We start from the raw sequence: 115,343 nt of genomic DNA, 5'->3' as shown, positions 1-115,343 counted from the left end.
TCAACGTGCTCGAGGAAAGTCTCCGGGATTGTATATGATTTCGGTCGACAGCAACGGAGAACGCAGTTTTTCGTACTGGAGAAATGATTCGGCAGCGCGACAAATCATGCAATTTGTGAGTGCAGAGAATGTTGGGTACCTGTGTATGGGAGATATATTTTTCTTTTCTGGTATTTCTTTGGCTGTCATCGCACCGAGCGAGCGAGACATTTTCTGGCATCTATTGAGAAAACTGAAAGACTCTGGCGTGAAGATTGCCTTCGACCCAAACTACCGCGCTCGCATGTGGAATGACAAAACCGAAGCAAAAATACAGTTTGAACGTGCATTCCGAATGTCAGATATGGTGTTACCTGGAATAGAAGATTTAGAGCAACTTTACGGCTTCACTGAGCTAAGCAAAGTTCAGGATTTTTCAAGCGCATTCGGAATCGATGAGTTAGTGATTAAAAATGGCTCTAAAAGCGTTTGCGTTATCATCGATGGGGAGTCCACCCAAGTTGAAATTACGCCTATCGACCATGTGGTAGATACAACTGCAGCCGGCGATTCATTTAACGGTGTGTATTTAGGCGCTCGCATGAAAGGGCTCGATATTACCGACGCGGTTGAGTTAGCTGCGGCGGCTGCAGGTGAGGTGATTCAGCATCCAGGAGCAATTATTTCAAAGGCTGCATTTTCCAATAAAATCAAAGAAGTGAACGATGCAATTACCGTTGCATGCGACTGATGAGCACTGTGTAAGCAAAAGGTAGGACTATTCATGAAACGATTTTCTGAATTAATGGCGGGTCAAACGCTATTGCCGATTATTCAAGCTGATTCTGTAGAACAGGGGATATTAATTGCCAAAGCCATGGCGAATGCCGAACTAAAAGTGGTTGAGGTAGTATTGCGTTCAGAGTCGTCTTTGGAGACTTTAACGGCAATAAAAGAGGAACTTCCAGAGTTAGTTGTAGGAGCGGGTACCGTTTTAGACAAGCATATTTTGGCAGAAGCATTGTTGGCAAAACCTGATTATATCGTGACGCCTTGCTGCACACCTGATCTACTCCGCGCGCTTGTAGATTCCAACGTAGTTGCATTACCTGGGGTTGCGAACTGTGCCGACATAGCGTTGGCAAGAGATGCTGGCTTTCCAGAGCTAAAGTTGTTCCCTGCATCTTTGGCGGGGGGGATACCGTTTTTAAAAGCTGTGTCTTCAGTCTTTCAAGACACTTCTTTTTGTCCTACTGGGGGCATTAATGCCGACAACAAAAATGACTTTTTGGCATTACCTAATGTGGTTGCGGTGGGCGGAACATGGGTTGCCAAGAAAGAATGGGTTGAAGCTGAGAATTGGGAAGCGATTACACAAGCGTGTTGTGCAGCGAATCTGTAATGTGAGTGGTGCCTTAGAAATAAATTTTATGGCTGAACAATCTGATCAGCTGAACGACTAATTTTCAATTGGTTGGGGTTTGCAGCTCTTTTGTGTGATTTTGAGGGCTGCTTAACTTTTAAGTCCTATCTCCAATGAGGACTGCGGGATTATTCTTTAATCCCGCTTTTTTTTGAATTTTCCAATCAAACGTTACCTCAGCCTTCTAAAGGTTGAAATCAAGGCGAAATATTGCTGTTGACCTTGACGTTCTGCGCTCAGCGATTTCGAACGCTATCTATCTTTTGAGCGCGGGAGATACTTGAAGTATTTAACTTTGTATAGCTGAGGATCCTGGGCACCTTATTCTGTTTGAAGGTAACGACTGCGATTTCTACAGAAAGGGCGCTGCAACATCAGATTGGTTGATGACGTGAAATTTACATCCAGAGACATCTGTTTTGGCCCAAACTTGTGAGCAGGGCTAAAACAGAGTGATTCGTATACGAACGGATAAGTTCAACGAATAGAATTAATCTTCAGGTGCCTTTTCTACAATGATAACTTCAATACCATGCTCTTTGAAGCATTTGATTAATTCTGGGCAAGCTCCAGAATCTGTGACCAAAATATCTACCTCATCCAAAGAACACACCACAAAATTACTGCGTGTACCCAATTTAGAGCTATCAGCTAGGATAACTAACTTTTCGGCTTGCTTGTGCAGCTTCTGTTCTGAGCGAATCAATAATGGATCAGATTCCATTACGCCAAACTTGCCAATACCGGGCGTACCCATAAACATCATCGAGGCGAAGTAGTTTTCAGTACTGTCTTTCTCGTATGAGCTTAAAATGATGCCTTGCTCTCGGTAAATTTCGCCGCCTGGCAGTGTAACTTGATGGTCTGTTTGCTCGGTTAGGTAATTCGCTAACACGAATGAGTTGGTCAAGATGTTCATGTGAACATTTGATAAGTACTCACCCATCATAAACGTCGAAGTACCACCATTAATGATTACCGAATCACCATCGACACATAGCTCAGCTGCTTTTTTAGCAATGAGTCGTTTCGTCGTCGAGTTCTTTTCTTTGTCGACAAAAAATGGTGAACTTAAGATGTGTTTGTTCTTAGAGTCCTTATTAATGGATTCAGCTCCGCCTCGAATTTTCTTTATTTCGCCGTTCAATGACAGTTTTCTAATATCTCTACGTATTGTGGCTTCAGAAGCGTTCAATTTTTCGGTCAAATTCTTAACACTTGCAAATTGTTGCTGGTCAAGAATGTTCTTGATTAGTTGTTGTCTATGTTTTTCCAGCATCGGTAACTCTTTGTTAATTTTGATAATATCTAAATAGGATTTTTCCATAGTGTAGCGCCATTTATGTCGATAAACAAATATTACACAATCTGTCAACTCCGGTCAAAATTAGTTTTAGAGTCGTCATAATTAGTCAGCTTGCATTTTTTATCCTTGAGTGAAAACTAAACGTTTATATGTTGATCGGCGATATTGTTCGAAATCTTAATTGGATAAATTCGACACCACAAAATGGTCATTAAGACTTTATGTGGTGTGATTTATTATATTTTGAGGGGGCTGGAGAGCAATTTTATGAATATTTAATCTAGATCAATTTTTTCAAATTAATATTGAAAGCGTTTTTCGATTGTCAATATCGTGAGCTTGAAACAAGTGAGTAAACAGGAGGACAGTCTTTGGAGTGTCCTCCTTGCGAAAAAGGACCGCAGATTACGCTGCGGTAAGTCCCCTAACGTTGTTGACGTCTTCGCGCGAGTAGGCCCGCCGTCGCTGCAATCAATAATGCAATGGTTGAAGGTTCTGGCACTTCAACCTGCAAGCTGGTTTCGTCAATAACGCCGCCCCAAGGATCTTCAGCATAAATATCAGGTAGAGACAAACTGAAGTTGCTGATGTCATTCAGTGCTGTGAATTGGATTTGACCGAGCTGAAAGCTGTTGGTGAGCGCTTGATCCCAGCCATCAAATAGTCCTATCCACAAAAACACAGAGCCGAATACGTCGTCGACATCGTCTAACGCAAACCAAGATTGATTAAATGCTTCAGGCGTCAAAGCGAAACTGTTGAGTTCATATCCTAATTCAGTGACGTCAAAATCATATTTAAGCTCTAACCATGCAATATCGGTGGTCGCATGATTGATAAACAAATCAATAGTGATTAAGTCGCCGGTATTATAAGAACTTTGATCACTTTGACTGGTAATTAATCCAGCATGGGTTGGAAGCGTGCTAATTAATGTAAAGATGAGTACAAATAATTTCATGTTGATTACTCCTAGTTGCTTGCGCAACGCGCGTTTGAACACAATTGAGCGAGGCCACGAACATCACGGCTGTCTACACTGCCGTCCGAATTAAAGTCGTATCTCTTGTTCGTCATTTCATTTTTTCGCACAGCTGCGCTAAACGAACGAATGTCGTGACGGTCTACGTCTCCGTCGCCGTCTAAATCGCCGAGTAAACTAATATCGACCGTCATTGTGGAAGTGGTCATTCGATTGTAGTTGTCCATTACCACGGCTTTTAGAATATGTTCACCTGCTGGAATATTCAGCAATTCGCTTGGATATGCTTCATTGCCCCAACTGTATGGTGCTTCATAGGTTTCACGGATCAAAGTATTGTTAAGGTATAACCCGACACTGACTACTTCAGCGGCATTTTCGGCGGCATCAATTTCAACCGTGACTGAAAGTGCGGCATAGCCTTCAATGAGTTCAATGTCAGATTCTAGGAAGCGAACCGCAGGGGCGGGGCGCTCTTTAACAATCAGCGTCATACTATCTTCACCGGTTTCGCCTTCATTGTCGGTCGCCACTACGGTAAATGTATGGCTACCAATGCCTAACGGATTAGGGTTTGGAGCATGGGTATCTAACCAACCCATAGCACCAAATTCATATGGTGCATGCGAGTGGCCGAAGTTCCATACGGGTCTCACATCTTTTCGAATCAGCGTGCTGTCGTGATACAACGAAACTGAGGTGATCGTTCTACCTTCTACTGGTGACTCAGCATCTACAGTGATTCCTAGTTTTTCATACCCTTCAAAGACCATGTAAGTCAATTTAGGAAATGCGACGATTGGTTGTTTATCTGAACTTGTGACAGTGAGCTGCATCTCAGCCGTGGCTGTTTGACCCTCACTATCGGTTGCTACTGCTGTGAATGTGTACACGCCTTTTGTTAATGGATTTGGGTTTGGTGTGTGCGTATTTAACCATCCCATCGCTCCTGTTTCGTGGGGTTTACTGCCATGACCGAACAAAAAGGGAACACTTGTATCCTTTCGAACTTCTTCGTCGTCGATATATAAAGTGACCGAATCAATGGTGTGTTCATCACTAGACGTTGATGCGTCTATTGTGATTGCAAGCTTGTCATATCCTTCCTCAACGACCATCGATGCTTGCGCAAACGACACTGTGGGGGCATCGGACTTGACCAATAATTGCATCGATGCAATACCGGTCTCACCCTCACTATCGGTCGCAATGGCTTTAAAGGTATGTATGCCTGCAGGTAAAGGGTTTGGGTTTTGATAATGGCTATCAAGCCAGCCTATGGCGCCCGTTTCATGAGGTTTGGAACTGTGCCCAAAAATGAACGGTACGCTATTGTCTGTTCTGACTTCTGTGTCATTCAGGTAGAGCGTGACTGATTCGATCGTGCGTTCTGCCACAGGACTTGTTGCGTCGACAGTAAATGTCAATTGATCATAGCCTTCATCAATACTCATCGTTGTCGAAGGAAATGATACTGATGGCGAGTTTGCGTCTCCTTCAAGATTCAAGTCGATGATTTGAAGGTGAAGCGGCATAGCTGTACCTGAAGTTTTTTCCATCAAGTAGTAATACACCTTACCATCTTGAATATGGATGGTGCCGTGATCGAATTTGGTACCTTCATTCTGTTCGTACACGCGAACGAAATCGTTAGTGCCGCCTTTGGCTTTCTCGACGTACGGGTAACCATTTTTCAGTCCAATGATGTATATATTATCTCCAGCAGTATAAATCGATTCGGCGCCCGCAAAGTCTGTAGAAACAATAAAATCTTCGGCTCCTGCTGGTTTGTAGGAATGAAGATAAACTTCTTCATAATCGGGGCGATTTCGATCCGATGAGCGAACCTTACTGATCATGTGAAGGTCTTCGTTTGCAGTTACTGTCCAATCAAAGCTGCCCACAATATAAACGGAGTTGGCTTCGGCATGGCTAATGTAATCTCCTGGTTCAAATACTTTAATTTCATCTGAGTCAACCAGGGGCCATGTCATTGGCTCACCTTTATGATTTTTCCATTCACCAAATCCATCTGCATGCTCGGAGTAGGCGTAGTAGACACCATTTTGATATTTGTATTTGTCGTTGTTGTCGCTGCTACGCTGCTGAAAGCCGACACGAAGTTTACCGTTTACATATTTCATGTTGCCGTACAGCCCCCAGTTATATGGGTTGCCTTTTGACTTTTGATTGTTGTAATTGAACTTGGTGAACGTGGACCATGTGTTCGTGTTCGCATCGTAGCGGTTGAATACGTAAGCCCCGTTATTGTTGCCGCCTAAACGCATGTAAAGTAATAAGGTGCCGTCTGTGTTGGTGAAGAACTTAGGGTAGGTCAAGCTTGAAAAATTGGCTTTATCCCCTAAATTACCTGTCATAGTCAGATGCTTATAATCGTCATCACCTTGGCTGACGGCACTGGTATCTTTGACGAATTGCTGAAGGGTGAATGCATCGTCACTCACTTCTGCTGCTCCCGGTAGCGAGAACGAATAGCGAAAATAGTCGTCTTTAAACTTACCGCTATGATTATTATCAGTGTAGGCGTGCATGTCATAAACCATGTGAATGGTGCCGTTGACAGGGCTTACAGCTAGGCCAATAGTGTTATGAGATTCACCTATTAATGGATCGCCACGAAATCCTGTATGGCGGTGTGGAAATTCAATGGTTTTCACGGTGCCGGTTAAGGTGTTGTAACGGGATAACATGACGTTGCGCTCAAATTTTCCGCCTTTGTACCATGTCATAAATACATAATGTTTATAAGGTTTTACAGAATCTCCATGCGCAGAGATGTTGCGTCCAAAGAAAAAGTCGTATTTTTCACCTAGATCGGCGCTACCGACGTTGCTGTAATCTAGATCTTGGCCATCAAAATGGAGGCCTCTATCTGAGATTTTCACTTGTTGTTCTAGTGAAACAGCTGCATTTGCTGCCGTCATGCTTAACGATGACGCGATGAGCAACATCGCATTTAGGCTTGCTGAAACTTTTAATCTTTTGATATTCATTGGTATCTCTACATTCCACCCTTGTTATTTTTAGAAGTCATCCACTTCTCCCTTTTCTCTATCCATAGCCACGACTGCTGGCACTGAACCAAGGTTCATATGCGTCATGAACGGACGGAGTGACATAAATCACTTGTAGGTACTAGGACCTTTTAAAGTGAATCAAGTATGTCGATGACACTATATTTAATAACAATAAATGCTCAATAGTGGTCATTAATGATCGTGATCAATCACAATGTGTTCATGTTTTGTTAGTCAAAAGTTGTGACAGAGATGCGAATTTCTAATATTTCATTGTGTTTAATCTAAGAGTAGTGCTACGGAGGGCTTTATACATTTATGTATAATCAGTTGTTTTATTTCCGTTACTGTATTTTTATGTTTCATATCGATTGTTGTAATCACACAATAAGTATGTGACAAAAATGTTTAATAGATCTTATTTTTGACATGTTTTTATTTGTTTTGATTGTAAATGTTCTTTTTTGACGTCAGGTTTCGATTTGATTGATCTAGATGATCGACATTACAAATTTTTTAAACCTGGTAAATCTAATAATGAAAAATATAAAAAAAAATCCATTTATCGCACTTATTGGTGCGTTAACACTGAGTGCGAGTGCGGCAGCTGTGAATTGCACAGATACGCCTCAAAATCTTTATGGAGGCGACCAAGATGATTTGCGTGATGCGCTTCAACAGGCCACTAATACTGGGCGCCCGCTAACGATTACTGGCACTTATTACATCAGCAAAGATCTTAAGGTCTATTTGAAAAAAGATTTAAAGGTCAACGCCACAGGAGCAAACTTTATTGCGACCAGTGCGTTAGATGGCGATCTATTTAGCATCGATTCGAACGATACAAAATCAAAGGAATGTTCTAGCGCAGGCCAGTTGGCAAACGTTAGCTGGAACGGGGGGCATTTCAATATGGCAAATGCCAAAGTGTCGACTGTTGTACCTTACACAGCGTTGACGCCATCAAATAAGAAAGGCACCAAAGCCACTGCCGATGCGTTGTCTGTTCGGGGAGTAACCAACGGTGGAGCGAGTAAACTCAATCATTTAGAAATTAAAAACATCATTTTTAACGGCACTCACTCTTCAAGTGCTCCTTTTTACAAAGCCGGTGGTGATAGTGGCATTTTGATGACAGGTGCTTTGAGAGCAACAATTACCAATAACCAATTCTATGGTGTACGTGATGCTGCGATTTATGTGTCGGCGGGCGGAGATAACGGGAGATACGGTGATCACTTCAATCTCTCCAATAACTATATAGAACGCGCGTTTGATGGTATTACGAGCAAGCGTGGTGCCGACAATATCAAAATGCGAAATAATACGATGGTTGATGTAGTAGTTGGTCTCAGTATTAAACGTGTATTCTCAGGTTGGACTGCCACCAATGTTACAATTCTAGATAATGATATCTCTAAATCCGTACGCCCAATTAGTGTTGAGAGAGCGAACAACGTCGTGATTGAAGACAACACCATTAGCGATTTAGGGGCGGTGGTAAATGGCGAAACATCACCTAGGAATAAGTATGGTAGTCATTACGAAGGTATTTCACTGAACGGGGTTCAAGGAAACAATTCCATTCGCAATAACCGAATAGATGGTGTTTTTGGGAATGGTAGAGAAGGGACGACAACGACTTATGGTATTGTTACTAGGGCCGAAGACGGCCGCGAAACCACAGGTGAAAATATCAGAAATAACAGTTTTTCTAAGCTCGATAAGTGGGTCAAACGTTTCTAATATTTTGTGATAATCATCGAAAAAAACGCTGCGCTACATCGCAGCGTTTTTTAGCAGACGAACATCAGAAAATTTTCTTGAACAATAAGTATCCAGCAGCCACAAAGAAACACGTCTTGATCTCAATGGCGGCGCTATTGCCTTTTAATCTAATTTCGGGTTAAGCCCTAAGTCTATGACTTGTAAATGCAATGGTACAGAGTTACCCAGTGCTTTTTCCATTAAGTAGTAATAGACTTTTCCATCTTGGATATAGATGGTTCCGTGATCGAATTCAGTCCCTTGTTGTTGTTGGTAAACTCGAACAAAATCGTTGGTGCCGCCTTTTGCTTTTTCAACATAAGGAAACCCCTTATTCAAACCAATAATGTAAATATTGTCACCGGCCGTATAAATAGACTGAGCACCAGCAAAATCTGTGGTTACTACGAATTCTTCAGAACCTGCGGGTTTGTATGAGTGAAGATGCACCTCTTCATAATCGGCTCGATTTCTGTTCGTTGAACGTAATTTACTGATGATATGAATATCTTCGTTCTCGGTGACTGTCCAATCGAAGCTTCCTACAATGAATACCGAGTTGGCGTCTGTGTGGGTGATATAGTCGCCAGGCTCAAACACTTTGATTTCGTCTGAGTTCACCAGAGGCCAAGTCATCGGTTTGCCTTTGTGATTTTTCCACTCGCCGAACCCATCCGCATGATTTGAGTATGCGTAGTAGACACCATTTTGATATTTGTATTTGTCATTATTGTCACCGCTTCGTTGTTGGAATCCTACTCGAAGCTTCCCATTGACATACTTCATGTTGCCATAAAGGCCCCAGTTGTATTCATTGCCTAGAAATTTTTGGTTGTTATGATTGAAGTTGACGAATTTAGACCATGTGTTGGTTTGTGCATCATATCGGTTGAATACATAAGCTCCGTTATTGTTGCCTCCCAAGCGCATATACAGTAAAAGCGTACCGTCACTGTTGATGAAAAATTTAGGGTAGGTAAGGCTGGCGAAATTATCCTTGTCAGCTAAATTTCCCGTCATAGTGAGGTGCTTATAATCGTCATTTCCTTGGCTGATGTCGCTGGTATCTTTGACGAATTGGTCGAGGTTAAAAGCATCGTCACTTGCGTCTGCAGCGCCTGGTAAAGAGAATGAATAGCGGAAGTAATCGTCCTTAAATTTGCCGTCATGGTTGGTGTCGGTATAGGCATGCATATCATAAACCATGTGGATAGTGCCGTTGACCGGACTGACTGCTAGACCAATCGTATTGTGAGATTCACCGACGAGCGGGTCGCCACGGAAACCGGTGTGACGGTGAGGAAATTTAATCGTTTTTACATTTCCTGTGAGGGTGTTGTAGCGTGAAAGCATTACGTTGCGATCAAATTTTCCGCCTTTGTACCAAGTCATAAACACATAGTGCTTATAAGGCTTGACTGCATCTCCGTGCGCAGAGATATTGCGGCCAAAGAAATAGTCGTATTTATGACCTGTGTTTGGCTTTTTAAAATTACTAAAATCTAAATTTTTCCCATCAAAATGCAACGCCATATCTGTAATAAGTGTTTGACTTTCTAACTTCACGTTAGTTTGAGTTTGATCGGTTACCGCACATCCTGATAGTGCTGCAGCGACAACTAAGTATTTCGCCGCACTGATGATTATCCTAGAAAATACGATCATGTGTTTTAAGTGTCCTTTCAATGTTGTAAATGATGTTTAATGGATCGAGCCTTTATTACGTTAATAGAGTGGTCAATCACCTAATTGCGAGACAATGAATAAAAACCTGCAAGCCGGAGTTCTTATCGAGATATTTACTTCAGGGAGAAAGCTCTTAATGCCGTCGCCCGTCTACAGAAAAGCAATAAAGACATGATCACAATCGTAAGCATGCTTATGCTACCGGCTCCACTTAATGAACTTCCGCCTGACTGAGATTTAGCTGATACCCTCAAATTTGCCACACCAACAATAACTTTATCGTCTATGGCTCGCGCTTTGCGCGCGTACGTTTTAGCACTGAGGCTGCTCAACGAGCTGATTGATGTTTGATCAAAGCTAAACGGAGCTACAGAATCTTCATCAACCAAGGCATCTTCTAAATACAAGGCGACATTTACGATTGGCCTTGGCACAGGTGATTCTGCATTGACCGTAATTTGGACTGTTTCATACCCTTCTATTCGTACCCCTTCAGCGTTTGCCGCTGAAGGCATGATGAACTGTGTCATTATTAATGATGCGCTTGAATTGCGTGCCGATTTTAGTGTCAAGCTTTGGTTTTTCATCACTATTTTTTTTGGTTCTATTGGTGAGAACGGTGGTTCTTCGACCGACTATTATTGATGGAACACTCGTTATTGAGTGAACCCGTTCGGCTTAAGACCAGCATTCAATTGGTGTTATCGTGATCGAGTTGTTCGTATAAATGACTGTAACTTCATTCAAATATTATTGATTAAATCAAAATAACTCAATACCGGTCGCAACTAATCGTGATCCCTGTATTTATTTGTGCCATTTGACGTGTTTGATTTGCGGTGTGGTATCGCACTTGAGCTTCTTTAGGTTTGATATGGCCCATATTTTGGGAAATGTTGTGTACACTCGTCACAATCTTGCGTTTAATCATAAGTAATCACAAGTGGGCAATTGTAATCTTTGGAAGGTTTGTTAAACTCAGCGCCGTAACCATCTCGATGAGGCACTGAGTGAAGTTAAACTCTCGATTTTTGCGTAAGCAACGATTTTTATGAGCTATTCCTAATACAGGTTATAAGTTCGCGAAATCATCTAGGGTGGCTGCGTCAGACATTGCGGATTACCTTTGAAGCCTTTTGTCTCTTTTTAATGTTGTAAGGATTATTTTATGGACTTCATGTTCTCAGCTGATATTAGAAGCTACAAAAACATGCGTAATGACGAATTACGTGAAGCGTTTGTCACTCAACCTTTGTTTGAGCCGGGTGAAATAAAACTTACCTATACAGATGTTGACCGAGGCGTTATCGCTGGAATTATGCCGACTGAACAAGGTATTGATTTACCGACTCACAAAGAACTCGCTGCAGACTATTTTTGTCAGCGCCGCGAGGTGGGTGTGATTAACATTGGTGCGAAGGGTCAAGTTACGGTTGATGGTCAAACTTTTGCGATGGAGAATAAAGACAGTATTTACATCGCCAAAGAGAGCAAAAATGTATTGTTTGAATCTGATGATGCTGATAATCCTGCGAAGTTTTATTTGGTGTCTTACCCTGCTCACAGAGTAACCAATACGGTTCATGTTCCTAAGTCTAAAGCCAAGAAGATGGAATTGGGCGCACAAGAAACTTCGAATGAACGCACTATTTTCCAATCGATTCGTCCAGGTATTGTCGATAGTTGTCAGCTCGTAATGGGGATCACAGAGTTGAAGTCGGGCAGTGTTTGGAATACTAAACCGCCGCACACTCATTTCCGTCGTACTGAGATCTATATGTACTTCGATTTGCCATCAGACGAGCGTGTATTTCATTTGATGGGAGAGCCCAAAGAAGTGCGTTCACTTGCGTTGCAACCTGAAGTTGCAATTGCTTCTCCAAGTTGGTCTATTCACAGTGGTGTGGGCACCCAAAACTATACATTTGTATGGGCGATGGGAGGTGAAAACCAAGAGTTTGATGATATGGATCACCTAACAGTTAGTGATCTGAAATAATTCGGTAGCCTGCTACGATTCATTCACTACTCTGAGCAGTGCCGCTCGAGTAGTGAATATCTTTTGGTCCATTCCCTTTAGCCTCATTCGCATCCGTCTCACGCATAATCTATCTATTAAAAGGCTCCTTCGCAACAAAATCGAGTGCAGCCCTCTTAAGGTTATATTGCTTTGGTTCTCAATTTTGACCATTCGGTGACCGAAGTTGATAATTTGTGGTTGATAATGGTTGAAAAGATTGGGTGCTCCTTTATAGTAATAGACTAACAGTAGCCAATGCGTAAACGAGTTTTTCTAAACCATGCTGAGCACGTACGAGTTGAATTTTGTCTCAGTTATTCGGTCCAACTCGTCATTCGCATCAATCGCTTGCTCAGTAATACTGAATCAGTGAGCAAGACTAATTGTTTGAATGAAGCACTCAGGATTGTTTAAATTGTGAAGAGGAAATCATGGAGAAATTCGCATTTGTTATGCAGCTAATGCCTGATTGTGAGGCTGAATATGAAAAGCGACATGATGAGATCTGGCCAGAACTTTCCGAAGCTCTTAAATGTGCCGGAGTGTTTGATTACTCGATTTTTCATGATTCAACAACTAACGCACTGTTTGCTGTTTTGAAACGCACAGATGACCACACGATGGGTCAACTACCGATTGAGCCCATTGTAAAAAAATGGTGGTCATATATGGCAGATATTATGGAGACGAACGAAGACAACTCTCCGGTCGTTCGAGATTTAAACAAAGTTTTTCACCTTGATTAAATCAATTGTTGGCTTGTTAATGTTTGTATAAAGAAGTTTATATAGCTGAATGTAACAAGGGATTATAAAAAGTAATGAAATCAGTTGTCGCGGTTGATTTAGGTGCTTCAAGTGGACGAGTCATGCTCGGTTGTTTGAATGAACAAAAAGTAACTCTTGAAGAATATCATCGTTTTAAGAATGATCAGGTTTTGCGTAACGGTTACTCATGTTGGGACCTTGAATTAATACTTGGCGAAATAAAAATAGGTATTGATAAAGTTATAAAATCTGGAGTGAAGGTCTGCTCTCTGGGAATTGATACATGGGGTGTCGACTTCGTGTTTCTTGATGCGAACGGTAATGAACTTGGCGATTATGTTAGTTATCGAGATAACCGAACTGAAGGCATGCTCGAGAAAATAATGTCTGATAGTGGATTGTCGAAAGAAGAAATATATTTTGAAAGCGGAATTCAATTTCTTTCATTTAACACTATTTTTCAGTTGAAGGCTATATCAGAGCAAAAACCACAATGGTTTGGTGATATTGATAAGCTACTCTTTATCCCAGATTATTTGAATTATAAATTGAGTGGGGTCAAGCATTGTGAGTATACCAATGCTTCAACCAGTCAATTATTAAAGTGCCAAGATAAAACTTGGAGTCCAAAATTATTAGAAGCCTGCGGTGCTAAGCCCGCTTGGTTTTTAACACCAGAACTACCGAGCCAATTGATTGGTAATTACGACCATAAAGGAACCGTGATTCCTGTGTGTTCCGTGGCTAGCCATGATACGGCCTCTGCCGTGGCTGCAACACCATTACAAAGTAAGAACACAGCATTTTTGAGCTCTGGCACATGGTCACTTGTGGGGATCGAAAGTGACGTCGCTTTTGCAGACGAGGCAGCTTATGAAGCTAACCTAACGAATGAAGGTGGTGTAGAAGGCCGATATCGAGTGCTTAAAAACATTATGGGTTTGTGGCTTATTCAACGATTTAAAGCTGAAAATCCTTCTTTAGAATTCAGTGACATCATTCAATTGGCGTCAATGGCTGAACCTTTTAAATTTATTGTTGACCCTAATGATGGAAGTTTTTTAAATCCAAAAAGTATGACGCAAGCGATTCGAAACTGGTTGATAGAAAGAAATATGCCAGCGCCGGAAACTGCTGCAGAGATCATTCGGTGTATCTATGACAGTTTAGTATTAGCCTATGATGACGCACTACATAAAATATCAACCGCATCTAAGGTTCAAATCGATGAATTAAGAATTGTAGGTGGGGGAGTACAAGATAAGTTTTTAAATCAGTTATGTGCAGATGTATGTCAAATTTCGGTAAGTGCTGAGCCTCAAGAGGCATCTGCATTTGGAAATGTTGTCAATCAGTTTATTGCACTAGGTGATATCAAAAATATTGATGAAGCTAGAAGAATCATTAATTTTTCATCGAACGTTAATTATTTCAAGACAAGCGAAGTCGAAGGGCTCGCAGATATCAAGTCTAAATATCAAAAGATTATTTAAGTGGAACAGAACATGACTATTGAAAAAGAAAAAGTAATTGCAGCGTATCAACAAGCAAAAGAAGTATTTCAACAGCACGGTGTTGATACCGAAAAAGCTTTGGAAACGTTAGCTCAGACTCCGATCTCTATTCATTGCTGGCAGGGTGATGATGTAAAAGGCTTTGAAAATCCTGACCGTGCTTTAAGTGGGGGTATTCAAGCTACGGGCAACTATCCCGGTGCGGCTAAAACCCCTGACCAGCTGCGTGCTGATATGGAAAAAGCTTTTACCCTCATTCCGGGTAAAAAACGCGTAAATTTACATGCTATTTATCTAGATTCCGATGAAGATGTTGCTCGTGACAAAATCGAACCGAAGCATTTCGAGCGTTGGGTTACATGGGCCAAAGCCAATGATTTAGGCTTGGACTTCAATCCGTCACTGTTTTCGCACCCGAATGCTGACGAAGGCTTTACACTGTCTCATCCAAATGATGATATCCGCCAATTCTGGATTGACCACGTGAAGGCCAGCCGTAAAGTTTCAGAATACTTCGGTAAAGAGCTTGGTACACCATCTTACATGAATATTTGGATTCCAGATGGTATGAAAGATCAACCAGTTGATCGTCTCTCGCCACGCAAGCGTCTCGCGGCGTCTCTTGATGAAGCGTTGACTGAAAAAATCGATACCAAATATCACATCGATGCAGTTGAAAGTAAGTTGTTCGGTATAGGTGCCGAGGCTTACACGGTAGGTAGTAACGAGTTCTATCTTGGTTACGCAGCGTCTCGTGGAATCGCCTTATGTTTAGATGCAGGTCATTTCCACCCAACAGAAATGATCTCTGACAAGATCAGTGCGTGTTCTATTTATATTCAAGACATGCAGTTGCACGTGACACGCCCAATTCGCTGGGATTCCGATCATATCGTTTCATTTGACGATGAAACACAAGCAATCATGCGTGAAATTGTGCGCAATAACTTGTTGTCACGTATGTCAATCGGCTTAGATTTCTTCGACGCGTCTATCAACCGAATCGCAGCTTGGGTTATTGGTACGCGCAACGCCCAAAAAGCACTTCTCAAGGCTCTGTTGGAGCCGGTTGAAAAATTGAAAGAAGCAGAAGAGTCGTTCGATTACACAAGTCGCTTGGCGCTGATTGAAGAGTCTCACTCTCTACCGTGGAACGCTATTTGGGATTACCACTGCTTGCAGAACGACACGCCTGTTGGCTTTGACTGGATGAAAGATATTAAAGAATACGAGGCAAACGTTTTAGCAACCCGCTAGGAATTAGCCTTTTTAAGAATAATCCAATTTGTGAGGGTAAATAATGAAGGGCAAGTTAAGTCAACAAGTTCTCGACGAACTTGATAAGGTCGGTGAATTGTCTCAGTACCTCTGGCAGCGCGAGTGGGCAGAGCGAAATGGTGGCAATATATCAATTGACCTCACAGACATCTTCGGAGAACTCGATTGTGAATGTGAGTACAAGCCACTGCCGCTACAGCTACCCAAAAGTTGTGCCGGACGTATTTATTTTGTGAAAGGTACTGGCCAGCGGATCCGCGAACTGAGAGATCCGGCGTATGCCGGGTGTATTCTTAGAGTCAATGACCAAGCTAATGCGTTCCAAGTGGTTTGGGGCGGAAAAGCCAGTAATGACTTTGCACCAACTTCAGAGTTTATCAGTCACATAAAAATCTTAGAGTCGAAACGAATGGCTGGGTCAGACCATAAGGCAGTGATCCATACACACCCGTTAGAACTCATTGCTATGTCACATCATAAAGATGTGGTCGCAAGTAGTGACTTGTATACCTATACGTGCTGGAAAATGCTACCGGAAGTTCGAGCATTTGTGCCACGTGGAATCGGTGTGATCCCTTACGCTTTGCCTTCATCTGAAGAGCTGGCCGATGGCACAACTGCAGCACTGTTAAAGCATGATGTGGCCATCTGGGAAAAGCATGGTGCAACGGCATCTGGTGCGGACGTTCTCCAAGCATTCGACTTCATTGATGTGGCAAACAAAGGTGCTAAGTTGTACCTGATGTGCAAGGCCTCAGGGTTCGAACCCGAAGGTGTAAGTCAAAAGAACATGGATATTCTTAAAGACGTATTCAATCTGTAGGAGGAAACGACATGACTGTATTCAAGCTTGCATTTCCTCGAGTCAATTATTCAGGAGTCGGCGCCATCGAGGCGCTGACAGAGCGTTTAATTGAAAGCCATGGTAGTGAAAAGGGGCTTCTGATTTCCGATCCTGCCTTGGTGAGTCTTGGCTTTGCCGAGAAAATTTTGAATAGTGGTTTGAACATCGATTTATTTGATGATGTTCGTCCAAATCCCGATACCAATACTGTCAATCAAGCCTACAGTAAATACGTTGAAGTGGGGGCCCAATTCATCATTGGTTTTGGTGGTGGTAGTTCAATTGATACAGCAAAAGCTGTGAAGATTCTTTCTGCTAATGAAGGTCCTATTGCGGCATTCAATGGTATCGAAAAAGTCAAACACGCTGGCGCCCCATTGTACGCCATTAATTCTACGGCCGGTACTGCCGCAGAAGTCACCAGTAATGCAGTGATCACTGATACCAAAACACACGTCAAGCACGTCATTATCTCGGATAAGATTATTCCAGATATTTCGGTAAACGATCCGAGTATTATGTTGGACATCCCAAGTAGCGTAACCGCTGCTACGGGCATTGATGCATTGACACACGCAGTTGAATCCTATGTGTCGGTTGGCGCTCATGCGTTAACCGATTATGTGTCGCTCGAGGCTATCTCAGCCATATCGCAGAACTTGCCATTGGTAGTCGACAACGGCAAGAACATTGAAGCACGTGAAAAAGTCGCTTTGGGGCAGTTTATCGCAGGACTGTCATTTAATAGCGCTGGGTTAGGCATGGTCCACGCAATGGCTCACCCCGCAGGTGCTCATAAAGATCTTCCCCATGGGGTATGTAACGCAATTCTTTTGCCGATTGTTTGTGAATACAACAGGTCGCATCGTGTTGAAAAGTTCGCAAAAGTTGCAAAGGCCTTAGGCGTAGATACATCTGACATGAGCGAAGAGCAAGCAAGTGAAGCTGCAATTTCTGCATTGCATGAGCTCAACCGACGCGTAGGTATTCCTTCAGGGTTTGGTCAACTTGGAGTGTCTGAAGAAGATACCTTGAGTTGGGTACCCGATGCCTTGGCTGACCCTTGCGCAGGAGGGAACCCATACCCAATGCCCAAAGAGGATATCATCGACATTTATCGACAAGCTTTATAAGTAACGCAGTATCCTCTCTCTTCAACGATTGTGTAGGATAGGTAAGCTCAAGCAATCATGAATGGGTTTAATTTGCTTTTTTGCTTTGAGTCAATGTTGCATGACGGCAAGGTATGTCGCTTCGATACGCGAGGGCTTAATGGTCTAGGCGTATTGACGCGGCTTTTTCTGGCAGTCCGGGTATTTGTTTTGAAAGGTGTTTGAGCAATTAAAATGAAAATTACTCGGTCTAAACACCAATTTGTATGGGGTTGGTACATACAAAATTGATGATTACCCCCGTTTTTGCAGAGAGTTTAAACCATGGTACTCACAGCTACACTCTCACAAGCCCAACGCATATTTGTCGTAATTGCGAAAGTATTAGTCTCCGTATTTATCCTGAATAATGCGCACGCCTCTGCCAAAACAGCTTCTCAACTTTCCTACAAAGATGGCTTTATTCATACCTCTGAGCACAGTGATTGTGTTGATTGTCATTCGTCTGAAGTAATGCGTTGGCATCAATCCGATCATTACCAGTCCATGGCATTGCCTAGTTCTGAAACTGTAATTGGAAACTTTAACAGTAAGGCTCAGCATCATGACCACGAAGCGTATTTTTGGACCGATGATGGGGGTTATATAATTAGCTTTATTGAAAACGGTAAGCGCAGCACCTACTCGGTTGATTACGTGTTCGGTTATTGGCCATTGCAACAGTACTTAACGTTGACGGGAGGGGGGCACTATCAAGTCATTCCGTTTGCGTGGGACGACCGAGCTGAAAACGATGGCGGGCAGCGATGGTTTCATATGTATCCCAATGAGTCGATTGAACCTGATAATCGTTTGCACTGGTTGATGCCACTTCAAAACTGGAATGGCATGTGTGCGGACTGCCACTCAGACCGCTTAGTTCGCAACTATGATATTGACAGTAACCGCTTTGATAGCCGTTGGGAGAACATCAATGTGGGATGTTTATCGTGTCATGGAGACATGACGGCGCAAAACCAAGAGCGGATTTCTCACGTTTTGCAACAACAAAACGCTGGTTACTGGCGGTTTTCAGAGGGCGATACAACAGCTCATTGGGAAGGCGAAAAACGTGATAACAGCGCAATAGAAAATTGCTATTTTTGCCATTCATTAAGGGCACCTTTAACCGATGGTTTTGAAGCAAACCAGGGGTTTCTTAACACCTTTCAGCCCATGTTATTGCAGTCTCCTCAGTACTACCCAAACGGACATATCCGAGATGAAGTTTATGTGTGGGGATCTTTTCAACAAAGCAAAATGTTCGAAGCCGGAGTGAACTGCTTAGATTGCCATGACTCTCATAGCTATGAAATTAAGCTTCCTGGCGATGGGGTGTGTTTGCAATGCCATTCGTATGATGCATACGGAACCGAAAAGCATCACCACCATGATGCTCAGAGTGATGGATCAAAATGTGTTGATTGTCATATGCCAAATAGTACATTCATGGTGGTAGACGATCGCAGAGATCATAGTTTCAGTGTACCGCGCCCAAACAATTCACTTCATTTTGGTACACCAAATGCATGTACCAAATGTCACCAAGATAAAACCGACGAATGGGCTGCTGAATGGTCGTCCAAATGGTATGGCAAGCAAATTCAAAGCCCGTCCGAAATAAATTTCATGCGCCTACAAAGTGGCGAAGATATCGGTCTTAAAGCAGCATTACTGATGATCACTGACGAGCAGTTACCGCCAATTAAAAGAGCGTCTGCGCTGCGCTTGACTCCTCATGTTGTGGCTGAGCGATTGAATAGCACTCAATTACAACCTTTGGTGGCGAGTAACGAACCATTGATCCGAATTGCAGCCGCTGAGGCTAGCAAAACCATTGAGCCTTTGTTGCGCTCTGTGTTGGTACAAGACTTACTATCTGATGAGCTAAAAGCTGTTCGAGTGGTGGCTGCCGACGCGTTGATTGATGTACCAGTGAGCGAAGCCTATTTGGTTTCATTCAACCAAGCTTTTAAGGAGTTAGTCTATGCGAATCAATTGTCTGCTTGGCGTGGAGAAGGTTGGCTTAATCAAGGACTTTTACATACCCGTAAGGGAGAATTGATAGAAGCTGAACAGAGCTATCTCAGCGCCATTGAAGTTGATCCCTATTTTCCTGTGTCTTACATCAATCTAACAGATATCTATCGAGCAACGTTACAACCTAGCAAAGCCCAGAAGCTATATGAGCGCGCGATAACATATCTGCCTCAAGACTCAACAATACGGTACTCATTTGGCTTGCACCTTATTCGTCAAGGTCAACCAGAGAAGGCGGCGGAGCAGTTCGAGCTGTCTGTAAAATACCAGCTAGATAGCGAACAATATATTTTTACCTGGGTACTGACATTGAATGCTCTGGGTCAACTGAACAGAGGTTTACAAGTGTTGCAGCTACATCAACAACGTATACCACTTTCGCCTCGGTTGGTACAACTTGGAATGAGAATGGCCCAACAAGCCGGAAATCTAGAAGCACATCAATGGTTGTTGAAATAGCCTAAGGCTCTAGCAACGCATTGGTTAAATTTTGATAAAAAGGGATTAAATTGAAAACATTTTTCTCAAGTACAATCGCAGCAGCAGTGCTCGGTGTTAGCTTGCTGGCGACCGGTTGTCATTCGGTGACGGTTGGAACGGAAGCCGCTTCAAGGGAGCCTGTGAATTTAAAAGTTGGTGAGGGGTTCGTAGAGCCAATGGGCTATTACGAATCTAAGCCGAGATTTTCTTGGCAACTGCCACAACAGTCAACATCGAACTTCCAATCTGCTTATCAGATTCAAGTGGCTTCCAGCGAAAAATATATTGAGGAAGCTGATCTTTGGGACAGCCATAAAATTGAAGACTCGAGCACATCTTGGGTGGCGTATCAGGGTGTACCGCTGAATTCAAGACAGCAGTTATTCTGGCGTGTTCGATCTTGGAATGAGCATCATCAAGTATCTGCTTGGAGTGATATTCATTCTGTCGAGTTGGGATTGTTGCAAAATACTGATTGGCTAGCTCAGTGGATAGGGCACCCCGATACTGCGCTTGGCGAAAAACCATCGCGACAATTGATTGCCACACCACAGTACTTTAGAAAAACCTTTGAGCTTGAATCTAACGTTAGACAAGCACGACTTTATGTGACCGCGAAGGGGCTGTTTAAGCCGTTCATCAATGGTCAAAGTGTTGCCGCCAAAGATGTTATGACGCCCGGTTGGACTCCCTATTCGAAGCGGATTGAGACGCTCACGTACGACGTTACTGCAATGCTAAAAGACGGGGACAATGCATTAGCCACGAGTTTGGCTGGCGGATGGTATTCTGGCCGTGTATTCGAGTTCTTTGAAACTGATCATGTGTTACCTCCACGGCTTTTGGTTCAGCTGGAAATTGAATACGACAATGGTAATACCAAAGTAATTGCATCTGATAAATCGTGGAAAGTGAGTCAAAACGGGCCGATTACATTTGCCAGCACGTATGACGGCGAGTCATACGATCAGTCGCTGGAAATGGTAAACTGGAAACAGGTTGATTTTAACGATAATCAGTGGGCAGATTCGACGGTAGAACCACTCGACGCCAACGTAAAATTACGACCTAAACGACATGCTCCTATTCGTGTGATCGATACGTTACAAGCAGTCGAAGTATTCTCGTCAGACCAAGGTGTAGCAGTGTTTGACATGGGACAGAACATGGTGGGCGTGCCCCAGCTAAGAGTGCCGGTTATCGAAGGCCAAAAAGTGACCATTCGTTATGCAGAAGCACTGCAACAGGGGAAGTTTTACACAGAAAATTACCGCAGTGCAAAAGTGACCGATTCGTATAATCCTAATCAGACGGGAGATATTGATTACACCCCTACATTTACTTATCGTGGCTTTAGATATGTGGAGGTATCGGGCTTTGATGCGACCCAAGTGCCCAAGCGCGACTGGGTGTCTGGGTTAGTGCAACATTCAGATTTTGAATTGTTGGCTGATTTTGATAGTTCTCACTCCAAGCTCAACAAACTTTCGGAAAACATCGTTTGGGGCTTACGCGGCAATTTCTATGATATTCCGCTGGATTGCCCGCAACGAGATGAACGCTTAGGTTGGACCGGCGACGCCCAAGTGTTTGTCACGCCTTCTATGTACATGGCAGACGTGTATGGTTTTTGGTCTGCTTGGCTTGAAAGTGTGCGCGAGGAACAAGGCCCCGATGGTAAAATTCCACTTTATATACCGTTTGTAAAATGGATTGATTTCGCATCTTCAGGGTGGGGCGATGCGGTGACCATCATTCCTTGGGAACTATACCAAATGACGGGCGATGAAACGGTCTTAAGCGACAACTACCAAATGATGCGTCAGTGGTTGAACTACCATCAACTTCAGATGAAAGAAGATCGCTCGTCTATGATGACCTTTGGCGACTAGCTTCAGCCGTTCCCTATGACTAAAGGTAAAGCGGCAAATCGCGGCGACACTGATTTCAACCTCATCTCCACTGCGTTTTATGCGCACTCGCTTCAGCTTACAATCAAAACGGCTGAAGTCTTAGGGTATCAGCAAGACATTTTGGCAATGGAGCAGAAACTTCTCGAATTAAAAAAATTGGTTCGTCATACCTTTTATGATGAGGCGCTAAAGCCAAAAGTAGGGCTTGAAACACAAACTAGCTATTTGCTGCCATTGGCGTTTGACCTATTTAATTCCGACGATCAGGAAATTGCCTTTCAACACTTGCTTGGTCAGCTCGAAGAGGCTGAAAATCATTTGCGCACGGGTTTTTTGGGGACCCCGCTACTGATTCAAGTTTTGCATGAACGAGGGCGTGATGATTTGGTCTACGAGCTGCTATTCAAAGAAACGTATCCATCATGGTTCTACTCAGTCAATAATGGAGCCACCACCACATGGGAACGTTGGAACTCATACTCATTGAAAGACGGCTTTAACCCTCAAGGTATGAACTCTTTGAACCATTATGCGTACGGCACAGTATCGCGCTATTTCTATGAAGGGATCTTGGGTATTAAGCCAAAATCTGCAGGCTTCAAAGAAATTACCGTGTCTCCCAAATTCGGCTCTCAACTGACAGAAGTGAAAGGTGGTTACAGGACTCCGCATGGTGAAATTGTTGTAAGCTGGCAGAGAAATCAGCAGCTCGTGAAATTAGAAGTGGTTGTGCCTAAAAATACCACGGTTGAAATTCAACTCCCGCAACTGAGCAATAAATCACTCACTTTAAATGGCAATGTGGTGACAGCTGCGAGTGAACTTAAGCAATTGGAGGCCGGAACGTACCAAATTGAAGGGGTGTTGCACGCGGCATTCGATTAAGCAAAATGAACAAAAGATTGCGGTTGTGTTGAATGAACAACCGCTTGTTCTCTAAATCTGCGCACTCACTGACCGCCATCTTAATGTCTCGACTATTGAACAGCGTGTGAGCCCAAGACATTGCAGGCACCGATGACAGGGCGAAGGCGAGGGGTCACAACTATATTCCCGTTAAAGCATCTGTCTATCATCACTGTGTGATCTTGCGATGTCATTGGGTTATGTGGCGTCCAGAACCTCCATTATTGAGCTGAGCAAAGTACAAAAATCAAGAAGCCAACCTAACTTTCAATACCTGGTATGGAACTTATAACCTATGACTCAACGAACGCGGCTTTACGAGATTTATAAATGACCGATAAACGTCAATTTTTATGGCATTGAGGCAAAAAAAAGCCCCGCTGATTATTAGTTCAGAGGGGCTCTAAAAAGCTTCTGTTTAGCGCAAGAATGCTTCGTGTAAACCGCCATCCACGCTGATGATTTGGCCAGTGGTTTTGCTTAACTGGCCAGACACCAACAAGTACGCCGCTTCTGCTTGGTCCGCCGGAGTAATGGGTTGCTTGGTAAGTGTACGTTGCGCATAGAACATAGCTAACTTATCGCGCAGCGCATCATCTGTATCAGACTCTTTGTGAGCCACATCGTATTTGGCAAGCGATGCAAGCACACGGTCACGCGGGAACATAGTGCTTCCCTTGACCACGGTCGCTGGCGCAAGGCCGTTGACGTTGACCAAAGGCGATAACTCAACTGCCAACTCACGAACTAAGTGGTTCGCTGCTGACTTACTCGTGTCGTAGGCCAAAGAACCTTTCTTAGCTACCGCAGCGTTCACGCTTGTTGTGAGTACTAAAGCACCCGGCAAGCCCTGCTGTTGCCATACATCATTAGCTTCTGTCCCGACAATGTAGCCGCCTTTGACGTTCACAGCAAAGCTGACATCAAACATACGATCATTGCTCATACCGCTTTGGCCTGGTGCCAAGAAGATACCCGCAGTAACAATGACTTTATCAACACCGCCGTAAGCAAGAATGACTTGCTCAAACATAGCTTTGACGCTGTCGCGATCGGTAATGTCAACTTGTTGCGCAATGGCAGGGCCACAGCCTGAAATACCTGAACCTGCAACACCAATACCTTGACCATAAATGTCTGTCAGTTGATTTGCTGTTTTCTCAGCAGCTTCAATGCGCAGATCGGCACAAACAACGTGCGCACCTTCTTGAGCAACGCGGAAAGCCGTTTCTTTACCAATGCCATCACCTGCGCCAATGACCACCACAATGTCGCGCGCCAAAGATTTCTCTTTAGGCATGCGCTGTAATTTAGCCTCTTCGAGTAACCAGTACTCAATATCGAATGCTTCTTGCTGAGGTAATGCGGCGTATTGGTCAATGGCTTCAGCGCCGCGCATCACTTCTACTGCACAATTGTAAAATTCTGCTGTAACACGAGACTCACTCTTATTTTTTCCCCAAGCAATCATACCAACACCTGGAATCAAACAGATTGATGGCGATGAAGCGCGTTGCGCAGGAGAGTTATCGTGTTTGCAGCTTTCATAGTATTTGCTGTATTCAGCTTGGTACGTCTTAATACCTTCAGCAAGCATGGCTTTGAGTTCGTCGATAGAGCCCGTGGTTGGGTCCCATTCAACGTATAGCGGCTTGATTTTGGTGCGTAGGAAGTGGTCTGGGCAAGATGTTCCAAGATCAGCCAAGCGCATTGCATCATTCGAGTTGACAAATCTAAGGATAGAATCGTCATGCTGGATCGTACCGATTAATTTTTTTTCTTGTGATACTAATCCTCGTAGGTATGGAACCACTGCTGTTAAGACGTTTTCGCGAGCGGCATCATCAAGAGTTTGGTATTTCTGACCGCCAAATGTGTCTTCGCCTTTGTCGTGTTCTTCAATATAACGCGCAGCTTTTTCAATGATGTCCAAGCTGAGGTCGTAACATTCACGATTATCATTGGCCCAATTGATCACACCGTGACCCGCCAAGATTGCACCTTTCGCATCTGGATGCTCTTCACAGATTGCTTGAAGCTTTAAACCCAAATCGAAACCTGGACGTTGCCATTCGGTCCAAATAAGCGCGTCACCCCAGATTTTTTCAGTGAGCGCTTTTGAGTTTTTGCTCGCAGCGACCGCAATGACCGAGTTTGGGTGCATATGGTCCACATGTTTGAATGGGATAAAAGCATGTAGAGGCGTGTCGATAGACGTTGCTCTCGGATTAAGATTAAAGGTAGCGTGGCGATACATTGCAACCATGTCATCTTCAATTTGAGTTTTTACGCCAACTTCATTAGCACTACTATAAATTCCTTGAAGCGCGTTCAGTTTGCTCATGTATAAAGAAGAAAAGTTTTCTGCTTTAGATGTTCTTAAATCACCGCCAGAGCCTTTCACCCATAATACTTCGACTTCTTCGCCCGTGAGAGGATCGATTTCTATCGATTTCGCAGAAGTGTTGCCACCACCAGTGTTTGTAATGCGTTGGTCATCTCCCAAAATATTTGAGCGATATACCAGACCATCAACGGGACTCAACCCATCAGCCGATTCTTCGTTCCAGCTATAGTTCACGTGTTTAAATTGTTCTTGTTGTTTTGGCATCGGAGGGCCAACTCCTAAATTAATTGGATCAATGATTTGTGTCAATTGCAATCACAATATCGCAGGAATAACATTTACGGTCAAGCAAGTTGGGTCATATCCGGTCATAAGTGTGCGGAGTTACCATGATCTAGCGCAAAACTTTGAACTTCGTTGCAAATGATTTTTGTGAATGGACTGTGACAATGATGACTTAAGGTGGGTGAGTGTGAACAGTGCGACAAATTGTGAGTGGAATGATGACCCCCGACACATCAATGACGGAGGCCATCCTATGATGGTTATAGTTAACGAGGAAGTGTTACAAGAGAATCTGAGTTTAAATCCGCAATCGACTTCGCGCCAGTCAGCGTCATCGCAACTTTCATTTCTTTCTCGTACAGGTCAAGTAAGTTTGCAACGCCTTGTTGACCTTGAGCTGCAAGTGCGTAGATGAATGAGCGCCCTAACATCGTGCAGTCAGCCCCCAATGCAATCATACGAACCACATCGAGACCACTTCGGATTCCTGAATCGACCAGTATCTTTAAGTCACCTTTGACTGCATCCGCAATTGTGGGTAAGACTTTGGCAGATGATAGAGCCCCATCGAGTTGACGACCTCCATGGTTTGAGACCACGATGCCATCGGCCCCGAATTTGACCGCATCCTTGGCATCATCAACATCTAAAATACCTTTAATAATCATAGGGCCATCCCAAAAATCTCTAATCCACTCTAAATCTTGCCAGGAAATCGACGGGTCAAAATTGTTGCCGAGCCAACCAATGTAATCCCCCAATTTAGTTGGATGACCACGGTATGCAGAAATATTGCCTAAGTCGTGGGGCTTGCCGAGAAGGCCAACATCTAAAGCCCATTGTGGGTGGCACATTGCCTGCAAAACACGACGAATCTCTGAATTGGGCCCACTCATTCCAGAATGCATATCACGATATCGAGCGCCAGGTACTGGCATGTCCACGGTAAATACGAGCGTTGTAACCCCCGCCGCTTTTGCGCGTTCCAAAACATTTTTCATGAAACCGCGATCCTTGAGCACGTATAGTTGAAACCACATTGGGCGCTCAATAGCTGGGGCAACTTCTTCGATAGGGCAGACTGACACTGTGGACATGGTAAAAGGCAAACCATGACTTTCTGCCGCTTTTGCGGCTTGGACTTCACCTCGGCGGGCATACATGCCTGTTAGGCCAACCGGTGCTAATGCGATGGGCATGGAAAGTTTTTCATTGAACAGCTCAATGCCTAACGAAAGGTCCGACATATTCTTGAGTACTTTCTGCTTTAATGCGATGCGTTCCAGGTCTTTGGTATTATTTTTTAGTGTCGTTTCGGCATACGACCCACCATCAATATAATGGAATAAAAATGGAGGGAGTTTGGATTTGGCAGCAGCTCGGTAGTCCGTAGACGCAGAAATAATCATGAAGGTCGACCTTTTATTATGATGTTTTTTGCATGTTAACTCTTTCCTTTTTGTCTATATATAGAAATAATGAAATTCATTTTTTCCAAAAGTGGCATAATTGGCATATGATGGCGGACGATTTGATCTTGTTTTCTCAGGTGGTTGAGCTTGGCAGTTTTAGTAAAGTTGCGGAACAAAACGGCTTAACAAATTCTGTGGTAAGTAAGCGTATATCTAGGCTTGAAAAACACCTTAATACACAGTTGCTGCATCGTACAACTCGAAAGCTTTCATTGACCGAAGCAGGTCGAAAGCTTGCTGTTGGCGCTAATACAATAAAGCAGGCTACGATCGACGCCGTAGCGGATGTGACCAACGACAATGATAAATTAACCGGCCACATTAAAATGTCGGTACCTACAATATCAGGTGACTTGTTGTTGGCCACTGCAGTGACTGAGTTTTGCAGTCATCACCCCCACCTGTCGGTCGATATGTCATTGGATAACCGTTTTGTTGATCCAGTGGAAGAGGGCGTTGATTTAGTGATTCGTACCGGTCATTTAGAGGACTCGAGTCTTATTGCTCGCCATATTATTGATTCTCAATGGGTTGTTTGCGCGTCTCCACGGTATTTAGAACAACATGGATCGCCAAAAACACCCGTTGACTTAGCCAATCACAATTGCTTTTCCTACGTAAGGCAAGTCGCGGGAGGCAACAACTGGCAGTTTCGTTCAGTATTCGAAACCTACACAGTACAAATCTCTGGATCATTTTCAACTGACAATGCTGCTGCGTTGCGTAAAGCTGCATTGAGCGGCTTCGGTATTGTTTATGTACCCAAGTGTTTGGTCCATCTTGACGTGGTTAATGGTTGCCTAATTACTCTGTTTGGAACTCAGGTTGCTAAGAATTTGGGGGTGTATGCTATTCATCCGTTTGTTAAAAAAACGCCCCGAAAGGTCAGCTTACTGATTGATCACATCAAATCAGCATACTTACAAAAAGCGCAGTTCTTTTCTGATAACTGATATGACCCTCACCCCTCCAATATATAATTTGTTATTCAACTTTTATGTTGGAGTACGACTTGCTTTAAGTCGCCTTTGTGACTCAATTTGCCTCAAACATGTTGCGGATGTTCACAATTCATACAAAGCTTTTAGTAACCTGAGTAATCTAATTTGATTGGTTGTGCTTTCATCATTATTTACAGGGTCGTCAGCACTTTGACCGCCATTTACATACTGTTTTAGCTGCCTCTCGCGTTACGAATTGTCATTCTCGATTGATAGAGTCCGGTGGAATATATGCGCTTCCACCGGCTTTGGTGTTTTTTAGCGCCACGTTAAACGTGGAATACACTAATGCGTTCTTTCAGTTCATTTCCACTGTGTAATAGATCTAGCGTTGCCGCTCCGGTTGATGCGCCTTGTTTTTGAAGCTCATCAGATTCATCTTTTATGCCATGAATACGTTCATTGATTTCATCAGCAACATTGGTTTGCTCTTCCGCCGCCACTGCAATCTGGCTAGCCATGTCGGTGATTTGATTTAGCTCAGATTTGATGGTGATGAATGCTGCTGAGCTGGCTTGCACGACATCAACCGCCTCCTGACAATTGGTTTGTAGTGTGAGCATTTTCTGTGATGCTTGAGCTGCGCCGGTGATCAATGATTCTATTTGCGCCTGGATTTGGTCGGTTGAATCATGAGTCCGTTTAGACAGCTCTCGAACCTCATCGGCGACTACTGCAAACCCTCGGCCCGATTCGCCAGCGCGGGCGGCTTCAATTGCGGCGTTTAATGCGAGTAAATTGGTTTGTTCAGAAATACCTCGGATGACCTGAAGGATATTACTGATTTGGTTGGCTTCGGTATTCAATTTACCGACGACTTGGCTGGTATCACCGAGCTCGCCAAACAGATGATCCATTTTATTCTTCGATTGCTGAGCGCTTTGCTCGCTTGTGACAGATAGATCGTAGGCCCGGCCGACCGCGTCAGAAGTTGTTGTCGACATGGTTGCCACTTCATGGATGGTAGAAGTCATTTGGTTTACTGCCACAGAAATGTTGTTGGTCGATGCGCGTTGGCTTTCGATTGATGCCAACGATTCGTCTACGGATTGCGAAACATTTAATGTAATTGAGTCCATTGAATGTACTTTTTCTCGGGCCGATCGCAACGTTTCCTCAAATGTTTCGATCAAGGTGTTTAATGCTTCTCCGACTTTGCTTAGCTCGTTGTTGCCGGTCACTTGACTTCGTAGGGTCATGTCCTTGGTCTCTGCCAAATGTGTCAAGTCACCAATGAGTTGTTTCAGTGGTCGATTTATACTATTGATGATAATTGTCGAGACTATACCCAAAACCAGCAGCAATCCACACAGCACGAAAATGGTGTTCCAAACTTCACTGTTGGCTTGTGCTGATAGTCGATTTTTTGTTCTTTCAATTTGCGACAGTGTTTGGTCGATTGAAGTCTGATAGCCTCGACTCATATTGGAGCCTATAGAAAGCCATTTACGTTCATCGATCGCTAATTTTTCACCCAATAATGTTTTGTTCTCTTTTCTTATTTCTTGATATTTAGATTTTGAAAACTTGAATGATTCGGTTGTCGTAAGTTCAGTCCTGACATACTTTTGAAGCTCATTAGGGGCATAAACGAAGAAATTATTGAGGTAAGATTCCTCGAGTTTTCGGTACTGCATGATGTCACTGAAAGTGGTGGTTACTAAACCACGAGTAATCGCAGAGTGTATAGCAAGTATCTGGAGCATTACTGTGTCTTGCGCTTGAACAAGGCTTCTGTATGAGTTCGCAAGCAGTGATAATTGAGGGTTTTCGCTTGCCAATAAAACCACATCATTCGAGCTGCTATTTAACGTCTTGATGATTGAATTAAAGGTAAGAAAGGTCCAAAAGTATTTGCCAGTCATACCAGCTGCGGGTGGCGCTTTCTTCAGTCGGCGATCCACATTCTCTCTCATGTAATTAAACTTTTCTAAGGCTACTGTAATTTCATCAATGCCCTTCAATAGGCTTGGAAAATGATGAAACTGGTCGCGGTCAGAAATGAATTCCTGATAGTCGCTCAGTGCAACGTCAACGGCAACACGGCTGCTCGTGACATTGGGTTTAAACTCTTTACCAATGGGATCGTTTGGATTGCCCGGCCCCATGTAGAGTTTTGAATAGAGACGCTCTTGTTGCAAGCTCGAAATGAGCGGGGAAACGACGCTAATGTATTGTTGCAGAAACTCCAAATCATTGACGTTTTCCAGCTCGTCGCTAGCGACTTTGTAGCGCTCGGTCGCAAAGAATACAGTGGCAATCAAAGGTATGAAAACCAAAAAAACGATACGCTTTTTTACACTGATTTGATAGATGAAATTCATAGTAACCTCATGAAATTATTGAACACGTGATGCGTGTTTCTCTTGGAATATGGCAAGCAAGCTTGGTGAAGCTTAGTCTTGAATAACGCGACTATTGTTGTGTGTATGTGCGCTTGGATTGGGCCTCGTTGTACTGACGTATGGTGGTGCTGTTGAGACATGAAATATTGTAGAGATGCTTTCTTGATAACCAATGCGGTGAGCGACCACGCGCAATTGACTATTGGGCAGCACATCAAAAGGAGTTTGGTAAAGTTGCCACTGTTTGGGCTCCGTTTCATTTCCTATAATTTTGTAAGCAATCGATGCGCCCGCTGTGGCACTCGACAGGCTCAATAGGCCAGACTCCCAATGAGCTTCTGGGGCCTGAGTTAGCGGTTGTTCGTTGTGGTTTTGCCATAATTGGGCGATCAATTGGCGTTCAGGCAGCATGGGCTTATCGCCGATCGTTCCAAGCCAGCGATCCATTTCTTCTCGCAGAGCAGTGAGTTGTTCGTGATAATCTGGATGGCTGATTAAATTGTTTAGTTCATGTGGGTCTTTGAAGGTATCGAATAGCTCTTCGGCAGGTTTCTGAGCTCTAAACCACTGGGCTTGTGCTGCGGTTAACTGTCCTATAGCATTTAGCCGCAGCAGTTCTTGCATTGTTGGAATCTTTTCTCTGTATGCCAATGGCAAGTAGTAGCCTTGTTCGGGGCGGTAGTTTCGAATGTATTTATAGCGTTTGTCCTTGACCGCTCGAATGGTATCCGTTGCTTCATCAAAGCGGTCGGCTGCGGCATGGATATAGCGCCTAGGTGTGTCATTGTTTGCTAAAAAGTTGCGGCCATGCATATGCTCGGGAATTGGGATTCCAGCCAATGACAAAGTGGTTGGGGCAAAATCGACAAAGCTTATTAGTTGATCATCTGTTCGGCCTGCTGATAACGCATTCGGAAAACGAATAATCAGGGGAACTTTTATACCACTGTCATAGATTAAGCGCTTCTGACGGGGCAGAGGACCGCCGTGATCGGCATAGAACACAATGATAGTATCGTTATATAAACCATCCTCTTTCAGCTGCGCAATGATAGCGCCAATTTGAAGGTCGGTTTCCACTAGATTGTTATACATCTTCCACATATCGCGGCGAACCAAAGGCGTGTTCGGAAGATATGGTGGAATATTAAACACAGTGTCTTTTGCAAGGTGAATTGGAGTGCTTTTCTCGTCGGTTTTAATCGCGTGATGCTTGGGAAGTTTGGCAATGCGCTCGGCGTTATCTGCGAAATAGTGGCGCGATTCTACTTTCCTAAATCCGTAGGGTTCAAACAAACCCGATTCATGCGTCGTGGTAAAATTAAACACCGCAAAAAATGGTTGTCCGGGCTGCCGGTCACGCCAGTGGGCGTAGGGGCCGCTTTCATGCCATGCTGCCTTGGGGGGGGTGAACTGATAGTCAGTTTTCAAGTTGTTGGTTGTGTAGTAACCCTGCTCCCTCATGTATTGACTCAACATCTTGGCATGATCAGGCGGTACCGCCTCATACCTGGGTAAGCCAGTTTGTTCGGTATTGGAGGTTGTGCGCATATGGTTGGCTCCAAATGCAGATGGATACAAACCTGTAGCCAATGCCGCGCGGCTAGGTGCACAGACTCCAGAGGTTGAATACACATTCGTATATTTTATGCCCTCGGATGCCAAAGCCGAAATTGTTGGTGTAGCAACCGTATGGTCACCATATACAGGCAAAGTAGGGCTCATATCCTCAATAACAAGCCATAGTATATTGGGTATTTCAGTCAGTTCAGAACCTAGCTGCGTAGGATGTTCAGGCTCATTCGCTTGGCAGATAATATTGAGTGACAAACTGAGCAGCAAAGTTGCTAAGGGGAGGCGTGTTTTGGCTATATCTTTCATGTCATGCTCTCCAATGGATCGTTGTTATTTTCTGATGTGCCTTGCCAGCCTTGGCTTGGTTGCAAAGGGTTGACCCCAAGCCTTAAACCGTTGCGTTCGGCGCTGACTTTCCTGAATGAGTAAACATCAAGATGAGCCACTCGAGCGCCCATTGTTGAATGAACGCTCGGTCAGATGGCTATGCTTACTCTTTCAGTTGCGCTGCCTTAGGGCCATCGTAGGTGTATGTAAACCAATCGATATCAATGTGGCCTTCGTCCTGCTTTTCATTCCAAGAGAAAAAACCTAAACGATCGCCCGTCCATTTCCCAAAGGCGATGGTAAATGTCGGGCCAAAGGCCTTAAATACCTTGCCATCAACGCTGTACTCATAAGTCGCCTGATTGCGGGCATTGGACGTACGTACATAAAGAACGTCACTTGAGAGTTCTGGACCGATAATTCTGTCGCCCATTGGATCCATATAGAATAGGTTTTTACGGCCGGTTGAATCCATTTGTACGCCGAGTAAGTTAAATACGCCCCCATATCGGACAAATCCTGCAAGTTGATTTGGAGCCATACCCGACACATCAAATTTTGCCACTGCCGTGCCCGTAGTAATGCCCATAACCCGTTGGCTCAAGGTGTTGCTGGCACGCCAAAAATCAGAGTCTGATCCATCGTTATTAGTCCATTCGTTAATTTTGGGACCATGACCTTTGGAGTTTGGTAAAATTTTACTGGCTTTTAGGCGCAACCAGCCCGGTCTTTCTGTTAAAGACCAGTGACTGTCTCTGGGGTTGTGGTTCCATTCCCATTGATGCCCCAAGCTTGTAGAAGCAAAATCATCATCAGAGAACGGCGCTGCAACTGGGTATCCATCAATTGGTTTCTTGTAGCGATTTACGGGTTCGCCGATACCATCATTGTCTTCGTCAACACCAATAATTGGCCAACCGTCAACCCATGTCACGGGTTCTAAACACTGAGGCCGCCCTTGAAAAGGAATGTCATCGTTCTGAATCAGTTGATGCATGTACCACCACGATTTATCTGGGGCTTGCATCAAGCCACCTTGGCTTGCGCTGCGGTTATTGAACGCAGAGCCTTTTTCTAAAACGGTTCGAACATCGTAAGGGCCATAGATGCTTTCCTTGGAACGAAGAACAAGTTGTTTACGGTCATTTTTTGGGTTTTTAACCCCCGGAAGCGTTGATTTATCGCCCATTGTCCACTGAGCCATAAAGATGTACCACATGTCGTTGATGCGATAGATTTTAGCGGCTTCCGCACCCATACCTGTATATACTAATTTGCCTTCATCTAGAATTTTGGTGCCATCCCAGCTCATCTCGTAAATTCGGTTTTCGTTGCCCTCAATCGTATTGCTGGCTGCTTTTTGTTTTTTGCCCGTGTTGATAATCACGTAAGCTTTACCTGTGTCATGGTCCCAAAATACAGCGGGGTCATCCAATACTTCAGACTTCGGCAGCATCATGATGGGCTCACTCCACGGGCCTCGAATATCTTTGGCTGTGGTCACCATAAGCCCATGTTGGTAGTCAATTTGATAGACATACCAAGTGCCCTCATGGTAGGCAATATCACCGGCCCAAGTGCCAAACGAATATCCGTTCATTCGGTCCCAATTGTATTCTGGTGCCCACGATAATTTTGGAAAGGCATGACCGATATTGGTCCAGTTCACCATGTCTTTAGATTCTAAAATTGGCATGCCTGGTGACATATGCTGCTTGGATGTAATCATGTAGTAGGTGTCGCCAACTTGCTCGATATCCGAATCTGGGTAATCAGCATTTAAGATTGGGTTGACATACGTTCCGTCACCCTGATCACCAAAACTGCCTACCTGCGCCTTGCTCATCGTTGGCCCAGACAAAGGCGCGTTTGATGAATGGTAGGCACAGCTGGCAACGCTCATAGCGATTGTAATACTGGCGATTTTTATCAATGCTTTCATGGTCAATTTTCCTAAAAGAAACACTTGTTTTGTGCGAGTGAACCTCATCCTTCGATATCATTCGCTTTGTGATTTTCTGGTTATGAGTTATTTCAGGCTATTCCGAATCCACTCGATTTTTGAAACTTTCTCTGGCTGCTACTTCGTCACTACGCTGGGCTTCATAGTGTTCAATATAAGCCTGGGTTCGGGATGCTAAATCATCCAAAATAGGCCGATATTCTGGGTCTAACGCTAGATTTACCGCTTCGGCTGGATCGCGTTCCAAGTCATATAACTGCTGATGATTGTGCTTGTAGAAATGCACATATTTCCAATTGTCAGTTCTAACGCCAACAATGGGAGGAATGGAAACTCGTTTAGGCTGGTACATATGCTCAAAGAAAAACTCATTTCTCCATTGTGTTGGCTCGCCTTTCAAAAGGGGCGTTAAGCTTTTTCCTTGGTAGTTGTCTGGAATAGCGACGCCAGCCAGATCGAGAACTGTGGGGGCAATATCAATGTTCAGGGCCATCTTTGATACTGTGCCATCAGCACTACCGCGGGGATCGTAGATGATCAGTGGTACCCTTAGATCTTCTTCCCACCCAAACCATTTGCCGGCCAGCTGACGTTCGTTCAGGCTGTAGCCGTTGTCACCGGTATAAATGATAATGGTGTTATCGGCTTGACCCGTTTGTTCCAAAGTTTTGATGATCATCCCAACAGCTTTATCGACACTACTAATTGCTCGATAATGACGTTTAGTCATTTTCTGGTACGTTTCCTCATCACCAAAGCGATACTCCCAACGATCACGGGCGATTGATGCTTGAAGAAAGTCAGGCAGAGTCGAAAATGTGTCGTCATCGGATAATTTGGCCGAAGGAATCGTGACGTCTTGATACCAACTTTCAAACTCTGGGGGGTAATGGTATTGATCTTGTTGGTCAAAATCATGTGCATGTGGGTTCCAGAAATTAACCGACATTGTCCAAGGGGTTGCATCATCTTGGGATTGTTCTATAAAGGTTTTAGCAAGCTCAGCAATGTAGTAAGTTTGAGGTAGTGGCTGCCCATGATATTGCTCTGTTTTGGCCTGTAATAGCGGTTTAAAGTAATCGAATCGATCGCTGTCTTCACCCGATATTTTTATTTCGTATTTACCTACAAAAGCACTGCGATAGCCCGCTTGCTTCAACAGCGCTGGATACATCGCTGCAGACTCTTGCACGCCGGTGGCCGGTTGTCCAAACGTGAAGTCGTGTGTGCGTTCTGTTAGTCCTGTCAAAATACTAATGCGACTGGATGCGCAAATAGGGGTGGTGACAAAAGTGTTTTTGAACACTGTGCCTGAATTAGCAAGCGTGTCTAAGTTTGGCGTTTTAATGATGGGATGGTCGTTCCCGAGAAGGTCCCAGCGGTGATCGTCAGCCAAGATAAATAGGATATTTGGTCGCAGAGTTTCTTTCTCAGAAGTCTGCATGTCACCCACTTGAGAGAAGGAACAGCTCGTTAATGCGAATAGAGCTGAGGTTGTTGCAAGCAACGCAAAATATTTTTTCATTTGTTCAATTGCCATCATTTTTAATAATTCGTTGTATTTTGTTCGCTGACCCGATCATTCGAGAAAGTGCTATTGTGTTCCGACAACTAGTGCCCGCCACCGTCCCTGACTTTGAGGCCCGTGCTGAGATAACGCCATGCAAGCGACTTCAATAATGTCTCCTTGTTTGAGCGTGACTTCATTCGTTTGAAAATAGATTTCTGATCCTTCGGCTTCGCTTTTGGGGTTCGTAAAAACTGCGATGACTTGGCCATTAATTCTTACTTGGTAGCGCGACTGGGCTTGCCCTTCGCTCAGCGTCACCAAGGTGAGCTCGTGGGTGCCTGCGTCTTTCTTACCTATCGTTTCTCTTACCGATACATACTGATCCAGACTTGATGTTACCGAGCGATTGATTGCCACAGTTTCGTTTAGTTGATCGATGCTGAGCGCGGTGGGAGTGACTGAATATGTGAAGTCTCGGCTAGCGAACAGGGCTCGGTGGTATTGTTCAACACCTTTTAATAGCTTCTTTTTGTCCAGTTCGGGTTTAAAAGAGAGTGTCTCGGCGTTTTCTTGACCCTGAGGGATAAAATTTGAATGGGTGGTGAGTACCAATTTATCCAGTTCAAAACCGTCTTCTCGCATAGAGACCATGACGTTGTGCACGCCCGCCGCTGGTACATCCAATGCAATGGAGTTAGGAACGCCACAATGGTTGCCTTCAACACGCTGTGCAGATGACCAAGTCCACTGATCTTTTCCATCACATAATTGGAGCCGTTGACCTGATTCAGGCCAAATGTTGTTGAGACCTATATGAAGCCCGTTGTCTTCACTGCCTGTGCTAAAGGCCCTCGCCCACACATAGTAGCGGCCAGGTGTAGAAAAATGAACAGGGTAGCTAAGCACTGCCACTGTGCCGGGGTGAGCGGAAAAATTTTCTCCATGAACCAGAACATCATGATGATTGACGCGAGTATCTGGTAATAACTCTATATACGCTCCGTTACTAGCGTTTTGGTAGTGCATTCGGTCTGCATCGTTATAGTCATGCGCAGCTGAGTTTTTGTTGAAAGTCAGCCAGCGACGCTTTTGGTCTAAATGCTGACTTGCAAAGTGCTCACCTTCAATGATTACTAAGCCGTCCCGCTCTTCGTAGTTCCACTTCTCGTTGGCTTTTACATTGCTATGGGCGTCTCCGCTTACGAGCGCTACAAGCGGTAATAACCATAATTTGAACATATGAAACCACATACCTATTTACGATGAATGAATTTGATTGGTTAAGATTATGTTATAAATCGAATGCACCAACAATCAACATTGGTCACATTTAGTCAAAAATGTTATTTAAAATTACATTTTTCGTGAATAGAATGATTGTATTGTGATGATTTATGACACTTTCAAGTGGTTAGTCCAATCGAAGAAATCATTCTTTATAAAGGTGAGTGGCCTGGAGACATGGATATCGACAGGCCCTGATTGCAAAAATATCGCGTTATCAAGTGTGTTTGCAATGGGGCTTGCCCATAGCGACTTGAGCGTAGGAAGCAAGATATATTCGTCAAATATAGCGCCTATCGAAGAGTTGTATGCTCCGTAAGCGGATACGCTTTACTTTAATCACAAAGATGCTGTGTTGATGCACAAAATATACAGTCACGCATAGGGCTTAAAAAAGCTGATATTTGAAACTGTAATGAATAATTAACTTCTAGAAAATACGATGAAAAAACTAATAAGCACGTTAATAATTACCACCTTATCCCTTACATTTAGCTCTGTTGGACAACAAGATTCTGATGAGTTGGCAGCGAGTGGAGCAGTCATTGTTTATGACGCAACGAAAGATTTCCGTGTGCTTGATACGGGTCGTGTCCCTTATTATATCGATGAAGGAAATGATTCACTTGGCGTTGATGCGAGGATCATTGCATATCGAAATATGTATGCCCGAGCCGTTAGAGAGTTCGACGGCGAAACAGGACTTTATGATGTAGCGCTTACAGTGATTACCGAGGAAGACGGTGAGTCAATGTATCGTCTGATGAAGAACGGCAAAGTCATCGGTACTTACAGAGCGTCTTACGTGGGTCCAGGTTCGAGCCGAGACCTCAAACCTGAAACATATACATTTCCGCGAATTGCTCTTCGCAAAGGCGAGCTGATTGGTATTGAATCCATGGCACTTACCAACGGGGAAATACCTGAGGGCAACGGTACCGCGTGGGCGCGGGGACGATGGCAGCAGCTGTCGTTTGCGCTGAGTCAAAACCAAGGCCCGTTGCGTCCGAGCTTCAATCCCAAAAAAGACTTGTTGTTAGCTCAGTTTGATACCGAAGATATCTACACCATTGCTGCTCTCGGTTCGATGCTTGCGCATGCTGACTTTGAAAAGGTTCAATATTTCGCAGTGGCGGGTGCTGTCGGACGGCAAACTGGCGAGTATATTAATGCCAGCTCTCTTTTGACGTTAGCTTTTGGAGCGGAAAATACGCGGTGGGCTGATGCCCATAATAATCGGGCTGAGGCGGTTAAAGCGGTGACCGAAAAAGTCCAGTCTGTGTTGGCAAAACATGGTCATGTATGGGTTCAGGAAGCTGGGCCATCTGATTTTACCCATGACTGGATCTCAGCTTTGATTTCTAATGGTGTAGATGAAAAACACATCAAAAACAATGTTATTGTGGTGCAGAATAGTGCGCGGAATGAAGCTTACTCGACGCCGAGTAAACTTGAATATGTTAAAACAAAAACCGACTACCGGGTGATTGAAGACGGCCATAACCCGAAACGAAAATTTATACGGCATAATCGTCGGGGCCCTGTAACACCGCTATATGTTGAACCGAGTAAAAAATGGCTTGAAACAGCAACGAGCAACGATAATTCCAAACAGCATGTTCGTAAATTATGGGTGGAGGCTCAAAAGATCGTAACAAGTGAAATTGTTGCGAAAGAACAGGATAAATCAAGTGAGTCAGTGATAGCGACAGGCGGTATTGATATCTCTGATGCTGTTGCGAGTTGGTGGATTTTTGAATTAAATCATCGAGCCAATTCAGTACATGCGTTTTGGGATAGCTATGTGACTGACGCGAAGCTAGATTTTGTGAACCCACCTGCAGGACGATTAGCAGTGGTTGCAGACGGCAACTCGCCCGATCCGGACGATATTGGCGCAACTCCAATTATGTTCGCGTTGTTACAGCAAGCCTCTTTGAACGACCGTTTGGTACATGTATCACATTCATGTGATTTGGAACCATTCAGCAACAAAGGAAAACAACAAATTGATGTATCCAGTGAAGCCCGACGCCAACAGGTTTTGCATGACTTAAGTAGCGAAAGTATTGAGTATTTTGGTCCGTTTGAGAATCTCCGTGATTACTATAATTGTCGCACTCATCAGCGAGCGGCCACTCGCGATCTAGTCGACGCTATTAATGCCTCCACAGCCAAAGATCCCTTATGGATCATAGAAGCAGGTGAGCCCGATCTCATCGGATATGCCTTACGAGCTGCAAATCCATCAGCTATGCAATATGTTCATGTTGTGTCTCATCATCCTGCAAATGACAACAGCGGAGACTATTTCTCATGGCAGCAAATATTAGATTTTGGCGTTACTGAGCATCAAATAGGTGATCAAAATGTAGGTTTGCAAACCCCGGTAACCGAGTGGGACTGGGCAAAGGATCATCAAAATCCGGGAATTGCATTTATTTGGGATATGTTGGCCTATGCAGAACGCGACGGCATTGTTGATTTTCAAACCAACAAATTTGATTGCTCGGACGCCGGAATGATGTATTGGTGGATCACGGGGGCCAATGAAGGTGGAAATAACAATGCTACCCCGCGAGATGTCAAACGCCTACTTCCTAAGTAGTACCATTGTGTTAAACGCTGGATTCAGAGTTATTCAGTAGGATTTGTTTCAATGTGCCTTGTTCGCTCAGCAAGGCACTTATTGATGTGTTGTTTAGTGTTGGGGCGGTAGCGGTACTTGCGGGAAATTGTTCTTTGCATTCGTCCCTCAACCAAGAGAAATACCATGCTTCTTCAATTACTCAAGGGCCTTCCAATCTGTGTTTTATTAGCGATGGCTAGCGTTGGTTTAAATGCGACAGAGCTTTCGAATGCTGAATTTGAGTCGCCGCCTAAGTCGTATTTGCCCAAAACATGGATGCATGCCATGAACGGTAATATGAGCAAGCCCGGTTTTAGCAAAGATTTTGAAGCGATGTCAGATGTAGGGATCGGTGGCGCTATCTTTTTTCATGTTCATCGAAGCAATTGGCCGTACTCGTCTCGAGGCCCTGTGAGATTTGGTTCTGACGAATATTTCGACACACTGGTGCATGCCGTGGGCGAAGCCGATAAACATGATATAGAGCTAGGTATTCATAATTCGGATGGATGGTCTTCTAGCGGTGGACCATGGATCACACCTGAACTATCTATGAAGCGAGTGACGTGGTCTGAGAAAACATTCCGTGGTGGGCAAAAAGTCGTCCCGCCACAGCCCGGATATGCGGAAGGCCTTTATCGTGATATTGCTGTAATTGCGGTTCCTACTAACTCGTTCAATCAATCTAATGCCTTTGAGAACGCCACTTTCTCTTCTTCTGATAAAAGCCTCGACGTAAGCCTTTTAACCGATAAAGACTGGGACACTGAATTTCAGTTTAAGAAAAACGCTAACAACGAATACTGGATTCAAGTTGAATTAGACACGCCAACACCGCTGCGAAGTTTGCAACTCGAAACCCCAGATCGTCATGGCGATGCAGCACTAAAAGTGTCCGATGATGGCGTCACTTTTTCTACTGTGGTTGAAAAACTAAGACGGCCCCGTACAGGCGCAAGAATGTGGGCCTTTAGTCCTAACCTTGACACCATCACTGCCAAGTATTTCCGCTTTGTGTTTACCAAGCCCATCACGCTGAAGCGTTTTGACTTGTGGACTGTTCCTAGAATTGACCATTGGCTTTCAATGAACTCTATGGAGCGTGGCCAATTAAGTTTAGCCCCTCAAATTGATCCGCAAGCCATAATTAAAGCGGATGAAGTGCTCGTACTAAATCGAGGGGAATTGCCGCAACAGGGGGTGACACTAGCCAAAGGTGACTGGCGCGTACTGCGCTTTGGTTATACCAGTACAGGAGCGTTCAACGTGCCTGCTTCGGCTGAAGGAGAGGGGCTTGAATGCGACAAATTTGACCCCAAAGCATTACGGTTTCACTTTAAACAATATGTTGGAAAAGTGGTCGATAAAATGAAAGAGCACGGGTATGACTCGCTAAAGACAACAGAAATCGATAGCTACGAAATGGGAGGGCAGAACTGGACTAAGGGTATGGACACCTCCTTCAAAACTAAATTCGGCTATGATTTCGTCCCTTGGTTACCACTGCTAACCGGGCGAGTTATCGAATCTGTGGAACATACAGGGGCCATCTTGCAAGAATATCGCCAGCATCTCTCAGATTTAATGGTGACGAACTACTTTGGTGAATTTACCAAAATTGCTAATGAATATGGTCTGGAATCATATATCGAACCGTATGGTTGGGGCCCATTTGATGAACTCAAGGCTGGGGGGATGGCCGACCGCGTTATGGGTGAATTTTGGGTGCGCGACACGGTTTATAACGGTCGTGTTTCTGCTGCAATTTCATCGGCCCATATTTATGGTAAAAAAATCATATCTGCTGAATCGTTTACTTCTATCCGCACCGTGAATTGGAAAGGTCACCCGTTTTTTTATAAACATTATGGCGACAAAATGTGGGCAAGAGGGGTGAATGAAACTATGTTTCACCGTTTTGCCCACCAACCCAATACCCACGTTAAACCGGGTATGACCATGGATTCGATAGGCTCACATATCGATCGAACTCAAACGTGGTGGAATAATGGTGGAACCGCGTGGTTTAATTATTTAGCGCGCGGCTCCTATTTACTTCAACAAGGAGTTCCTGATTCTGATTTCTTAATTCATTTGGGTGATGTTGCGCCGCTGCGTGTTGGTAATGCCAATAACACTGGTGTGCCAGACGGCTTCGGGTACGACTATACCAATACCGACGTGTTGCTGACGCGTATATCAGTAAAAGACGGTTGGTTAGTGCTGCCCGAGGGAACGCGCTATCGAGCGCTACATTTGACTGAAACACAATACATGCAGTTGGCAACGCTGAAGCGTATCGAAGATTTGGTCGCTCAGGGCGCGACCGTAATTGGCCGCAAGCCAAAGCAAGTGATTGGGTATAGTGAATGGCAACATCAAGGAGAGTTTGAACGTATTGCGGATAGACTGTGGGGCGAACATACAAATACCATTCAGCGGTACAAAAAAGGCACCGTGAGCAGTTTCAATTTAGTCGATTCCATTGCTGAGCTCAATTATGAGCCCGACCTAAAAATTGATGGCGAGCCGGTTAAGTTCTTCAGCCACCGTCGTATTGGTCACAATGACCTTTACTATTTTTACAACGGCCAACCTTCATATCAACAGGTAGAAGTCGATATTCGAAATGGCGATGGCGTACCTGAATTGTGGAATATTGATGATGGAACGGTCGAGTTGTTAGCTCATTTCAAGCGAGATGGTAAACGCCTGAAAGCTATTCTGGAGTTGGAACCTTACGGCGGCCGATTCGTTCTTATTCGTCGGGATCAGAATCAACCTGAATACACTGGACAAAATAGCCATTTGATCAACCACATTTATCGTTCAACACTTGCACCAAGTACTCCATTAGAAGGTCCTTGGCTTGTGTCGTTTGATCCCAAATGGGGCGGCCCAGAGTCACGAGTTTTTAATTCGCTAATAGACTGGATTGATAGCCCAGAGGAGGGCGTTCGACATTATTCTGGGACGGCGAATTACCGGAAAACGTTTACCATTTCTGACGATGCTCTGAGCACTAAAAAGTCACTGTACTTAGATTTGGGTCAGGTTAATCATGTGGCCGAGGTGTTTGTCAACGGCAAGGCTGTGCAAACGCTTTGGAAGCCCCCTTATGCGACAGATATTGGAGACGCGATTAAACCGGGTGAGAATGTCCTCGACATCAAAATCACCAATACTTGGGTGAACCGCTTAATTGGTGATGAAGCATTGCCAGATACCAGTGGTTACAGTATGACTGGAGACACGGTACCGTGGATCAATAATAACGAGCCGCCACCGCCAACTAAACGTGTCACCTTTACAGGCTATAATTTCTACGTGAAGCAACCGAAAGAGCTTCAATCATCTGGACTTCTGGGCCCTGTTCGCCTGATTACAAGCTTGGTCGCACAGAGATAAATGGGTCTTTATGCCCCAGTTTCATGATGAAACTGGGGGGTGTTGATGGTCATTCAATGTTGAATCAGTGAGTGACTGTTTTGGCTGACCCATGGCTCTAAATAGATTCCGTCACATCCAAAGCCTTTACCTCGGTGTTGTCCAAAAAGCGGAGCGCCACGTTCTAACCAGAAGAGCTTTTGAGCAGCGCATCAAAGTTACCTGACTCTATAGCGTGTTCCAGTGCATTTTCAAACAGCTCGGCTAATTCGGTATTCCGCTTGTCTGCATAGAAGTATGAGTTTAGCGGAATCTTGAAACAGCAAGTCTAGGTATACAACTCTTATTGATTCCTTGATTCGACCAAGACGAGACCATGTTCTAGGCATTGGATACAGCAACGGGCTAATTGTCAAAACGTTGTCCGTTGGTCGAGCATATGGATAAAATGACCGCGCAAGCTGGTGACAAGATTAAAGAATGATCTTCTAATATTTGTCGTATCACCGTGTCTGTTCGAAGGCCCGCTTGAGTGACTTGAGATGCGTCAGATCAAATTAAGTTGCGCGGACTGCAGCATATTAATTTCTTGAATTATATTCGAGTTTTTTGTGAACGATATTGACGGGTTCATCGGCGTATTTTGCGACGAGTTTGAGCACGGTTATTTTGTGCTGGCCTGATGCTCCTTTTGGGCTCGGCACATTTAATTAATACGTAAGTGTAGTTTGAAAAGTGAAGGCACAAAAACGAGTAACCGCAAAGCGCAATATAGCAAGGCAGGTTCGATTTATATTCATGGATAATTAACTTCAATCTGCAGTAATAAAACACCGACTTATTGATCTCGTCTTTGTGGATATGTTAACGACGATCTGATGTTGATTTAATTTGGCTGGTTGTGGTGTGTTTTAATTGTATTTGATTGATGCTTGTCACATTCGTGGCGTCTTAATGAACCCTTTTTGCCGGCGTTGATCAATACTGAGATTCTGCTGAACGGACGATTTGGCAATATGAGCGTGGACTGTGTGTTTCTCTGAAATTCTCTGCTCTTCGTTAAACAATGTCGACGTTTGTCAATCATTAAGGAAGTGGGTCACGCTAATTCGAACGTCATGGATAGGTGAGCCCAAAAGCAAATAACAGGTAGTTTTTATGATACGCCCCCTATCTATCATGTCGCTAGTGTTGGCGCTATTTGCGTGCAGTGTTGGCGATGAGCAACAAATATCTACAGCACCGTCGACTCTCGCAAAGCCTTCAGGATTGCTGGTGGAAGAAAATCAACGGCCATTAAACGTACATCATCAAACACCGCGTTTATCTTGGTTAAGCAATGTTAAGAAACAAGCGGCTTTTCAAATTCAGGTCGCCAGCTCTGAGGCACTACTCACAGCTGGCAATTCTGACTATTGGGATAGTGGAAAAGTTGCAAGCGGACAGTCTGTCAATATCGCATATGGCGGTAAACCACTCGCAAGCAAAGCAGCTGCAGCTTGGCGCGTTCGAGTATGGCCTGAAGGCGATTTAGAGCCGAGCGCTTGGAGTGCTACAGGGATTTGGGAAATGGGACTGATTCACAAATCAGATTGGCAAGCCCAATGGCTACAAGTCAAACAACGAACAGTCGCAAAATTGGATGACAAAGGCATGAATTGGGTGCTTTATGCAGCGAATGTACATCCTGAAAGCAACGACACTTTAAATGCTTCAAAAAAGCAAAAGCAACTTGGGGTCGTAGAGCAACTCAAAGCCCAACCAACCGCATCTTTGTTTCGTTACGATTTTACGGTGGATTCGTCGAAAAAATTAGTCAAAGCACGGTTGCACAGCACTTCTGCCGGTTACTATGAAGTGTTCCTCAACGGCAAAAAGGTAGATGACCGAATGATGGACCCTGGTCAAACCGATTTCGACCAGCGAATTTTGTATAACACTGATGATGTGGAGTCATTGCTCGCAGTCGATCAAAATACCATTGCCGTGCACTTGGGCAGTGGGTGGTACGATGAAAATATTGCGTTTAGTCGTTGGAACAACCCTGATCAAAAAGTCGGTCCAAAGGCCAAGAAAACGCTGTCTTATGGCCAACCTAAATTTATTGCGCAGCTAGAAATAACGTATGACGATGGCACTACCCAGATGATCACGACGAACAAAGATTGGCTGAGCCACTCATCACCCATATTAAAAGAAGGTATCTTTTCGGGAGAACTGTACGATGCCAATGCTTTTGTAGAGGGGTGGAACCGTCATGCCAGTTCAGCGCAATTAATGCAATGGCAACCTGTACAAGTATTACAGCAGTGGCCCACAAAGCAATTAGAGCCGCAACTGCTGCCGGCTATTCGAGCAGTTAAGGCCATGGTCCCAATTAAGATTTATCAACCCAAAGACAAGGTTTGGGTGTTTGATTTCGGCCAGAACTTTACTGCTGTTCCAACGTTAAATTTAGCAAAGTTAGACCTTAAAGCTGGCCAAACCATCAGCTTACGATATGCGGAATGGGCCGACATTGAGGGTAACATTAGCCAAAAAACAGGAGGCGGTGCGCCGCTGTTAAAGCAAGTCGATACCTACATTGCTTCGGGCGATGATCCGGCTACTTGGGCTCCGATTTTTACCTGGCATGGATTCAGGTATGTGGAGGTTACAGGGCTCCATGAACAACCTCAAATAGATGCGCTGACGGCTGACTTAGTCCGCAGTGATGTAGCTGTCGCAGGCCAGTTTAAAAGTTCAAACGCGTTATTAAATCAAATTCACGACATGGCCCTGTGGAGTTATGAAAGTAACCTGATGGCTGTGCCATTGGATTGCCCAATTCGAGAACGTGCGGGTTGGACCGGAGATGCTCACGCGGCTCTTATTACCGGCAACTACAATTTCAACATGGCAAACCTGTGGCAGAAATACTTAGTTGATTTCCAAACTGCCACGTATGTAGCGCCTGCTGTGGTACCGGGTAAACGTACTCATGGTGGAAATTTTGATTGGGCAGTAGCCGAAGTCATGATTGCTTGGGAGCATTACAAGCATCATGGTGATGTGCAAATACTCGAAGATCAATATGAAAGCATGCAGGAATATATGCAAGCCGGTGAAGCGAAGCTTGAGAATGACCTGCTCCGCATTGGCTATGGCGACTGGTGCGATCCTGTGCTCAAACCGGGAATGGGTCGTAAGCGGTGTAACCCTCAACATACCAGCCCAACTATTACTAGCTCTGCCTTGTTTGCTCATGGCGCCGATTTAATGAGTAAGATAGCCAGCTTGTTGGGGCGCGGAAGTGATTCTGAGCATTATGGTCAACTATTTCGCCGTTTAAGTGACGCGTTTAACGCAGAGTTTTATAGCGCCAAAACCGGCCACTATGGTAGCCAAACTGCCGATGCGATGGCACTTAGATTTGGAATGACTCCACCTGATTTACGACAATCTGTAGCGGACGCATTGAACCGAGATGTGGTTGAGACGTGGAAGGGGCATGGATCTATCGGTGCGTTGGGTCAGACTTATGTGTACCGAGCATTGAGTGACTATGGTTACGGTGATACCGCCTACAATATATTTGTAGCAGAAGGGTACCCAGGATATGCATGGCAAATGTCTGAACTTGGCGCAACGACTCTATGGGAACGCAAAGGTGTGTATGACCCCACCAGTGATCCTATGCGTAAAGAAGCGCCGGGGCGTTCGCTCAATCATCCGTTCCACAGTGGTTATGATGGTTGGTTCTATGAAGGATTAGGTGGCATTCGGCCGTTAGCTGACAACCCAGGTTTCCAGCACTTTGAATTGGCTCCGGTTTTCCCAAGCAACCTAGATTCAGTTCAAGTGAGTTATCAAACAGGTTACGGAAATATTGTGAGTGATTGGCAACGAGGAGTAAATACAGTTGAATGGCATTTTGAAGTGCCTAATAACACCACTGCGAGGGTTCAGATACCGAATCAACCTGCCAAGGTTTATGGGCCGGGGCATTATGATGTGAGTATTGCAGTGAATGATTTGTAGCTTTGGTTATGTGGCGACATGTCTGTGATTGTTCCTGCGAACGAATGAATTTAGGATAGCTTAAGACTATCCTAAATTATTAGGTGTTTAGGCAATATTTGAAATCTGAATTAGATTTGTTGTTTGGGGGCGTCTCAAATAGCGAACATTATTTCCCAACACTGAGCAATCATGCATTTTGGGTATTGCCGAGATGTAACAGCTTTAGCTCTGAGTTTTGACTTGCGGCTTGTGTGCTTTGCGATACTTTCATTTTAGTTGGTGTGCAGCTGAAGATGCTTAAGGTGAGGGCAAATGCATTGAACGTGGCGCTGATGCCCGTATGTTTTCTAGCAAGACTTAAAATTGACATTTTTATATTTACTGAATTTTTGGGTGTAAATTGAGAATCGAGTGAGTCGCAATAAACCGCTAGTATGTTGGCTAGAGCCTGAAGGGTAATGGCAGGCCCTAACCGTTTTAGGCTTTACATTACTTCCACGTCCATTGCGTTGATTGCTGGTCGAGATAAGTGAGCCATGCCTTTTCTGAGTCAAATTCGCCTGCTCCTTGCCAGCCAAAACCTGCCCGAAATTCCAAATGCCCTTGCGCGTCTGTGTGCGTGAATAACCAAATGTGACTCGCGTCCACCTCTGGCTTCGGTAGATGCTCAATTCGCTCAACTAAAACAGGATCCATGGCGACCGCCGAGCCCAAGCCTTGCTCATCAATCATTTCCCACGCTGAAATTAGGCCGGTTTCTTGAACAGAGGACACTGTGGCTTTTTCATCATGTGTGGCAAGCCCAATGGCAATAGGCAAGCGGGCGGGTTGACCATCCAATTTATATGTTGAGCTGACATGGTACATTTGCTCCCCCAGCTTCAAGGTGATGGTTTTGTCTTCATCCACTTGCCCTAAAGGCGTTTGCACGGTGTACGTTAGGGTAAAACTTACCATATCACCTTTGTTTTCATGAATGGTGTAGTCTAGCCAGTTGCTTGCAGCATAAGGTTTTCCGTCAATCCAAACGGCCGAACCGCCGACACCTCGACTTGGACCTGTATGGTAAGGGTCATAACCCTCGCCACGATCCTCATGATATGAAATCCCCTTTAAATATCCGGCATACCATTTGTCAATAATTGAGTAGTTGACCTTCTTCAGCCAAGCATCTACGCCACTTGAGATCCCGGTAGGTTTTGCGGCTGGGCCATAAACACGAAATGCAACTTTGTCGTTTTCCCATGTAAAGTCATCTTTTCGCTCTGGGACGTGACGCCCGTACGCCATGACCACCTTTGTTTCTGACGGTGTGTTAGCGTGTTGAGAAGCTTGTTCGTTGGCTGAATCGGATGCGGAACATGCAATTAGAGCCAGTGATAAACAACTTGCAGACAGACATGTCTTTGCTGCAATTGAAATGCTGAGGTTAGAAATTGTGAACGACATGGTATTTTATGAACTCCAATGACTGATATTGACTAAATGTTGATTTATTGTGACCTATATAGCAATTAATTTATTGGTTAAATGAGACGTTTATGGTGTAATTTGTTCAAACTTAGCCCTCCGAATTATAAGTAAACCATGGTTACTAGACGCAATTTTTTATTAGGCGGTGCAGGATTGGCGACTGCAGGTGCATTGTCTCAATTGGATTGGTTTAAAGCTTTAAAGCAAGAATATCCGAATGTATTAATGTTAATCGTGGATGATCTAAATGATTGGGTCGGTGCCATGAACGGCCACCCAAACGCAAAAACACCGAATATCGATAGGCTCGCCAAACAGGGGACGTTATTTACTAACGCTCACGCCTCTGCTCCGATTTGCGGCCCTTCTCGTGCGAGCATGATGACAGGGTTGGCTCCCTCAACCACCGGAATTTACGGACACATTAAAGACGATGATATCCGCGCAGCCAACGACAAAGCAGCCCATTCAATTTTTCTAACTGAGTATTTTAGGAAACATGGCTACTACACCGCTGCTGTGGGTAAAGTCTTTCACTATCGTGTGCCTAGCGGAAGTGTCGACGACTATGGTGGACGCGTGAAAGGTTTTGGGCCGTACCCTGAACAAAATTATGTATGGGATGATCCAAGAACTAATACTGACTGGGGGCCCTTTCCTGAACGTGATGATCAGATGCCCGATTATGACTCGGCTCACTGGATCGCCAACAAGCTTAACGAACAACACGATAAACCATTTTTTATGGCATGCGGATTTTTGCGCCCTCATGCACCGTGGCACGTACCAAAAAAGTGGTTTGATATGCACCCCGCAAAAGACTTGTTTGTACCGCCTTTTCTTCGTGATGATTTACAAGATGTGCCTGAAATTGCTAAATCGGTGACGGATCACCCCATGATGCCCACCACTGAGTGGGCGATTGAGAACGGTCAATACCGCAACATTGTTCAGGGGTATCTGGCCAGTGTTTCATTTGTTGATTCATGTATCGGTATCGTGCTTGATGCATTAGAAAATAGTGAATACGCAGAAAATACAGCCGTCGTGCTTTGGGGGGATCATGGGTATCACATTGGTGAAAAGGACAAATTTGCCAAAATGACATTGTGGGAGCGTGCAACACGTACGCCGCTAATTATTAAGCCTCCCCAATCCAAAGGGCAGCAAATCAGTCACAAACCTGTGAGCTTGTTAGATCTCTATCCAACGTTGGTCAATATTTGCGGATTGCCTAAAAACGAAAGCAATGAGGGGCGGGATCTATCGCCCTTACTTGCTGATCCAAACCACCCTTGGCAACACGCCGTAGTGACGACGTATGGCGAAAACAATCATGCGGTGAAAACCGAACGTTATCGCTATATTCGGTATGAGGATGGCAGTGAGGAACTGTATGACCACAATATTGATCGCGATGAGTGGCGCAATGTTGCGCGCGAGCCCGGTTATCAAAATATTAAGACCGCTTTGGCCAAGCATTTACCTACTGAGAATGCCGCGTGGTCTCCCAAGTCATTTTATGACGGCAACGAATACTTTTTAAACAAAACAATCGAAGCGGGCGCATCGGGTCGAATGTAATACGGATATAAATCGGTTCGCCAACAAGCGAAGACCACTAATTACCATAGGAAAAATACGAAATGTTGAGGAAGAGTTCGAGGTATGCGAATTACTTTGGTCATTTTGCAGTTGATCGAACAGTGACCTGGTTGGTTGCTGGGTTAGCCTTGTGTGCATGTGCAGTACAAGCTGAAGATGAGTCGTCAGTACAGCAAAACCCGCCAAATATCGTGCTCATTTTGTCTGATGATCATGCTTGGAACGATTACGGATTTATGGGGCATGATGTGGTCAGTACGCCGTCGCTTGACCAACTTGCCAGTGAAGGTGTGACTTTCAAACGAGGCTACGTGCCAACGTCGCTGTGTAGGCCTTCGTTAGCGACCATTGCAACCGGTCTATATGCGCATCAACATGGCATTACGGGCAATGATCCTTCTCGCAAACTTCCTGGCGGCAAAAAGGGGGCTGAGTACCAAAAGCAACGCGCTGAAATCATCGCTAAAATTGATGAAGTAAAAACCTTACCTCAGCTACTCAAAAAGCAGGGCTACCAGACCTTACAAACGGGTAAATGGTGGGAAGGAAGTTTTTCTCGCGGCGGCTTTGATGAAGGCATGACACAAGGTTTTCCATCTCCCACAGGCCGCCACGGCGACAAAGGGTTAGAAATTGGCCGCAAAGGTATTAATGAAATCACCGATTTTATCGATCGTACTGTAGCTGAGAATAAACCATTCTTTGTTTGGTATGCGCCTTTCATGCCACATACCCCTCACAATCCACCTGAGCGTTTGCTGAATAAATACCGTGACGCGTCGCGTCCAGAATCGATAGCAAAATACTATGCCATGATCGAATGGTTTGATGAAACCAACGGCCAGATATTTGATTATCTGGAGAAAAACGGATTAAAGGATAATACGTTGATTGTATATGTGTCGGACAACGGCTGGGTCACCAATCCAAGCCTAGCAGAACGCTTTTTACCTAGATCCAAACAAAGTCCAAATGAAAGTGGTGTTCGTACACCGATTATGTACTCTTTGCCAAGCAAGTTCGAGCCTCAAATGCGCACGGAACTTACCAGTAGTATTGATATCGTACCGACTATTTTAGCTGCGGCAGGTGCTCCGGTTCCAACGGATCTGCCTGGTGAAAACCTCTATCAAAATTTAGAAGAGAAAAGCCCTATTGAGCGTAACGTTATCTTTGGTGAAGGCTTTGCCCATGACATGGACGACTTGAATGACCCTGAGTCAACTTTATTGTATCGATGGGTAATTGAGAATGATTGGAAACTCATTGTCAGCTACGACGGCAAGAATGTGAGTTACCAAAAGTATCACAAGGATTTTTTGGTAGCGCCGCGTTTGTTTAACTTGGACAACGATGAACACGAACAACACAATCTCGCGGCCGATCATCCAGACATCGTTAAACGTCTGTCTGATAAGCTTATGGATTGGTACCCCGTTAAATCTCGCAAAATTTTACAGAACTAACAGGCCGGTTAATTCTTTTTTAGAGCAGCTGTAAATATATGTTACATCAGCTCTTTAGACGTTTTTTCGCATTACCTCACCTTTGTATAAGCATACTATCAGCACTTTTTAGTGCACACCATTGGCGGGCTTTATTCGGCTGTGCATATGTAAAAGGTCACATGGCATTATGTTGGAGACTCGCGTGATCAGAGCCTCAATGCCCATTCATAGACTATGCTGGAACTAATGCCGAGTAATTGAAACGACGCTTCTGGGAAATGAAGCGATATGTACCCCCCAAACCACCCAAGCAATGAACGATATTTGCACCAGAGAAATCTACAGGTATTACGTTCTAGGCAAGGCGCAATGCTAATTGCGAGGTTTTAGTCACCGTGGGTGCGAAGGAGTGCCTGTGAGATTCATTTCAAAGGAGTGATGGTAATGACTCAAAACAAGCCTCGAACTAGCGCTGTTAATGGGCGTTTATGCGGGGGGCATGCTCATGACTGGGCCAGTATCCAAGAAGGTCAATGCAGCCCCGTATATCATGCCGTGCTAGAGCGCGTTGGGCTCAGCACAGGGGATTCATATTTGGACATTGGCTGTGGTTCTGGAATGGCTGCTCAATTTGCTGACCAAAGAAAAGCGAAAGTGTTCGGAGTCGATGCGTCCTCTGCACGGCTCGATATTGTTAAGCATCGAGTCCCCGGAGGGAATTTTCAGATTTAGCACTGCTTTGCGCGGATTAGGATCGTCTGGCGTTGCTGTAAAGGCGACTGAACACTCAAGCATTAACGATGTAAATAAAGCGAATAAGAAAGCGCTCACACCATTTGCTCAATCGGATGGGAGTTACAAAATTGCCGCCAATTTTCGATGCATCCTTGCGCAGGCTTAACACTAAATACCTCTAATACGGCTCGGTGGTGATATCGATATGTTCGGTCCGTCGAATATGGAACGCACCGCTTGAATACAGCGCGACTCGCTCTGATTCAATTCAAACAGTATCATGTGGCTATTCTCACTTGAAATAGTAACCGCTTATGTCACTTCCTCCTTGCCCAAATTGCCAGTCTGAATTCGTATATCAAGATCAATCTCAAATGGTTTGCCCCGAATGCGCGCATGAATGGAATCCAGACGAACTGGCTGAAGATGAAAAGGTGGTTGTCAAAGATGCTAACGGCACGGTGTTGAACGAAGGTGACAAAGTGACGTTGGCGAAAGACTTGAAGGTAAAGGGCAGTTCGCTGGTTCTAAAAATTGGAACGAAGGCACTGGTAAGACGAATTCTTGAAGGCAAGGATCATCAGCTTGATTGCAGGGTTGATGGCGCTGGCGAGATGATGGTGACAGCGCAGTTTGTCAAAAAACAATAGTTGATAGCGTACTAAAAATTCCAATAGGTAGGCATTACACCGTTACTTGTTAGATCGTCATTCCACACTAGTTATCGATTCAAACGGCTAGGGCGATGGAATTTGTAGTCACTTGGCCCTCCGTTGTTTAGTACTTTCCGAGTGTTCAGCCGCCATTCTGGTAGGACAAGTCTGTAGGTACATCTAGTTTGGATCTTGTGCTCATTAATATCTAAAACTTCTCAGGGTAGGGACATCGGGATGGAATCATTTATTGATATACTGACGCTATTCTTTCGGGCTTACCAAAGCGAATATCTCTGCGCTTAATTCAATAATGAATCTATCATACCAACAACAAAATGCGATTTGTCGCGCGATGAAATGCAAGCGTGTTATGAGCGTTGCGCCCATGCAGTCGCTTTGGGCTGGGCAAGGGCAATTAATGCGTTTAAAGCTTGAGGGTTTGGATGGCACGACCACGCAGTCAGTCGTGGTAAAACATATTGTATACGCGTCATCTGACTCTCACCCTAGGGGCTGGAATAGCCAAGGTTCAGCGCAACGTAAACGCCACTCATACGCTGTTGAATTGCATTGGTATCGAGATTATGTTGCGTCTTTGAACGCTTCAGTCAAAATGCCAGAATTACGGTATTTTGAAGAATCAGCGCAGAGCATTGTGTTGGTACTGGAAGATTTGGCCGTTGACTTTCCGGTTCGATTTACACTGGGTAAGGATGACCGCCCAAGCCCAGTTCAAATTGAGTCCTGCATTGGTTGGCTCGCTAAGCTTCACGCACGAACGCTTGAGTGCCGAGCCGAAGGTTTATGGCCTATCGGTGGATATTGGCACTTGGACACGCGCCCTGATGAGTGGTTGGCGATGCCCGAATCAACATTAAAAAATTCGGCAAAACAGTTGGATCAAACGTTACGAAACTGCGGTTATCAATGTCTGATGCATGGCGATGCCAAGCTCGCTAATTTTTGTTTTGATGACAAAGGACAAAGCGTTGCTGCGGTGGACTTTCAATATGTTGGACGAGGCGTTGGTGTTCAAGATCTGATGTTGTTATTGAGTAGCGTTTTGCCAGACGCACAACTGTTGGCTCAGGGCTCAAAGTGGGTCGATGTGTATTTTGAGCAACTTACAGCAGCGCTCCTGCAATGGCAGCCAAACATTAAACCGGACGAAGTGATTAAACAATGGCGAGCGTTGTACCCTATTACGTGGGCTGATTTTCATCGATTTTTAGCCGGGTGGAGCCCTGACCATTGGAAGATTGGAAAATATTGTATTCAACAGACTGAGCAGGCGTTGCGAATGTGTCATTCAGATCAACATGTCAGTTGAGGTGAGCGTGCTAAATACCACCCAAATCCAACAGCTATTGAGCGTGGCGACAACAGCGGCATTGAGAGCGGGTGAGTACATTCAAAACGTCGATAGAAGCTTAGTCGATGTGAAAACAAAACAGGCGGGTAGCTCCGATGCGTCGCAAATAGTCACGCAAGTGGACGTCGACTGCGAAGCTCTCATTTATCAAATACTCAAACCAACATTGAAACATTTTCAGATTGCCTTTCTGGGCGAAGAGAGTGCTGCAAGCCAAGCTGTGGGAGACCACCCAAGGTTGGTTTTGCCATATTTTTGGTGTGTAGACCCACTCGACGGCACTTTGCCGTTCACACAAAACATGGCTGGCTATGCCGTGTCTATCGCTTTAGTGGGACAAGACGGCCAACCAATATTCGGAGTGATTTACGACCCCGTCACCCACACTATTTATCAAGGTGTGAACCACTCAGCCACAAGTTTTGGCGCCTCAGTTGTGACTCGGCAGCAACGGATTTGGACACCCAACTTACAGTCCGATAGCAGTGTTAAACAGCAAGTGTTGACCCTCTTTGTTGACCGCAGTTTTAGGTCTCAGCAAGGCTTTTCGCAAGCAGTGAAACTGTTGAAGCAACGCGCCTGCCAAATGGGGTATAGCGATATTAAAATTCATCATAAAGCCGGTGCGGTGATGAATGCGGTGGGAGTACTTGAACATGCCCCGGCGTGTTATTTCAAGTTGCCTAAACAAGCGCTAGGGGGCGGAAGTTTGTGGGACTTTGCCGCGACTTCCGCGCTTGGCACTGCAGCTGGCGCCTGGGTTTCAGACATGTTTGGAAACCCGTTACCGCTGAACCAGCCAGATTCTGTTTTTATGAATCGGTGCGGCGTGTTATTTGCCAGTGACACAGATATCGCCGAACAGGTGTTAGCGCTGTTCGGCGAGCTTGACACCTCATTCAAGTTTCAGTGTACTTAAAACGCCTATGCAGTAACATCAGACGCCACAAGCGTTTTAGCGAGATGCTGGAGTTGTTGCTCCAGTGTGCCAGATGTAGGAGCGTTCGACGCCGCATCAAATTGATCGTAAAAACTCGCGACGGATAGGCTTCCTTTGACGTCCATCCCAAAATAGGGTGCGGATTTTAGGGCTGAATTGAAGACATTACTGGCACCGCCTGGTCCAGGTGAAGTGGCGAGAACCAAAACAGGTTTGTTTTGGTATACCTTCATATCGATGCGTGACATCCAGTCGTATATATTTTTATAAGCGGCGGTATAAGACGCGTTGTGCTCGGCAAATGAAATGACAACCGCGTCAGTATTGCCAATGCGTTCAAACAATTCATGTGCTTGTTTGGGTATTCCGGAATGCTTTTCTTTATCGCTACTGTAAATCGGCATTTCGTAATCGTTAAGATCAACGGTTTCGACCACCGAATGTTCCACTAGACGGGCTGTGTATATCGCAAGCTGCTGGTTAATTGAATGACGGCTGCTGCTGGCTCCGAGCGCTAAAATGTTCATATCACTAAGCTCCTGTAGTTCATATTTTTAAAATTGAGGTCAATCGACCAATTGTTTCAAATTTCAACCATGTGTTCGATTGTGCGATCGGTTAAAGTCGATATCAGGGCCTGACGGTACAATCCCTGTGGGGTTAATCTGACGGTGACTCGCATAATAATGGCGTTTAATTTGATCAAAATTCACTGTCTTTGCGACACCGTTAAGCTGATACAATTCTCGGGTGTAGTTCGACAAGTTGGGGAAGTCTTCTAGACGTTGCCGATTACATTTAAAATGGCCGTGATATACCGTGTCGAATCGAATCAAAGTTGTCCATAATCGAATGTCGGCTTCTGTTAGCGTATTTCCCGCTAAATAGCGTTGGGTGGTCAAACGTCGTTCAGTCTCATCAAGAGCAGCAAATAACTCTGTGTAAGCCGTTTCATAAGCGTGTTGACTTGTGGCAAAGCCTGCACGATAAACGCCATTGTTGACCGCTTCATAAATCGTATCGTTAATCTGATGGATGATAGGACGCAAATGGCTTGGGTAGAAATCTTGCTCATTTCCAGTGATGTGGTTAAAGGCACTATTAAACATACGAATAATTTCGGCCGATTCGTTACTCACGATACGCTTTGTTTTCTTATCCCAAAGTACCGGAACAGTGACCCTGCCGGTGTATTTGGTTTGGTTGAGGGTATAAATCTGATGGAGGTGTTGAAAACCGTAGAGGTCGTCACCGTCAGAGCCTGCGTCGCGATCAAACGTCCAACCCAATTCGCCCATATCTGGACTTACTACCGAGACAGTAATGTGCTGTTCAAGGCCTTTAAGTTGTCTAAAAACAAGCGTTCGATGCGCCCAAGGGCAGGCTAAAGATACATATAAATGATAGCGGCCAGACTCGGCCAGAAAAGCTTCTTGAGTTGGAGCCGCCGGAGATGGTTCACCGTTTGCGGTGATCCAGTGACGCAGTCGCGATTGTTCTCGTTTAAATGCGCCACCATTTGCAGTTGTGTCATACCACTGATCGTGCCAAATACCGTCAACTAACAATCCCATGTCTTACTCACTTCATATTCTTAAACAATGAAATGAGCTTACTTGGGATAACTGAATCATTTGGAGCTAAAATTAGCTTTTATTGAACAGATTTTTTAATTAATAAAGGAAAGGCTTGATGGAATGGCTAGAACAAAACCTAGCAGTCTGCCGTTTCGATACCAATTTCAGGCGGACGGCCATCTGCATGATTGAGGTAATACACCCCACATTCGTCTTCCCACGCAAAGGTTCTTAAAAATATTTTGCCGACCATGCCCGGTGACACAGTCGAAGCCTGTTTGCTAGGGATTTGAAGTTGGTTGCCGCGACCGCACCAATCGTGTACGCAGACTTCACCGGCGTCGTTATACCAAACGTCGTCTTGCGTGATCATATAGCGAATGCCGTAAATCCAATCCGCGATAGGGTAGCCACCGTACAACCTAATCTCAACATTATCGACTTGTAGACGCTGCTCGCCTTGAGTCTTTCCTTCAGCTGCGGCTTTTGCAAAAATTAGATCAGCACTACCTTTGACGGCACCTTCCATGGCTCTCAAACTGGCGATGCGAGCATCTGTCGATAAGTTAACGAAACGCGGAACGGCACTGACCGACAAAATTCCTAAAATGACGATGACTGCAACCAATTCCACCAGCGTGAAGCCTTGCTGCTTGGTTTTTGCAGCAACGATGCTAAGTCTATTTGCGCCCCAAGGTTTCACAAGCGTCTGCAAAATTAACGGCCCACTCCAATCAACTAAGGAATTTAACGATATATAAACATGACATGATCATTAACATCGCACTGATGTTTGCCATTTTAATGAACTCAGAGCGGTAAGACAACTGCGTATCTGCCGTGCATCGTTTTTGGCGAAGATAAAATCAGTTTTTGTATTAAGACACATATTTGAGGTTAGTGTCTCAAGAAGCAAGCGGAGGAGTTTGTAGAAGTGATTGTCGTCAATGACGGTGACAAAGCGACGATGCAACAAGTTGAAAGCTTCAAAAGGGTCTTGAAGTATGTTGAGGGAGCAGGCCCAATATTAATATTGGGCCCATATCGAATAATTTAGGAATCGCAGTCGGGTCAATAACAAAGTTAGTTGTGGTGAATTCTTGCCAAGCACCGGTTGCTGCGCCATCAATGACTAAAATTGAAACAATGCCCCAATCAATGAAAACACCCAGTCATGTGGTTGGATCAAATTTCTTTTCAGGAACAACAGTATTGGTTCTACAGCCTTCTTTTTCTGACTTGATGACGTAGTTTTCTTTTTTCTTAAATGTATAAACGGTGCTTTGTTTGCCCATATATTGTTCGTTTACATACAATTTTGCATCGTCATCATTACTACGAATATTGACGGTCTGCGTGGTGCCACTGAACATTGATGCGCACCCAGATAAGAGTGAAGTAGTGACCAAACACGCGAAAAATAGATTTTTCATTTTACATTCCCTGATTGATGAATACGCTCGCGCGCAATCCTAAAGATATTTGAATCGATTGAGCTAAAAGCCAGAGAGGGGATTGCGACTATGACGCGCTTGCCTGCGGAAATTAGCGAGCGCACCGTAACGCTGCTCATGGGAAATATGTATGTGTTATTCGGGCGAAATGCTACTCCTTTTTTTTGCCAGTAAATGGGGCAGTAATTTTGTGCGTTAAAAGGAAGATTTGTCATGTTCGCCACTCATCAATGGTCTTCTGAACCGACGATATTATATGAAACTTATATGACATAGCGCCGTTAGCGCTTTGATTTAGCTATAGTCTTCAGATTGAAATGTGAATTGTGATGACGATGGCTTTAGAACATGTTCTCCAGAGTTCGGTGTTGCACGTGAGGGCGATGGATGTCTGAACGTTTGTACGACCTGAAACAGAATTTGCCCGAACTATTCGAACTTGAAAGCTTAATTGAGCGCGCGGGTTCTAAAATGCGTTGTTCGGTGATTGCCAATGCGCCGTTTGATGGCAGTACGCTACCGGTACATTTACTTGAAATGGGCTCAACCGACCCACTAGCGCCGGCTATTGGGTTTGTGGGTGGTGTGCACGGTGTGGAGCGGATTGGCAGTCAGGTGATCTTGGCGTATTTGCAATCGTTACTCAGTCGAATGCGTTGGGATGATTCGTTACAAGATCAGCTCGACAAAGTGAAGCTGTTTATGATCCCTATCGTCAATCCCGGAGGGATGTTTAACAATACGCGCTGTAACCCTAATGGTATCGATTTGATGCGTAATGCTCCTATTGAGGCCAAAGGTAAAGTCCCTAAATTGTTGGGCGGCCACCGCTATTCTAGGCATTTGCCTTGGTATCGGGGTCTCAAAGAAGATTGCATGGAGCCAGAGCTTCAGGGGCTTCATGATTATATGAGACAACACGTGCTTGGGCGGCCTTTTACCATGACGCTCGACTGCCACAGCGGGTTTGGTTTTCATGACCGTTTGTGGTTTCCCTATGCAGGCTCGTTCACACCTATCGCCGATTTAAACACCATGTATCGGGTCAATCGTTTATTCGTGAAAACATTCCCCAATCACACTTTATATAAAGTAGAGCCGCAAGCGCATAGCTATACGACCCATGGTGACGTGTGGGACTTGTTGTATGACCATAGCCTTGAGGCATACCCCAATACTACATTCCTGCCGCTCACATTAGAAATGGGCTCTTGGCTTTGGGTCAAGAAAAACCCGAGGCAACTGCTGAAGTTTGGCAGCTTATTTAACCCCATGTTGCCGCACCGTCAGCGACGTATTTTAAGGCGTCACTATCCTTTGATGGACTTTATGATGATGGCAACTCGGTCGCACTCTCGTTGGCAAAAATTGAAGCCTACTCAGGTGAGTAAAGATACGCGTGCGGCGCTTAAGCTTTGGTATGACGAAGAAGGGCATTCAAAATGACTCAACGGATAGTTTTGTTACGAGGCTTGCTCAGAGATCACCGCCACTGGGGAAGCTTGCCTGACATGATTCGAGTTGAACTTCCCGATGCAATTGTTGAAACGCCCGATTTAGCGGGCAATGGACTCAGAAGTCATGAAACGTCCCCTTTCTCAGTTGAACAAATGGTGAATGACATTCGGCTACAACTTCAGCCCCTGCAACCGAGAACGCGATATACCATCGTCGCATTGTCTATGGGCGGCATGATTGGTGCGCAATGGGCACAGATGTACCCGAATGAAATAGGTTCATTGATCTTGATGAACAGCAGCTTTAAGCGCTTTAGTAAAATGACTGAACGGCTGAATCCGCAATGGTACTTCAGAGCACTGATGACGTTTCTATTACCCTATAGTCGGTTTAAAAAAGAACAGTTGGTGTTGGAAATGACATCAACACGTGCGCGGTTTAATCAAAAAATTGCGTTGCGCTGGACTGAATACGCATGTGAGGGGTCGCCGTCGGTATTTAATGCGTTGCGTCAGCTTTGGGCTGCGGCGCACTATTCGGGCAGTGAAGAAGCTCCTTGCGACCATGTGTTGATTTTGAATGGCGGGGCAGATGATTTGGTTAGTCCCAAATGTTCATTGGCTATAGCGGAACATTGGAATTGTGAATTAGTGATTCAGCCAACCGCGGGGCATGATTTATCAATCGACGCCCCTGACTGGGTACTGCAGCATATTGTAGATCGAGTTAAGCCCGATTAATCAGTACAGCCGAGAGCGCGATACCAGCAACGGCAAAAAAGAACAACCATGACAGGTGCTTGCCGCGCGAGAGAAAGAACGAGATAAACCCGCTGATGGCGAAGGTTGCGGACGTAATCACCAAAATTTGGTTTTCTACATTCTGAGCTTGGTTCGACAAGACATAAAGCACTGATGCAAATCCCCACCAAGCCACAGTGGTTAAGTGCCAAGTAAAGCGAATTGTGCGTTTTGTAAACCAATCGCTGCCAAGCAACTCCGGAAGGTTTTCGCGTCTAAATAGACGAATTAAAATGTATTTTTCGCCCAATATTGAATGAACAAATCCTACAAAAACTAGGATAAAAGCTCCGGTTAATAACATGTCAGCCTCCTTTCTAGACTGTCGTTAGTATGTCACAACATTGAATGCAAATTAAACACATTTCCAATACCTCAACTGAATCTCTCTGTGTATGAAATTATTCATTTGGCGTGTGGGTCTATATCCGTAACACGAAAGAGGAACATCGATTGAAAGTCGAAGATTGATGCTGATCCAAACTTGACGATATACCCGTAGTACAGAGCAGGAAATGCTATTGAACAGACCAAGCCAGTTGTTTTTTAGAGGCGTCGGTGATGTGTCACATTTGATATTTATGATTTGCCAATCTCGCGGTGGTTTAGCGTGAGCCAAAAGAGTGGAGTTTCAGGTGGTGAAGCTCTGATTAACAAGACTTGATGCAGATTTAATTTATGAACTCGATCATGCCTCTATTGCTAGGGGAACAGCCGATAGCGCAGGCACCGAAAGTGACTTTAACGAACGGAAGTCACTGTATTCCGCAGCACTATTTAACCTATAACCACAGCTTGGCATCTGTTGAAGCCATCGTGTTGCATATGGAATTCGATCCTAGGTTTCCAGTTTTTGTGGCGCAAGATGATGGAGGCTTATATGTACAAGTCGGCATTATTGGCCCCGACAACTATGACCGCGGCACACACATCAAATCTGATAAAATCGTTTACGGGCGTAAGTGGCGGGTAGAGCCGCAACTACCCAGTTCTGAAATCATCCAAACGGTTTTTTTAGCCCTCAAAACAGCCAGAGAACATGAGCTTCGTGAATTGTTTCAGCTTAGGTATGGCGAACATGTGACGACTCCATTTAGTTGCCATCGAGATTTGCCATTGATGGCACATCACCAAGAACTCGTTCAGCAAAGCTCGGTTGGCCTTTTGAATGCTAGCGCTGAAGCTTCAATCGCTGACTTATTAGGGCATGTGAATTATGGCGGTTATCGCTTTGAGATAGATTCAGTGATGCAGCTTGATGACACAGAGTGGTATATCAAGATACGGGTGTCAGGCACTGGCCATGCCGAACTCAGCGAGTTAAAAAACCGAACTGTCAGCTTACTAGTGAGCTCACTAGACTCCAACCACTTGTTACACGCAGTAATGAATAAGCTGATCGATATGAGTAATCATCTTGTCGCTCAAACACTGACTTTTAAGGGCATGGCCTTGTTCAGTGCAAAAAATGATGTGGGGGCTATTGCTGAAATGTCCATTGAAGGACGGCTGCGTTCCCTCAATGTGGCGGGCGATATGTTTCAACACAGTTTAGCCGAAACAAACTATGCGACTGATCAGACGCGTGTGCCGAAGATGGTGAGCGGCGCTTTATCTGAACGGATAGGAAAAACGTTAAAGGCGTTCGATCGGCTTGAGGGAATATTGCCAGAGCTAGGCTGACGAACGGTTCGAATGTATGACGGGGCGAGAGCCCCTTTAAGTTAGGGAACGTTACTGTTTTGTAATAGCGATAAACTCCAATCTGTTGCACTCAAATACGATTCTGGTAGTACGTCTTGCTCGATGCCGAGTGCTCTACTTGACGCCGCTATGTCACTCCATTCGGCCCTTTCATATTGCTGCGCAATACTTAGGTACTGGCCGAGTGTACCATCGCCGTGTACAACGGCTTTTTTGATCACGCCAGACAAAGGTAGTTTTTCCATAACCTCATCAAGCGGCTCGTCCAAGATCGCTCCGATAAGAGATAACAAGCCGGTTAAGAATGCCTGAGGCGCATCTTTTTGATCGATTTTTAGTGCCACAAGTTCAGAGAACCGAGCCCGTGTAATCGCCAATTTAATCAGTTCTTCAGGTTTATTTTCACCGAGTTTTGCTGCGGCGATTAGCGCTAAAAACTTTCGTATTTCTGCTTCGCCCAAATAAACCAACGCTTGTTTAATCGAGGTGATTTCCTTTTGGAAATTAAAGAATGACGAATTCACGAATCGCAATAGCTTATACGTGAGAGATACATCGCGCTGAATAATCTCATGGAGTTCATCGAAATCACAGTCGGGTTGCGCGAGTTTAGACAATAGCTCTAGTAAGTTGAGTTGAGACGGATTGATGCTTCGCTTCTGAATGACTTCGGGACGCGAGAAAAAGTAGCCCTGAAAGTACTTAAAGCCCATGTCATACATTTTTTGATACTCTTCATGGGTTTCAACTTTTTCAGCTAACAACTCAATGTCGTATTCGAGCTTAAGCTTTTTAATCTCGAATATTTCTTTAGCGCTACTGATACGAATATCCACCTTAATGATATCAACATAGGGCAACACTTGTCGCCATTCTGGCTTATAGGCGAAATCATCAAGCGCGATACGATAGCCTTTGGATTTGAGTTGTCGGCATGTTTCCACGAGTTCAGAACTCGGCTCGATTTCTTCTAACAACTCAATAACAACTTGGTCCTTGGGCAGTAATTCTGGAACCTTGATGAGCAATGACAACTCTGGAAAATTGATAAACGCTGGGTAGGGGCCTGTGAGTGACTCTAGTCCCAAATGTAAATGACTTCCGGTGACTAATTTTGATGTTGCTTCGTGTGAATTAATATTGGGAAAGGCATTTTTTAAACTGTCTCTGAATAGAAGTTCATACCCCAATAAGTTTTTATCGCGATCGATAATCGGTTGGCGCGCAACATAAATGAACATATAAAAAATCTCAACTCCACTGCGATGATCTACACCGATATTTTGATGCTAACAAAGCATAATCCAGAGGACGTTGATCTGAGGCTCAGTTTGTAACTTGCTGAGCCTCAGATTGTGTGACTAATGTCGCTTAATGGCTATTGATTTTGAAATGTCGAGTTATAAAACCACGTCAGGATATGCACTTAGTGGCTATGATGCCCACCTTCTATATGAGCGCCATCTGTGTTGTAGTAACCAGAATGGCCACCTTTGATGAATCCAAGGTTGACCATTTGCATCAGAAACGGATCACTTTCGTTATCGCCTACATCGGCATAGTCGGTCATTGCATAGGCTGCGTGATCTTCAAAAAACTGTTTGATCGGTAACTCATCGGTATGAAGTGACTTTAGATTCATTTCAAACGAACGTTGTGAAGCGGCTTGAACCGTTGATATTTCTCGGTAGCGCTTGACTAATTTCAACTTGGGCAACCACTGGAGCTCGTACACGACGCCTGCTTTTTCTTGACGATATGTCTCTGTGCGTTTGCAGCCTTGCCCTGTGCTCTTAACCAACTCCATATCGGAACGCTGAGCATTCGTGATGAATTGATATTTGGTTTCCCACAGGTCTTTGTTTTTATTTGATTTGATTTCTTCTGGATAATACTCAATGCCGCGCTTGTAGTGTTCAAAATAACGCGTTGGGCGTGTTCGGCCGTCTTTTAAAAGATTCCATATTTCAGTTATTTCTTGCTTCGGGTAGCTCTGTGCAACTTCATCTCCTTGACGTCTCAACTCTAGCGTTTGATGATGAACAGGCTTGTGCTGGGCTTGTGATGACAGCGCATAAGTTGCATGCACTAATGCTGAGTCAGTTGCACAATGGTTAGTGTCAGCGGTAGGCTCTGATAGAGCAGAAGGGGACGTCACTATCAGGGCTGCAATCGTCGCCTTAAAAAATGGTTTAAACATGATAAATCTCCTAATCAAACAAGGGTTGCCACTTCAGTGGCAACCCTTTTAACAGCATGAATGACTCATGCAAGCTGTGATATTTCACAACTCATTAATCGGCGACTGCTGCATCTGCTGCAGTTGAAAGTCCGCCTGCGTAGTCCATGATATGGAATATTACGCTTTGCTCATTGGTGCCTGACACCAATGATGCGCCGGGCCCATTAGCGTAAATGCCCACGTCTTCACCCGCATGAGTTTCAGAGCTGGTTGGAACGAGTGCCTCTTGGTGGTAACCCGGGCTTTGTGTGTCAACAAACAACAAGTCTTTACGGCCTGTATTGTTGTCGAAGTTGTACGTCGCGTCGGCATTGGTTTCGTCACCAAAATCGCGCATGCCTTTACCATTGGTATAACCCAAGGTCGTGTATGGCATTCCGTCTTTGGCAAGTGCATATTGGTCTTGGCCTACAGAGACAACTTTACCCAAAATTGGGTTGCCGCGTTTTGGATAACCCGCAATGGTAAATACGTGACCGTGGTCAGCCGTTACGATGATCAATGTTTCTTCACCATTGGTCATGTCTACAGCGGCTTTGATCGCCTTTGAAAATTCAATGGTGTCAGTCAACGCACCATAAGCGCTACCCGCATGGTGTGCATGATCGATTCGACCCGATTCAACCGTGAGGAAGAAACCCTTATCATTGTTGTCCAGTACTTGGATTGCCTTGCTTGTCATTTCACTTAAGGAAGGTTCACCAGCAACATCATTCATACGATCACGCTCGTATTGCATGTGCGACTCGTTAAATAACCCAAAGACGTTTGAAACTGTCTCGGTGTCAATCGCATCAAACCCGGTTTGATCCATGACGTATGCGCCGGTGGCATATTGAGCTTGCCATTCGGTCACCAAGTTGCGGCCGTCGGTGCGATCACCTTCAGTGCTACTGACTGCGTCTGTTGAGTTAGCTGCAGGGTCGTTCGGCAAGAAATGACGACGGCCGCCACCAAAGACAACTTCAATGCCGTCGATGTCAACGCCTGAGAAACGTGCTTCTAAATTTGATTCGAAGTTCACGAGCTGTGAAGCAATGTCTTCACATGCAGAGCCCGCTGGCATATCTGAGATGTCTTCCCAGTTACGGTCGGCTGATTTTGCATAGGTTGCCGCAGGCGTTGCATGGGTAATACGAGCCGTGGATACAACACCGGTTGATTTACCCGCTATTTCAGCCAATTCAAGCGCAGTTACAAGTTCATTGCCGGCAACGGTTGAGCAGTCACCACGCACGATATCTTCATCTACGCCAATCACACCAACGTCAGTTTTTACACCTGAAACCATGGCGGTCATGGTGCCGGCTGAGTCTGGCGTTTGTGCATCAACGTTATAGGTTTTTGCAAGGCCAGCGAATGGGAATTCGCCAAAGCTCAAAACATTTTCTTCACCCATCATGCCCTTAAGTTGGCCTTCAAGAATACGAGCAGCGGTCACGGTTGAAACGCCCATACCGTCACCCACAAATAAGATCACGTTTTTAGCAGACCCTGGTGTTACGGCATAGTCAGCCGCCGCGGTTGCTTTGGTTGCGCCTTGTTTAAACCAAGCATTGCTTGTTGCATTCCCAACAAGGTCGGCAACAGGCGCTTCGGCAGGTGGCGTGTAAGGCTGGCAGACATAGCTTGTAGAGGTGACTTCTGATTCAGATAGCTCGCCGTTCCCATCAGAGTCTTGGCCAGCTTGGTGCATGGCTCCGCCGCCCATACAATTGGCGTTGCCGACTTCTAGTTGAGTCGTAACGAGTAGGGCGTTAACGCCACTAGAACCATTTGTACCATTGAGGCCATTTGCGCCATCATCGCCATCATCACAACCAGTCAGTGCTAAAGCTGCTGCGATAGAAGCACTAAGAATTAATTTGTTCATGTTCGACTCCTTATTATTCTGCAGTCAGTGCTAAAGCGGCATCCACAACGTGGAAAATAACATTTTGTTCAACAGTGCCTTTGAGCATGTGTGCACTTGGGCCTTGCGCATGAATTGAAATGTCTTCACCTGCGTGGGTTTCTGAGCTGGTTGGAATTAATGCTTCTTGGTGGAAACCAGAAGATTCAGTATCAACCGTGGTTAAATCTTTACGGCCGTTGTTGCCTGAATCACTATAAGTTGCGTCGGCGTTTGTTTCGTCGCCAAAATCACGCATGCCCAAACCATTGGTATACCCAACCGTGGTATACGGCATTCCATCATTTGCCAGTGCAGGTGTATCTTGGCCAACTGAAACCACTTTACCCAAGATTGGGTTGCCGCGTTTCGGGTAACCGGCAATGGTGAATACGTGGCTGTGATCGGCTGTCACAATGATTAACGTGTCTTCTGCGACGGTATTTTCAATTGCAGCTTTTACGGCATTTGAAAATTCAATGGTGTCAGTCAGCGCGTTGTATGCACTGCCAGCGTGATGGCCATGATCGATACGACCTGATTCAACGACTAAGAAAAAACCGTCATCATTGTTGTCTAATACATCAATCGCTTTGGCTGTCATTTCCGTTAACGATGGCTCTCCGGCAACATCGTTAGCGCGATCAGCTTCGTACTGCATGTGCGATTCGTTAAATAAACCAAAGACATTAGTGGCTGTTGCGGCGTCAATTGCGTCGAAACCAGCTTGGTCCATGACGTATTGACCTTGTGGATACATCTCTTTCCATTCGGCTGTGAGGTCTCTGCCGTCGGTACGATCACCTTCAACAGAGCTGACAGCATCGCTAGAATTGAACGTTGCGTCTTTCGGTAAGAAATGACGGCGACCGCCACCAAAAGCAACTTCCAAGCCGTTGACATCAGAGCCTGAAAAACGAGATTCTAAAATTGATTCGAAATTAACCAGTTGGTCGGCAATATCTAGACAACCCCCTTCAACCGCATCAGTTGGCATATCTGAAACGTCTTCCCAGTTACGGTCTGCAGATTTTGCGTAGGTTGCAGCGGGAGTCGCGTGGGTAATTCGTGCAGTAGAAATAACACCGGTCGACAAGCCTTTAAGCTCGGCTAATTCCAGCGCTGTAATCACTTCATTGCCCTCAACGGTTGAACAGTCACCGCGCACAATATCTTCATCTACACCAATCACACCTACGTCAGTTTTAATACCAGAAACCATAGCCGTCATGGTGCCCGCTGAATCTGGCGTTTGGGCATCGACGTTATAAGTTTTAGCCAACGCGGTATAAGGCATGGTTTCAAAGCTGAGATAGCCTTCTTCACCCATTTTTCCAGCGAGCTGTCCTTCTAGAATACGCGCAGCAGTCAGTGTAGAAATACCCATGCCGTCGCCCACAAATAAAATGACATTTTTGGCTTTAGTGTTCGTTTGAGTGCGAGCCAACTTAGCTGTCAGTTGGTTTTGTGCATCCGTGTACCAAGTATTCGTCAGCTGTGAGTCAGGAACCACTGATGCGGTTGCTGAGGCACACAAGCCAGCAACAAGCAGGCTGCTTATCGCAGTGCGTTGTTTCAACATGTTTTCACCTTTAACTGATTAAGAAAATAAGTAATTGCGGAGTTGGCGTTTAGGCGTGTTTGAAGTCAGCCGAATGTTCCATCCATCACAAATCCAACCACATGCTAATTATCAAATGTTTATAAGATGTTTATTTTTATGGAATGTTTGGTTACAAAGAGGTGTACCAGTTGGTCACGATTTGGTCATATAACAACCACTACGCGAGGCCGCTCTATGAGTGGAGGTAGCGGCAGCGATTTGATTGAATTCATGGGCTAGACGCCATTGAAACATCGGTGGATTGCGCCGCGGGGCAATCGAGGAAAAAGTGGCTAATGTTTATTTTTAGCTTCTATCCATTGCGCCATATATTGTGTGCTTTTTAACGTATGGTGCATCAGCATTGCGCCAATGAAGTGTTGTTGTCTATGCGAGTCGAGGTTGGCGCAAATGTCGGCCACTCGGTGACATAATTCACTGACTAAATGGCTCGCTTCGTAAGGCCTAAGGTGCTGGGGAACAGTGTCAATCGCCCGGCTCCAAATAGTGTTGTCGTTGTATAGGGCAATCGCCTGCTGAACAAATTGCTCGTCAGAGTGACATACGGCACCGGGCCAAGAACTTGGCGTGCTCATGCCTTCTGCGCCGATAGGACTGGTTACGCTGGGAGTATGCGTGAGCATGGCATCGAGTAGTTTGCCTTTGAGGCCAGCACCAAAGCGTAAAGGAGCGAGCAGCACACGATGATTTGTAATAGTGCTTAAGGCGTCTTCAACCCAACCTTTCACTAAGAACCCTTGCGCTTCATTGTGCAATTGAGTTGCTTTTTTCGGCGGATATGCGCCATAAATATGAAGTTCGGCATTTGGGCACTCTCTTCTAATACTGGGCCAAAGTCGTTTCAACTCTAAGACGGCATCCCAATTAGGCGCATGTCTAAAGTTACCAATGCTGACAAAGTGTTGTCGCTCGTCAAAGCGCTTAGGACGAGCGACAATGGCTTGGTTGGTGACCATAAAAGGTAAATACAACAATTGGGTTGAAGGAATACGATAGTGGTGCTGCAACAATTGAACTTCAAATTCAGAAATGACCAGGGTTAAATCGCACCGAAAAATAGATGCCATTTCTCGAATAGCTTCGTCGGTGTGCAAATTGCTTTGCTCAATCGCGATTCCTTGTTTGATGGCCTGATGACGTGCCTGACGAAGGCTGTGAACATCTTCCATATCTAAAATGCGAACCGCACTGGGGCAGTGTTTTGCAACACGCCAGCCAAATTGCTCTTCCATCATGAATCGGTCGAACATCACCGCGTCGGGTTTCAATTCACTGACGAACTCATCAAAACTAGCACAATTCAACTCAATGCTTTGCTGCTGAATATTCAGAGTTTGCAAATCACACGCGTGAACACTGATCTCTGCCGGAGAGCTGAAAGTAACGCGCCAGCCTTTGCTCTGAAAGGCTTGAATAATTTGCAGCATCCGACTGCCAGCGGCAGATGAATTCGGTTCTGGCCAAACGTAACCTATCACTAACAAATGTTGTTGGGTGTTCTGGTTGATATCTGAATGCTGCAAAGTAAAGACTCAATAGATGATGGAAAACCTTGCGATTTTATCATTGTTTTTAAATGTTGCGGACAAACTCTGGTGGCGAGTTTTTAATTGTTACAGTTTGATGATGGTAGTGCAGGTGTTCAGTGTTGGTTCAGCAAAACGCTCTAGGATACGCCGTACATTTTAGGCTAAGGGCGCGCCAATGGGCTTACCTTGGCTTTACCACACCACTTGGATACAACATGACACACGCAAGCGACGATTATAAACGGCATCAATGGCTCAAATGGGTGGGGGTTGCGTTGTCCACCTATTTCATTTTAGTGGCAGTGAATACCATAGGTAATGGTTTTAAAGAAATATCTGGCGGCTCTGACGGAGCCCAGCAGATTTTTGAATTTGCCAGTCATCCGGTTGCCGCCTTGTTGCTTGGCGTGATCGCTACATCTCTGGTTCAATCATCGAGTACGGTGACGTCTGTTATCGTCGGTCTTGTGGCCGGTGGCTTACCTCTGAGTATGGCTGTGCCGATGATCATGGGGGCAAATATTGGTACGACGGTCACCAATACAATTGTAAGCCTTGGGCATTTAAAACAAGGCCAAGAATTTCGTCGTGCATTTGCGGCATCGACTATTCATGACTTTTTTAATTGGCTGGCGGTGCTGCTATTGCTGCCGTTAGAGTTAGCGTTTGGTTTTCTGGAAAAGAGTGCATCAGCCATTGTGTCGCTGTTCATTGGTAGTGAAAACTTGTCCATGAGCGGTTTGAATTTCATGAAGCCTTTGCTGAGCCCGGCCGATCGTATGATTGAATTTTCAGTTAGTGGCTTGTCGGGTACCAGTGCAGCATTGGCCATGATTATCATGGGCATGGGTATGATTTTATGTGCGGTTACTTTCTTGTCACGTTTACTGCGCGCAGTGATGGTCGGCAGAGCAAAACTATTACTGCAAAAAGCATTGGGTCGGGGGCCTTTGTCGGGTGTTGCGTCTGGAGCCGCAGTGACGGTGCTAGTGCAGTCATCGTCTACAACCACGTCGCTGATTGTTCCACTTGTGGGAAGTGGAACCCTGTCCTTGCGTGAAGTATATCCATTTACGCTGGGCGCAAATATCGGCACTACCATTACCGCAATATTGGCAGCAACCGCAATTACTGGGCCTGTTGCTCATGCGGCGATGACCATTGCAGTGATTCATCTGCTATTTAATATCTCATCAACCCTGTTGATTTACGGCATTCCAATGTTACGAAATATTCCATTGTGGTGTGCTGAAAAACTCAGTGAGCTCGCTGCAAGTCCTCGTCAATGGGTGGCCGCTGGTTACTTGGCATCGGCATTTTTTGCCATCCCAGGTGGGATTTTAGCTGTGTCCAACTAGAAAGAGCCATTGAATAGTTTGAACGTCTTGCGTACACGCCAAGGTAAGGCGTTTAAATTTTTGTGAATGCATATTGTGAGCACACTTAGGGATCTAAATATTTGATTCCTGTGTTGTGGAAGGCTAGGGTAATTGTAATGATTATTTAACAAAGTGGTTTGTTTTAGGTTCTGTACTGGTAAGACAAACTCGCTGCTCACTATAAGTTTTTCTATCTTGCTAAATTCGTGTTCTGCGCTGCTTTTACGAATCTCTGTTGTGATTGCGTGTTATTTCTACGCCTGTGTTCCTGCGCATGCCGTGGTTAAAGCGTCTGAAGGTGCGATGTATGCAGTGTCCGGTGCAGAGCATCAGGTATCAATGCAAGCCATTCAGTCTAGCCTTCAACATCACCAAAGGCTCGAAGCCTTTTGGTACGACAACGTATATCAACATTTTAGTTTTGGCTTTACTGACGCTCCTCACTGGTTTGTGTGGGTGATCGCGGCCGATGAAATCAAAGCTTGGAGTGATCAAGGTGAGCTGAATCAGCGGCGTTTGTTAGAGGTTGCAGAGCCTTCGATTAATGGCTTGTCGGTTCGAATTTTTAATCGAGTGGGCGATGAGATCGGTGCATTCGATATTGAGGAAGGCGCAGGTTTTGATGCTCGGCCTGTGGCTCACCGAAACTTTGTGATACCCGTTGATGTGCCGCTGGGTGAAGAATTGTATGTGGTCGCTCGGGTGACAAACACCGACGGCATGCGCATGAAAATGCGACTTTGGGCGATGGCGGAGTTTCAGTCTCAAGAACAAAACACGTTACTGCTTCACGGTATTTATTTTGGCGTCATGCTTGCGATGTTTTTGTACAATGTCTCGCTGGCGTTGGGCCTCAAGGAAAGTGCGTTTTGGTTCTACGTCCTGTGGGTGCCTTGTATCTCTATTGTTGTGATTTCAGATGCCGGATTGGCATTTCAATATTTTTGGCCTTGGTCGGCCGCATGGAATGATCGTGCCATCGCAGTGTTTGCCAGTTTTGGCCCAGCATTCGGTACCATCTTTGGCTACTTGGTATTAAAAATTCGAGAAAACTTATCGCCGATCTGGCGATATATCTACTATGCCAATGTCGGGTTATGCCTTCTAATAGGAACGTATGCTTTGTTTGGCCCACCAAGTTCAGCTTTACAGGCTTCATTGCATCTCAATACCGTCACCATATGGGTGCTCACCATATCCACGCTCATACGTGCTCGGCAAGGCTACAGTTTGGCGCTGCCATATTTACTGGCTTGGGCCATGATCATGGCTGGTGGAGGGATCCGTATTGCCGACACTTTTGCCTATATTCCACGTTCTTGGTATTCCGAAAACTTAATGCAAATCGGATCGGCTCTAGAAGTTCTTTTGATGTCGGTACTCGTGGCGACACATATGTACGATGAACGACGCAAACGTGAAAGTGCTCAGCGCGAGCTGCTCGAATCTCAACTTGAGATGAATGAGCAGTTAGAACAGTCAGTTTATGAACGCACGGAAGCGCTTGAACTAGCGAATGAAAAGCTCGAACAAATCAGCCGTATTGACGGTCTCACAGGGCTGAGTAACCGCCGTTATTTTGATGAAGTGCTTAAGCGAGAGTTGAACCATGCCTTGCGCCAGCAGCTACCGTTGTCAGTGGTCATGGTAGATGTGGACTACTTTAAGCAAATTAACGACAACTTTGGCCATGCGTTCGGTGATCAGTGCCTAAAAGCTATTGGTTATCTGCTCACAACAAAGATTAAACGAGAGACCGATTTAACGGCCCGCTATGGCGGAGAGGAGTTCGCCATTATTTTACCCAACACCCCAGCGGAACAAGCAATGGCGATTGCTGAACAAATTCGAGTTTCAGTGATCGACTTAGTGCTTGAATCCAATGAACAACTGATCAATATGACCTGTAGCCTTGGCGTGTGTTGCAGGGTACCAAGCGACGTTAATGACGATTTAGAAATATTGAAAGCCGCAGATGATGCTTTGTATCAGTCCAAACACGATGGGCGAAACCGAGTGTCAATTGCGGCTGACTTATCTAAGATCGCATCAATCTAGATCATAGTCCGCGCGGTATATTACGAAAGGTGCTGGAAGAAAGAGGTCTTAAAAGGGTAGAATCCGCGCCAGATAATTTTCAAATTCACTGTCAGAAAGAGCGATTTCATGGGAAGAGCGTACCAAAACCGCAAAGAATCAATGGCGAAAACGGCCAATGCGAAAACTAAGGTTTATTCAAAATATGGTAAGGAAATCTATGTGTGTGCCAAGAATGGCGGCCATGATCCTGACAACAACTTGAATTTACGTCGCTTAATTGAAAAAGCAAAGAAAGATCAAGTTCCTACGCATGTCATCGACCGAGCTATCGACAAAGCCCAAGGAGCTGGTGGCGAAGACTATTCAGTGGCGCGTTACGAAGGCTTTGGTCCAGGCGGTTGTATGGTCATTGTTGACTGCCTGACAGACAACGGCAACAGAACTTACGCTGAAGTTCGCCAGTGTTTCTTAAAGAACGATTCTAAAATCGGATCTCCGGGCGCGGTCGCTCATATGTTTGATCATTTTGCGGTCTTGGTGTTTAGCGGCGATGATGAAGATGCAGTATTAGAAACGCTGATGATGGCTGACGTCGATGTCGCTGATATCGAATCAGAAGCCGGGAAGATTACCGTTTTTGCGCCAGCAGCTGAGTTCTACAAAGCCAAAACTGCGTTGCTAGAAGCGGATGAGTCTATTGACTTCGATGTCGACGAAATTAGCTTTGTGCCGCAAACAGCCACGCCTCTGGCGGGTGAAGATGTTGAAACCTTTGAAAAGTTTTTGGGCATGCTTGAAGACTGTGATGATGTACAAGATGTTTATCACAATGCAGAGCTTCCAGCCTAACCGGTAGCTCACACAAAAATAAGCCGCTTTGAGCGGCTTTTTTTGTGGCTGTTGGCCAATTCAAAGTGGCATATTATGAGCGAATCAATCGATCTGAAGAGACTCTTGTTAGTTTGAAATTAAGAGATTATCAACAAGCATCAGTCGATGCTGTACTGCAACATTTTAGGCAGTCCAATGAAGCGGCGGTTCTTGTATTGCCCACCGGTGCAGGCAAAAGCATTGTGATTGCTGAGCTGGCGCGATTAGCTCGCCACCCAATATTGGTGCTTGCGCATGTTAAAGAGCTGGTAGAGCAGAATCACCAGAAGTTTAAGGACTATGGCTTTGAGTCCGGGGTATTTGCTGCAGGGCTGGGGCGCAAAGAGTCTGATTGGCCGGTAACCTTTGCCAGTGTTCAATCGATTAGTCGAAACTTGGATCAATTCAAAGGATTCTACTCGTTAGTCATTGTCGATGAATGTCATCGGATTGGAGACGACTCTGATAGCCAATACCAGCAGGTTATCGTTCATGTGAAGCAAACCAATCCCGCTTTGAAAGTGCTTGGTTTAACAGCAACACCTTATCGTTTAGATAAAGGGTGGATTTACCAACACCATTATTATGGTTTTGTACGCTCAGAACATCCAACACCGTTTAAGAAATGCATTTATGAATTGCCCATGCGGCAGTTAGTGAAGAATGGCTACTTGACGCCACCTGTGGTCATTGATGCACCTGCCGCTCGGTATCAATTTGACGAATTACCCGACGCGTATACCGAGGCTCAACTGGATCAATTTTTGAGTCAGTGCCCGCGCGTTACACAAGCCATTTGCCAACAATTACTCCAGCTTGCTGAGCGGCGTGAAGGGGCCATGATATTTGCTTCAACGGTGCTTCATGCAAAGGAAATTGCTGGCTATTTACCATCGTTAAATACAGCTGTTATTACCGGCCAGACCCCGAGCGCAGAACGCGATGAATTGATTCAAGCGTTCAAAGCTAAGAAGCTTAAATTTTTGGTCAATGTTTCGGTCTTAACCACCGGATTTGATGCTCCGCACGTTGACTTAATTGCCATTCTTAGAAGAACCGCTTCGGTGAGTTTATACCAACAAATCGTGGGCCGAGGGCTTCGATTAGCGCCTCAGAAAGAGGATTGTTTGGTGGTAGACTATGCTGGTAATAATTACGACATTTACCAACCTGAAATTGGCACTAAGCGTCCTCACCCCGAAAGTTCGCCCGTTCAAGTGCCATGTCCGCAGTGCAACTTTGCCAATTTATTTTGGGGTATCACCGATGCAGATGGTGACATTGTTGAACATTATGGCCGTCGATGTCAGGGGCTTGTAAGGTCGGATACGAATGAGCCGATTCAATGTAATTATCGCTTCCGTTTTAAACAGTGTGCTCGCTGTAACGCCGAGAACGATATTGCCGCGCGCCAATGCCACCAATGCGGTCATATGCTCATTGATCCCGACCAACAACTGAAAGATGCTTTGCAGCTAAGAGATCGAAAGGTATTGCGATGCAGCGGTTTATCGGTGATGTTGAATGGCAACAAGGTCAAGCTAAGTTACCATGATGAAGATGGCGCAACGATTTCTGAAACATTTGATTTTCAGTACGAAAAACGGAAAGTAGCGTTTAACCAAATTTTTAAACGGAAAAGTGATGGTTCCAATTTTGAGTTTAAAACCTGCGAACAAGTTGAAGCGGATATCAGCCGTGTGACGCCTCCAGACTTTGTTATTGCCAAACAAGAAAAGCGCTATTGGAAGATCGAACATCGTATTTTTGATTATCAAGGGCCTTACCGCAAAGCCAATCACGAAAATTAATGTGTTTGCAGTAAAACCACAAGATTATTGCATGGCGTTAAACCACTTGGTTTGCGTATTTTCTTCGGCTGAGGCTGGTCATAAATATGGCCGAAAATGCAAATAATGCAATGGTGCTTGGTTCATGGATCGGTGTTAAAAAATTACCGCTATAGCCGACAAAACTCGTTGATGCTGAATGATTGTCGGTCTCAAAGTTTTTGCCATAAAAGCGAATCGATTTGATTTTATCGTTGGGCGTAGTGGCGAACAAATTCACATAAGCGTAAGGCTCATTTTTATTGCCTGTTTTAGAGGTCGGGCTGCCGTAATGCGCATCGGTTAATACATTTGCGTCGAGTATCTCGCTGGTGACAAATTCTTTGTAATCGTGGTTCGTAGTGATGCTTAATCGATTGCCAGAATCACCTGCACTCCACCAAAATCCAAAATATGCCACTGCCTCGTTGAAGATGAGCTCGATCTCGCTGCTATTGCTACGTGGGATAAACAAATAGTTTCCGATACCGTCCGCGCCCCCGTATTTGCCTGCTTTTTTAATGGAGGGTGAGCCAGCTGTTTTGCGGTAAGTTCCGAAGTTATTGTTGTAGGACGCAGGAAAAGCCACCGGGCTCATTGCGTCGAACGTTTCGGTTTGGGCGATATTTGAGATCGTGGAATGTTGAACGCCAGCGTCTTCAATGGATACCACCAATGCTGCGTTTGCTGAGCAAACGGACAGAAAGAAGCAAACCGTGGCTAGAGCTAATCGAGACGAATTTAAAATGCTCATAGTGATGTCCTCTGAATCAAGCGAATTTTAAGTGTCGATGAAGAGATAGAGCGTATTTCATGCCAGATCTAAAAAGTTATATTAAAGCAATGGGTTATGATTTTGGTTGTGCATGTTTTGCGTTTTAAGAAAGGGGCAGCTTGAATGGTGTTGCAAAATGCAAAACTAAGCTCAGCTGAGTCATGCGTCCTGTTGCACGAAAGGCTGTTCAACGCTGTGTGCTTTTGGGTCATAGCGTGCGGTGCTAAATCGATTTTTATCGCAACAACGGCTTCCAATCTTTGTGAATAGTCGTCGTTGAGTTACCATTAGAGGTCTATTACATGATTTGAAATGATGCCTTATTTAGGCATTGCACCTATACCACCCCATTTTGGATGACCTATTGACCACTGTTAGCGGAATTCGCCTCAATAAATTTATTAGTGACTCAGGTTACTGCTCGCGCCGCGAGGCCGACAAACTCATCGAGCAAAACAAGGTCATGGTTAATGGCCAGCCGTCGGTGTTGGGCGTGAAAATCATGCCCGGCGACACAGTCAAGATTGGCAGTACAGTGATTAATGCAAGCGCCGCTAATAAATCGGATCGTGTCTACTTGGCGTATCATAAACCGCGTGGCATTACCTGTACGACAGAACCGACTGTTCGTGGCAATATTATTGATGCAGTTCGTCATCCGTCGCGTGTTTTTCCGATTGGGCGCCTCGATAAAGATTCCGAAGGTTTGATTTTCTTAACCAGTGATGGCGACATCGTGAATAAGATTTTAAGGGCGGGCAACGAGCACGATAAGGAATATATCGTGACGGTAAACAAGCCGGTCACTCAGGAATTTGTCACCAAAATGGCCGCCGGTGTACCCATTCTAGATACGGTCACTAAACCCTGTCGTGTGAGCATTCAAAGCACTTATGTGTTTAAAATTATTCTCACTCAGGGGCTTAATCGCCAAATTCGTCGAATGTGTGAGTACATGGGGTACGATGTGAAGCGTCTGAAGCGTACGCGCATCATGTCCGTCAAATTATCTAACTTGAAACTGGGCGAATGGCGAGATTTATCTGAATCAGAAATGAATGAGATTAATCAAGCTGTGAAGAACTCAAAGAAAACGGCTGAATACACCACGCCGCCTAAAACCACTGCGCCCAAGAGCGAAGTGAACTCTGATTCACCGTGGGCGAATGCTAAGCCAAAGAAAAAGCCGCGCTCTTATGATCGTGAACGGAGTACGTCTTCGAGCAGCAAACCGAAAAAACGTACGAATCGAAGCGACTTTAATGGCATTGGCACTAAAAATCGTCCTAACAAGTCACGCGGGTTTAATGGTTAATGTAACCGATGAATGCTAACAGCAGGCTACGTAAATGATCGATTCATAGCCTGCTTGTTGATGCTAGCCATAGGTGGCGCGCACGTAATCCACGCATTGTTTTAAGATACGCATGTTACGACTGTTATCAGCATGCACTTGCCCAAGCTTTTCGATACGTTGTTCAAACTCCGTTAGAGTTTGCCAGCCTTGCCCCGACTCTGTGACGCGCTGTTTACAAAATGCCATCCATTTTTGTTGTTCATCATAATCCAGCGTGTGCGGGTAATTACGAGCTTTGTAGCGAAACAAGAGGGTGTTCAATCGGGCATCATTAAATGCGTTATGAATACCGGAGAGTTGCGTGGGTTCAAGTGTGTGGATGTGTTCCATCACCTTTTTATCGGCGTCACCAATAAAGCCGTCATAAAGTGCCGTGTCTGCATCTTGCGGTGGCATCTCACGCTGTGATTCAATGTGGTGCCACAGTTCTATTTTTTCAATAATTGCAGCGCTATGTTGTTGCAACAATTTAAGTTGGACTAAGCATTCGTCGCGGTCAATACCGATGCGTTCCGCGTCCTCTGGGCGCAGTGTTTTGGCGGGGGCAACAACGGGGCACTTGTTACTCTGAATCCATTTGATTGGCAGTGGCTTTAATCCTTGTTGTTCGAGTAATTCGCGCTTGGCATATAAGCGCTCAGCAAACTGCTCGGCCGACAATTCAAGTAGCGGTTCGAGATCCATGGTGAGATTAATGGTGAGAAACTTTGTTTTTTGTTTGGGATCTCTAAACACCGGTACCACCCAAGCGCCGCACCCTTGTACCGGGCTAATACGGCCACTGATGTGCATCACAGGTTGAGGCCCTTTGGCGTCCGTCATTGCGTCGACTAACATAGACTCAACGCGCTGTTTACTGCGATTTTGATACAGAAAATCAAATAACTTAGGTTGCTTCTCTTTAATGAGCTTGGCCATGGCGATGGTCGCGTACACGTCTGACACCGCATCATGCGCATTTTCGTGAGCCAAGTCGTTAGCGACGGTTAGCAATTCTAGTTTAAAACTTACATTGCCTTGTTCGTTTTTGGGCCACTCGATTCCTTCTGGGCGCAGCGCATGACAGGTGCGCACCAAGTCGATGATGTCCCAACGGCTGTTGCCGTTTTGCCACTCTCTGCCATAAGGTTCAATCAGGTTGCGATACAGGCTGTGGCGCGTTACTTCATCATCAAATCGAATGCTATTGTAACCGATGGTACAGGTGCCGGGTTCACTCATTGCAGCATTAACCTTGCGCATAAACTCTGCCTCTGGAAGGCCGCGTTGCTGTGCTATCTGGGGTGTAATGCCCGTCACTAGACAGGCTTCGGCTGCGGGTAGGTAGTCGGGTGAAATTTGTGAGAAAAGCTCAATCGGACGTCCGATTACATTAAAGTCTTGGTCGGTGCGTATGGCAGCAAATTGCACTGGACGATCGCGTCTAGGGTCCACTCCGAACGTTTCGTAATCGTGAAATAAAAATGTCTGATTCATAAGCTACAAGGTTGAAGATGAATGAAAGTCGCAGTGTATCACGACGGTGAATAAACCCCAGATTAACCTTGGTGTTTGAAATCACGAGTGGGTGCTGCTGCACTGTTTCTTTATGACAGACTGAACCAGTGGTAGCATGCAGCCCGTTTATTGACATTATGTTTGCAAGGTAAGAGTAGGGTATGGCGTTGGATCTCAAGCGTTTAAATGAATGTATGTTGGTGGATCAGGCCAAGATTGGCGGTCGGATCAAAGGCCTCAAGCGCATTAAAAACCAAGACCACCGACAAAAGGTGGAGTCTCAGATCCAACTTTCTATCGAGAAGTCGATAGAAACGCGCGCCACACGCCTTGCGAATATGCCTCGCATCTCTTATCCAGAAGCACTTCCTGTGAGTCAAAAACGCGATGATATTGCGCAAGCGATTGTGGATCACCAAGTGGTGATTATTGCGGGTGAAACAGGCTCAGGTAAAACAACACAATTACCTAAAATTTGTCTCGAACTGGGGCGTGGCGTGAATGGATTTATTGGTCACACTCAGCCTCGGCGTTTAGCAGCAAGGAGTGTAGCGACTCGAATCGCTGAAGAACTTGATAGTAAAATTGGCGCGCATGTTGGCTTTAAGGTGAGGTTCTCAGACCATACTCACGAACATAGCTACGTTAAACTCATGACCGATGGGATCTTGCTGAATGAAATTCAACAAGATCGTTTACTCCGTCAGTACGATACCATCATCATTGATGAGGCCCACGAGCGTTCGCTCAACATTGATTTCATTTTGGGCTATCTCAAGGAGCTTTTGCCTCAGCGTCCTGACCTCAAAGTCATTATTACATCGGCCACCATCGACCCAGAGCGGTTCTCAAATCACTTTGAGGGAGCCCCTATTATTGAAGTGTCGGGTCGTACTTTTCCAGTTGAAATGCGCTATCGGCCGTTGGCCGAAGAAGACGCAAGTATGGATCTACATGATGCGATTGTGGCCGCTGTTGATGAGCTGAGCCTGGAAGGTCAAGGTGACATACTTATCTTTATGAACGGTGAGCGTGAAATTCGTGATCTTGCCGACACCTTGAGCAAGCAAAACTACAAAGCGACCGAAGTTTTGCCGCTATTTGCTCGGCTCTCTGCCAGCGAACAGCAACGCGTATTTCAACCCGCGCGAGGACGACGAATAACCATTAGTACCAATGTCGCCGAGACCAGTTTGACAGTACCGGGAATTCGATATGTCATCGATCCTGGAACGGCCCGTATCAGCCGTTATTCGGTTCGTTCAAAAGTGCAGCGGTTGCCTATCGAAGCTATCTCTCAAGCCAGCGCAAGTCAACGAGCTGGGCGCTGTGGGCGTGTCGCTGAAGGTATTTGTATTCGGCTTTATAGCGAAGATGATTTCAACAGTCGACCTGCGTTTACCGAGCCTGAAATTTTACGAACAAACTTAGCATCGGTTATTTTGCAAATGGCCATGCTGCGATTTGGCGACATTGAAGCATTTCCATTCGTAGAAAAGCCCGATACCAAAACCATTCGTGATGGTATTCGTTTGCTCGAGGAGATTGGTGCAGCTGAGTTTTCTGGCAGAGGTGCAGTTCGCTTAACACCGCAAGGCAAAAAGTTAGCTCGATTTCCAGTTGATCCACGCTTGGCGCGAATGTTACTTCACGGCGCACAACATGGAGCTGGGCATGAATTAGCCGTGATTTGTGCTGCATTAGGCACGCAAGACCCGCGAGAGCGGCCGTTGGAAAAACGCCAAAATGCTGATCAGTGCCATGCCCAATGGAACGACAAGACATCAGACTTCGTGACTCTTATAAATCTTTGGAACGGGATCGACGTACAGCAAAAAGAACGCTCGAATAGTCAATTTAGAAAGTGGTGTAAATCACAATTTATTAACTATTTGCGAGTTCGAGAGTGGCAGGATGTGTATCAGCAACTCAAGTCGCATTTAAACGATCTTGATTTACCGTTAAATTCTGAAGAAGCCAGTTATGCGTGTGTACACCAAGCTATTTTAACCGGCATGCTTAGCCATATTGGTGAACTCAATAAAGACCGCGACTATCAAGGTGCACGCAATCGTGTATTTACCCTATTTCCAGGTTCTAGTTTAGGTAGAAAGCGCCCAAAGTGGATTGTGGCTGCCGAGCTAGTTGAGACCTCAAAACTCTATGCGCGTTATGTTGCAGATATCGACGTGGCATGGCTGGAGCCGTTAGCGGGCCATTTGGTGAAGCGCACATACAGTGAACCAGTGTTTGAAGAGAAGCGTCAAGATGTGGTGGCCAGTGAGAAACTAACGCTCTACGGCTTGACCATAGTGTCGAATCGAAAAGTGAGTTTCGGTCGTATCGACCCGGTTGCCTCACGGGACCTGTTTATCCGCGAAGCGCTGGTTGCAGGAAAACTGCGTGATAACGCTAAATTCTATCAACACAACCGACGTATTGTTTCGGCTATTCACGAAGAAGAGGCCAAAATTCGCCGCCGAGATTTACTCATCCATGAAGATGATCATACACAACTCTACGACAACGTATTGCCCGCACCGGTTTTCAATCGAAACTCGCTACAGGGCTGGCTCAAAAAGTCTCCGAAGGATAACAACCAAGCCTTAATGCTCTCACGAGAGCAACTTTTGACTCGTGAGGATGACGACCTGGGAGATGCCCAGTACCCAAGGCAGTGGGAGTTTGGCAACGTCAGCTTGCGCATGGAATATCAATTTGAACCGGGACAAGAAAATGATGGTGTTGCTATTCGGGTCCCTCTGAGTTTATTGAATCAGGTGGAAGAGCGCGCATTTGACTGGCACATTCCAGCGTTACGAGAAGAATTGATCACTGCCATGATTAAAGGTCTGCCCAAAGCGCTGCGAAAGCAATTTGTACCGGCTCCAGATTATGCACGTCGAGTGATGGATGAAATCAGTGAAGAGCGTGGCGACTTTATCAGTGAGGTCACGCGCGCGTTACGCAAGTTTAGTGGTCAGCCTCTTGATGAAAGCATGTGGGAACAGAAGGAGTTGCCAGAACACTTACGCATGAAGTTTGTTGTGGTGGATGACAAAGGTCAAACGGTGGCCCGTGGTTCAAATTTGGCACTGATGCGCGAGCAGTTAAAGGATCGTGTGCAGGCGAGTTTACAGAAAGCGAGCGCCGACGAAGTAAAGCCAACGTCAACTGAGCACTGGACGTTTGGAGCCTTACCCGATACCCGCAAAGTCAAACGCGATGGCTATGAAGTTGTGCTCAGCCCGTGTTTAGTGGATGACAAAACCTTTGTCAGCTTGCAACAAATGGATGATATTGAACAAGCAAGGCACCACCACAATTTGGGCGTGCGCCGCTTGGTACTATTGTCAATTCCATCACCCAAAGGTCACTTGACTAAAAACCTCCCCAATAAAGCCAAACTGGCGATGTACTATACGCCATTGGGGCAAGTAGGAGACTTGGTGAATGACATCATTGATGCAACGGCAGATGAATTAATAGGTGATTGCTGGCATGTTCGCGACGAGTTCACGTTCAATGCATTGCGGGAAAAAGTAAGGGCCGAGCTGAATGATGCCGCGGTCGGTATTGCCAGCAGTATTGAACAGATCCTCACTGTTGCCCATCAATTACGTCGTGGACTTAAGGGCAAAATCCCATTTGACCAAATCAATTCATACAATGACATTCAATCATGTCTTCAGCGTTTGGTTTATAAGGGGTTTGTGAGCCAAAGTGGCGGGCACAAACTCATTGATATTGAACGCTATATGAAGGCGCTGTTGCGAAGACTTGAAAAGTTGCCTGAAAATCCAGCGAAAGATCGCCAATGTATTTTAACCATGCAACGCTTATATGATCGCTTCGAAGCCGTTTCAAAACAGCGCCACGTACAGAAGAAGGCGACCGGTGATATTGAAGCGATTCGTTGGCAGCTCGAAGAGTTACAAGTATCGCTGCATGCGCAACAATTGGGGACCAATGGCCCCGTTTCGGAAAAGCGCATTAGTGTCATGATCAGCGAACTCGAAAAAATTCGTTAGTACGGCCGCGCATATCTGTTGATCTTGCGCCATGCTGTGCACATGCTTAGCAAAAGGAAGAGTCATGAGTATTGTTGCAGTTAAAACTTACGTGAGCGGCAGGGTGCAAGCCGTGGGGTTTCGTTTTCATACCATGGAAAAAGCAGGTCAATTGAATGTGTGCGGCTTTGCGCAAAATTTGCCTGACGGCCGTGTTTACGTCTACGCAGAGGGTCATAAAAACCAGCTACAAAACTTAGTCGACTGGCTCGAAGAAGGGCCAGAAACAAGCGAAATTTCATCTTTGTCAGTTGAGTGGTTGGCTGCACCTGAAGGACAATATCAGGATTTCCAAATTCGATGACCTATGCGCTACTACCTGATCGTAATGAAAGCAACGCTGGTTTGAGGATTGCTCGCGCTGAACTACCATCATTGGCTCCAAATCAAGTGCTTATTGACGTGGGGGCTGCGGGCGTGAATCGAGCTGATTTGTTGCAACGAGCGGGTCATTATCCTCCACCTAAGGGGGCGAGCACTATTTTGGGGCTTGAGGTCGCTGGTACCGTCATCGAGAGTCAACACCGGCATTGGACCGCCGGCGATAGAGTCATGGCATTACTTGATGGCGGCGGCTATTCACAACAGGCAATAGCCGAAGGTGAGCTATGTATGCCGATGCCACAGGGGTTTGATTTTCACCAAGCAGCTGCAACGCCAGAAGCCTTCTTAACCGCATATCAATGCTTAGTACTTGAAGGCCGTTTAGTGCCAGGGCAGTCCGTGCTAATTCATGGCGGAGCAGGCGGTGTGGGACATTGCGCAATTCAGGTCGCCAATGCGCTTGGTGCAAATGTATATACAACTGTAAGCACCGATGATAAAGCTGAGTTCGTTGAATCTTTGGGCGCGACACCTATTTTATACCACGACACTGATGTTGCTCGGTCGATTGAAAAACATACAGGAAAGCGAGGGGTTGATTTGCTGCTTGATGCACTAGGAGGCGGTGCTTTGGCGTCAAATATTCAATGTTTAGCAGTGGATAGCACCTTGGTAAATATAGCCATGATGTCGGGGCGAACCGCGTCACTCGATTTTTCTCAAATGTTGAAAAAACGGATCACCCTCAAAAGCTCTACTCTGAGAAGTCGTTCTCTGATGTATAAATCACAGCTAGTCTCTGCCTTCAAAAATGATGTGTTACCGCTGATGGGCCAAAGCAGTATTTATCCGAGGATTGATGGTACTTACCATTGGCTTGATATTGATGTTGCGCATGATCGTATGAGAAAAAACTTAATTAAGGGAAAGGTTGCTCTTGCAGGACATTGGTTTGTGTAAGTAATCTAACGCTGTAAAAAATTGAAAATATGATGAAGGACAAAGCATGACTGAAGACAAGGTTAAGGGCGATTTGAAGTTTAACACCACACTGGTGTATGGCCTGCAGGCGGCCGGATTTATTGTCGGCTTAACGTTTATCGCGGCTGTAATTTTGAACTACATCAAACGTGATGAGGTAGAGGGAACACTTTACGAATCTCACTTTCGTTGGCAGATTAGAACGTTTTGGTTTAGTGTTTTGTGGAGCATTATTGGCGCATTGCTGAGTGTAGTTATCGTCGGCTTTATTGTGCTATTTGCCAACGCTGTTTGGGTCATTTATCGCATCATTAAAGGATGGCTTGCGCTAAATGACGAAAAACCAATGTACTCTTAATGACCTTATTTTAATGCCAAGCCACAAGGTGGCTTGGTACTCCCAAACTATCTCTATATAATCGCTTCTGTTTTTCAATCGCGACTCACGAGTTACGTTCAAAGCTGCGATAATTTCATCAGTACTTTCAAAAGGCACATCATATCTCATGGCAATTAACTGGTATCCAGGGCACATGCATAAGGCGCAAAAGGAAATTAAAGACATAATTTCCGACATCGATTTAATCATCGAAGTGCTTGATGCAAGAATTCCAAATAGCAGTGAAAACCCAATGATTGCTCAGCTTCGTGGTGAAAAACCGTGCATTAAGATTCTGAACAAAAGTGATTTGGCCGATGCTGATACAACGGCTCTTTGGATTGAACACTTTAAGAGCCATAAAAATACCGACGCTCTTGCTGTGACCGCAAAAACTCAGGAATCGCTGCAAAAGATCATACCTCGATGTAAAGATATCGTGGTGCGTGATGTTGAAGAAGGCAAGCCAATGCGAGTGCTCATTGCAGGCATTCCGAATGTGGGCAAGTCCACGATTATTAACGCCTTGGCCAAGCGGATTGTTGCCAAAACAGGCAATGAACCTGCGGTGACTAAATCACAACAACGCATTAATATTGGCTCTGGAATAACCCTATTTGATACTCCCGGCATGCTCTGGCCCAAAATCCATAGTGAAGATTCTGGATACCGGCTAGCGGTCACTGGAGCCATTAAAGAAACTGCGTTTGAATTGGATGATGTTGCTAGTTACCTCGCTGACTATTTGGTCGTGTCTTATCCCGAGCAACTTAAAACCCGATATGAACTTGAAGAGCTTGCTCCGTCTGGCTACGAGATTCTCGAAGACATAGGGAGAAAAAGAGGTTGTTTACGGTCTGGTGGTAGGGTGGAGATCAATAAAGCCGCGAAGATTTTACTGACCGAATTGCGAGAGACAGTGCTGGGTCGTATCTCAATGGAAACGCCACAAATGTGTATGGCCGAACAGCTTGCCATCGACAAGAAACTTGCTGCAAAAGCAGAGAAAGACGCTGCGCGTAAAAAGAAATCTAAAGGGCGAAAGCGTTAACCTTCGCCCCCGCCTTTAAGTGTTGCTCTTTAGTGTGAACACGACCGGTTGGTCGAATTCTTTTTGAGGCTTTCCTGAGCGGGTCCGAATGCGCCAAGCATTGATCGTAACTTTGACGTGCCCTGATTCCTTGATATAACCAAGCGTCATAAAGTGCTCGCGAGTTTTGGTGTAACCCGCTTTGCCAATAATATCCCACCAATATGAAATTTTCTCAGTACTCACGGTCCATTTCTTATCGGTATCCACATCCATTTTGGGCACATTGGGTACATCAATCGCCGGAAATTTGGTTTGGAATTCCACTACGCTGGCGGCAACTTTGCCATCGATTCCTGTCAAGTTGGACAGTGGAGATGAAATCACCTCATAAAATGTTGAACCCTTATTACCCAAGGCAACTTTCGAGAGGCGGCCGTAATGCACGTCACCAGTAAGCAACATAATATCGTTGCCGGATTCAGCTAACGCTTGAAGTAACCGTTTGTAGTGGCGCTTGTAATTGGCCAAGTTGAAGTCTTGACTGCCACCAGGTTGCACAATTAAAGGCTGCGGCAACACTAAAACGCCGGGGCAAGTTAAGGTGCTGGCCCATTGCTCTAATGCTTCAAAGTCTTCTTCTTGCATCATCCGAGAGGCTTTTTTATCGGCTGAACGATTGCTCCTTAAATCAGCCACACAAAAAGAAAGATCGTGGCCAAGATTAAAGGTTCGAATGGGCGACACCTGCTGAACGCGTTCGATACCATCTTTGGCTGTTGCTTTCCAAGTCGCACGTACTTTTTTATTGGCTGTGATCATCCACAAATAAGGGCTAATCCCTTTCGCGAAGGGAAAGTTATTCCAGTATTCGTGATCGTCAGGTAAGAACCAATTTGCGCCTAATCGATACATCTTGCGGTTGAGTTTCCAACTGCTTCGGTAATCATTTGCGATGCGTTCACGTACTTCTTTGAGAACCGGTGATAATGAGTCGAGCCCAATGTCGAGATAAACTTGATCGCCGGTAAAAAACTTCACGTCAGGGCGAGATTCGGGGCTACCATGATGATACAAATGCGCATATGCGTTTGCTGCTTTTCCATGATCGTCATCGTTGTAATAGCAGCTGCCAATTGCGACCACAAAAGGTTTTTGAGGCGATGACGGCAATTCAGAAGGTAACGTGGTGAACTGACCAAAGGCGAGTTTGTGAGCCGAACTATGCTCGTTTTCAGAGGGCAGTAATGTGCGGCTAAACAAAACCTCATATGCTTTGCCTGCGGATAAACCAGAAATATGTACGAGTTTAAAAAATCGTTGGGGAAGGGTGGTAAAAGGGCGTTCCCATTGATCTTTAGTGATCACTATTTGAGGAACTGCTTTCGGTTCCTGTCCTGTGATTTCAGGTACGTTGGTGGTCTCGAATACATCAACGAAGCATTGCTCGGGTTGACCTAGGTTTTCGTCGAGTGTTCCCACCCATACATTGACGTAATCAGTGCCAACGTCGTGAATGACCAGTGTCCATGGGTTTTTCATGTATATGCTCCTTGCAAGGTATCTGTAATCGTATACACACTATCGAGTCCAATCGATGGCGTGGTTCTTAAGTCTAGTGTGAAGCGTTTAGCTGAACAAATATTGGGCTAATCAATGTGCATAAATGAACAGTGGCGCACAAAAAAGCCCAGCATTGCCGGGCTTTTTCTAAGTGCTAGATGGTCAATCTTTAGTCTAGCTCGTCCACCGCTACTTTGTAGTTTGGGTCTTCAAGTACGTTCACTTCGCAAAGCGTACCAGAATTTTTCAACAATGCGCGGCACTCTTTAGAGAGGTGACGCAGGTGTAAGGTTTTACCTGCGCTGTTGTAGCGAACGGCGATATTGTCGATCGCTTCTAAAGCCGAATGATCGCAAACACGTGAGTTTTGAAACTCGATCACAACATCTTGAGGATCGTTCTTCACATCGAACAAATCTTTAAAGTCAGCCACAGAACTAAAGAACAATGGGCCACTCAAGTCATAAATTTTCCAACCATTGCTATCAATGGTCGTGCTTGCGCGGATATGTTTTGCATGTTCCCAAGCAAATACGAGGGCTGCAACAATTACACCCACAACCACAGCAACCGCTAGGTCGGTTAACACGGTGACACCGGACACGAGCACAATTACGAATGCATCGTGGCGGGGAATTTTGCCCATGATGCGTAGGCTAGACCATTCAAAAGTGCCGATCACAACCATGAACATCACACCGGTTAGCGCAGCAATTGGTATTTGCTCGATTAAGCCTGACGCAAAAAGAATAAAGCTCAACAGGAACAGCGCCGCTGCAATACCCGACAAGCGACCACGGCCACCTGAGTTCACATTAATCATCGACTGGCCAATCATGGCGCAACCGCCCATCCCGCCAAAGAAGCCCGTCACTACGTTTGCAGCGCCTTGGGCAACACATTCTTTATTGCCTCGACCGCGGGTTTCCGTCATCTCGTCGATTACGGTCATTGTGAGAAGAGATTCAATCAAACCAATTGCAGCGAAGATCACCGAGAATGGCAGAATAAACATCAAGGTTTCTAAATTAAACGGAACCAGTGGCACCGAGAAATCTGGCAAGCCGCCAGCAATGGAGGCCAAGTCGCCCACGCGTTTGGTATCTACATCGGCAAAAATTACCAGCAAGCTACACACGACAATGGCAGCGAGCGCCGATGGAATTGCCTTGGTGATTTTGGGCAACCCCCAAGTGATGGCCATGGTGAGTAAGATGAGACCACCCATCCAAAACATTTCCATGCCCAGTAACCAATCGCCACTGACCCATCCCCATTTACCTTCAGGGGTGAACGTTTGTAGTTGCGGTAGTTGCGCTAAGAAAATCACAATGGCTAAACCATTGACGAAGCCAAGCATCACAGGGTGTGGCACAATTCGGATGAATTTACCGAGTTTCAGTGCGCCTGCGGTAATTTGAATGGCCCCCATCAACACGACCGATGCAAACAAATATTGCACCCCAGAACCTTCGCCAAACTGTTGTTCGGCTTGAGCGACCAAGGCAACCATCACAACGGCTAGAGCGCCAGTCGCGCCAGAGATCATACCTGGGCGACCTCCGAATGTGGCAGTGATTAAACCGACCATAAATGCCGCGTAAAGGCCAACTAGCGGATGGACGCCAGCAATAAAAGCAAAGGCTACCGCTTCGGGTACCAAGGCGAGTGCAACCGTCAAACCAGACAAAATGTCTGACTTAGCGTTTGCATGGTGTTTCATAACTAATTGAAAGAACATGGCTTCAAACTTTGATGGGTGTCACATAAATTAGCCGTGTATGCTAACAGATCGTGACGTGTTTGGAAATTACTCAAGCAATGAGTATTGCGCAGCTATAGAGAATACTCGTCCACAAACAGAATTGAGACGTTTGGCCTAGAAGCGGGTTGAATGATGCGCCGTTAGCGGCGTTAAATGCACGGCTTAATCGAAGTGCAAAGGGCAGCGTCAGCGCCGATGCAATCGGCCAAGTCCACAGTGCGGGTGATTGTAGCCACGCGACCAACGCTACGAGCAAAGGCATTGTCAGTAAAGCCAAGAAAATTCGATTGGCCATTGATCGCCCAACTCGCACTGACAACGTATTTTTGTTGGCGAGTGCATCAGTTTGTATGTCACGGGTGTTGTTGACCAACATAATAGCACTGATCGGCAGGCCGCATATGGTGGCCATGTACCAGACATGTGGCAGGACTAATCCGGTGAAAAGATAAGTGCCACCAACGACTGCAACAAGACCGAAAAACACAAATACAGTGATTTCTCCGAGGGCATTGCTTGCCAGCGGGAAGGGGCCCCCGCTATACGCCAGTGCCGCTATTACGCAAAGCACACCCACCACCGCGAGATAGACACCGCCCGCAATCACTAAAGGCAAGCCGAAACAAATAGCTAACGTAGCCGTGATGCAGATGGCCCTGAACATTTGCTGCTCAGCGATCAGACCGGACTGCGTGGCGCGCGTCGGGCCGACTCGTTTATCTGTGTCTACTCCCGATTTGGCATCCGAATAATCATTTGCGAAATTGACCAAGATTTGCAGCGTTAGCGAGCACAACATGGCCAAAATGACGAGAGGCAGAGATACAGGGTATGGGCTTTGTACAGATAAGGCGATAGCAACCAGCAGAGGGGCAACCGCTGCTGGTAGAGTCTTTGGCCGCATGGTCTGCAGCCAAAGTTTCCATCTAAGAGGGCTTGGGTCACTCACCACTAAAAGATACGCATGCCTGGTTGTGCTCCGCTGTCTGGGCTCAGGATCCAGATATCTTTACCGCCAGGACCGGCGGCGCAGACCATGCCCTCAGACATACCAAAACGCATTTTACGCGGAGCGAGGTTCGCGACCATAACCGTCAAACGTCCTTCAAGCTCTTCTGCGGTATACGCTGATTTAATGCCTGCAAATACTTGACGAGATTCACTACCAATATCAAGCGTCAATTGCAGTAATTTCTTAGCACCGTCCACTTCTTCGGCTTTAACAATCCTCGCAACACGCAAGTCAACCTTCGCAAAGTCGTCAAACTGAATTTCGTCCGCTATCGGCTCAATTTCAGCACTGAGAGCAGCTTCATCTGCTTTCGCTTCGGTTGGCTTTGCAGCCGCTTGGCTTTCTTTAGAGGCTTCCACCATTGCGGCTACCTTGTCAGTTTCAACACGCTGCATCAAGGCTTTAAATGGCGAAATTTTGTGACCTGTCAGCACGTGTTTGTGGCTATTCCAGGTTAATTCATCATTCAAGAATTGTTCGGATGCTGCTGCGGTTGTAGGGAGCACTGGTTTAAGATAAACAATTAAAATACGGAACAAGTTGATGCCTAACGAGCACACGTCATGGGCGAGCGCCTGTTGACCTTCCTCTTTAATCAGCTTCCACGGCGCCATGTCTGCAATATATGCGTTGGCTTTATCAGCAAGAGCCATGATTTCGCGAATGGCTTTGCCGTATTCGCGTTGTTCATACAGTGCAGCAATTGAGTCGCCTGCATCCATAAATTCTTGAGCTAATTCTGCATTGACCACCGTATCACTCAAAGTACCGTCAAAACGTTTGGTCACAAAGCCAGCACAACGAGAGGCAATATTAATGACTTTACCGACCAAATCAGAATTCACGCGCAATACAAAATCTTCGAGGTTCAAATCGAGGTCGTCAATCTTGCTCGACAATTTTGCAGCGTAGTAATAACGCAAGTATTCTGGGTTGAGATGCTCTAAATAGGTACGCGCCTTGATGAAGGTACCGCGAGATTTAGACATCTTAGCGCCATTGACCGTCACATAGCCGTGCGCAAACACCGCCGTTGGCTTACGGTAGCCCGCTCCTTCCAACATAGCAGGCCAGAACAAGCTGTGGAAATAGATGATGTCTTTACCGATGAAATGATATACCTCGGCGTTTGAGCTCGGCTTCCAGTAATCGTCAAAATTCAACGAGTCTGACTGATCACACAATGCTTTAAAGCTGGCAAGATAACCGATTGGTGCATCTAACCATACGTAAAAATATTTGCCCGGCGCATCAGGAATTTCAAAACCAAAGTACGGTGCGTCACGACTGATGTCCCATTGCTGTAGGCCTTGTTCGAACCATTCTGCCAGCTTGTTCGCCATTTCGTTTTGCAAATGACCCGATTTGGTCCATGTTTGCAGCATGTCGGCAAAAGCGGGCAGGTCGAAAAAGTAGTGCTCAGAGTCGCGCAGTTCCGGTGTTGCGCCAGATACTGCGGACACTGGGTTCTTTAGGTCTGTTGGACTATATGTCGCACCGCAGTTGTCGCAGTTATCGCCATTTTGATCGGCTGAACCACATTTTGGACACTCGCCTTTCACGAAGCGATCCGGCAGGAACATTTCTTTTTCGGGATCAAACAATTGGCTGATCGTACGAGTCTTAATATGCCCTGCATCGCGCAATGCGATATAGATGCTGCTTGCGAGTTCTTTGTTTTCTTCACTATGCGTTGAATGATAGTGGTCAAAATCAATTAAAAACTCACCAAAATCTTGCTGATGCTCAACAGACGTGTCTGCAATCAGCTGTTCTGGTGTAATACCCATTTCTTGGGCTTTGAGCATAATTGGCGTGCCATGCGCATCGTCGGCACAGACCAAGGTACAATTATGGCCTCGGAGCTTTTGGAATCGAACCCAAATATCAGTTTGAATATGCTCAAGCATATGTCCAAGGTGGATAGAGCCATTTGCGTATGGCAGTGCTGAAGTGACCAAAATGTCACGAGCGGAATTTGTCATCGTCTCTGTCAGCCAGTTGCATCATTGTCGAAAAGAAGCAGAATGGTACCGCAAAATGCCAACCCAAAACCACAGTACATTGTAATGCTTTGCAGTTGCTGTTGTGCTTGAGCGTAAAAATTGCTCAGGATTTCATCAAAGGATACATGATGAGCACACTTGAATTAGTATTATCTAACCTCATTGAACCCGTATCAGGGTTGACTTTGTCAGCGCTCAACGCGGTTAAAAGTATAGAGCAGCAGCACGATAAAATTTCTGTTGAATTAGAGTTTCCGTTTGCTAATGGGCAATTCGAGAGTCGACTCAGTAACGACCAGCGTCAACAATTGGAGCAGGCCGTTGGTTCCAAAAGTATCGATTGGCAAGTCACGCACGCCATCGAAGCGACCGCAGGCGAACGATTACCTAACCTATCGAATGTTAAAAATATTATAGCGATATCCAGCGGTAAAGGAGGCGTAGGGAAGTCCACCACAGCGGTTAACCTTGCGCTTGCATTAAAAGCTGAAGGTGCAAGTGTCGCCTTGCTCGACGCCGATATTTACGGACCGTCTCTGCCGTTAATGTTGGGCTGCGAAAATGAAAAGCCGGGTTTGCCTGACGGCAAACAAATGATGATTCCTGTGAGCGCGCATGGGCTTATCGTCAATTCAGTGGGGTTTTTAGTACCTGATGATACAGCCACTGTATGGCGCGGACCGATGGCCGCTGGCGTGCTACAACAATTGCTTCGAGACACCATATGGGGAGACGTTGATTACCTTGTGGTCGATATGCCTCCCGGCACAGGAGATATTCAACTCACCCTTGCTCAAGTCGTTCCGGTATCAGCCGCTGTGATTGTGACAACACCGCAAACTATTGCACTGGCAGATGCAGTCAAAGGCATTGCCATGTACAACAAAGTAAATGTGCCCGTGGCCGGCGTGATAGAAAACATGAGCTACCACCTGTGCTCAAACTGCGGCCACCATGACTACCTGTTTGGCCAGGACGGTGGGCAGCGGATTGCGGCCCATTATGAGGTGCCGTTACTTGGAGCTTTGCCGCTCGACAAGGTCATCGGTGATGATGTTGAAGCGGGTGAGCCCACGGTTATCGCAACGCCTGAATCTGCATTGAGTCGGGGCTACCATAACGCCGCTGTAGCTACAGCAGCGCAATTATGGCAACTCTCTGCAAATCAAAGCCCTGTGGTGTCTATTGATGCATCGGATGATTAATTTACATGAATCACGATTGGTTCGATTCGCTAGTGACGAAATTGATTTCTGGGCATACACTACGGCGCTGATGACATAGGATATAAAAATGAGACTAAACGACGTTCAAATAGAACAAGCATTGGATACGGGCAATATCGTGATTGATCCTCGCCCACAGCCAGAAATGATTAGTGGCGTGAGTCTTGATGTGCGTTTAGGAAACACATTTCGAGTGTTTCAAGATCATACCGCACCCTTTATTGATATGAGTGGCCCGCGAGATGAAATGGACGCAGCACTGAATGCTGTGATGAGCGATGAAATATATATCAACGATGGTGATGCATTTTTTCTTCATCCCGGTGAGCTAGCTTTAGCCGTCACATATGAATCAGTAACACTTCCGGCTGATATTGTTGGCTGGTTGGATGGCCGGTCTTCTTTGGCACGGTTGGGCTTAATGGTTCATGTGACCGCACATCGTATTGATCCTGGCTGGTCTGGTCGTATTGTTTTGGAATTTATGAACAGTGGTAAATTGCCATTGGCTTTGCGTCCTAAAATGAAGATTGGCGCGTTGAATTTTGAGCGCCTTGAATTTGAATGTGCCCGCCCATATAACAAGAGAGCTGACGCAAAATATCGTCACCAACAGACTGCGATTGGAAGTCGAATCAGTGAAGACGGTAAGCGCTAAACCGCTCGCTATTGTATTGAGGGGACTGCCAGGCTCTGGCAAAACTCGATTGGCCAAGCAATGGCATCAACAGTATGCATCTCGATTTCGAGCCGAAGATATCATTTGTAGTATTGATGATTATTTTCAGCGAGGCACGCGATATACCTTTGAAGCTGACAAATTGCCGGTATATCAGGCGCTATGTTTGGTGCGGTTTATTAACGGGTTGAAGGCCCGACGCCCCATTATGATCTGCGACAACACAAATATGCAGTGTTGGGAATATTTACCCTATCAGGCTGCTGCGGAAGCACTTGGTTATGATGTTCGGCGGGTATTAGTGGGCGACCCTTCGGACCAAGGGCAAATTCAGCAGTGTACAAGTTCTAATCGGCATGGTTTGTCGAAGTCTATAATAGTCGGGTACTCAGATGTGTTTGAGCGCGACGAAGACAAGCCTTACAGCCCTTGGGCGTAGTGAAAAGGAAGGCAATTGCACAACACAGCGTAAATATGAAGAAATCTAATCTTTTCTGGCTAGTTCGTTGGCTGTATGGCGCTGTATGTGTTAAAAAGCACCCTGAAAAAATGAATACAAATAACTTGTCGAGTTTTGAATCAAAATCGACGAGTTGTTCAATTGAACGCATGCGTATGCGAGAAGATACAGGCAAGTTGAAAAACAAGCTTGGCAATTCGTCGTAGAATTCCTGTATACTTGCGCGCAAATTTTGGCTCTTGAATAATTGAGTAAAATAATGGCTGACTTATCACATTACAGAAACATCGGTATTTTTGCCCACGTTGACGCGGGTAAAACAACCACCACAGAACGTATTTTGAAGCTGACGGGTAAAATTCACAAAACAGGTGAAGTACACGACGGCGCCGCAACGACTGACTTTATGGATCAAGAAGCTGAGCGTGGTATTACCATTCAATCAGCTGCAACAACTTGTTTCTGGAAAGATCACCGTATGAACATCATCGATACTCCAGGTCACGTTGACTTCACAGTTGAAGTCTATCGTTCTCTGAAAGTCCTCGATGGTGGTGTTGGTGTTTTCTGTGGTTCTGGTGGTGTTGAGCCTCAGTCAGAAACAAACTGGCGTTACGCGAACGAATCAGAAGTTGCGCGTTTAATCTTCGTGAACAAACTCGACCGTTTGGGCGCAGACTTCTACCGCGTTGTGGGTCAAGTTGAGAAAGTACTTGGCGCAACTCCGCTTGTGATGACATTGCCAATCGGTACAGAAGATGACTTCGTTGGTGTTGTCGACGTATTAAGCCAAAAAGCATATGTTTGGGACGACTCGGGTCTTCCAGAAAACTATGAAGTGACAGACATTCCAGCCGATATGGTTGACGATGCTGCTGCTTACCGTGAGCAATTGATCGAAACTGCTTTAGAGCAAGACGATGACTTGCTGATGGCATACATGGAAGGTGAAGAGCCTTCACTAGAAGACATTAAGCGTTGTATCCGTACGGGTACTCGTACAATGGCGTTCTTCCCAACTTACTGTGGTTCAGCGTTCAAAAACAAAGGTATTCAATTGGTATTGGATGCGGTTGTTGATTATTTGCCAAACCCAGTTGAGGTTGATGCTCAGCCATTGACTGACGAAGAAACAGGTGAAGCAACGGGTGAAGTTGCAACTGTTTCTACTGATGAGCCTTTACGCGCATTGGCGTTCAAAATCATGGACGACCGTTTCGGTGCACTCACGTTTATCCGTATTTACTCAGGTGTATTGAACAAGGGTGACACTATCCTTAATTCATTCACCGGTAAAACAGAACGTGTAGGCCGCATGGTAGAAATGCACGCCGATGATCGCACTGAATTAAGCACTGCGAAAGCCGGTGACATCATTGCAATCGTAGGTATGAAGAATGTTCAAACAGGTCACACGCTTTGTGATCCAAAACATCCTTGTACGTTGGAACCAATGATCTTCCCAGAACCAGTCATCTCGATTGCCGTTGCTCCTAAAGATAAAGGTTCAACTGAGAAAATGGGTATTGCGATCGGTAAGATGGTTGCAGAGGATCCTTCTTTCCAAGTTGAGACTGATGAAGATTCTGGCGAAACCATCCTTAAAGGTATGGGTGAGCTTCACTTAGATATTAAAGTAGATATCTTAAAGCGTACTTACGGCGTTGAACTGACTGTAGGTCAACCACAAGTTGCGTACCGTGAAACAATCACGCAAGCGATTGAAGATAGCTACACGCACAAGAAGCAGTCTGGTGGTTCTGGTCAATTCGGTAAAATTGATTACCGTATCAAGCCAGGCGAGCAAAACTCAGGCTTCGTATTTAACTCAATTGTTGTGGGTGGTAACGTTCCTAAGGAATTCTTCCCTGCGATTGAGAAAGGTTTCAAAGGCATGATGGAAGAAGGCCCATTAGCTGGCTTCCCATTGTTGGACGTTGAAATTGAATTGTACGACGGTGGTTTCCACGCAGTTGACTCCTCAGCGGTTGCGTTCGAAATTGCAGCGAAAGGTGCATATCGCCAATCAATGCCTAAAGCCGGCCCGCAACTTCTTGAGCCTGTGATGAAAGTTGATGTGTTCACTCCAGAAGATCACGTTGGTGATGTAATTGGTGATTTGAACCGTCGTCGCGGCATGATCAAAGACCAAGAAGCCGGTGTGACTGGTGTTCGTATTAAAGCTGATGTACCGCTTTCAGAAATGTTTGGTTACATTGGTCACTTGCGTACAATGACTTCTGGTCGTGGTCAGTTCTCTATGGAGTTCAGCCACTACTCAGCATGTCCTGCAAACGTAGCTGAAGCGATTATCGCTGCTGAAAAAGAAAAGAAAGCTGCTAAGTAAAATTACTTAAATAGCGCTTGATGAAAGCCCCTGTAACTTTGGTTGCAGGGGCTTTTTTGTGTCATGATGGGGCTCTTTTATTGAAGCTGAGGAATGGCAGATGCCAGACACTATTGCAGTACAGTTAGAACTATCAGAATATAGCGGTCGTTTCTATATTTCTGATTCAGCAGAAATGAAATTTGATGTGGTTGAACCCGCTACATTTGTGGTCACTCATACGGGGGTATCACTGGTTCATCGCGGAGAGGGGTATGCTCAAACTTTGTTTGAAGCATTAATTGCTTACGCCAAAGAGCACGAGATTAAAATTGAGTCGCGCTGTTCGTTCATCGACAAAATGTTTGAGCGTCATCCAGAGCTTAGTCGCCTTTGGTCAAAGTAAGGTTTTCGGTTGTATGCCGCGTTGTTCAGATGGGTTAAATTAGTATGGTTTCTCAAGCGTTGCATTGTCGTAACCCGCATCGGGGTCGTTATGATTTTAATGCATTAGTAAAAAATAATAGCCAACTTAAACCCTATGTTATTCGCGGCAAACACGGTGAACTCACCATCGACTTTGCTAATGCTGATGCAGTCCTTGCGCTGAATAAAGCCTTGTTAAATGACGCGTATCAGGTTGTACACTGGCAGATCCCTTCTGGTTATTTGTGTCCGCCCATTCCGGGTAGGGCCGATTATATCCATCACATTGCTGATTTGCTGACAACGCATGTACCCAATACAGTCATGGGTCACCGCTCAGTACCAACCGGTTCTGACATTCGAATGCTTGATATCGGTACGGGGGCAAACTGCATTTATCCCATCATCGCATCTCAAAGCTATGGTTGGAAAGTCGTAGGGACTGAAGTTGACGCCCATGCTTTTGATAATGCGAAGAAAATCGTATCGGAAAATTCCAATTTATCGCCCTTAATTAATATTGTGCGGCAGAAAGACCCTAACTTGATATTTGAAGGAATCATCAGAAAACACGACAAGTATCATGTGTCAGTGTGTAATCCACCGTTTCATCGAACAGCGGAGGAAGCCATTGATGCAGCAAACCAGAAATGGCTTGGTGTCGGGCAACCACAAGGCGCTCAACACAAGGCGAAACGTACACCATTAAATTTCGGCGGGCAAGCAACAGAATTGTGGTGCCAAGGTGGCGAGTTGTCATTTTTAAAACGAATGGCGACCGAAAGTCGCCGTTATGCGAATGATGTGTGTTGGTTTACGTCCTTGGTTTCAAAAAATGATACGGTGCGGCCGTTGAAAAAGCGTTTGAAAGAACTCGATGCCGAAACAGTCGAAGTGATCCAGATGAGCCACGGCAACAAAATCACACGTGTGATTGTGTGGAGTTTTGTTCCACCCGAACAACGGAAAAACTGGGCGATTTAACAACATAAATTTGATATGGGTAAACCAAAAGACATAAAAAAACCGCGCTTTTGCGCGGTTTTTTAGATCGCCTGATACAGGCTAAGGGAGATAACTTTGGCCCATTAAGAATGTATCAACCTCACGCGCTGCACGGCGCCCTTCGTCAATCGCCCAGACAATCAAACTTTGCCCTCGGCGAGCATCACCACAAGCAAACACGCCTTTGACGTTCGTTTGGAATTTGTCGTATTCAGCCTTCGCGTTACTGCGCGCATCCTTCTCAATCTCAAGTTGATCAAGAATGGCTTCTTCTGGGCCAGTAAAGCCCATCGCTAACAATACTAAGTCGGCTTCTAGTCGCGTTTCTGTGCCTTCAATTTCTTTCGGGAACATGCGTCCTTGTTCATCTTTCGCCCACTCGATGTGAACGGTGTGAACCGCTTTGATATTGCCCTCATCATCGCCTTCAAACTTCTTAGTCATCACCAAGTAGTGTCTTGGATCATCACCCTGTTTGGCAATGGCTTCGCTTTGGCCATAGTCAACCAGTAGTGTTTTAGGCCATTCCGGCCAAGGGTTTGAAGGTAATCGAGCGTCGGCAGGGCGCGGCATGATTTCAAGCTGCATCACGTGTTCACAACCGTGGCGCAACGATGTGCCCACACAGTCAGTACCCGTATCACCGCCACCGATAATGACCACGTTTTTACCTTTCGCACTGATGAATTTGCCGTCTTGGTGACCGCTGTCTAGCAGGCTTTTGGTATTTGCCTTGAGGAAGTCCATTGCAAAATGAACGCCTTTCAGTTCGCGGCCTTCAACCGGTAAGTCGCGCGGTTTAGTTGCACCTGTGGCAATAACAACCGCATCAAAATCCGCATGGAGCGTTTGTGCAGAGATGTCTTTACCAATCTCGGTATTAGTGACGAAGGTAATGCCTTCCTCTTTCATAATATCGATACGACGTTGGACAACGTGCTTTTCTAACTTCATGTTAGGGATGCCGTACATCAACAAGCCGCCAATGCGGTCGGCACGCTCGTACACTGTGACCAGATGGCCAGCCTTGTTTAACTGTGCAGCTGCGGCTAAACCACCGGGGCCTGAACCTACGACTGCTACGGTTTTACCGGTACGGCGTGAAGGCGGCTCGGCAACGACCCAGCCTTCTTCAAAAGCACGCTCAATAATGGCGTACTCATGATGCTTAATTGTGACCGGCGGCGCATTGATTCCCAACACGCACGAACCTTCACAAGGAGCAGGGCACACGCGGCCGGTAAACTCAGGAAAGTTGTTGGTTTTGTGCAAACGTTGTACCGCTTCTTTCCAGCGACCGTGGTACACCAAGTCATTCCACTCTGGAATAAGGTTGTTCACTGGGCAGCCCGCTACTTGCGGTGCAAAGCGGCTTTCGCCACTCTGACAAAACGGCACACCACAGTCCATGCAGCGAGACGCTTGCTCTTTAATGCCATCTTCAGGCATGTGCTCATGCACTTCTAACCAATCGATCAAACGCTCAGATGGATCGCGATCCGCTGGTAGTTGTCGGTCTAATTTTAAAAAACCTGTTGGATTTCCCATAGTATCGCTCCTCCTTATTTGGCGCTTGCAAGTGATGCTAGGTGCATGTCGAATGCGGCTGCTGCAACATCTTGCTCAGTGTCGTATTGGCCCGTATCGCGAGCTTGTTTCATATAAGCTTGCATTTGCTTGTAATCCACTGGCATCACTTTCACAAATCGAGTGAGAGAAGTCTCCCAGTCTGCTAGTAATTCAGCGGCTACATCTGACCCCGTGTGTTGCTGATGTTTTTCTATCAACGACTTGAGTTCATTGGATTCTTCAGCATCGTCAATGGTTTCGAGCTGAACCATTTCCATATTGCACTTGCTAGCAAAGTCGCCATTCACATCGAGTACATAGGCTACGCCGCCGCTCATGCCCGCTGCAAAGTTGCGACCGGTATTGCCCAAAATGATGGCTTTACCGCCGGTCATGTATTCACAACCGTGGTCGCCTACACCTTCAACAATAGCCGTGACACCTGAGTTACGTACGCAGAAACGCTCTCCCGCAATACCACGAATAAATGCTTCACCCGAAGTACCCCCAAAGAATGCAACGTTACCGATAAGGATGTTTTCACGTGGGTTGAAGGTTGACACCTTGGGTGGGTAAACAACCAGCTCTGCACCTGACAAACCTTTACCGAAGTAATCGTTGGCGTCGCCTTCGAGTTCAAAGCGAATGCCTTTCGCTGCGAATGCGCCGAAGCTTTGGCCCGCGGAACCGTCAAATTTCACACCAATGGTGTTCGCAGGTAAGCCTTCTGCACCGTATTTCTTACTCACTTCGTTCGACAACATGGTGCCAACTGAACGGTCGGTATTGATAATAGGGCTTGTGAGACTAACATTTTCGCCATTGCTTAACGCAGGTTGTGCATCCGCAATTAACGTGCGGTCGACGATGTCGTTGATCAAATGTTTTTGCTCAACACTGCGATACAAAGTTTCGCCTTCAACGGCTTCTTCTTTATGCAGGATTGGTTTTAAATCAACATGTTTGAACTTCCAGTGTTCGCGGTCATCTCGTATGTCTAAACACTGCGATTGACCTACCATTTCGTTAATCGTGCGGAAACCTAATTCAGCCATGAGTTCACGCAAGCCTTGCGTCATCATGGTGAAGAAGTTAACCACGTGTTCAACTTGCCCATTGTAACGGCCGCGCAGCACTCGGTCTTGAGTGGCGATGCCTACAGGGCAAGTGTTGAGGTGACACTTACGCATCATGGTACAACCTTCAACAATCAATGCCGCAGTTGCAATGCCCCATTCTTCAGCGCCAAGTAATGTTGCTATTGCTAAATCGCGAGGGGTTTTCATTTGGCCGTCAGACTGCACGGTGATTCGGCTACGCAATCGGTTGCGAACGAGGGTCTGATGCGTTTCTGCTAGGCCCAATTCCCATGGCAATCCAGCATGCTTTATCGAACTTAATGGTGAGGCACCTGTACCGCCATCGTAACCGGCAATCAGCACTACATCCGCGTAGCCTTTGGTCACACCGGCAGCAATTGTACCAACACCCGCTTCTGATACTAATTTTACGTTGATACGTGCATCGCGGTTGGCATTTTTCAAATCGTAGATCAGCTGTGCTAAATCTTCAATTGAGTAAATGTCATGGTGCGGTGGTGGCGAAATGAGCCCCACGCCCGGAGTGGAGCCACGAGTTCGGCCAATCCATGCATCTACCTTATGCCCTGGAAGTTGTCCGCCTTCGCCAGGTTTTGCGCCTTGAGCCATCTTAATTTGAAGCTCATCAGCATTAGCCAAGTAGTGGCTGGTGACACCAAAACGGCCTGATGCAACCTGCTTGATTCGGCTGATCATGCGATCGCCATTTTCAAGTGGAGTAAAGCGAATTGGATCTTCTCCGCCTTCCCCTGAATTACTCTTACCGCCAATGCGGTTCATTGCCATGGCAAGTGTTGTGTGCGCTTCCCACGAAATAGAGCCAAATGACATTGCACCAGTTGCGAAACGTTTGAAGATTTCTTCGGCCGGTTCTACTTCGTCGATGGAAATAGAAGGGCGGTCAGAATTAAACTTCAATAAGCCACGCAGGGTAAATGCTTCGGTGCTTTGGTTGTCGACTTCTTGGGTGTACTCTTTGAACTGCTCATAGTCGTTCTTGGCAGAAGAATGCTGCAATAAGCGGATGGTAGTGGGGTTAAACAAATGACGTTCGCCATCGTTACGCCAAGCGTACTCACCTCCTGATGCCAGAATGTCGTCCACGTGAATACGGCTTTCGTCTGGGAAACCTTCACGGTGATTTTTTAATGATTCGGTGGCAATTTGGTCTAAACCAATACCTTCAATCCGTGTGACAGTGCCGGTGAAATACTGTTGTACAACTTCAGAGTTAATGCCCAAGGCTTCAAAAATTTGAGCTCCTTGGTAACTTTGCAGTGTTGAAATGCCCATCTTCGAGAAGATTTTCAACAAGCCACTATTGACTGCTTTGATGTAGCGAGTCAGAACCTGAGTGTTGCTCCACTCTGAGTTAATGACGTTGTCATTACGCAGTTCGTTGAGTGTTTCTATCGCCATATAAGGGTTGGCAGCAGAAGCCCCGTAACCAATAAGTGTGGCAAAATGATGCGTCTCGCGGATATCGCCAGACTCAACAATAATGTCGGCCTTGGCGCGTAAACCGTGACGAATCAGATAATGATGTACTGCTGCAGTGGCAAGCAATGAAGGAATTGCGGCGTGGTCAGTGTCGACATTGCGATCGCTCAAAATGAGGATTGAGTAGCCGTCATTAACCGCATCTTTTGCGTAACGACATAAGCGATCAATTGCACCTTCCAATTCACCTTTTTTACCGGTCGCGCGGAACAGTGTGTTTAAGGTTTTAGACTGAAAGTGGTCATGATCGATGTGTTTCAACTTCATCAGCTGTTCGTTGCTGAGGACGGGCTGCTTAATCTCGACTTTGTGACAATGTGCTGCAGTTTCAGTGAGCAAGTTTTGATTTGCGCCCACGTAAGTGCGTAATGACATCACCATTTCTTCACGAATTGGGTCAATGGGTGGATTCGTGACCTGGGCAAACAACTGCTTAAAGTAGTTTGATAAATGCTGTGGTTTGTCCGATAGCACAGCCAATGGGTTGTCAGCGCCCATTGCACCTAGAGGTTCTTTCGCTGTACCAACCATTTGGGCCAACACGAGGTTAAGATCTTCATGTGTAAAGCCAAACGCTTTTTGATGCATACGCAACGATTTAGGTGCGGGTTGCTGCTGAACTTCGCTCGGTGTAGGTAAGTCATCTAAAACAATTTTGTTTTTGCTTAACCATTCACCATAAGGCTTAGTTGCACAGACTTCAGCTTTCACTTCGTCATCGCTGATAATGCGACCTTGGTTTAAGTCGGCAATGAAAATTTTACCGGGCTGCAAACGGCCTTTTTCAACCACTGAAGCGGGGTCGATGCACAAAGTTCCAGTTTCTGAACCCATGACGACCATGTCATCTTTTGTCACGAGGTAGCGAGAAGGGCGTAAGCCGTTGCGGTCCAGTGTTGCGCCAATCACTTGGCCATCCGTGAATGAAATAGACGCTGGGCCATCCCATGGTTCCATGATGCACGCGTAATATTCATAAAAAGCGCGCTTCACCTTGTCCATGTCTTCTTGTGATTGCCAAGCTTCTGGTACCAGCATCATCATCACTTGTGACAATGGACGGCCGCTTAGCACTAACAATTCTACAACCATATCGAGGTTTGCAGAGTCTGAGTTATCGCGGTTACACACTGGGTACAACATGGTCAGTTCTTCTTTCGAGAAGTTCACTGACTCAAACAAGGCTTCGCGCGCCGCCATCCAATTGACGTTACCTTTTACCGTATTGATCTCGCCATTGTGCGACAAAAAGCGGAATGGTTGGGCTCTACGCCATGCAGGGAATGTGTTAGTTGAGAAGCGGCTGTGGAACATGGCTAACGCAGAGTCCACGCGCTCATCTTGTAGTTCTAAGTAGTATTCACGCACTTGAGCAGTGGTGAATTGCCCTTTATACACGATCGTGCGGTTGGACATAGACGCAATGTAGAACTCGTCTTTTTGGTTGCTAATTGTTGAGTTTATTAAATGCGCCGTGTACTTACGCAGCACTAACAATTTACGTTGAAATTCAGTTTGATCGAGCGATTTTGGCTTAGCGATAAACACTTGCTCGATGGTGGGTTCGCTTTCGCGCGATGCGAGGCCGAGCCCAGAATTATCGCCCGGAACATGACGGTAGCCTAATAGCTTCAAGCCAAGACGTTTAATGTTGTCGTTCAGAACATTGCGACACTGAGTGGCGACTTTCTCGTCTTGTGGCAGAAAGATCATGCCAACGCCGTAATGTCCGACTGTGGGCAAGGTGAAGCCTAACGCTTGCACTTCTTCTGCGAGGTAACTGTGAGGGATTTGAATGAGAATGCCTGCGCCATCACCGCTTTTAACATCGTAGCCTGTACCACCACGGTGTTCCATGCAGGTTAGCATGGTTAGTGCATTTTCAATGATATCGTGGGACTTTTGGCCCTTAAGGTTAGCGACAAAACCGATGCCACATGCATCATGTTCAAAGTCTGAGCGGTATAAGCCCTGAGATGAAGTATTGTGGGTCATATTGTTTCCCGTCTTTGGGTCAATGGAATCTAAGTTCCAGTAAATATTTTCTTAAACGCACGCTTAATGAGCACTGTCAGGCCCTACCGGAGGGTGAGTCTGCTAACGCTATAGGCGAACGCGTCTGCTGAATTTAGAAATTATTATTATAATTTGGGTGTCGTAGAACCGACTGCATTATCCAGATTTTCAACGTTTTTAACCCGAAGTAGATCATAAAACGAATGAATAATTATGCATATTAAGTGATTTTTTTTGAAGGGCAATAGCCATGTTGCATGAGAGTTGTGAAATCAGCATCAATAAAATCGACAAAACCTTAGCAATAGCAGGGAGTTAGACCTCGCTTTGTTCGCATTCAAGCAAGCCTTTGTAAATTGCAGATGTTAAAGTGGTCAGCTCAGTATTGGTCATTCTGTAGCCAGGCATTACGTATGCGAGCTTACCGAATGGACGTATCCAAGCCCCATGAGCAATCACCGCAGCTTGAAGTGACAGCACATCGATGGGTGAATGTGTTTCAACTACGCCAATAGCGCCGAGCACACGCACATCTCTGACCGAATTGAGTGTGGCACATTGAGCAAGTTGCGTTGATAGTTGCTTGTTAATGCGTTCAACTTCGAATTTCCAATCATATGCCATTAGTAGTTCGATACTGGCGTTGGCCACTGCACATGCGAGCGGATTGCCCATAAAAGTGGGGCCATGCATAAATACGCCCGCCGCCGATTGGCAGACGGTCTCGGCCACATCATTCGTGCACAAGGTTGCAGCTAGTGACAGGGTTCCGCCGGTGAGAGCTTTACCCAAACACATAATATCGGGTGTGATGGCTGCATGTTCCACCGCAAACATTTTACCTGTACGGCCAAATCCTGTAGCAATCTCATCGGCAATTAAAAGTACTCCGTATTCATCACACAAGCGACGAATCTCTGACAAATAATGCGGGGCGTAAAACCGCATGCCGCCAGCGCCTTGAACTACCGGCTCAATGATAAAAGCAGCTAAAGATTGATGATGAAGTGCAAAAGCTTCTTCGGCTTCAGCAACCCATTGATGATCAATTGGGCTATCAAAACCGGCAGGCGGCGCAGGTAAAAATAAAGCTTGGGCCAATACTTCTGAGAACAGACTGTGCATGCCATTGACCGGATCGCACACCGACATGGCGGCAAATGTGTCACCATGGTATCCGTTTCGAACCGTCATGAATTTTGTTTTGCAGGGTTGTCGTGCGCCTTGCCAATATTGCAGCGCCATTTTCATAGCGACCTCAACTGATACAGATCCCGAATCTGATAGAAAAACGCGTTGCAGCGAGTGTGGGGTTATATCCACTAATTTTTTACACAGAGAAACTGCGGGCTGATGCGTCACACCACCAAACATGAAATGGCTCATTTGACCTATCTGAGATTGGATAGCCGTATTAATCTCAGGTACTTGATAGCCGTGTATAGCGCTCCACCAAGAGGCCATGCCGTCTACCACAGTGCAACCGGTGTCAAAAGTCACGCTATGCCCACTGGCATGCGACACCGCATAATTGGCACTGGTCGGATTGGCACGGGTGTAAGGATGCCAAATATGGCGTTGGTCGAAGTCAGTATCGATAGATTTGGTCATAATGTAATCAGTAGTCAACGTATGGTAAAAAAATGCCGTTGACTGAACGGCGGCAATCGCTAGACTAGCCATCATAAATGCGGAATGCAACCCAAGGATAAACACCATGACTGAATCGGTTCGGCATGATTGGACGCTTGCCCAAGTCAATGCGTTATTTGCACTACCTTTCAATGACTTATTATTTCAAGCGCAAACGGTACACCGTGCTCACTTTAATCCAAATGAAGTTCAAATTAGCACTTTGCTTTCCATTAAAACGGGAGCTTGCCCTGAAGACTGTAGCTACTGTCCACAAAGCGCTCGCTATAGCACAGACTTAGAAGCCGAAAAGTTAATGGAAGTTGAAGCGGTGCTTGAAAAAGCCCGAGCTGCCAAGGCAATTGGCAGTACACGTTTCTGTATGGGAGCGGCATGGCGCAATCCAAAAGATCGCGACATGCCTTATATTTTGAAAATGGTCGAAGGCGTGCGTGAAATGGGCATGGAAACGTGCATGACACTGGGCATGCTGAGCAAAGATCAAGCTCAAGTTCTTGCATCTGCCGGGCTTGACTATTACAACCATAACCTTGATACATCGCCAGAGTTTTACGGTGAAATTATCACCACGCGCACCTATCAAGATCGCATGGACACCCTAAGTAACGTACGTGACGCTGGCATGAATGTGTGTTCTGGCGGAATTGTGGGGTTGGGTGAGTCAGACAACGATCGCAGTGGCTTGCTGATGTCTTTGGCCAATCTTGATGAGCACCCAGACAGTGTGCCAATTAACATGTTGGTTAAAGTTGAAGGGACCCCATTGGCGGAGCAAGAAGATCTCGACCCGTTTGATTTTGTTCGCACTATTGCTGTCGCACGAATCATGATGCCCAAGGCACATGTCCGCTTGAGCGCTGGACGCGAACAAATGAATGAGCAGATGCAGTCGATGTGTTTTTTCGCCGGGGCGAACAGTATTTTCTACGGTGAGAAATTATTGACCACTGGCAACCCTGATGCAGAAAAAGACCAAGCATTATTTCAACGTTTAGGCATTCAGCCAGAAGCAGCCAAGGGTTACAGTGATGAAGTTGAGGAATATGTGATTGAAGAAGCGCTGAAGAACAAACAGCAAGAAGGGAAGTTCTACGACGCCGCAGTGAACTAATGAGTGCTTTCCACCGCCGCATAAGGTGGGCCAATGACACGAAGCGCCAGTCCAATAATTGGCGCGACATTCACGCCAATGATCGAGGGCAGGGGCGCTGGTTGGTCCGTGGTCAGCAACGTTGGTTAAATTTTGCCAGTAATGACTATCTTGGTTTAGCCGCGCACCCTTCGGTGATTTCAGCGTTTAGCGGCGCCGTTGAAAAGTATGGCGCAGGCAGTGGTGGCTCAACCTTGATCACTGGCCATCATACATTACACGCCAATCTGCAGTCGCAACTCGCTGAAATGACACACTGCGAAGACGTATTGTTGTTTGGATCGGGCTTTAGCGCGAACCAAGGTGTGCTGACAAGCTTAATGCAACAGGACGACTTGATCGTCCAAGATAAGCTCAATCATGCGTCTTTGATTGATGGCGGACTAAGCAGCGCTGCACACAATGTTCGTTTTCAGCACAATCAAATCGACAGTGCGAGACGTCAGTTGGCCAGAGCCGCGAACACTAAATTATTAGTAACAGAATCGGTGTTCAGCATGGACGGCGATCAAGCACCGCTAGCCGAATTAGCCCACCTATGCGCTGAACAAAAGGCGCTATTTATGGTAGATGATGCCCATGGGCTTGGTGTTATAGGCGAGCAGGGGGCGGGCGCTTCATCCATAATTGCCCCTCATAAAATCGACGTGTACATGGCAACCTTTGGCAAAGCAGTCGGTGTGGGGGGGGCTATGGTCGGATGCGATCGAGACGTTGCTGATTATCTGCGGCAATTTTGTCGCCATTACATATACACAACGGCAATGCCGCCAGCGCAAGCTGCAGCTATTTCAGCTGCATTGACATGCATGGCCACAGAACCAGAGCATTGGCAAAACTTGCACCACAACATTCAGTTGTTTAAGTCGTTGGCAGTTGACAGCGGAATTGATTTGTTGCCATCGGATAGCGCGATACAACCCGTGCTTATTGGCGCAAGTGAAAAGGTCATTCGCATTTCAGAGCAATTAAGACAAAGTGGCATCGCTTGCGGGGCAATCCGTTCGCCCACAGTAAAACAAGGGCAGGAGAGACTTAGGTTTACCTTATCAGCCTGCCATGAAGAAACAGACATTCGACAATGCGTGAGTGCGATTGCAAGCACGCTGGAGCAGTACGCATGACATTAATCGCGGAAAAATCGCCGGTCGCACGACGCTTTTCCAAAGCAAGTCAAAGTTATAAAAACGCCGCCAATGTGCAATATCAAGTTGGGCGCAATTTACTTGCATACAATCCGGTGCAGCATGCCGAACTGACCATAGACTTAGGTTGTGGTCCAGGTACCTTTATTCCGCAACTGCTCAACATGAGCGATCAGCTTATGGCGGTTGATTTAAGTGCCGATATGCTTGAGCAATGTGCGCTTCAGAGCCCATCTGTGATTACGTTACAAGCCGATGCACAACAATTGCCGGTTCCAGATAACAGTGTGGATTTGATATATAGCTCTTTGGCCCTTCAATGGATGCCTGATATGACGGCCGTATTTGAAGAAGCGCATCGTGTGCTTAAACCTAATGGGTCGATGGTGTTTAGTTGTGTGAGCGAAGGGTCTTTGTGGCAGTTGAAAAAAGCGTGGCGAAAAGTCGATGACTTTGATCACGTGAATCGATTTGCCAGCAAAACTCAAATTGAGGTGGCCGTGACCACTGCACGTTTACACAAAACCACCGGCATTATTCGGCCACATACATTTTGGTATTCTGATATTCGTAACCTGTTCGCCTCAATACGTGATGTTGGCGCGAATACGGTTTTGGGCAGCAATCGAAAAGGGTTAATGGGGCGTCGGATGTGGCAAACATTTAATCGTGCCTACGAATCATATCGCACAGAGGAAGGTTTGCCGCTGACGTATCAAATTTACTACGGGGTAGTCACAAAATGACTGTAATGTTCGTGACTGGTACTGACACCGATGCCGGTAAAACCTTTATTTCGTCTGCGATATTGTGGGGCCTAACGCAATCCAAAGTGAATACCCTCGGTTATAAGCCAATTGCTGCTGGTGCAGCAATTGAGAATGGCTCTTTGGTTAATTCAGACGCAGCTTTGCTCGCGAAATACAGTGCCGCGAATGTTGATGCAGGTGATATTAACCCAATATGTTTAGCGCCGCCGATTGCCCCTCATATCGCTGCGCAACAGGCCGGTATCACAATCTGTGAAGAGGATTTGCTGACACATTTGAATCAAACAATTGAAAAACATGCGCCCGAATTTACGTTAGTTGAAGGCGCAGGTGGGTGGAAAGTACCACTCGACTTAGCGGGGAATACGCTGGCAGATCTACCAAAGAAACAGCGTTGGCCTGTGATTATGGTCGTCGGTATGAAGTTGGGGTGCTTAAATCACGCATTATTAACCGCCGATGCGATGATTTCAGATGGTGTGGCTTTGGCCGGATGGGTGGCTAACTGTGTTGATCCAGATATGAAAGAGCAGTCGACAAATATCGAAAGCCTTAAAGCTTTGCTGCCTTCACCCTGTCTGGGTGTGGTTCCGTTTATGGCACAAGCTGAGCCAGAGCGAGCTTGGTCATATATCCAATCGGGTTTCGCGCGTTACGTTAAACATTAAGCCCAAAAATAGCGTGACTGTTTGATGGGTGATGAACGGAAGTTGCGCTAGTTAGATGCCTTTTATTCTTTAACATTATGAAAATAAAGTATTTATTCTTGTTGTAACGATTTCTGAACAGGCCTTTTTTGTGTTGCTGTAAATTTAACTGTTTATTGATACAGTAATTAGCATGTTCTAATGTAAGGTGGTATACAAAAGGGGAGTCGTTGAATTTTACGCAAAATGTGGATAATGTGAGTTAATCGAAGGGATTCAGGCCGTTACACCTCCATTTCGCAGGACGCGAAAGTCATGATAGGTCTACACTGTCCGAAAACCCACTAAATATCCATTAAGGTATACATGTCTACCTTATGTACATTATGTATACATGTGGATCTACTAAGCGTTATGCATCAAAAATTAGCATCACCAAGGATTGTTGAAAATGGTTCCACCTAGAGTGTTTATTTCTTATTCGCATGACTCAGCCGAGCACAAAAGCTGGGTACTGGATTTTGCATCGACCTTACGTCATCGCGGGATAGATGCCGTACTCGACCAGTGGGACTTGCGGCCTGGTGACGATCTGCCACACTTCATGGAAACAGAGTTAGCAAAATGTGATTTCGTCATAATTGTTTGTTCAGAAGCTTATGTTGCAAAAGCCAATGCTGGTGAAGGAGGCGTAGGTTACGAAAAAATGATTGTAACTGCGTCACTGCTTACAAAAATCGACAGTAATAAAATAATTCCAGTTGTTAGGCAATCCTCTTCTACGGTGCTTCCTACTTTTTTGCAAACAAAGCTCTATATTAACTTTTCCAACGACACTGAAGTTGAATATTCACTCGATGAATTAATCAGAGCACTTCTAAATGCTCCGTTGTATGAAAAACCTGAAATCGGGGTAAGCCCGTTTAAACCGCTACAGGGGGCTAAACCTGATAGAACTGCAGATGGTCTTAAAGCGGCAATGACAGCTATTGCTGCAGCGTTTGAAAACAGTCCTTACGATAAATTGGCAATTGGGGTTATTAATAATCTCACGGATATGCACCGTCTAAAGTTGGAGCGTTATCTAAGTCAGGCCGAGAAAGAAGGGCTAGTGGAAAGCAACTTAATTGGTCAATACTCGGTAACAAACGATGGTTTCGATTATCTAGTCAATCATGGAGTCATAGATGCATAACAAACACAGCAACAGCGACGCTCGTACCTCGCGCGCGTTCTGTGGGCGTTAAGTGAATATAGAAACATCGAGGTAAACTCATGGGCACTTTGGTCCAGCGCATCATAGAATTAGCGAATGACATACGAGAGTTTCCTCTTGGCAAGTGTTCACCTTCTGATGATCCAGATATGCAAAGTGCCTATACTTTTGCTTTTCGGGACATTGCCAAGAGATTCATTGGCTCTGTAAAGCGTATTGATAATGATCTGATACAAAATGAAGTAAAGAATTTAGATCCAGATATCGAATATATTCACGATGCTTATAATCTGAAATCTGATCTATTAAACATCATCGATATAATCGAAGATTTACAAAATGAGCCTGATGCTCAAATTGGATCAAAGGTAAAGGTAACACCAGGAACTGCAAACAAGCTTCTCGGTTTAATATCTGATCACTTGTATGATGAGTCAGCATATGTTCTTCCTATGGTTTGCACGGGTTATGGACTTCAGGAAGGTGAAGTTAGTGAAGCATTCTCCAGTAAAAGAAATTACATTTATGCAAGGACTTGTCACCTAAAACCAGACGAGATTTATGAGCTTGCGCTAAAAATGCAGGGGAAATATGGTCAAGGAGAGCTTGAAAGAATCATCTCTGACATCCAGAACAATAGCGATAGATTAAATGTTATTTCTGAATTCGAAAACATAAAAAAACTGATTGTCGACGAGATTAGAAAAGCAGAGTTTTGTATATGGGTTGCTGTCGCCTGGTTCACAGATAAAGATTTAGCAAACCTTCTTTACTTTAAGAAGAAAGAGGGTTTGAATATTCAGTTAATCATCAATGATGACCATATAAATTTCCAGCTGGGTGAGAAGCTAGGAACAATCTTCGAAACATATAAAATTCCTGAGAATTCTAGAAAATTAATGCATAATAAATTTTGCATTATTGATCTTAAGAAAGTGATTCATGGCTCCTATAATTGGACGAATAAGGCTCAGTATAATAATGAGACTGTTTCGATTATAGAAAACAAAGCGATTGCTGAAAATTTTGCAAAGCAGTTCATTGCTTTAAAAACAAACCTCAGATAAGTGCAAATATTCACTTAACAAGTAAATCCAGGTGACGCCTACGGCGCACCTGATTTAGGCGTTATGTGTCTAATGGAGAGTTTGGCGTGTGGTTGAAGGCTAAAGTTTTGTTACTGACTTTGTTTCCGTGCTTTGTACATGCTTTCGGTTCTAGAACCTACTGCACAGGTGAGTGCATTGGCCTTCTTGACAGAATTTCTGGAGGGAGTCGTGGTGTGCTGCTTCTCGAAATCATCTTGTTTGTCTTTGTGGGGCTTTATCTAATTGTTAAAGTGCATGACAAGTGGTTTTGATGTGTTAAAGAGGGTGGGAGATGATTTTCTATGATCATAACAAGTCGAGCATGTGCACTCGCTGCGGGCTCCAATATAGTTGTAGAGAGAAAGTTTGCCCTCATTGCAAAGATGTATCAGATCTTGATGCGGTATACCTCAGGAAAAATTTTAAAGCTGGTCTCTCTGGCTTAAGTTCGGCTATGGTCAACCTGTTTGTAGCGGGTTTTGTTGCAGTGGCTTTGTTGATGCTGGCTATTAGTTGGTAGTGAAACACATAACAAGCCAGTCAACCAAGGCCCAGCAAGCTGGGCGGGACACACAAGGCCAACCCATCTTTTTGCACTGGCGGAGCCAGTTTAGCGCAAAAAGTTGTGTTACCCTTGGTGCCCGTTACTGGTGCGTTAGTTCAACCGGGTTTGGCTTTGTTGTTGAGCTTTGAGTGTCATCACTTTCGCATTCAGCAGTTTAAGGTTTTATGAGCTAGAGCATTGCTTGTTGCAGCGGTGGTTGTTTACAGTATCGGTATCGACTTCGGTTCATTACCATCATGTCTGCGGTAAACACGTTTCTGGTGGTTGTTTTGAGCATGGGTCATTTGGCAGGGAAAGCTGAATAGGTTGGCAACATGGAACGTTCATTTGTTGTTTTGAATCCTTCCTAAAAATCCGTCTTTCCCACTTTTTAGTCGTCGTTTGGTGCCCAGTCACGCAGCCTAAAGCTGTTTGAGTTTTTGTGGTCAAACTAACAAGCCAATCAAGCAGGACAAAAAACTGTTTGCTCGGTTTCGCTTCGCTACACAAGGTAGCAAACAATTTTTAGCCTCTTATTTGGGGCGTTAGTTGCCAAGAAAGGTTTATGCGTACAATTCAAGTTTTATCAATAGTCCTAAGTATTGCTGGTTTAGCGCTAGGATATTCAGCACTTACAAATGCTGAGGGAGAGTCTGGCTCTGCTGCTAGCTCAATGGGATTACTCTTAATGTTTGTTGTTTTTCCATGCCTAGGCGCGGCCGCCTTACTAAGCATTAGTTCAACTGTTACATTATTGTCCTCTAAAGTTCGTGATAAATCCCATTTCAAAGGTAGATTTTGGTTTGGAGTTTTAGGTATAAATAGCTTGTTATCTTTAGGTTATATGCTTGTAGCAATATATCTTGCGTTCATTTGGTTTACTACAGTATAAATGGCAACTAACAAGCAAATTAACTAGGACAAAAAACAGCTGGCTTTTGCTCCTTCGTCGCTAATTTTAGCCAGCTATTTTATTGCCTGTTATTTGGGCGTTATATTTTTATGATGAATCGAGCATTATTTATATTTTTATTTACTTTTTCAGGTGCGCTCAATGCAAGTGTTCAACTAGATTTTAAATGGTTGCCACTTAAAAAAATCACTTATGAAATTTCTATACCTCATCCTTTTGGTGAAACTATATTAGAGTTTTATCCAACAACTGATTCAGATAGAAGGATTCGAGAATTACGGATTTCTACGGCTAAACATGGTTGGTTCACTCCTAATATAGAACCTTTAAAAAAAGAGACATCAGTTCAAGTAAAAGATATTGAGTTCATTATCAAAGATGCTGCGGTGAATAAAGATGGAAGTGTTAAATATTTTGAGTTTAATATTTATTACGGCGCTCCTAATAAGGTTAATTGCAATGGTAGAACAGAGTATGTTCCAAATAGTAAATTATTAAAGGTTTTCGCTGACGGCGAAGTGTCAATAACGGAAGATAGAAGCTATTTTGAGTTGTGTGAGGCGTTAAACAAAATATAACAAGTCAATTCAGCAGGACAAAAAACAGTTGGTTTTGCTCCTGCGTCGCCAATTTTAACCAACTATTTTTTGCCTCTGATTGAGGCGTTAGTTTTACCTGTAAATTTGAGCTTGGTGATCCAAAATGATTGAACAATCAATTTATGTACCTTTACTTACATTTTTAGTTGGTTTGGTTGTAGGCCATCGTTTCGCGTTATCTCGTGACAAACGAAAAGAATTCAATGAGGCCTCTGTGCCATTGTTTGAAAAATTGTATAATGGAGTTCAATCAAGTAGCACTTCATTTTTCCCAGATAATTTGCAATTAGAGTTATTTAGTAGTCATGTTCCATTTCATAAAAGGTACTTTTATAAACAAGCAGTAATTAGCTTAACTGATTCATTAAAAGCTGATAAAGAGGCCGTGAAATGGAATTCCGATGAAGCAGAAATGCAACTAGATAAAGGCTATGAGTCACAATCTTTCAAATCAGCAGAGAAAGTAATGAAGTATTTAAAGCGTAAGTAAAACTAACAAGTCATTTCAGCAGGACAAAAAACAGTTGGTTTTTGCTCGTGCCTCGCTTATTTTAACCAACTATTTTATTGCCTCTGAATGAGGCGTTGGTATGACTCCCCACGTCAAGTAGAGCACACAAATATCGGCCTAAAGATTTAAGCCTTTTTAATCTTTCAACTCAAAATGAGATGAGTTAACGCAGAAGATGAAGCAAGTAAATTCGT

81 protein-coding genes and 1 pseudogene (1 of these 82 running past the window's edge) are annotated in these 115,343 nt (G+C 45.3%); 50 read left to right on the top strand and 32 right to left on the bottom strand.

The annotated features are described in order from the left end of the window. On the top strand, positions 1-730 hold the 3' portion of the coding sequence (locus NAF29_RS13625; RefSeq protein WP_251262187.1) for a sugar kinase. 227 nt of this gene lie to the left of the window's left edge; only the last 730 of its 957 coding nucleotides appear in the window; its start codon lies beyond the left edge, outside the window; it ends in the stop codon at positions 728-730. Between the two features lie 33 nt (positions 731-763). After that, the gene (eda, locus tag NAF29_RS13620; RefSeq protein ID WP_251262186.1) at positions 764-1,381 is read left to right on the top strand and encodes a bifunctional 4-hydroxy-2-oxoglutarate aldolase/2-dehydro-3-deoxy-phosphogluconate aldolase; all 618 of its coding nucleotides are present in this window, start codon (positions 764-766) and stop codon (positions 1,379-1,381) included. A 511-nt stretch (positions 1,382-1,892) separates the two neighbouring features. Here the strand turns inward: eda and NAF29_RS13615 are convergent. The 3 genes from NAF29_RS13615 to NAF29_RS13605 all read right to left on the bottom strand — a co-directional run bounded on the left by NAF29_RS13615 (position 1,893) and on the right by NAF29_RS13605 (position 6,704). Next, on the bottom strand, positions 1,893-2,729 hold the full coding sequence (locus NAF29_RS13615) for a DeoR/GlpR family DNA-binding transcription regulator (protein ID WP_251262185.1): 837 nt from the start codon (positions 2,727-2,729) through the stop codon (positions 1,893-1,895). Between the two features lie 403 nt (positions 2,730-3,132). Next, complete coding sequence (locus NAF29_RS13610) at positions 3,133-3,669, bottom strand: PEP-CTERM sorting domain-containing protein (protein WP_251262184.1); 537 nt, start codon at positions 3,667-3,669, stop codon at positions 3,133-3,135. 11 nt (positions 3,670-3,680) lie between these two features. Further along, the gene (locus NAF29_RS13605; RefSeq protein ID WP_251262183.1) at positions 3,681-6,704 is read right to left on the bottom strand and encodes a BNR-4 repeat-containing protein; all 3,024 of its coding nucleotides are present in this window, start codon (positions 6,702-6,704) and stop codon (positions 3,681-3,683) included. Positions 6,705-7,265: 561 nt separating this feature from the next. Here NAF29_RS13605 and NAF29_RS13600 point away from each other — a divergent pair. Continuing rightward, the gene (locus tag NAF29_RS13600; protein WP_251262182.1) at positions 7,266-8,474 is read left to right on the top strand and encodes a right-handed parallel beta-helix repeat-containing protein; all 1,209 of its coding nucleotides are present in this window, start codon (positions 7,266-7,268) and stop codon (positions 8,472-8,474) included. Positions 8,475-8,618: 144 nt separating this feature from the next. Here the strand turns inward: NAF29_RS13600 and NAF29_RS13595 are convergent, their stop codons facing one another. Next, a complete protein-coding gene (locus NAF29_RS13595) occupies positions 8,619-10,160 on the bottom strand; it encodes a BNR-4 repeat-containing protein (protein WP_251262181.1) in 1,542 nt (513 codons plus the stop codon). Between the two features lie 134 nt (positions 10,161-10,294). After that, a complete protein-coding gene (locus NAF29_RS13590; RefSeq protein WP_251262180.1) occupies positions 10,295-10,711 on the bottom strand; it encodes a hypothetical protein in 417 nt (138 codons plus the stop codon). A 638-nt stretch (positions 10,712-11,349) separates the two neighbouring features. Between NAF29_RS13590 and kduI the strand changes: the two genes are divergently transcribed. From kduI to NAF29_RS13545, 9 genes and pseudogenes are all read left to right on the top strand, one after another. Then, on the top strand, positions 11,350-12,180 hold the full coding sequence (gene kduI, locus NAF29_RS13585; protein ID WP_251262179.1) for a 5-dehydro-4-deoxy-D-glucuronate isomerase: 831 nt from the start codon (positions 11,350-11,352) through the stop codon (positions 12,178-12,180). A gap of 452 nt (positions 12,181-12,632) precedes the next feature. Continuing rightward, a complete protein-coding gene (rhaM, locus tag NAF29_RS13580; RefSeq protein WP_251262178.1) occupies positions 12,633-12,947 on the top strand; it encodes an L-rhamnose mutarotase in 315 nt (104 codons plus the stop codon). A gap of 74 nt (positions 12,948-13,021) precedes the next feature. Next, positions 13,022-14,461, top strand: coding sequence for a rhamnulokinase (gene rhaB / locus NAF29_RS13575; protein WP_251262177.1), 1,440 nt, complete (start codon positions 13,022-13,024; stop codon positions 14,459-14,461). Between the two features lie 12 nt (positions 14,462-14,473). Continuing rightward, positions 14,474-15,739, top strand: coding sequence for an L-rhamnose isomerase (locus tag NAF29_RS13570; protein ID WP_251262176.1), 1,266 nt, complete (start codon positions 14,474-14,476; stop codon positions 15,737-15,739). 43 nt (positions 15,740-15,782) lie between these two features. Beyond that, positions 15,783-16,583, top strand: a complete 801-nt coding sequence (gene rhaD, locus NAF29_RS13565; RefSeq protein WP_251262175.1) for a rhamnulose-1-phosphate aldolase — start codon at positions 15,783-15,785, stop codon at positions 16,581-16,583. Positions 16,584-16,594: 11 nt separating this feature from the next. After that, the gene (locus tag NAF29_RS13560) at positions 16,595-17,737 is read left to right on the top strand and encodes an iron-containing alcohol dehydrogenase (RefSeq protein ID WP_251262174.1); all 1,143 of its coding nucleotides are present in this window, start codon (positions 16,595-16,597) and stop codon (positions 17,735-17,737) included. A gap of 303 nt (positions 17,738-18,040) precedes the next feature. Continuing rightward, positions 18,041-20,254, top strand: a complete 2,214-nt coding sequence (locus NAF29_RS13555) for a hypothetical protein (protein ID WP_251262173.1) — start codon at positions 18,041-18,043, stop codon at positions 20,252-20,254. Positions 20,255-20,340: 86 nt separating this feature from the next. Next, positions 20,341-22,743 (top strand): annotated as a pseudogene (locus tag NAF29_RS13550) (family 78 glycoside hydrolase catalytic domain); the annotation flags it as partial. 15 nt (positions 22,744-22,758) lie between these two features. After that, entirely contained in the window at positions 22,759-23,073 is a 315-nt protein-coding gene (locus NAF29_RS13545; protein WP_285817787.1) for an alpha-L-rhamnosidase C-terminal domain-containing protein, read from the top strand. 439 nt (positions 23,074-23,512) lie between these two features. Here the strand turns inward: NAF29_RS13545 and NAF29_RS13540 are convergent, their stop codons facing one another. Both NAF29_RS13540 and lldD read right to left on the bottom strand, forming a co-directional pair. After that, entirely contained in the window at positions 23,513-25,705 is a 2,193-nt protein-coding gene (locus NAF29_RS13540) for a bifunctional rhamnulose-1-phosphate aldolase/short-chain dehydrogenase (RefSeq protein WP_251262172.1), read from the bottom strand. Between the two features lie 287 nt (positions 25,706-25,992). Next, positions 25,993-27,135, bottom strand: coding sequence for an FMN-dependent L-lactate dehydrogenase LldD (gene lldD, locus NAF29_RS13535; RefSeq protein ID WP_251262171.1), 1,143 nt, complete (start codon positions 27,133-27,135; stop codon positions 25,993-25,995). Between the two features lie 107 nt (positions 27,136-27,242). Here lldD and NAF29_RS13530 point away from each other — a divergent pair, with 107 nt between their 5' ends. Continuing rightward, positions 27,243-28,151, top strand: coding sequence for a LysR family transcriptional regulator (locus tag NAF29_RS13530; protein WP_251262170.1), 909 nt, complete (start codon positions 27,243-27,245; stop codon positions 28,149-28,151). A gap of 317 nt (positions 28,152-28,468) precedes the next feature. Here NAF29_RS13530 and NAF29_RS13525 read toward each other — a convergent pair whose 3' ends face one another. The 5 genes from NAF29_RS13525 to NAF29_RS13505 all read right to left on the bottom strand — a co-directional run bounded on the left by NAF29_RS13525 (position 28,469) and on the right by NAF29_RS13505 (position 37,158). Continuing rightward, a complete protein-coding gene (locus NAF29_RS13525; RefSeq protein ID WP_251262169.1) occupies positions 28,469-30,523 on the bottom strand; it encodes a methyl-accepting chemotaxis protein in 2,055 nt (684 codons plus the stop codon). 72 nt (positions 30,524-30,595) lie between these two features. After that, positions 30,596-32,425: a sulfatase family protein gene (locus NAF29_RS13520; RefSeq protein ID WP_251262168.1), complete on the bottom strand. Its 1,830-nt coding sequence runs from the start codon at positions 32,423-32,425 to the stop codon at positions 30,596-30,598. Between the two features lie 184 nt (positions 32,426-32,609). Continuing rightward, positions 32,610-34,388 (bottom strand): glycoside hydrolase family 43 protein, encoded by a 1,779-nt coding sequence (locus NAF29_RS13515; RefSeq protein ID WP_251262167.1) that lies wholly within the window; start codon positions 34,386-34,388, stop codon positions 32,610-32,612. Between the two features lie 97 nt (positions 34,389-34,485). Continuing rightward, complete coding sequence (locus tag NAF29_RS13510; protein ID WP_251262166.1) at positions 34,486-35,934, bottom strand: sulfatase family protein; 1,449 nt, start codon at positions 35,932-35,934, stop codon at positions 34,486-34,488. Positions 35,935-36,003: 69 nt separating this feature from the next. After that, entirely contained in the window at positions 36,004-37,158 is a 1,155-nt protein-coding gene (locus NAF29_RS13505; protein ID WP_251262165.1) for a hypothetical protein, read from the bottom strand. A gap of 487 nt (positions 37,159-37,645) precedes the next feature. On the opposite strand from NAF29_RS13505, the gene NAF29_RS13500 reads away from it, so the two are divergent. The 3 genes from NAF29_RS13500 to NAF29_RS13490 all read left to right on the top strand — a co-directional run bounded on the left by NAF29_RS13500 (position 37,646) and on the right by NAF29_RS13490 (position 47,239). Continuing rightward, entirely contained in the window at positions 37,646-39,811 is a 2,166-nt protein-coding gene (locus NAF29_RS13500) for a hypothetical protein (RefSeq protein ID WP_251262164.1), read from the top strand. A 165-nt stretch (positions 39,812-39,976) separates the two neighbouring features. Then, the gene (locus NAF29_RS13495) at positions 39,977-43,240 is read left to right on the top strand and encodes a glycosyl hydrolase (protein WP_251262163.1); all 3,264 of its coding nucleotides are present in this window, start codon (positions 39,977-39,979) and stop codon (positions 43,238-43,240) included. A 1,137-nt stretch (positions 43,241-44,377) separates the two neighbouring features. Next, positions 44,378-47,239 carry an alpha-L-rhamnosidase gene (locus tag NAF29_RS13490; protein ID WP_251262162.1) on the top strand — a complete coding sequence of 954 codons (2,862 nt, stop codon included), beginning with the start codon at positions 44,378-44,380 and terminating at the stop codon, positions 47,237-47,239. A 471-nt stretch (positions 47,240-47,710) separates the two neighbouring features. Here the strand turns inward: NAF29_RS13490 and NAF29_RS13485 are convergent, their stop codons facing one another. Continuing rightward, positions 47,711-48,670: a DUF4861 family protein gene (locus tag NAF29_RS13485; RefSeq protein ID WP_251262161.1), complete on the bottom strand. Its 960-nt coding sequence runs from the start codon at positions 48,668-48,670 to the stop codon at positions 47,711-47,713. Between the two features lie 138 nt (positions 48,671-48,808). Between NAF29_RS13485 and NAF29_RS13480 the strand changes: the two genes are divergently transcribed. From NAF29_RS13480 to NAF29_RS13455, 6 genes are all read left to right on the top strand, one after another. Continuing rightward, entirely contained in the window at positions 48,809-50,278 is a 1,470-nt protein-coding gene (locus tag NAF29_RS13480; protein WP_251262160.1) for a sulfatase, read from the top strand. Positions 50,279-50,340: 62 nt separating this feature from the next. Further along, positions 50,341-51,765, top strand: a complete 1,425-nt coding sequence (locus NAF29_RS13475) for a sulfatase family protein (RefSeq protein ID WP_251262159.1) — start codon at positions 50,341-50,343, stop codon at positions 51,763-51,765. 426 nt (positions 51,766-52,191) lie between these two features. Then, a complete protein-coding gene (locus tag NAF29_RS13470; RefSeq protein WP_251262158.1) occupies positions 52,192-52,479 on the top strand; it encodes a class I SAM-dependent methyltransferase in 288 nt (95 codons plus the stop codon). Between the two features lie 317 nt (positions 52,480-52,796). Then, on the top strand, positions 52,797-53,132 hold the full coding sequence (locus tag NAF29_RS13465) for a zinc ribbon domain-containing protein YjdM (protein WP_251262157.1): 336 nt from the start codon (positions 52,797-52,799) through the stop codon (positions 53,130-53,132). Between the two features lie 391 nt (positions 53,133-53,523). Beyond that, complete coding sequence (locus NAF29_RS13460) at positions 53,524-54,468, top strand: ecdysteroid 22-kinase family protein (RefSeq protein ID WP_251262156.1); 945 nt, start codon at positions 53,524-53,526, stop codon at positions 54,466-54,468. A gap of 7 nt (positions 54,469-54,475) precedes the next feature. Then, positions 54,476-55,429, top strand: a complete 954-nt coding sequence (locus NAF29_RS13455; RefSeq protein WP_251262155.1) for a 3'(2'),5'-bisphosphate nucleotidase CysQ family protein — start codon at positions 54,476-54,478, stop codon at positions 55,427-55,429. A gap of 5 nt (positions 55,430-55,434) precedes the next feature. Here the strand turns inward: NAF29_RS13455 and NAF29_RS13450 are convergent, their stop codons facing one another. The 4 genes from NAF29_RS13450 to NAF29_RS13435 all read right to left on the bottom strand — a co-directional run bounded on the left by NAF29_RS13450 (position 55,435) and on the right by NAF29_RS13435 (position 58,460). Then, a complete protein-coding gene (locus NAF29_RS13450; RefSeq protein ID WP_251262154.1) occupies positions 55,435-55,977 on the bottom strand; it encodes an NADPH-dependent FMN reductase in 543 nt (180 codons plus the stop codon). A 63-nt stretch (positions 55,978-56,040) separates the two neighbouring features. Next, positions 56,041-57,024, bottom strand: a complete 984-nt coding sequence (locus tag NAF29_RS13445) for a glutathione S-transferase family protein (protein WP_251262153.1) — start codon at positions 57,022-57,024, stop codon at positions 56,041-56,043. Positions 57,025-57,163: 139 nt separating this feature from the next. After that, positions 57,164-57,742: a type II secretion system protein gene (locus NAF29_RS18295; RefSeq protein WP_285817771.1), complete on the bottom strand. Its 579-nt coding sequence runs from the start codon at positions 57,740-57,742 to the stop codon at positions 57,164-57,166. 457 nt (positions 57,743-58,199) lie between these two features. Continuing rightward, complete coding sequence (locus tag NAF29_RS13435) at positions 58,200-58,460, bottom strand: hypothetical protein (RefSeq protein WP_251262152.1); 261 nt, start codon at positions 58,458-58,460, stop codon at positions 58,200-58,202. A 408-nt stretch (positions 58,461-58,868) separates the two neighbouring features. On the opposite strand from NAF29_RS13435, the gene NAF29_RS13430 reads away from it, so the two are divergent. Both NAF29_RS13430 and NAF29_RS13425 read left to right on the top strand, forming a co-directional pair. Next, complete coding sequence (locus tag NAF29_RS13430) at positions 58,869-59,927, top strand: M14 family zinc carboxypeptidase (protein WP_251262151.1); 1,059 nt, start codon at positions 58,869-58,871, stop codon at positions 59,925-59,927. Beyond that, positions 59,924-60,679: an alpha/beta fold hydrolase gene (locus NAF29_RS13425; protein ID WP_251262150.1), complete on the top strand. Its 756-nt coding sequence runs from the start codon at positions 59,924-59,926 to the stop codon at positions 60,677-60,679. Before NAF29_RS13430 ends, NAF29_RS13425 begins: the two co-directional genes overlap by 4 nt. On the opposite strand, the gene NAF29_RS13420 is transcribed toward NAF29_RS13425, so the two are convergent. Next, positions 60,666-61,043, bottom strand: coding sequence for a hypothetical protein (locus NAF29_RS13420; protein WP_251262149.1), 378 nt, complete (start codon positions 61,041-61,043; stop codon positions 60,666-60,668). The two genes, NAF29_RS13425 and NAF29_RS13420, sit on opposite strands and share 14 nt — an antisense overlap. A gap of 374 nt (positions 61,044-61,417) precedes the next feature. Between NAF29_RS13420 and NAF29_RS13415 the strand changes: the two genes are divergently transcribed. After that, positions 61,418-62,422 carry a hypothetical protein gene (locus NAF29_RS13415; protein WP_251262148.1) on the top strand — a complete coding sequence of 335 codons (1,005 nt, stop codon included), beginning with the start codon at positions 61,418-61,420 and terminating at the stop codon, positions 62,420-62,422. 41 nt (positions 62,423-62,463) lie between these two features. On the opposite strand, the gene NAF29_RS13410 is transcribed toward NAF29_RS13415, so the two are convergent. The 5 genes from NAF29_RS13410 to NAF29_RS13390 form a co-directional block, all read right to left on the bottom strand. Continuing rightward, positions 62,464-63,684 (bottom strand): EAL and HDOD domain-containing protein, encoded by a 1,221-nt coding sequence (locus tag NAF29_RS13410; protein WP_251262147.1) that lies wholly within the window; start codon positions 63,682-63,684, stop codon positions 62,464-62,466. Between the two features lie 185 nt (positions 63,685-63,869). Further along, positions 63,870-64,643 (bottom strand): Rossmann-fold NAD(P)-binding domain-containing protein, encoded by a 774-nt coding sequence (locus NAF29_RS13405; protein ID WP_251262146.1) that lies wholly within the window; start codon positions 64,641-64,643, stop codon positions 63,870-63,872. A 94-nt stretch (positions 64,644-64,737) separates the two neighbouring features. Next, positions 64,738-66,558, bottom strand: coding sequence for an alkaline phosphatase family protein (locus NAF29_RS13400; RefSeq protein ID WP_251262145.1), 1,821 nt, complete (start codon positions 66,556-66,558; stop codon positions 64,738-64,740). Between the two features lie 13 nt (positions 66,559-66,571). After that, positions 66,572-68,158 (bottom strand): alkaline phosphatase, encoded by a 1,587-nt coding sequence (locus tag NAF29_RS13395; protein ID WP_251262144.1) that lies wholly within the window; start codon positions 68,156-68,158, stop codon positions 66,572-66,574. Between the two features lie 314 nt (positions 68,159-68,472). Beyond that, positions 68,473-69,723 carry a glycosyltransferase gene (locus NAF29_RS13390; RefSeq protein WP_251262143.1) on the bottom strand — a complete coding sequence of 417 codons (1,251 nt, stop codon included), beginning with the start codon at positions 69,721-69,723 and terminating at the stop codon, positions 68,473-68,475. A gap of 221 nt (positions 69,724-69,944) precedes the next feature. Here NAF29_RS13390 and NAF29_RS13385 point away from each other — a divergent pair, with 221 nt between their 5' ends. The 4 genes from NAF29_RS13385 (at position 69,945) to radD (ending at position 75,829) form a co-directional block, all read left to right on the top strand. Continuing rightward, positions 69,945-71,087: a Na/Pi symporter gene (locus tag NAF29_RS13385; RefSeq protein WP_251262142.1), complete on the top strand. Its 1,143-nt coding sequence runs from the start codon at positions 69,945-69,947 to the stop codon at positions 71,085-71,087. A 258-nt stretch (positions 71,088-71,345) separates the two neighbouring features. Then, positions 71,346-73,166, top strand: coding sequence for a sensor domain-containing diguanylate cyclase (locus NAF29_RS13380; protein WP_251262141.1), 1,821 nt, complete (start codon positions 71,346-71,348; stop codon positions 73,164-73,166). A 108-nt stretch (positions 73,167-73,274) separates the two neighbouring features. After that, complete coding sequence (locus NAF29_RS13375; RefSeq protein ID WP_251262140.1) at positions 73,275-73,997, top strand: YebC/PmpR family DNA-binding transcriptional regulator; 723 nt, start codon at positions 73,275-73,277, stop codon at positions 73,995-73,997. Positions 73,998-74,110: 113 nt separating this feature from the next. After that, positions 74,111-75,829: a DNA repair helicase RadD gene (radD, locus tag NAF29_RS13370; protein WP_251262139.1), complete on the top strand. Its 1,719-nt coding sequence runs from the start codon at positions 74,111-74,113 to the stop codon at positions 75,827-75,829. 37 nt (positions 75,830-75,866) lie between these two features. On the opposite strand, the gene NAF29_RS13365 is transcribed toward radD, so the two are convergent. Continuing rightward, on the bottom strand, positions 75,867-76,601 hold the full coding sequence (locus NAF29_RS13365; RefSeq protein ID WP_251262138.1) for an Npun_F0296 family exosortase-dependent surface protein: 735 nt from the start codon (positions 76,599-76,601) through the stop codon (positions 75,867-75,869). Positions 76,602-76,986: 385 nt separating this feature from the next. Here NAF29_RS13365 and rluF point away from each other — a divergent pair, with 385 nt between their 5' ends. Then, positions 76,987-77,937: a 23S rRNA pseudouridine(2604) synthase RluF gene (gene rluF / locus NAF29_RS13360; protein WP_251262137.1), complete on the top strand. Its 951-nt coding sequence runs from the start codon at positions 76,987-76,989 to the stop codon at positions 77,935-77,937. 63 nt (positions 77,938-78,000) lie between these two features. On the opposite strand, the gene sbcB is transcribed toward rluF, so the two are convergent. Then, on the bottom strand, positions 78,001-79,455 hold the full coding sequence (sbcB, locus tag NAF29_RS13355; protein WP_285817770.1) for an exodeoxyribonuclease I: 1,455 nt from the start codon (positions 79,453-79,455) through the stop codon (positions 78,001-78,003). A gap of 182 nt (positions 79,456-79,637) precedes the next feature. Here sbcB and hrpA point away from each other — a divergent pair, with 182 nt between their 5' ends. The 5 genes from hrpA to ylqF all read left to right on the top strand — a co-directional run bounded on the left by hrpA (position 79,638) and on the right by ylqF (position 86,281). After that, the gene (hrpA, locus tag NAF29_RS13350; RefSeq protein WP_251262135.1) at positions 79,638-83,507 is read left to right on the top strand and encodes an ATP-dependent RNA helicase HrpA; all 3,870 of its coding nucleotides are present in this window, start codon (positions 79,638-79,640) and stop codon (positions 83,505-83,507) included. Between the two features lie 64 nt (positions 83,508-83,571). Continuing rightward, the gene (locus NAF29_RS13345; RefSeq protein ID WP_251262134.1) at positions 83,572-83,850 is read left to right on the top strand and encodes an acylphosphatase; all 279 of its coding nucleotides are present in this window, start codon (positions 83,572-83,574) and stop codon (positions 83,848-83,850) included. After that, the gene (locus tag NAF29_RS13340; RefSeq protein ID WP_251262133.1) at positions 83,847-84,830 is read left to right on the top strand and encodes an NAD(P)H-quinone oxidoreductase; all 984 of its coding nucleotides are present in this window, start codon (positions 83,847-83,849) and stop codon (positions 84,828-84,830) included. The genes NAF29_RS13345 and NAF29_RS13340 overlap by 4 nt, the downstream gene beginning before the upstream one ends. A 46-nt stretch (positions 84,831-84,876) precedes the next feature. Beyond that, positions 84,877-85,209, top strand: coding sequence for a DUF4870 family protein (locus tag NAF29_RS13335; RefSeq protein ID WP_251262132.1), 333 nt, complete (start codon positions 84,877-84,879; stop codon positions 85,207-85,209). A 148-nt stretch (positions 85,210-85,357) separates the two neighbouring features. Further along, positions 85,358-86,281, top strand: coding sequence for a ribosome biogenesis GTPase YlqF (ylqF, locus tag NAF29_RS13330; RefSeq protein WP_251262131.1), 924 nt, complete (start codon positions 85,358-85,360; stop codon positions 86,279-86,281). Between the two features lie 15 nt (positions 86,282-86,296). On the opposite strand, the gene NAF29_RS13325 is transcribed toward ylqF, so the two are convergent. From NAF29_RS13325 to metG, 4 genes are all read right to left on the bottom strand, one after another. Beyond that, complete coding sequence (locus NAF29_RS13325; protein ID WP_251262130.1) at positions 86,297-87,802, bottom strand: alkaline phosphatase D family protein; 1,506 nt, start codon at positions 87,800-87,802, stop codon at positions 86,297-86,299. Between the two features lie 190 nt (positions 87,803-87,992). Further along, a complete protein-coding gene (locus NAF29_RS13320; protein ID WP_251262129.1) occupies positions 87,993-89,564 on the bottom strand; it encodes a SulP family inorganic anion transporter in 1,572 nt (523 codons plus the stop codon). A 73-nt stretch (positions 89,565-89,637) separates the two neighbouring features. Next, positions 89,638-90,492 carry a 1,4-dihydroxy-2-naphthoate octaprenyltransferase gene (gene menA / locus NAF29_RS13315; protein WP_251262128.1) on the bottom strand — a complete coding sequence of 285 codons (855 nt, stop codon included), beginning with the start codon at positions 90,490-90,492 and terminating at the stop codon, positions 89,638-89,640. A gap of 47 nt (positions 90,493-90,539) precedes the next feature. After that, positions 90,540-92,585, bottom strand: coding sequence for a methionine--tRNA ligase (gene metG, locus NAF29_RS13310; RefSeq protein ID WP_251262127.1), 2,046 nt, complete (start codon positions 92,583-92,585; stop codon positions 90,540-90,542). A gap of 149 nt (positions 92,586-92,734) precedes the next feature. Between metG and apbC the strand changes: the two genes are divergently transcribed. The 6 genes from apbC (at position 92,735) to rlmF (ending at position 98,707) form a co-directional block, all read left to right on the top strand. Continuing rightward, complete coding sequence (gene apbC, locus NAF29_RS13305; RefSeq protein WP_251262126.1) at positions 92,735-93,811, top strand: iron-sulfur cluster carrier protein ApbC; 1,077 nt, start codon at positions 92,735-92,737, stop codon at positions 93,809-93,811. A gap of 88 nt (positions 93,812-93,899) precedes the next feature. After that, positions 93,900-94,490: a dCTP deaminase gene (gene dcd / locus NAF29_RS13300; RefSeq protein ID WP_251262125.1), complete on the top strand. Its 591-nt coding sequence runs from the start codon at positions 93,900-93,902 to the stop codon at positions 94,488-94,490. Beyond that, a complete protein-coding gene (locus NAF29_RS13295; protein ID WP_251262124.1) occupies positions 94,471-94,950 on the top strand; it encodes an AAA family ATPase in 480 nt (159 codons plus the stop codon). Before dcd ends, NAF29_RS13295 begins: the two co-directional genes overlap by 20 nt. A 280-nt stretch (positions 94,951-95,230) precedes the next feature. Continuing rightward, positions 95,231-97,318: an elongation factor G gene (gene fusA / locus NAF29_RS13290; protein WP_251262123.1), complete on the top strand. Its 2,088-nt coding sequence runs from the start codon at positions 95,231-95,233 to the stop codon at positions 97,316-97,318. A 100-nt stretch (positions 97,319-97,418) separates the two neighbouring features. Next, the gene (locus tag NAF29_RS13285) at positions 97,419-97,703 is read left to right on the top strand and encodes a GNAT family N-acetyltransferase (protein ID WP_251262122.1); all 285 of its coding nucleotides are present in this window, start codon (positions 97,419-97,421) and stop codon (positions 97,701-97,703) included. A 44-nt stretch (positions 97,704-97,747) separates the two neighbouring features. Further along, positions 97,748-98,707: a 23S rRNA (adenine(1618)-N(6))-methyltransferase RlmF gene (gene rlmF / locus NAF29_RS13280; RefSeq protein WP_251262121.1), complete on the top strand. Its 960-nt coding sequence runs from the start codon at positions 97,748-97,750 to the stop codon at positions 98,705-98,707. An 81-nt stretch (positions 98,708-98,788) separates the two neighbouring features. Here rlmF and NAF29_RS13275 read toward each other — a convergent pair whose 3' ends face one another. The 3 genes from NAF29_RS13275 to bioA all read right to left on the bottom strand — a co-directional run bounded on the left by NAF29_RS13275 (position 98,789) and on the right by bioA (position 106,524). Beyond that, on the bottom strand, positions 98,789-100,276 hold the full coding sequence (locus NAF29_RS13275) for a glutamate synthase subunit beta (RefSeq protein ID WP_251262120.1): 1,488 nt from the start codon (positions 100,274-100,276) through the stop codon (positions 98,789-98,791). 14 nt (positions 100,277-100,290) lie between these two features. Further along, entirely contained in the window at positions 100,291-104,892 is a 4,602-nt protein-coding gene (gene gltB / locus NAF29_RS13270; protein ID WP_251262119.1) for a glutamate synthase large subunit, read from the bottom strand. Between the two features lie 336 nt (positions 104,893-105,228). After that, positions 105,229-106,524, bottom strand: coding sequence for an adenosylmethionine--8-amino-7-oxononanoate transaminase (gene bioA, locus NAF29_RS13265; protein WP_251262118.1), 1,296 nt, complete (start codon positions 106,522-106,524; stop codon positions 105,229-105,231). Positions 106,525-106,630: 106 nt separating this feature from the next. Between bioA and bioB the strand changes: the two genes are divergently transcribed. The 9 genes from bioB to NAF29_RS13220 all read left to right on the top strand — a co-directional run bounded on the left by bioB (position 106,631) and on the right by NAF29_RS13220 (position 115,128). Continuing rightward, entirely contained in the window at positions 106,631-107,677 is a 1,047-nt protein-coding gene (gene bioB / locus NAF29_RS13260) for a biotin synthase BioB (protein WP_251262117.1), read from the top strand. After that, positions 107,677-108,840, top strand: coding sequence for an aminotransferase class I/II-fold pyridoxal phosphate-dependent enzyme (locus NAF29_RS13255; protein ID WP_251262116.1), 1,164 nt, complete (start codon positions 107,677-107,679; stop codon positions 108,838-108,840). The genes bioB and NAF29_RS13255 overlap by 1 nt, the downstream gene beginning before the upstream one ends. Then, positions 108,837-109,607: a malonyl-ACP O-methyltransferase BioC gene (bioC, locus tag NAF29_RS13250; protein ID WP_251262115.1), complete on the top strand. Its 771-nt coding sequence runs from the start codon at positions 108,837-108,839 to the stop codon at positions 109,605-109,607. The genes NAF29_RS13255 and bioC overlap by 4 nt, the downstream gene beginning before the upstream one ends. Further along, positions 109,604-110,299 carry a dethiobiotin synthase gene (gene bioD / locus NAF29_RS13245; RefSeq protein WP_251262114.1) on the top strand — a complete coding sequence of 232 codons (696 nt, stop codon included), beginning with the start codon at positions 109,604-109,606 and terminating at the stop codon, positions 110,297-110,299. The genes bioC and bioD overlap by 4 nt, the downstream gene beginning before the upstream one ends. Before the next feature lie 430 nt (positions 110,300-110,729). Beyond that, positions 110,730-111,473 carry a toll/interleukin-1 receptor domain-containing protein gene (locus tag NAF29_RS13240; protein ID WP_251262113.1) on the top strand — a complete coding sequence of 248 codons (744 nt, stop codon included), beginning with the start codon at positions 110,730-110,732 and terminating at the stop codon, positions 111,471-111,473. 80 nt (positions 111,474-111,553) lie between these two features. Beyond that, complete coding sequence (locus tag NAF29_RS13235; protein ID WP_251262112.1) at positions 111,554-112,561, top strand: phospholipase D-like domain-containing protein; 1,008 nt, start codon at positions 111,554-111,556, stop codon at positions 112,559-112,561. Between the two features lie 1,130 nt (positions 112,562-113,691). Continuing rightward, positions 113,692-114,018 carry a hypothetical protein gene (locus NAF29_RS13230; protein ID WP_251262111.1) on the top strand — a complete coding sequence of 109 codons (327 nt, stop codon included), beginning with the start codon at positions 113,692-113,694 and terminating at the stop codon, positions 114,016-114,018. 110 nt (positions 114,019-114,128) lie between these two features. After that, positions 114,129-114,617 carry a hypothetical protein gene (locus NAF29_RS13225; protein ID WP_251262110.1) on the top strand — a complete coding sequence of 163 codons (489 nt, stop codon included), beginning with the start codon at positions 114,129-114,131 and terminating at the stop codon, positions 114,615-114,617. Positions 114,618-114,741: 124 nt separating this feature from the next. After that, positions 114,742-115,128: a hypothetical protein gene (locus NAF29_RS13220; RefSeq protein WP_251262109.1), complete on the top strand. Its 387-nt coding sequence runs from the start codon at positions 114,742-114,744 to the stop codon at positions 115,126-115,128. The last annotated feature ends 215 nt before the right edge of the window (positions 115,129-115,343 follow it).

It is taken from the genome of Echinimonas agarilytica, assembly GCF_023703465.1.
In the GTDB taxonomy this organism is placed as follows: domain Bacteria; phylum Pseudomonadota; class Gammaproteobacteria; order Enterobacterales; family Neiellaceae; genus Echinimonas; species Echinimonas agarilytica.
Note: the sequence above shows the minus strand (reverse complement) of the source record. Positions and strands in the feature narration are given on the sequence as shown.

What these genes read in the sequence shown, in the direction of transcription:
- NAF29_RS13470 (WP_251262158.1), top strand. Translation starts at nt 52,192, where the DNA reads ATGACTCAAAACAAGCCTCGAACTAGCGCTGTTAATGGGCGTTTATGC.
- NAF29_RS13615 (WP_251262185.1), bottom strand. Translation starts at nt 2,729, where the DNA reads ATGGAAAAATCCTATTTAGATATTATCAAAATTAACAAAGAGTTACCG.
- NAF29_RS13445 (WP_251262153.1), bottom strand. Translation starts at nt 57,024, where the DNA reads ATGGGATTGTTAGTTGACGGTATTTGGCACGATCAGTGGTATGACACA.
- ylqF (WP_251262131.1), top strand. Translation starts at nt 85,358, where the DNA reads ATGGCAATTAACTGGTATCCAGGGCACATGCATAAGGCGCAAAAGGAA.
- NAF29_RS13240 (WP_251262113.1), top strand. Translation starts at nt 110,730, where the DNA reads ATGGTTCCACCTAGAGTGTTTATTTCTTATTCGCATGACTCAGCCGAG.
- NAF29_RS13450 (WP_251262154.1), bottom strand. Translation starts at nt 55,977, where the DNA reads ATGAACATTTTAGCGCTCGGAGCCAGCAGCAGCCGTCATTCAATTAAC.
- lldD (WP_251262171.1), bottom strand. Translation starts at nt 27,135, where the DNA reads ATGATTATTTCTGCGTCTACGGACTACCGAGCTGCTGCCAAATCCAAA.
- apbC (WP_251262126.1), top strand. Translation starts at nt 92,735, where the DNA reads ATGAGCACACTTGAATTAGTATTATCTAACCTCATTGAACCCGTATCA.
- NAF29_RS13525 (WP_251262169.1), bottom strand. Translation starts at nt 30,523, where the DNA reads ATGAATTTCATCTATCAAATCAGTGTAAAAAAGCGTATCGTTTTTTTG.
- NAF29_RS13555 (WP_251262173.1), top strand. Translation starts at nt 18,041, where the DNA reads ATGGTACTCACAGCTACACTCTCACAAGCCCAACGCATATTTGTCGTA.
- NAF29_RS13500 (WP_251262164.1), top strand. Translation starts at nt 37,646, where the DNA reads ATGAAAAAACTAATAAGCACGTTAATAATTACCACCTTATCCCTTACA.
- NAF29_RS13320 (WP_251262129.1), bottom strand. Translation starts at nt 89,564, where the DNA reads ATGTTCTTTCAATTAGTTATGAAACACCATGCAAACGCTAAGTCAGAC.
- NAF29_RS13590 (WP_251262180.1), bottom strand. Translation starts at nt 10,711, where the DNA reads ATGACACAGTTCATCATGCCTTCAGCGGCAAACGCTGAAGGGGTACGA.
- NAF29_RS13530 (WP_251262170.1), top strand. Translation starts at nt 27,243, where the DNA reads ATGATGGCGGACGATTTGATCTTGTTTTCTCAGGTGGTTGAGCTTGGC.
- NAF29_RS13465 (WP_251262157.1), top strand. Translation starts at nt 52,797, where the DNA reads ATGTCACTTCCTCCTTGCCCAAATTGCCAGTCTGAATTCGTATATCAA.
- NAF29_RS13405 (WP_251262146.1), bottom strand. Translation starts at nt 64,643, where the DNA reads ATGTTTAAACCATTTTTTAAGGCGACGATTGCAGCCCTGATAGTGACG.
- NAF29_RS13430 (WP_251262151.1), top strand. Translation starts at nt 58,869, where the DNA reads ATGTCTGAACGTTTGTACGACCTGAAACAGAATTTGCCCGAACTATTC.
- NAF29_RS13480 (WP_251262160.1), top strand. Translation starts at nt 48,809, where the DNA reads ATGGTTACTAGACGCAATTTTTTATTAGGCGGTGCAGGATTGGCGACT.
- NAF29_RS13420 (WP_251262149.1), bottom strand. Translation starts at nt 61,043, where the DNA reads ATGTTATTAACCGGAGCTTTTATCCTAGTTTTTGTAGGATTTGTTCAT.
- rhaB (WP_251262177.1), top strand. Translation starts at nt 13,022, where the DNA reads ATGAAATCAGTTGTCGCGGTTGATTTAGGTGCTTCAAGTGGACGAGTC.
- NAF29_RS13540 (WP_251262172.1), bottom strand. Translation starts at nt 25,705, where the DNA reads ATGCCAAAACAACAAGAACAATTTAAACACGTGAACTATAGCTGGAAC.
- NAF29_RS13255 (WP_251262116.1), top strand. Translation starts at nt 107,677, where the DNA reads ATGAGTGCTTTCCACCGCCGCATAAGGTGGGCCAATGACACGAAGCGC.
- NAF29_RS13345 (WP_251262134.1), top strand. Translation starts at nt 83,572, where the DNA reads ATGAGTATTGTTGCAGTTAAAACTTACGTGAGCGGCAGGGTGCAAGCC.
- hrpA (WP_251262135.1), top strand. Translation starts at nt 79,638, where the DNA reads ATGGCGTTGGATCTCAAGCGTTTAAATGAATGTATGTTGGTGGATCAG.
- bioD (WP_251262114.1), top strand. Translation starts at nt 109,604, where the DNA reads ATGACTGTAATGTTCGTGACTGGTACTGACACCGATGCCGGTAAAACC.
- NAF29_RS13340 (WP_251262133.1), top strand. Translation starts at nt 83,847, where the DNA reads ATGACCTATGCGCTACTACCTGATCGTAATGAAAGCAACGCTGGTTTG.
- NAF29_RS13395 (WP_251262144.1), bottom strand. Translation starts at nt 68,158, where the DNA reads ATGTTGAAACAACGCACTGCGATAAGCAGCCTGCTTGTTGCTGGCTTG.
- NAF29_RS13385 (WP_251262142.1), top strand. Translation starts at nt 69,945, where the DNA reads ATGACACACGCAAGCGACGATTATAAACGGCATCAATGGCTCAAATGG.
- dcd (WP_251262125.1), top strand. Translation starts at nt 93,900, where the DNA reads ATGAGACTAAACGACGTTCAAATAGAACAAGCATTGGATACGGGCAAT.
- NAF29_RS13475 (WP_251262159.1), top strand. Translation starts at nt 50,341, where the DNA reads ATGTTGAGGAAGAGTTCGAGGTATGCGAATTACTTTGGTCATTTTGCA.
- NAF29_RS13495 (WP_251262163.1), top strand. Translation starts at nt 39,977, where the DNA reads ATGCTTCTTCAATTACTCAAGGGCCTTCCAATCTGTGTTTTATTAGCG.
- NAF29_RS13235 (WP_251262112.1), top strand. Translation starts at nt 111,554, where the DNA reads ATGGGCACTTTGGTCCAGCGCATCATAGAATTAGCGAATGACATACGA.
- NAF29_RS13425 (WP_251262150.1), top strand. Translation starts at nt 59,924, where the DNA reads ATGACTCAACGGATAGTTTTGTTACGAGGCTTGCTCAGAGATCACCGC.
- NAF29_RS13595 (WP_251262181.1), bottom strand. Translation starts at nt 10,160, where the DNA reads ATGATCGTATTTTCTAGGATAATCATCAGTGCGGCGAAATACTTAGTT.
- NAF29_RS13325 (WP_251262130.1), bottom strand. Translation starts at nt 87,802, where the DNA reads ATGAAAAACCCATGGACACTGGTCATTCACGACGTTGGCACTGATTAC.
- rhaD (WP_251262175.1), top strand. Translation starts at nt 15,783, where the DNA reads ATGAAGGGCAAGTTAAGTCAACAAGTTCTCGACGAACTTGATAAGGTC.
- NAF29_RS13490 (WP_251262162.1), top strand. Translation starts at nt 44,378, where the DNA reads ATGATACGCCCCCTATCTATCATGTCGCTAGTGTTGGCGCTATTTGCG.
- NAF29_RS13485 (WP_251262161.1), bottom strand. Translation starts at nt 48,670, where the DNA reads ATGTCGTTCACAATTTCTAACCTCAGCATTTCAATTGCAGCAAAGACA.
- rlmF (WP_251262121.1), top strand. Translation starts at nt 97,748, where the DNA reads ATGGTTTCTCAAGCGTTGCATTGTCGTAACCCGCATCGGGGTCGTTAT.
- NAF29_RS13400 (WP_251262145.1), bottom strand. Translation starts at nt 66,558, where the DNA reads ATGAACAAATTAATTCTTAGTGCTTCTATCGCAGCAGCTTTAGCACTG.
- NAF29_RS13520 (WP_251262168.1), bottom strand. Translation starts at nt 32,425, where the DNA reads ATGAAAGATATAGCCAAAACACGCCTCCCCTTAGCAACTTTGCTGCTC.
- NAF29_RS13600 (WP_251262182.1), top strand. Translation starts at nt 7,266, where the DNA reads ATGAAAAATATAAAAAAAAATCCATTTATCGCACTTATTGGTGCGTTA.
- bioB (WP_251262117.1), top strand. Translation starts at nt 106,631, where the DNA reads ATGACTGAATCGGTTCGGCATGATTGGACGCTTGCCCAAGTCAATGCG.
- NAF29_RS13610 (WP_251262184.1), bottom strand. Translation starts at nt 3,669, where the DNA reads ATGAAATTATTTGTACTCATCTTTACATTAATTAGCACGCTTCCAACC.
- NAF29_RS13570 (WP_251262176.1), top strand. Translation starts at nt 14,474, where the DNA reads ATGACTATTGAAAAAGAAAAAGTAATTGCAGCGTATCAACAAGCAAAA.
- NAF29_RS13230 (WP_251262111.1), top strand. Translation starts at nt 113,692, where the DNA reads ATGCGTACAATTCAAGTTTTATCAATAGTCCTAAGTATTGCTGGTTTA.
- kduI (WP_251262179.1), top strand. Translation starts at nt 11,350, where the DNA reads ATGGACTTCATGTTCTCAGCTGATATTAGAAGCTACAAAAACATGCGT.
- NAF29_RS13275 (WP_251262120.1), bottom strand. Translation starts at nt 100,276, where the DNA reads ATGGGAAATCCAACAGGTTTTTTAAAATTAGACCGACAACTACCAGCG.
- fusA (WP_251262123.1), top strand. Translation starts at nt 95,231, where the DNA reads ATGGCTGACTTATCACATTACAGAAACATCGGTATTTTTGCCCACGTT.
- NAF29_RS13375 (WP_251262140.1), top strand. Translation starts at nt 73,275, where the DNA reads ATGGGAAGAGCGTACCAAAACCGCAAAGAATCAATGGCGAAAACGGCC.
- eda (WP_251262186.1), top strand. Translation starts at nt 764, where the DNA reads ATGAAACGATTTTCTGAATTAATGGCGGGTCAAACGCTATTGCCGATT.
- NAF29_RS13560 (WP_251262174.1), top strand. Translation starts at nt 16,595, where the DNA reads ATGACTGTATTCAAGCTTGCATTTCCTCGAGTCAATTATTCAGGAGTC.
- NAF29_RS13285 (WP_251262122.1), top strand. Translation starts at nt 97,419, where the DNA reads ATGCCAGACACTATTGCAGTACAGTTAGAACTATCAGAATATAGCGGT.
- gltB (WP_251262119.1), bottom strand. Translation starts at nt 104,892, where the DNA reads ATGACCCACAATACTTCATCTCAGGGCTTATACCGCTCAGACTTTGAA.
- NAF29_RS13225 (WP_251262110.1), top strand. Translation starts at nt 114,129, where the DNA reads ATGATGAATCGAGCATTATTTATATTTTTATTTACTTTTTCAGGTGCG.
- NAF29_RS13515 (WP_251262167.1), bottom strand. Translation starts at nt 34,388, where the DNA reads ATGAAAGCATTGATAAAAATCGCCAGTATTACAATCGCTATGAGCGTT.
- sbcB (WP_285817770.1), bottom strand. Translation starts at nt 79,455, where the DNA reads ATGAATCAGACATTTTTATTTCACGATTACGAAACGTTCGGAGTGGAC.
- NAF29_RS13365 (WP_251262138.1), bottom strand. Translation starts at nt 76,601, where the DNA reads ATGAGCATTTTAAATTCGTCTCGATTAGCTCTAGCCACGGTTTGCTTC.
- NAF29_RS13415 (WP_251262148.1), top strand. Translation starts at nt 61,418, where the DNA reads ATGAACTCGATCATGCCTCTATTGCTAGGGGAACAGCCGATAGCGCAG.
- NAF29_RS13220 (WP_251262109.1), top strand. Translation starts at nt 114,742, where the DNA reads ATGATTGAACAATCAATTTATGTACCTTTACTTACATTTTTAGTTGGT.
- bioC (WP_251262115.1), top strand. Translation starts at nt 108,837, where the DNA reads ATGACATTAATCGCGGAAAAATCGCCGGTCGCACGACGCTTTTCCAAA.
- NAF29_RS13505 (WP_251262165.1), bottom strand. Translation starts at nt 37,158, where the DNA reads ATGTTCAAATTATGGTTATTACCGCTTGTAGCGCTCGTAAGCGGAGAC.
- NAF29_RS13410 (WP_251262147.1), bottom strand. Translation starts at nt 63,684, where the DNA reads ATGTTCATTTATGTTGCGCGCCAACCGATTATCGATCGCGATAAAAAC.
- rhaM (WP_251262178.1), top strand. Translation starts at nt 12,633, where the DNA reads ATGGAGAAATTCGCATTTGTTATGCAGCTAATGCCTGATTGTGAGGCT.
- NAF29_RS13335 (WP_251262132.1), top strand. Translation starts at nt 84,877, where the DNA reads ATGACTGAAGACAAGGTTAAGGGCGATTTGAAGTTTAACACCACACTG.
- menA (WP_251262128.1), bottom strand. Translation starts at nt 90,492, where the DNA reads ATGCGGCCAAAGACTCTACCAGCAGCGGTTGCCCCTCTGCTGGTTGCT.
- metG (WP_251262127.1), bottom strand. Translation starts at nt 92,585, where the DNA reads ATGACAAATTCCGCTCGTGACATTTTGGTCACTTCAGCACTGCCATAC.
- NAF29_RS13510 (WP_251262166.1), bottom strand. Translation starts at nt 35,934, where the DNA reads ATGAAAAAATATTTTGCGTTGCTTGCAACAACCTCAGCTCTATTCGCA.
- NAF29_RS13605 (WP_251262183.1), bottom strand. Translation starts at nt 6,704, where the DNA reads ATGAATATCAAAAGATTAAAAGTTTCAGCAAGCCTAAATGCGATGTTG.
- NAF29_RS13460 (WP_251262156.1), top strand. Translation starts at nt 53,524, where the DNA reads ATGCAGTCGCTTTGGGCTGGGCAAGGGCAATTAATGCGTTTAAAGCTT.
- NAF29_RS13435 (WP_251262152.1), bottom strand. Translation starts at nt 58,460, where the DNA reads ATGAAAAATCTATTTTTCGCGTGTTTGGTCACTACTTCACTCTTATCT.
- bioA (WP_251262118.1), bottom strand. Translation starts at nt 106,524, where the DNA reads ATGACCAAATCTATCGATACTGACTTCGACCAACGCCATATTTGGCAT.